Annotated in this window: 97 protein-coding genes, 1 tRNA gene, 1 other RNA gene and 1 pseudogene (1 of these 100 running past the window's edge); 47 read left to right on the top strand and 53 right to left on the bottom strand. The window is 31.3% G+C overall.

Going from position 1 to position 115,343, the window contains the following annotated elements; all coding sequences use genetic code 11:
* The 4 genes from ACH5TX_RS03970 to ACH5TX_RS03985 form a co-directional block, all read right to left on the bottom strand.
* On the bottom strand, positions 1-1,132 hold a 1,132-nt coding region (locus tag ACH5TX_RS03970; RefSeq protein WP_500691796.1), incomplete at its 3' end, for a DUF8740 domain-containing protein.
* A 5-nt stretch (positions 1,133-1,137) separates the two neighbouring features.
* Complete coding sequence (locus tag ACH5TX_RS03975; protein WP_439338243.1) at positions 1,138-1,626, bottom strand: T9SS type A sorting domain-containing protein; 489 nt, start codon at positions 1,624-1,626, stop codon at positions 1,138-1,140.
* A gap of 498 nt (positions 1,627-2,124) precedes the next feature.
* A complete protein-coding gene (locus ACH5TX_RS03980; protein ID WP_439338244.1) occupies positions 2,125-2,919 on the bottom strand; it encodes a transglutaminase-like domain-containing protein in 795 nt (264 codons plus the stop codon).
* A 336-nt stretch (positions 2,920-3,255) separates the two neighbouring features.
* The gene (locus tag ACH5TX_RS03985) at positions 3,256-3,930 is read right to left on the bottom strand and encodes an SIR2 family NAD-dependent protein deacylase (protein ID WP_439338245.1); all 675 of its coding nucleotides are present in this window, start codon (positions 3,928-3,930) and stop codon (positions 3,256-3,258) included.
* A gap of 307 nt (positions 3,931-4,237) precedes the next feature.
* Here ACH5TX_RS03985 and ACH5TX_RS03990 point away from each other — a divergent pair, with 307 nt between their 5' ends.
* Positions 4,238-4,891, top strand: a complete 654-nt coding sequence (locus ACH5TX_RS03990; protein WP_439338246.1) for a TrmH family RNA methyltransferase — start codon at positions 4,238-4,240, stop codon at positions 4,889-4,891.
* 1 nt (position 4,892) lies between these two features.
* Here ACH5TX_RS03990 and ACH5TX_RS03995 read toward each other — a convergent pair whose 3' ends face one another.
* The 4 genes from ACH5TX_RS03995 to ACH5TX_RS04010 all read right to left on the bottom strand — a co-directional run bounded on the left by ACH5TX_RS03995 (position 4,893) and on the right by ACH5TX_RS04010 (position 10,328).
* The gene (locus tag ACH5TX_RS03995) at positions 4,893-5,651 is read right to left on the bottom strand and encodes a carboxypeptidase-like regulatory domain-containing protein (protein ID WP_439338247.1); all 759 of its coding nucleotides are present in this window, start codon (positions 5,649-5,651) and stop codon (positions 4,893-4,895) included.
* Positions 5,652-5,813: 162 nt separating this feature from the next.
* The gene (locus ACH5TX_RS04000; protein WP_439338248.1) at positions 5,814-6,587 is read right to left on the bottom strand and encodes a carboxypeptidase-like regulatory domain-containing protein; all 774 of its coding nucleotides are present in this window, start codon (positions 6,585-6,587) and stop codon (positions 5,814-5,816) included.
* A gap of 107 nt (positions 6,588-6,694) precedes the next feature.
* Entirely contained in the window at positions 6,695-8,554 is a 1,860-nt protein-coding gene (locus tag ACH5TX_RS04005; RefSeq protein ID WP_439338249.1) for a DEAD/DEAH box helicase, read from the bottom strand.
* Between the two features lie 895 nt (positions 8,555-9,449).
* A complete protein-coding gene (locus tag ACH5TX_RS04010; protein ID WP_439338250.1) occupies positions 9,450-10,328 on the bottom strand; it encodes a LysR family transcriptional regulator in 879 nt (292 codons plus the stop codon).
* 98 nt (positions 10,329-10,426) lie between these two features.
* Here ACH5TX_RS04010 and hutH point away from each other — a divergent pair, with 98 nt between their 5' ends.
* The 3 genes from hutH to hutI are packed head-to-tail and all read left to right on the top strand — an operon-like array spanning position 10,427 to position 15,161.
* Positions 10,427-11,917: a histidine ammonia-lyase gene (hutH, locus tag ACH5TX_RS04015; protein WP_439338251.1), complete on the top strand. Its 1,491-nt coding sequence runs from the start codon at positions 10,427-10,429 to the stop codon at positions 11,915-11,917.
* An 8-nt stretch (positions 11,918-11,925) separates the two neighbouring features.
* A complete protein-coding gene (hutU, locus tag ACH5TX_RS04020; RefSeq protein ID WP_439338252.1) occupies positions 11,926-13,923 on the top strand; it encodes a urocanate hydratase in 1,998 nt (665 codons plus the stop codon).
* Positions 13,923-15,161, top strand: a complete 1,239-nt coding sequence (gene hutI / locus ACH5TX_RS04025) for an imidazolonepropionase (protein ID WP_439338253.1) — start codon at positions 13,923-13,925, stop codon at positions 15,159-15,161. The genes hutU and hutI overlap by 1 nt, the downstream gene beginning before the upstream one ends.
* Positions 15,162-15,250: 89 nt before the next feature.
* On the opposite strand, the gene ACH5TX_RS04030 is transcribed toward hutI, so the two are convergent.
* From ACH5TX_RS04030 to ACH5TX_RS04040, 3 genes are all read right to left on the bottom strand, one after another.
* Complete coding sequence (locus tag ACH5TX_RS04030) at positions 15,251-16,693, bottom strand: serine hydrolase domain-containing protein (RefSeq protein ID WP_439338254.1); 1,443 nt, start codon at positions 16,691-16,693, stop codon at positions 15,251-15,253.
* A gap of 268 nt (positions 16,694-16,961) precedes the next feature.
* Complete coding sequence (locus ACH5TX_RS04035; protein WP_439338255.1) at positions 16,962-18,197, bottom strand: M48 family metallopeptidase; 1,236 nt, start codon at positions 18,195-18,197, stop codon at positions 16,962-16,964.
* Positions 18,198-18,246: 49 nt separating this feature from the next.
* On the bottom strand, positions 18,247-19,047 hold the full coding sequence (locus ACH5TX_RS04040; protein ID WP_439338256.1) for a TrmH family RNA methyltransferase: 801 nt from the start codon (positions 19,045-19,047) through the stop codon (positions 18,247-18,249).
* A 36-nt stretch (positions 19,048-19,083) separates the two neighbouring features.
* Here ACH5TX_RS04040 and ACH5TX_RS04045 point away from each other — a divergent pair, with 36 nt between their 5' ends.
* The gene (locus ACH5TX_RS04045) at positions 19,084-24,021 is read left to right on the top strand and encodes a T9SS type A sorting domain-containing protein (RefSeq protein ID WP_439338257.1); all 4,938 of its coding nucleotides are present in this window, start codon (positions 19,084-19,086) and stop codon (positions 24,019-24,021) included.
* A 113-nt stretch (positions 24,022-24,134) separates the two neighbouring features.
* Positions 24,135-24,920: a DUF6503 family protein gene (locus ACH5TX_RS04050; RefSeq protein ID WP_439338258.1), complete on the top strand. Its 786-nt coding sequence runs from the start codon at positions 24,135-24,137 to the stop codon at positions 24,918-24,920.
* Between the two features lie 7 nt (positions 24,921-24,927).
* Here ACH5TX_RS04050 and ACH5TX_RS04055 read toward each other — a convergent pair whose 3' ends face one another.
* Positions 24,928-25,998, bottom strand: a complete 1,071-nt coding sequence (locus ACH5TX_RS04055) for a DUF3810 domain-containing protein (protein WP_439338259.1) — start codon at positions 25,996-25,998, stop codon at positions 24,928-24,930.
* Positions 25,999-26,174: 176 nt separating this feature from the next.
* On the opposite strand from ACH5TX_RS04055, the gene ACH5TX_RS04060 reads away from it, so the two are divergent.
* A complete protein-coding gene (locus ACH5TX_RS04060) occupies positions 26,175-27,635 on the top strand; it encodes an aminoacyl-histidine dipeptidase (protein ID WP_439338260.1) in 1,461 nt (486 codons plus the stop codon).
* 40 nt (positions 27,636-27,675) lie between these two features.
* On the opposite strand, the gene ACH5TX_RS04065 is transcribed toward ACH5TX_RS04060, so the two are convergent.
* The 11 genes and pseudogenes from ACH5TX_RS04065 to ACH5TX_RS04115 form a co-directional block, all read right to left on the bottom strand.
* Positions 27,676-28,128: a tRNA (cytidine(34)-2'-O)-methyltransferase gene (locus ACH5TX_RS04065; protein WP_439338261.1), complete on the bottom strand. Its 453-nt coding sequence runs from the start codon at positions 28,126-28,128 to the stop codon at positions 27,676-27,678.
* Positions 28,118-28,345, bottom strand: a complete 228-nt coding sequence (locus ACH5TX_RS04070) for a hypothetical protein (protein ID WP_439338262.1) — start codon at positions 28,343-28,345, stop codon at positions 28,118-28,120. Before ACH5TX_RS04070 ends, ACH5TX_RS04065 begins: the two co-directional genes overlap by 11 nt.
* Positions 28,346-28,424: 79 nt before the next feature.
* Positions 28,425-28,802, bottom strand: a complete 378-nt coding sequence (locus ACH5TX_RS04075; RefSeq protein WP_439338263.1) for a DUF805 domain-containing protein — start codon at positions 28,800-28,802, stop codon at positions 28,425-28,427.
* A 43-nt stretch (positions 28,803-28,845) separates the two neighbouring features.
* Entirely contained in the window at positions 28,846-29,610 is a 765-nt protein-coding gene (trpA, locus tag ACH5TX_RS04080; RefSeq protein WP_439338264.1) for a tryptophan synthase subunit alpha, read from the bottom strand.
* A gap of 54 nt (positions 29,611-29,664) precedes the next feature.
* Entirely contained in the window at positions 29,665-29,949 is a 285-nt protein-coding gene (locus ACH5TX_RS04085) for a GIY-YIG nuclease family protein (RefSeq protein ID WP_439338265.1), read from the bottom strand.
* A 50-nt stretch (positions 29,950-29,999) separates the two neighbouring features.
* Complete coding sequence (gene trpB, locus ACH5TX_RS04090) at positions 30,000-31,181, bottom strand: tryptophan synthase subunit beta (protein ID WP_439338444.1); 1,182 nt, start codon at positions 31,179-31,181, stop codon at positions 30,000-30,002.
* 42 nt (positions 31,182-31,223) lie between these two features.
* Positions 31,224-31,817 (bottom strand): annotated as a pseudogene (locus ACH5TX_RS04095) (phosphoribosylanthranilate isomerase); the annotation flags it as partial.
* Positions 31,814-32,599, bottom strand: coding sequence for an indole-3-glycerol phosphate synthase TrpC (gene trpC / locus ACH5TX_RS04100; protein ID WP_439338266.1), 786 nt, complete (start codon positions 32,597-32,599; stop codon positions 31,814-31,816). The gene trpC and the pseudogene ACH5TX_RS04095, both read right to left, overlap by 4 nt.
* 236 nt (positions 32,600-32,835) lie before the next feature.
* Entirely contained in the window at positions 32,836-33,828 is a 993-nt protein-coding gene (gene trpD / locus ACH5TX_RS04105) for an anthranilate phosphoribosyltransferase (RefSeq protein ID WP_439338267.1), read from the bottom strand.
* Positions 33,829-34,087: 259 nt separating this feature from the next.
* A complete protein-coding gene (locus ACH5TX_RS04110) occupies positions 34,088-34,657 on the bottom strand; it encodes an anthranilate synthase component II (RefSeq protein WP_439338268.1) in 570 nt (189 codons plus the stop codon).
* A 213-nt stretch (positions 34,658-34,870) separates the two neighbouring features.
* The gene (locus ACH5TX_RS04115; protein ID WP_439338269.1) at positions 34,871-36,277 is read right to left on the bottom strand and encodes an anthranilate synthase component I family protein; all 1,407 of its coding nucleotides are present in this window, start codon (positions 36,275-36,277) and stop codon (positions 34,871-34,873) included.
* A 302-nt stretch (positions 36,278-36,579) separates the two neighbouring features.
* On the opposite strand from ACH5TX_RS04115, the gene ACH5TX_RS04120 reads away from it, so the two are divergent.
* From ACH5TX_RS04120 to xylA, 8 genes are all read left to right on the top strand, one after another.
* Positions 36,580-37,125, top strand: coding sequence for a TlpA disulfide reductase family protein (locus ACH5TX_RS04120; RefSeq protein ID WP_439338270.1), 546 nt, complete (start codon positions 36,580-36,582; stop codon positions 37,123-37,125).
* Between the two features lie 5 nt (positions 37,126-37,130).
* The gene (locus tag ACH5TX_RS04125) at positions 37,131-37,748 is read left to right on the top strand and encodes a thioredoxin family protein (protein ID WP_439338271.1); all 618 of its coding nucleotides are present in this window, start codon (positions 37,131-37,133) and stop codon (positions 37,746-37,748) included.
* A gap of 115 nt (positions 37,749-37,863) precedes the next feature.
* Positions 37,864-38,181: a rhodanese-like domain-containing protein gene (locus ACH5TX_RS04130; protein WP_439338272.1), complete on the top strand. Its 318-nt coding sequence runs from the start codon at positions 37,864-37,866 to the stop codon at positions 38,179-38,181.
* A gap of 11 nt (positions 38,182-38,192) precedes the next feature.
* On the top strand, positions 38,193-38,588 hold the full coding sequence (locus ACH5TX_RS04135) for a rhodanese-like domain-containing protein (RefSeq protein ID WP_439338273.1): 396 nt from the start codon (positions 38,193-38,195) through the stop codon (positions 38,586-38,588).
* Between the two features lie 167 nt (positions 38,589-38,755).
* Positions 38,756-39,025 carry a hypothetical protein gene (locus ACH5TX_RS04140; RefSeq protein ID WP_439338274.1) on the top strand — a complete coding sequence of 90 codons (270 nt, stop codon included), beginning with the start codon at positions 38,756-38,758 and terminating at the stop codon, positions 39,023-39,025.
* A 140-nt stretch (positions 39,026-39,165) separates the two neighbouring features.
* Positions 39,166-40,188, top strand: a complete 1,023-nt coding sequence (locus ACH5TX_RS04145; protein WP_439338275.1) for a GntR family transcriptional regulator — start codon at positions 39,166-39,168, stop codon at positions 40,186-40,188.
* 3 nt (positions 40,189-40,191) lie between these two features.
* Positions 40,192-41,676 (top strand): xylulokinase, encoded by a 1,485-nt coding sequence (locus ACH5TX_RS04150; RefSeq protein WP_439338276.1) that lies wholly within the window; start codon positions 40,192-40,194, stop codon positions 41,674-41,676.
* 173 nt (positions 41,677-41,849) lie between these two features.
* Positions 41,850-43,175, top strand: a complete 1,326-nt coding sequence (xylA, locus tag ACH5TX_RS04155) for a xylose isomerase (protein ID WP_439338277.1) — start codon at positions 41,850-41,852, stop codon at positions 43,173-43,175.
* Positions 43,176-43,712: 537 nt separating this feature from the next.
* Here xylA and ACH5TX_RS04160 read toward each other — a convergent pair.
* From ACH5TX_RS04160 to ACH5TX_RS04175, 4 genes are all read right to left on the bottom strand, one after another.
* A complete protein-coding gene (locus tag ACH5TX_RS04160; protein ID WP_439338278.1) occupies positions 43,713-44,750 on the bottom strand; it encodes an IPT/TIG domain-containing protein in 1,038 nt (345 codons plus the stop codon).
* Between the two features lie 13 nt (positions 44,751-44,763).
* On the bottom strand, positions 44,764-46,296 hold the full coding sequence (locus ACH5TX_RS04165) for a RagB/SusD family nutrient uptake outer membrane protein (protein WP_439338279.1): 1,533 nt from the start codon (positions 46,294-46,296) through the stop codon (positions 44,764-44,766).
* 12 nt (positions 46,297-46,308) lie between these two features.
* Entirely contained in the window at positions 46,309-49,464 is a 3,156-nt protein-coding gene (locus ACH5TX_RS04170; protein WP_439338280.1) for a SusC/RagA family TonB-linked outer membrane protein, read from the bottom strand.
* 291 nt (positions 49,465-49,755) lie between these two features.
* Entirely contained in the window at positions 49,756-50,634 is an 879-nt protein-coding gene (locus tag ACH5TX_RS04175; protein WP_439338281.1) for an AraC family transcriptional regulator, read from the bottom strand.
* A gap of 149 nt (positions 50,635-50,783) precedes the next feature.
* On the opposite strand from ACH5TX_RS04175, the gene ACH5TX_RS04180 reads away from it, so the two are divergent.
* From ACH5TX_RS04180 to ACH5TX_RS04220, 9 genes are read left to right on the top strand one after another with little or no spacing between them, the layout of a single operon-like run.
* On the top strand, positions 50,784-51,935 hold the full coding sequence (locus tag ACH5TX_RS04180; RefSeq protein WP_439338282.1) for a glycoside hydrolase family 26 protein: 1,152 nt from the start codon (positions 50,784-50,786) through the stop codon (positions 51,933-51,935).
* Between the two features lie 4 nt (positions 51,936-51,939).
* Positions 51,940-53,778 carry a sodium:solute symporter family protein gene (locus ACH5TX_RS04185; RefSeq protein WP_439338283.1) on the top strand — a complete coding sequence of 613 codons (1,839 nt, stop codon included), beginning with the start codon at positions 51,940-51,942 and terminating at the stop codon, positions 53,776-53,778.
* 25 nt (positions 53,779-53,803) lie between these two features.
* On the top strand, positions 53,804-54,967 hold the full coding sequence (locus ACH5TX_RS04190; RefSeq protein WP_439338284.1) for a glycoside hydrolase family 130 protein: 1,164 nt from the start codon (positions 53,804-53,806) through the stop codon (positions 54,965-54,967).
* Positions 54,967-56,148, top strand: coding sequence for an AGE family epimerase/isomerase (locus tag ACH5TX_RS04195; protein ID WP_439338285.1), 1,182 nt, complete (start codon positions 54,967-54,969; stop codon positions 56,146-56,148). Before ACH5TX_RS04190 ends, ACH5TX_RS04195 begins: the two co-directional genes overlap by 1 nt.
* Before the next feature lie 11 nt (positions 56,149-56,159).
* The gene (locus ACH5TX_RS04200; RefSeq protein WP_439338286.1) at positions 56,160-57,188 is read left to right on the top strand and encodes a carbohydrate binding domain-containing protein; all 1,029 of its coding nucleotides are present in this window, start codon (positions 56,160-56,162) and stop codon (positions 57,186-57,188) included.
* A gap of 8 nt (positions 57,189-57,196) precedes the next feature.
* Positions 57,197-58,432 (top strand): glycoside hydrolase family 26 protein, encoded by a 1,236-nt coding sequence (locus ACH5TX_RS04205; protein WP_439338287.1) that lies wholly within the window; start codon positions 57,197-57,199, stop codon positions 58,430-58,432.
* Positions 58,433-58,445: 13 nt separating this feature from the next.
* The gene (locus ACH5TX_RS04210) at positions 58,446-59,768 is read left to right on the top strand and encodes a glycoside hydrolase 5 family protein (RefSeq protein ID WP_439338288.1); all 1,323 of its coding nucleotides are present in this window, start codon (positions 58,446-58,448) and stop codon (positions 59,766-59,768) included.
* 4 nt (positions 59,769-59,772) lie between these two features.
* Positions 59,773-60,972: a glycoside hydrolase family 27 protein gene (locus ACH5TX_RS04215; RefSeq protein ID WP_439338289.1), complete on the top strand. Its 1,200-nt coding sequence runs from the start codon at positions 59,773-59,775 to the stop codon at positions 60,970-60,972.
* A gap of 16 nt (positions 60,973-60,988) precedes the next feature.
* The gene (locus ACH5TX_RS04220; protein ID WP_439338290.1) at positions 60,989-63,121 is read left to right on the top strand and encodes a glycoside hydrolase family 9 protein; all 2,133 of its coding nucleotides are present in this window, start codon (positions 60,989-60,991) and stop codon (positions 63,119-63,121) included.
* 72 nt (positions 63,122-63,193) lie between these two features.
* On the opposite strand, the gene bglX is transcribed toward ACH5TX_RS04220, so the two are convergent.
* The 5 genes from bglX to ACH5TX_RS04245 all read right to left on the bottom strand — a co-directional run bounded on the left by bglX (position 63,194) and on the right by ACH5TX_RS04245 (position 69,646).
* Positions 63,194-65,461: a beta-glucosidase BglX gene (gene bglX / locus ACH5TX_RS04225; protein WP_439338291.1), complete on the bottom strand. Its 2,268-nt coding sequence runs from the start codon at positions 65,459-65,461 to the stop codon at positions 63,194-63,196.
* 11 nt (positions 65,462-65,472) lie between these two features.
* Entirely contained in the window at positions 65,473-66,846 is a 1,374-nt protein-coding gene (locus tag ACH5TX_RS04230; RefSeq protein WP_439338292.1) for a sialate O-acetylesterase, read from the bottom strand.
* 2 nt (positions 66,847-66,848) lie between these two features.
* Positions 66,849-67,940 (bottom strand): SGNH/GDSL hydrolase family protein, encoded by a 1,092-nt coding sequence (locus ACH5TX_RS04235; RefSeq protein WP_439338293.1) that lies wholly within the window; start codon positions 67,938-67,940, stop codon positions 66,849-66,851.
* A gap of 69 nt (positions 67,941-68,009) precedes the next feature.
* Complete coding sequence (locus ACH5TX_RS04240) at positions 68,010-69,020, bottom strand: glycoside hydrolase family 5 protein (RefSeq protein ID WP_439338294.1); 1,011 nt, start codon at positions 69,018-69,020, stop codon at positions 68,010-68,012.
* A gap of 266 nt (positions 69,021-69,286) precedes the next feature.
* Complete coding sequence (locus ACH5TX_RS04245; RefSeq protein WP_439338295.1) at positions 69,287-69,646, bottom strand: hypothetical protein; 360 nt, start codon at positions 69,644-69,646, stop codon at positions 69,287-69,289.
* A 242-nt stretch (positions 69,647-69,888) separates the two neighbouring features.
* On the opposite strand from ACH5TX_RS04245, the gene ACH5TX_RS04250 reads away from it, so the two are divergent.
* The gene (locus ACH5TX_RS04250) at positions 69,889-71,502 is read left to right on the top strand and encodes a coiled-coil domain-containing protein (RefSeq protein WP_439338296.1); all 1,614 of its coding nucleotides are present in this window, start codon (positions 69,889-69,891) and stop codon (positions 71,500-71,502) included.
* A gap of 77 nt (positions 71,503-71,579) precedes the next feature.
* Positions 71,580-73,826, top strand: a complete 2,247-nt coding sequence (locus tag ACH5TX_RS04255) for a glycoside hydrolase family 3 N-terminal domain-containing protein (RefSeq protein WP_439338297.1) — start codon at positions 71,580-71,582, stop codon at positions 73,824-73,826.
* 79 nt (positions 73,827-73,905) lie between these two features.
* On the opposite strand, the gene ssrA is transcribed toward ACH5TX_RS04255, so the two are convergent.
* Positions 73,906-74,300, bottom strand: a transfer-messenger RNA (tmRNA) gene (gene ssrA / locus ACH5TX_RS04260).
* A 263-nt stretch (positions 74,301-74,563) separates the two neighbouring features.
* Here ssrA and ACH5TX_RS04265 point away from each other — a divergent pair.
* From ACH5TX_RS04265 to ACH5TX_RS04275, 3 genes are read left to right on the top strand one after another with little or no spacing between them, the layout of a single operon-like run.
* A complete protein-coding gene (locus ACH5TX_RS04265) occupies positions 74,564-74,995 on the top strand; it encodes a DUF1801 domain-containing protein (RefSeq protein WP_439338298.1) in 432 nt (143 codons plus the stop codon).
* Between the two features lie 10 nt (positions 74,996-75,005).
* Positions 75,006-76,208, top strand: a complete 1,203-nt coding sequence (locus ACH5TX_RS04270; RefSeq protein WP_439338299.1) for an NAD(P)-dependent oxidoreductase — start codon at positions 75,006-75,008, stop codon at positions 76,206-76,208.
* A 33-nt stretch (positions 76,209-76,241) separates the two neighbouring features.
* Positions 76,242-77,021 carry an SDR family NAD(P)-dependent oxidoreductase gene (locus tag ACH5TX_RS04275; RefSeq protein WP_439338445.1) on the top strand — a complete coding sequence of 260 codons (780 nt, stop codon included), beginning with the start codon at positions 76,242-76,244 and terminating at the stop codon, positions 77,019-77,021.
* An 8-nt stretch (positions 77,022-77,029) separates the two neighbouring features.
* Here ACH5TX_RS04275 and ACH5TX_RS04280 read toward each other — a convergent pair whose 3' ends face one another.
* The 7 genes from ACH5TX_RS04280 to ACH5TX_RS04310 form a co-directional block, all read right to left on the bottom strand.
* Positions 77,030-77,701: a DUF1361 domain-containing protein gene (locus ACH5TX_RS04280; protein ID WP_439338300.1), complete on the bottom strand. Its 672-nt coding sequence runs from the start codon at positions 77,699-77,701 to the stop codon at positions 77,030-77,032.
* On the bottom strand, positions 77,689-78,072 hold the full coding sequence (locus ACH5TX_RS04285) for a ribosomal maturation YjgA family protein (RefSeq protein ID WP_439338301.1): 384 nt from the start codon (positions 78,070-78,072) through the stop codon (positions 77,689-77,691). The genes ACH5TX_RS04280 and ACH5TX_RS04285 overlap by 13 nt, the downstream gene beginning before the upstream one ends.
* 30 nt (positions 78,073-78,102) lie before the next feature.
* Positions 78,103-78,792: a hypothetical protein gene (locus ACH5TX_RS04290; RefSeq protein ID WP_439338302.1), complete on the bottom strand. Its 690-nt coding sequence runs from the start codon at positions 78,790-78,792 to the stop codon at positions 78,103-78,105.
* Positions 78,789-79,418 carry a SanA/YdcF family protein gene (locus ACH5TX_RS04295; protein ID WP_439338303.1) on the bottom strand — a complete coding sequence of 210 codons (630 nt, stop codon included), beginning with the start codon at positions 79,416-79,418 and terminating at the stop codon, positions 78,789-78,791. Before ACH5TX_RS04295 ends, ACH5TX_RS04290 begins: the two co-directional genes overlap by 4 nt.
* A gap of 384 nt (positions 79,419-79,802) precedes the next feature.
* Positions 79,803-81,182 (bottom strand): DUF4153 domain-containing protein, encoded by a 1,380-nt coding sequence (locus ACH5TX_RS04300; RefSeq protein WP_439338304.1) that lies wholly within the window; start codon positions 81,180-81,182, stop codon positions 79,803-79,805.
* Positions 81,183-81,235: 53 nt separating this feature from the next.
* Positions 81,236-81,529, bottom strand: coding sequence for a winged helix-turn-helix domain-containing protein (locus ACH5TX_RS04305; RefSeq protein ID WP_439338305.1), 294 nt, complete (start codon positions 81,527-81,529; stop codon positions 81,236-81,238).
* A gap of 286 nt (positions 81,530-81,815) precedes the next feature.
* Entirely contained in the window at positions 81,816-82,421 is a 606-nt protein-coding gene (locus ACH5TX_RS04310) for a hypothetical protein (RefSeq protein WP_439338306.1), read from the bottom strand.
* 87 nt (positions 82,422-82,508) lie between these two features.
* Here ACH5TX_RS04310 and ACH5TX_RS04315 point away from each other — a divergent pair, with 87 nt between their 5' ends.
* The gene (locus tag ACH5TX_RS04315) at positions 82,509-82,898 is read left to right on the top strand and encodes a DUF1801 domain-containing protein (protein WP_439338307.1); all 390 of its coding nucleotides are present in this window, start codon (positions 82,509-82,511) and stop codon (positions 82,896-82,898) included.
* A gap of 233 nt (positions 82,899-83,131) precedes the next feature.
* Here the strand turns inward: ACH5TX_RS04315 and ACH5TX_RS04320 are convergent, their stop codons facing one another.
* Both ACH5TX_RS04320 and kdsA read right to left on the bottom strand, forming a co-directional pair.
* Complete coding sequence (locus tag ACH5TX_RS04320; protein WP_439338308.1) at positions 83,132-83,992, bottom strand: hypothetical protein; 861 nt, start codon at positions 83,990-83,992, stop codon at positions 83,132-83,134.
* An 89-nt stretch (positions 83,993-84,081) separates the two neighbouring features.
* On the bottom strand, positions 84,082-84,900 hold the full coding sequence (kdsA, locus tag ACH5TX_RS04325; protein ID WP_439338309.1) for a 3-deoxy-8-phosphooctulonate synthase: 819 nt from the start codon (positions 84,898-84,900) through the stop codon (positions 84,082-84,084).
* Between the two features lie 351 nt (positions 84,901-85,251).
* Here kdsA and typA point away from each other — a divergent pair, with 351 nt between their 5' ends.
* The 6 genes from typA (at position 85,252) to ACH5TX_RS04355 (ending at position 92,679) form a co-directional block, all read left to right on the top strand.
* A complete protein-coding gene (typA, locus tag ACH5TX_RS04330; protein ID WP_439338310.1) occupies positions 85,252-87,051 on the top strand; it encodes a translational GTPase TypA in 1,800 nt (599 codons plus the stop codon).
* Between the two features lies 1 nt (position 87,052).
* Entirely contained in the window at positions 87,053-87,280 is a 228-nt protein-coding gene (locus ACH5TX_RS04335; protein ID WP_439338311.1) for a uroporphyrinogen decarboxylase, read from the top strand.
* Between the two features lie 166 nt (positions 87,281-87,446).
* Complete coding sequence (locus ACH5TX_RS04340; protein WP_439338312.1) at positions 87,447-88,751, top strand: O-antigen translocase; 1,305 nt, start codon at positions 87,447-87,449, stop codon at positions 88,749-88,751.
* An 11-nt stretch (positions 88,752-88,762) separates the two neighbouring features.
* Positions 88,763-90,070, top strand: a complete 1,308-nt coding sequence (locus ACH5TX_RS04345; protein WP_439338313.1) for an oligosaccharide flippase family protein — start codon at positions 88,763-88,765, stop codon at positions 90,068-90,070.
* Complete coding sequence (locus ACH5TX_RS04350) at positions 90,051-91,607, top strand: phosphoethanolamine transferase (RefSeq protein WP_439338314.1); 1,557 nt, start codon at positions 90,051-90,053, stop codon at positions 91,605-91,607. The genes ACH5TX_RS04345 and ACH5TX_RS04350 overlap by 20 nt, the downstream gene beginning before the upstream one ends.
* Positions 91,600-92,679, top strand: coding sequence for a glycosyltransferase (locus tag ACH5TX_RS04355; RefSeq protein ID WP_439338315.1), 1,080 nt, complete (start codon positions 91,600-91,602; stop codon positions 92,677-92,679). The genes ACH5TX_RS04350 and ACH5TX_RS04355 overlap by 8 nt, the downstream gene beginning before the upstream one ends.
* Here the strand turns inward: ACH5TX_RS04355 and ACH5TX_RS04360 are convergent.
* A complete protein-coding gene (locus tag ACH5TX_RS04360; RefSeq protein ID WP_439338316.1) occupies positions 92,655-93,560 on the bottom strand; it encodes a glycosyltransferase family 2 protein in 906 nt (301 codons plus the stop codon). The two genes, ACH5TX_RS04355 and ACH5TX_RS04360, sit on opposite strands and share 25 nt — an antisense overlap.
* A gap of 87 nt (positions 93,561-93,647) precedes the next feature.
* Here ACH5TX_RS04360 and ACH5TX_RS04365 point away from each other — a divergent pair, with 87 nt between their 5' ends.
* The gene (locus ACH5TX_RS04365) at positions 93,648-94,403 is read left to right on the top strand and encodes a glycosyltransferase family 2 protein (RefSeq protein ID WP_439338317.1); all 756 of its coding nucleotides are present in this window, start codon (positions 93,648-93,650) and stop codon (positions 94,401-94,403) included.
* Positions 94,404-94,425: 22 nt separating this feature from the next.
* Here the strand turns inward: ACH5TX_RS04365 and ACH5TX_RS04370 are convergent, their stop codons facing one another.
* Together ACH5TX_RS04370 and ACH5TX_RS04375 are read right to left on the bottom strand one after the other, a co-directional pair.
* Positions 94,426-95,499, bottom strand: a complete 1,074-nt coding sequence (locus tag ACH5TX_RS04370; RefSeq protein WP_439338318.1) for an acyltransferase family protein — start codon at positions 95,497-95,499, stop codon at positions 94,426-94,428.
* Between the two features lie 44 nt (positions 95,500-95,543).
* Positions 95,544-96,227: a cell division ATP-binding protein FtsE gene (locus tag ACH5TX_RS04375; RefSeq protein ID WP_439338319.1), complete on the bottom strand. Its 684-nt coding sequence runs from the start codon at positions 96,225-96,227 to the stop codon at positions 95,544-95,546.
* Between the two features lie 235 nt (positions 96,228-96,462).
* On the opposite strand from ACH5TX_RS04375, the gene ACH5TX_RS04380 reads away from it, so the two are divergent.
* From ACH5TX_RS04380 to ACH5TX_RS04390, 3 genes are all read left to right on the top strand, one after another.
* Positions 96,463-99,504 carry a tetratricopeptide repeat protein gene (locus tag ACH5TX_RS04380; protein ID WP_439338320.1) on the top strand — a complete coding sequence of 1,014 codons (3,042 nt, stop codon included), beginning with the start codon at positions 96,463-96,465 and terminating at the stop codon, positions 99,502-99,504.
* Positions 99,505-99,636: 132 nt separating this feature from the next.
* Positions 99,637-101,364 carry a porin family protein gene (locus ACH5TX_RS04385; RefSeq protein WP_439338321.1) on the top strand — a complete coding sequence of 576 codons (1,728 nt, stop codon included), beginning with the start codon at positions 99,637-99,639 and terminating at the stop codon, positions 101,362-101,364.
* Between the two features lie 66 nt (positions 101,365-101,430).
* Complete coding sequence (locus ACH5TX_RS04390; RefSeq protein WP_439338322.1) at positions 101,431-102,012, top strand: DUF1287 domain-containing protein; 582 nt, start codon at positions 101,431-101,433, stop codon at positions 102,010-102,012.
* A gap of 86 nt (positions 102,013-102,098) precedes the next feature.
* Here the strand turns inward: ACH5TX_RS04390 and ACH5TX_RS04395 are convergent, their stop codons facing one another.
* Positions 102,099-102,794 carry a class I SAM-dependent methyltransferase gene (locus tag ACH5TX_RS04395; protein WP_439338323.1) on the bottom strand — a complete coding sequence of 232 codons (696 nt, stop codon included), beginning with the start codon at positions 102,792-102,794 and terminating at the stop codon, positions 102,099-102,101.
* A 66-nt stretch (positions 102,795-102,860) separates the two neighbouring features.
* Here ACH5TX_RS04395 and ACH5TX_RS04400 point away from each other — a divergent pair, with 66 nt between their 5' ends.
* Together ACH5TX_RS04400 and ACH5TX_RS04405 are read left to right on the top strand one after the other, a co-directional pair.
* Positions 102,861-103,352: a YkgJ family cysteine cluster protein gene (locus tag ACH5TX_RS04400; RefSeq protein ID WP_439338324.1), complete on the top strand. Its 492-nt coding sequence runs from the start codon at positions 102,861-102,863 to the stop codon at positions 103,350-103,352.
* A gap of 49 nt (positions 103,353-103,401) precedes the next feature.
* Positions 103,402-104,244 carry a thioredoxin family protein gene (locus ACH5TX_RS04405; RefSeq protein WP_439338325.1) on the top strand — a complete coding sequence of 281 codons (843 nt, stop codon included), beginning with the start codon at positions 103,402-103,404 and terminating at the stop codon, positions 104,242-104,244.
* A 46-nt stretch (positions 104,245-104,290) separates the two neighbouring features.
* Here ACH5TX_RS04405 and ACH5TX_RS04410 read toward each other — a convergent pair whose 3' ends face one another.
* A complete protein-coding gene (locus ACH5TX_RS04410) occupies positions 104,291-105,577 on the bottom strand; it encodes an exo-beta-N-acetylmuramidase NamZ family protein (protein ID WP_439338326.1) in 1,287 nt (428 codons plus the stop codon).
* Positions 105,578-105,585: 8 nt separating this feature from the next.
* Between ACH5TX_RS04410 and ACH5TX_RS04415 the strand changes: the two genes are divergently transcribed.
* Positions 105,586-106,821 (top strand): ABC transporter permease, encoded by a 1,236-nt coding sequence (locus ACH5TX_RS04415; protein ID WP_439338327.1) that lies wholly within the window; start codon positions 105,586-105,588, stop codon positions 106,819-106,821.
* 24 nt (positions 106,822-106,845) lie between these two features.
* Here ACH5TX_RS04415 and yidD read toward each other — a convergent pair whose 3' ends face one another.
* The 5 genes from yidD to ACH5TX_RS04440 all read right to left on the bottom strand — a co-directional run bounded on the left by yidD (position 106,846) and on the right by ACH5TX_RS04440 (position 112,314).
* Positions 106,846-107,070 (bottom strand): membrane protein insertion efficiency factor YidD, encoded by a 225-nt coding sequence (gene yidD, locus ACH5TX_RS04420; protein WP_439338328.1) that lies wholly within the window; start codon positions 107,068-107,070, stop codon positions 106,846-106,848.
* Between the two features lie 91 nt (positions 107,071-107,161).
* Complete coding sequence (cysS, locus tag ACH5TX_RS04425) at positions 107,162-108,643, bottom strand: cysteine--tRNA ligase (RefSeq protein ID WP_439338329.1); 1,482 nt, start codon at positions 108,641-108,643, stop codon at positions 107,162-107,164.
* A 50-nt stretch (positions 108,644-108,693) separates the two neighbouring features.
* Complete coding sequence (gene folE / locus ACH5TX_RS04430; protein ID WP_439338330.1) at positions 108,694-109,371, bottom strand: GTP cyclohydrolase I FolE; 678 nt, start codon at positions 109,369-109,371, stop codon at positions 108,694-108,696.
* A gap of 182 nt (positions 109,372-109,553) precedes the next feature.
* A complete protein-coding gene (locus ACH5TX_RS04435; RefSeq protein WP_439338331.1) occupies positions 109,554-111,065 on the bottom strand; it encodes an outer membrane protein transport protein in 1,512 nt (503 codons plus the stop codon).
* Between the two features lie 31 nt (positions 111,066-111,096).
* A complete protein-coding gene (locus ACH5TX_RS04440; RefSeq protein ID WP_439338332.1) occupies positions 111,097-112,314 on the bottom strand; it encodes a hypothetical protein in 1,218 nt (405 codons plus the stop codon).
* Positions 112,315-112,413: 99 nt separating this feature from the next.
* On the opposite strand from ACH5TX_RS04440, the gene proS reads away from it, so the two are divergent.
* The 4 genes from proS to ACH5TX_RS04460 all read left to right on the top strand — a co-directional run bounded on the left by proS (position 112,414) and on the right by ACH5TX_RS04460 (position 114,991).
* Entirely contained in the window at positions 112,414-113,892 is a 1,479-nt protein-coding gene (gene proS, locus ACH5TX_RS04445; RefSeq protein WP_439338333.1) for a proline--tRNA ligase, read from the top strand.
* Between the two features lie 174 nt (positions 113,893-114,066).
* Positions 114,067-114,138 (top strand) — tRNA-Glu (locus tag ACH5TX_RS04450).
* A 32-nt stretch (positions 114,139-114,170) separates the two neighbouring features.
* Positions 114,171-114,422 (top strand): 30S ribosomal protein S20, encoded by a 252-nt coding sequence (gene rpsT, locus ACH5TX_RS04455; protein ID WP_439338334.1) that lies wholly within the window; start codon positions 114,171-114,173, stop codon positions 114,420-114,422.
* Positions 114,423-114,631: 209 nt separating this feature from the next.
* Positions 114,632-114,991 (top strand): hypothetical protein, encoded by a 360-nt coding sequence (locus tag ACH5TX_RS04460; protein WP_439338335.1) that lies wholly within the window; start codon positions 114,632-114,634, stop codon positions 114,989-114,991.
* Between the two features lie 336 nt (positions 114,992-115,327).
* Here the strand turns inward: ACH5TX_RS04460 and rho are convergent, their stop codons facing one another.
* On the bottom strand, positions 115,328-115,343 hold the final stretch of the coding sequence (rho, locus tag ACH5TX_RS04465; protein WP_439338336.1) for a transcription termination factor Rho. Its footprint extends 1,691 nt past the window's final position; only the last 16 of its 1,707 coding nucleotides appear in the window; its start codon lies beyond the right edge, outside the window; its stop codon occupies positions 115,328-115,330.

A 115,343-nucleotide genomic window follows, 5' to 3' on the forward strand; every position in this document is an offset into this window, starting at 1 on the left:
CCGTAGTACTTGTAGAAGTAAGGTTATTTGTTATGGTTACTGTTGCATCTGAACCGTCAGCTCCATCATTCCCAGGAACACCTTGTGGCCCTTGCGCACCTGTTTCACCCACTAAACTTGCTAAAAAATCAGCTTTCGTTCCAGTATTCTCATTATCTAACCATATTTGGTATGCTGAGTCTCCATCGGCACCATCAACACCGTCAGCTCCATCATTACCAACAACACCTTGTGGCCCTTGCGCACCTGTTTCACCCACTAAACTTGCTAAAAATTCAGCTTCCGTTCCAGTATTCTCATTATCTAACCATATTTGGTATGCCGAGTCTCCATCGGCACCATCAACACCGTTTGTACCATTTACGCCATCAGCCCCATCAGCTCCGTCAGCTCCATCATTACCAGCAACACCTTGTGGCCCTTGCGCACCTGTTTCTCCCACTAAACTTGCTAAAAATTCGGCTTCCGTTCCAGTATTCTCATTATCTAACCATATTTGGTATGCTGAGTCTCCATCGGCACCATCAACACCGTTTGTACCATTTACGCCATCAGCTCCGTCAGCTCCATCATTCCCAGGAATACCTTGTGGCCCTTGCGCACCTGTTTCACCCACTAAACTTGCTAAAAATTCAGCTTCCGTTCCAGTATTCTCATTATCTAACCATATTTGGTATGCAGAATCTCCGTCTTTACCATTAGCACCTGCAGGTCCTGGTGTTGAACTTCCAGAGTTTGCAGCATATAATGCATAAGGAACACTCATTAATTGGCTTGTTCCTGTAATAGTATAGTTTGTACCACCATCTGTGTCTATTTCTGTTTTAATAAAATAAGTGTTATTTGACCAATCAATGGTAGAAAAATCACCATTAATAGCGGTTCCTGTGCCAATTTCAATATTTGCTAAACCATTTATATTTGTAGTCAGCGATTGGGTTTCAGTATATACAGCAACTCCTGTTGAGTTACCTTGTAAAATACTAATTTGTATACTAATATTTTGATTAGATAAAATAACATCGCTAGAATTTCTAACAATAGCTTGATAACTCATTTTTTGAGGTGTTTGTGCAAACATACCTAGTGTGCACAAAAAAATAAAGGATAATAATAGGTTGGATTTTTTCATGGGGATTAATTTTTAATGATTTTAAAAGTTTTTATATTGTTATTGCTGTTGCTTAATTTTAGTAAGTATGTTGCCATTGGTAAATCTTCTATGTTAATTTGAACAGTATTGTTTTTAATATCACCACTGGTTATTAAAGCACCTAATAGATTAAAAAGGCTATAGGATAATTTACCATCTTGTTTACCATCAATTGTTATATTTAGAATAGAAGATGTAGGGTTTGGGTAGGTAGAAATGTTTAAATTAGTTTCTATGTCTACAACAGCAAGAGATGTGGCATCAAAATAAAATTGAATACCTTGAATAGCAGATCCGTTAGTTCCTATATTTGTTTCTTGCACAATTTGTCCAACAGAATAACTTACAGATCCACCGCTGCCAGATATATTACTGCCAGATGCTATTAAAGCATCTTGAGCCTGCATGGTGTTAAATACAAAAACCAGTAATGAGGGTAAGAGTATTTGTTTAAAAAAAATATTTTTTTTCATATCAAAAGGGTTTAGAATTTATAGAAAAGGGTTTGTGTTTTGGGTAGAATGACGTTTTATAAAAGGAATTTATAAAGCGAGAGATAATGAGCGACGACTTTTTTCTAAATAAGGAGAATAGAGATTGTTCATCATTTCCGTAATTCAATGAAATGAATAGCGTAAGAAATATTGTTAAATTACGATTTTTGGAAAAATATTTAGAATAATAACCAACGTGGTAGTTTATTCTATAAAAAGCTAAAGAATAGCTTTTGTTTAAGATTTTTAAAGTCATAATAGCCGTTTAGGTTATATGACTGGTAATAATTTCGCTGGTCAAATATAGTTATTAATCTTACAATTCAAAAGTTTTTTATGTTAAAACATCGATTAAGTGTAATTATTTAGGTTTAAAAGTGTTTTTTTGTGATTTATAACCAATAGCTTTTTAGTAAGAAATCGCTTTGAGAATTTGAAATAGATTGATTTGAAGAAGTAGTACTAATAAATCAATTTTTATAATCCTTCCTCAATCAATTCTACAGTAACCCTTTGTATAGTTGGAAAAACTGAAGGTCCAAATTGATTAAAAACTGCGACATCAGTAGCATCATGTCCGTAGCCAATAGCAACATAACCGCCTTTTGGTCCTGTTTGGGTAGCATCAAAAGTGTACCAACGTCCGCCAACATAGGCTTCAAACCATGCATGCATATCCATAGGTCGTAAATTGTATAAATAACCAACTACCATACGAGCAGGTATGCAAAGACTTCTGCAAAGAGCAATACCTAAATGAGCCAAATCTCGGCATACACCAGATTGTTTGTAGTTAACCTCGATAGCCGAAATAGGGTAGTCGCTACTTCCAGGAATATAGCTAATAGTATTGATTAGCCAAGTTTCAATAGCAGCTACTTGATTGTAACCAGGTAATTGATTTGCTGTAATAAGAGAGGCTAAATCACTAAATCGGTCTGATTCACAATAACGACTTGGTAATAGATAGCTAAGTACGTTGTGTGGTAAGTTTTGTATTTCTACAAAATATGCATCAGGAGAAACATCAACAAATTCGGAGGTTTTTACATCGGCTTTTGTTTGTATAGAAAAGGTTCCAACAGGAGCGATGAGTTGCTGACAAAGGTTTCCGTAGTTATCTGTAAATTCTACTACAGGAACATTTGGTTTTATATTAAACTCATCTTTAGCTAACCATTGTTCTGCGCCACTCCGTGGACGTAACATGAGTATAAAAGGCGTTGGTACTTCTATGTCAAATAATAAGTCGCAACCAATTCGTAACCACATAAATTAATGCTTAAAGCGTTTATCAAAGCTAAATGATTAAAAAGTTATATACTTGGTATTTATATTATTTAAATGTGATATTAGTTATTAAAACAAATACTATAAATTAAAAGTCTGTTTATTGAGTTACTCATAATTTCATGACTCTTTTTATTTTAATAGTTGAGTTTCTAGCAATTAGTTATTAAGTGGATTTTAGTGTTTGACTTTATCAGAAAAAAAACAGCTAACTTATTTTAATATTAGATATAAAACATTCATGCTGAATTTATTTCAGTATTAAAACGATTTCATATCAATTCGATAGACCAACCATCAAAATAACTCTTTCTAACCTTAAAGCATCTGCATAACCTTTTTCATGCCTTTAGTAGCCGTTTCAGGAATAACAGTTAAATGTTGTTTGCTTTCTATATTTGGTTTGGGGTCAATAAAATAAGTTGTAGTATGCTCAGGTACATAATGCATTAAACTAGCAGCAGGATATACCTGCATAGAGGTTCCTATTATTATAAGAATATCGGCTGTTTCGCATATTGTAACGGCTTTTTCTATCATAGGAACATCTTCACCAAACCATACAATATGTGGGCGTAATTGATGTCCGTTAGAGTCGGTGTCGCCTAAAACTAAATCGGTTTCCCAATGTTGTACATCATTTATATTAACAGTGCTTCTTACTTTTAAGAGTTCACCATGTAAATGAGTAACGTTCGTACTGCCTGCACGTTCATGTAAGTCATCTACATTTTGGGTAATAATACTTACTTTATATTTGTTTTCAAGTACTGCTAAATCAAAATGTGCTGCGTTTGGTTTAACTTCAAATAATTGTTTTCTACGTTGGTTGTAAAACTCTAAAACCAATTTTGGGTTGGCAGCAAAACCTTGTGGCGTAGCTACTTCCATAACATCATGACCTTCCCATAAACCATCGGCATCTCTAAAGGTTTTTATACCGCTTTCGGCACTCATACCTGCTCCTGTAAGTACAACTATGTGTTTTTTCATGTGGTTAGAATTATTGTTTTTATTGGTTACATGTAACATTTATTTAACCATTTTCTTTAGGTGTCAAAAATTTAGATATGAATGTTTCATCAAATAAAGATAGGTTTTTTTAATTTTCAGAAAAGGAGAAATCTTATCATTTTTATTTGTAATTATATTTTCGACTTCTTGAGTCATTTCGACTATAGGAGAAATCACATAAAATAATTTAAAAGATTTGAACCCCTAATAAGGTCTTAATTGTTTTAAATTTTACATGTCTAAAAACCTTTGCAGTAATAACACAACTATTTATTATTTTTGAAAAATGATTGATTTGAAACTTTTAGAGCACTTAGAAAGCTATTTAACAGACTCTCGCAAAGAAAAATTTTTAAAAGTATTACAACAGCGTACAAAACATTTTACGGTGGCAACCGAAGATGTATATCAATTACATAATACCAGTGCGGTAATGCGTAGTTGCGATGTTTTTGGTATACAGGAATTGCATATTGTAGAAGAGCAAAACTCTAAGCAAATAGATAGAGAAATTGCTATGGGAGCTCAAAAATGGGTTGATTTAAATAGATATACTCATGTGAAAGATTGTATAGCAGGTTTAAAAGAAAAAGGCTATCAAATTGTTGCTACCACACCGCATACTGATGATTGTTTGTTACATGAGTTGGATGTAACTAAGAGGTCTTGTTTTTTCTTTGGAAGAGAAACCGAAGGACTTTCTAAAGAGGTGTTAGACGAAGCCGATGTGTTTATGAAAATACCAATGGTTGGTTTTACTGAGAGTTTAAACATATCTGTAAGTGCTGCTATTACTTTACAGCATGTAACGACCAAGTTAAAACAAACCGATATTAATTGGCAGCTTACTGAAGCTGAACAATTAGAAAAACGATTAGATTGGTGTAAAAAAACGATTAAAAGTTATGATGAGATTATTGAGCGTTTTTATAGTATCTAAGCTAATTTGTGATACTGTCTTTTTCTGATTTTTTTACAATTTCTAAGAACTCTTTGCTGTAATTAAATAAGCTGTCTAGAAGGATAACACGGTTTTCTTTTTTGAGTAATTTTTTATCAAGTTGTTTGGTGTCGCAATAATTAAAAAACAGTGGTTTGTATGCTTCTTTTATTTGTAACTGATTCGTTAATAATTCTTTGTTAAAGAAGGTATCGTTTTTAAAAAGAGAATCGAATGCTTTATATGTTGTTGTAATAATAGGCACGTCTTTCTTTTTTTTGTTTTTAAAAAGCTTTCCAATAAGACCAGCAATTTTAATAAAGTCTAAGTTGCCACTTGGTGGAGGTTGGTACTTATATGGATTGTTTTTCATGTCATTTTTTATTTGTAAACCTAGAATTTCTGCATATATTTCATCATTAAATATTACTACTTCACGATTTTCACTAAGTAAGACTTCATCAAGGTTATTAACTGTTTTTTTTAGTTCGAATACATTGGTTTCTTTAAAATGGTTTCCTATTAATTTTATTTTCTTCTCATTATGAAATAGGGAAGAGAATACTAGTGTATCATTAACAGAAGCTAGTATTTTAAAATCGCCTTTATCATCGGTATACGTACTTGTGTTTTTTGAAAGGTTAAAAATTTTTGCCCCTTTTACGGTTGATTCGTTATCATAAATTTTTCCAGTAATATTTTGAGAAAGAATAGTTGTTGGCAAGATTAAGAAGAGCAATAATTTAATTTTCGGCATCATAAAAAATCTGATAAGTGTTTGTTTATCAAATTAATGTGTTATTTGTTTTTTTAATTAAGTATTTAAGATAGTTTAACAGCTGTCTTAACTAAACTTTAATATTTAGACATAAAAAAAGAGACTTTAGTTAAAAAGCCTCTTTTTTTATATTGTGACAAGGAATTAAATCTTCCTACTTCTGCCTCTACTTAATACTTTGTATTCTTCATAGCATTCGCTAATGGCATCGAGTATTTGTAAATCGTTAGCGGTTTGTATAAAACCTTTTGAGTAATTACAATGACTTACTATTTCATCTAAATCTACACGGTCTACTTGTAGTAAAACGGTAAGCATTTCTCTGTCAAAACGCGATGCTAAAAGGTTTCTAATTTCATCATCTTGCTTCATCTTTTTAAGTTTTCGCAATTCATTTGGTTTTTTACCAAACATACGATGTAAAAAATCGGCAGGGTTAAAAATAGAACCTATAATTTTACTAACTGTTCCAGGAGAACTAGCTTCATAACCTGTACTTAAGCCAGAAATACTGTAGCGGTAATTTTTATTTATAATAGGAACTTGCTTAATATCAACTTCTAAATAGCCTGTAAGTTTTAATTGACTTACAACCACTTCTTCAAGAGCCAGAGCCAACTCTGTTAATTCAATTTTAGAACTTCCAAACTTTAACCAGTCATTAGTAACTCTTACTTTTATAGACTTAAATCCTAAATAAGAAAAGTGTAAAGTGTCATTCGCTTTGGCCGAAATTTCAAACTCCCCTTTGTTATTTGTTGTAGTACCAATAACCTGATTAAGGTTAACAATGTTTACACTTTCTAAAGGTTTATCTGTTGAAGAATTAATAATAACACCTATAACTTTATCTGCTTCTTGTGCCATAGTAAATGCAGAAGTAGCTAATAGTATAAATAGGAGTAGGGTATTCTTCATAGGTTTGTCTTTATCAACGCTAATTTTGTTATAAAAGTACTAAACTAAATAACAAAATAGCGCCAACAAGTTTTATTTTGACTAAAAATTAACATAAACGTTTAATTCTATCTACGTGAACGTCTTGGTCTGTCTGAACCAGAATAGTTCGATTTAGAATCAGAACCAGAGCGTCTTTCCGATCTATTAGGACCTGAATTACTAGATTTAAAATCGCCACCAGAACGTCTTGGTCTAGAAGAATCACTTCTAGAGCCCGAGCGTCTTTCTCCACCGCCACGTCTATCATCACGACGTCTACCTCCGCCACCGCCACTGCGTCTGTCGTTACGTCTTCTACCACCACCGCGGTTTTCAGATACTTCAACGTTTACAAAACGACCTTCGTGCTTATAGTCTGTAAAGAAAGCAAGTACTTTCTCTTTTTGTTCATTTTCGGTGTTAAAGAAAGAGAAACTCTCTTTAACTTCAACTTTAAAAACATCGTCTCTACCAAGTTCAAGAACTTCTTTTAAGAAGTCTTTTAACTTCATCCAATCGAAACCATCTTTACTACCAACGTTAATAAAATAACGTGTAGAGTCCGATTTTCCACCAAAGTCTCTACCGCCTTCACGTCCACCATCTCTATCTCTAGAGCCTTCAGCAACATTTAAGTTTTTAGATTTTTGGTAGTAATTGTAGAAACGTGTAAACTCTACCGAGAAGAATTTCTTAATCAATTCATCTTTATCAGTATCAGCAAACAATTCGTTAATACTCGTTAAATGCTTATCAATTTCGTGATTAATCTCCGTATTGTGAATTTTATTTGCAAGCGACATTAATTGTACTTGGCAAATTTCAGATCCATCAGGAATGTCTTTTTTCTCAAACTGGCGTTTAATAATACGCTCAATACTTTTTATTTTACGAACTTCACTTTTAGACACAATTACCATAGAAACACCTGTTTTACCAGCACGTCCTGTACGTCCAGAACGGTGTGTATAAGTTTCAATTTCATCAGGTAATTGGTAATTTATAACGTGTGTAATATCGTCTACATCAATACCACGAGCAGCAACATCGGTAGCTACAAGCATTTGTATTTGTTTGTTTCTAAACGATTTCATGACAATGTCACGTTGATTCTGACTTAAATCTCCGTGTAAAGCGCCAGCGCTATAACCATCTTCAATTAAGTTTTCGGCAACTTTTTGAGTATCACGTTTTGTTCTACAGAAAATAACAGAAAATATATCAGGATTAGCATCCGATAAACGTTTTAAAGCTTGGTAACGATCTCTAGAATTAACTAAATAGTATTCATGAGATACGTTGCTTGTACTTTCATTTTTATTACCAACAGTAATTTCCTGTGGGTTAGACATGAATTTTTTAGCAATAGTTGCTACTTCTCTTGGCATGGTTGCAGAAAACAACCAAGTATTTTTATCTTCAGGAGTATGCGAAAGAATATCGGTAATATCTTCTTTAAAACCCATGTTTAGCATTTCGTCAGCCTCATCTAAAACACTGTATTGTATTTTAGAAATATCAACCATACGTCTGCTAATCATATCTTTCATACGTCCAGGTGTAGCCACAATAATTTGTGCGCCTCTTTTAACCTCTCTTGCTTGGTCCGATATGCTCGATCCACCATAAATAGCAACTACGTTAAGTCCTTTACAGTACTTACCATAGGCTTTCATTTCGTTGGTTATTTGTAAACAAAGTTCACGTGTAGGTGATAAAATAAGGCCTTGTGTGGTTCTGCTATCTATATCAATTTTCTCTAACATAGGAAAACCAAAGGCAGCTGTTTTACCAGTTCCTGTTTGTGCTAATGCAACTAAATCGGTTTCCGATTCTAATAAAATTGGGATTGCTTTTTCTTGAACTTCACTTGGTTTAATAAAACCTAAATCTGTAATAGCTCGTAAAAGGTCGTCATTTAGACCTAATTCTTGGAATGTGCTCATTTTTGTATAAGTATTCGATTATGTTATGTGGTGTTACATAAAGAAGCGAATCGACATACTTAAACATTAAACCTCTCGTAACACATCCTCACTCTGAGGAATTTTAGTGAAACTCAAATTTGAAAAGCCTATAAGCGAATTCAAGTTTGTAAGTTGAACTAATCTCGTGTTTATCAAGAGATCTTCATCCTTATTAATTTCAAGGCGCAAAGATAAGCTTTTATTTCAATAAACAATTTTTGGGCGTTTTAACACGCTTTACTCATGCTCTAATATTTTAAATTTGGGAGTCGTGAATATAAATATTTCACTACTCAATCTTTTTGCAGAAAAAGCAAAAAGGATTTCAAACAAACCGTTCAATCGTTAACGCGTTTGTTTGCTAATTAATAGGTTTGAGTTGAGTTATTTTTCTTTTTGGAGAGGGGTTCGTTTAACGACGTTGATATGAAATCGTTTTAATACTGAAATAAATTCAGCATAAATGTTTTATATCATACATTAAACTAATGTTAGCTAATTTTTCTGATAAAGTTAAGTTTCAACCAAAAGAAAAAACAACTTTTCTTTGCGTCTTAGAGTCTTTGCGCGACAATATTATGTGATTTCTCCTAGCGTCGAAATGACACAGAAGTTCAAATTATCAATCCGTTCCAAAAGCATAAATATATGCACTTTATGAGGTGTTAAATTATTTAAACTTTTTTTAAGATAGTTACTTATTCTAATGAAGATTTCAAATTAAACTCCGAGAGCCTCTGCGAAAACTCAGCGGAACTCAGTGTTAAAATATTTTTTTAAGTCTTTAATTTTTTTAAAACTTTGCGCCTTAGCGCCTTTGCGCGACAATATTATGCAGATTTCTCTCTGCGTTCGAAATGACACAGAAATTGTTTTACAATAAGGTAATCACCTTATCCAAAATAGGATTCCTATTATCTGGATTCCAAATAGCCGATAACACAGTTTTTTGACGAATTTTAGTAAGTTCTATAAATTTTATTTTTGAATTATGTTCAGGCATTAATGATTTAGGAACAATAGAAATACCGAAATTGTTTTCAACCAATTTATAAATTGAACTTGCATGAATAGTATTGTGTGAGACTAAAGGAGTAAAACCGCTATCATCAAAAATGCCCATCACTTTTTCGTAATAAGAAGCACTATATTCGGGATCAAACAATATAAAATGCTCATTTTTTAGCTGCTTCATATTTTTAAAATTAGAAGCATCAATTGGATGGTCTTTTGGTAATACCAAACAAAACGATTCTTTTAAAACAGGATGGCTGTTTAATCCTCTAGGAATACGTTCTAAACGCACAAAGCCTATATCAATATCTTGAGACAATAGTCCTTCAATTTGTTTTTGGTTATCCATTTCTTTCAAACTAAACAATATATCGGGATGGTTTTTAGTGAATTGTAATAATAAATTAGGAATAATTTGCTGCATGGCAGAACCTACGTATCCAAAGTTAAGTTGCCCATCTTTTCCTGTTTCAAGTAATTTAGCATGATTTAAAATGGTGTCTAAGTGTTTTAAATTTTTAGAAAGTTCTTTTTTTAAATACGCTCCAGTATGCGTTAGTTTTACTTGTCGGTTATGGCGTTCAAATAATTTCATGCCTAATTCTTCTTCCATTTCTTTTATCTGTCTACTCAATCCAGGTTGCGAAATAAAAAGCGTTTCTGCTGCTTTTCTAAAGTGCAAAGTGTCTGCTACAGCTAAAAAATATTTAATATGTCGAAGTTCTATTTGATAACTCATAGTTATTAATAGTTTAAATTAATAGTCTTATTGTGTATCAAATTTATTGATAATTTTGTTTTAAACAGGATAATATTCAACTTATTATAAAATTAGAAATGTTTATATACGGAATTGATATACTAACAGTAGATAAAGTGATGGCAATTGCTAATGGTTCATTAAAGGCAACATTGTCTGATTATGCAAAATCAAAGATTAACGATTGTAGAACCAAAGTAGAAACCATGGCAAATGGTAACAAAGCTGTGTACGGAATTAATACGGGCTTTGGTCCTTTATGCGATGTGCAAATTACGCCAGATGAAACTAGCACGCTTCAAAGGAATTTGCTTATTACACATGCTGTTGGTGTTGGTAAGCCTATTGAAAAGGAATTATCTAAAATAATGATGATTTGTAAAGTCCATGCTTTAAGTCGTGGCTTTTCAGGTATTCGTTTAGAAGTTGTAGAGCGCATTATTTATTTTATAGAAAATGATTTGTTACCAGTTGTTCCAGAACAAGGATCGGTAGGGGCTTCAGGTGATTTGGCGCCATTATCGCATTTGTTTTTACCATTAATAGGTGAGGGAGAATTTTGGAAAGGAAACGATATTGTTTCAGCAAAAGAAGTTTTAATATCTCATGGATTAGAACCTATACAATTACAAGCAAAAGAAGGTTTAGCCTTAATAAATGGAACGCAGTTTATATTAGCGCATGCCATCATAGGTTTAAATAAAATGCAATATTTGTTAGATTTAGCCGATGTTGCTGGTGCCATGAGTTTAGAAGGCTATCAAGGCAGCGAATCACCTTTTAAAGAATTACTGCATAGTATTCGTCCGTTTAAAGGTAATTTAGAAGTTGCTAAGCGTATGCGTATGCTTTTTGAAAATTCTAATAATATTAAATCACATGAAAACTGTGCCCGTGTACAAGATCCGTATTCTATGCGTTGCATTCCGCAAGTCCATGGGGCTTCAAGAAATGCCTATTATCATTTATATGAATTAGCAGAAATTGAAATGAATTCGGTTACCGATAACCCGATTGTTTTAAGTGAAACCGAAGCTATTTCTGGAGGGAATTTTCACGGTCAACCTTTAGCTATGGCATTAGATTATTGTTCTATTGCAGCTTCAGAATTAGGAAATATTGCCGACAGACGTTGTTATTTACTATTAGAAGGTAAATATGGGTTACCAAGATTATTAACCGCAAGTGGTGGTTTAAATTCAGGATTTATGATTCCGCAATATACTACCGCCGCTTTAGTAACCGAAAATAAATCCTTATGTTTTCCGCCATCGGCAGATAGTGTGCCAACCTCATTAGGACAAGAAGATCATGTGTCTATGGGAAGTATTTCTGGGCGTAAATTTAATCAGATTTTAGGGAATATTGAAAAAATATTAGCTATCGAACTCATGTATGCAGCACAAGCCATGGAGTTTAGAAGGCCAAATACCTTTTCTGAAATTATAGAGAATAATTTTGAGATTATAAGATCTAAAGTCGATAAGTTAGAAGACGATCGTATTCTTAAAGATGATATTAATGCTTTAATTATGATGGTTAAAAATCAAACATTCATTGTGAAATAAAAATAGTTATGACGTTTAAAGAACAAGTTTTACAAGGTATTCCGTCTAAATTACCAGCTAAAAAAACATATCCGTTAGATGCTAATAGAGCACCAAAGCGAAAAGATATTTTATCTATAGAAGAAAAACAATTAGCTATTAGAAATGCGTTGCGCTATTTTCCTAAAGCATGGCATCAAGAATTAGCACAAGAGTTTGCAGAAGAGTTGAAAGCATTTGGTAGAATCTATATGTATAGATTTAAACCAGATTATGATATGTATGCGAGAGCTATTTCAGAATATCCTGCAAAATCTAAACAAGCAGCTGCCATTATGCTTATGATTCAGAATAATTTGAATCCAGCAGTAGCACAACACCCCGAAGAATTAATAACGTATGGTGGTAATGGCGCGGTTTTTCAAAATTGGGCGCAGTATCTTTTAGTGATGCAGTATTTGGGAACGATGACCGATGAGCAAACATTGCATTTATATTCAGGGCATCCTATGGGATTATTTCCATCATCTAAAAATGCACCACGTGTTATTGTTACTAACGGCATGATGATTCCTAATTATTCTAAACCAGATCATTGGGAGAAATTTAATGCTTTAGGGGTTACTCAATACGGACAAATGACAGCGGGGTCTTTTATGTACATTGGTCCTCAGGGGATTGTGCACGGTACTACGATAACAGTCATGAATGCATTTAGAAAAATATTACAAAAACATGAAACGCCTAACGGAAAAATATTTTTAACCGCTGGTTTGGGAGGTATGAGTGGTGCACAACCTAAAGCTGGTAATATTGCAGGTTGTATTACAATTGCTGCAGAGGTGAATGCTAAAGCAGCAACAAAAAGACACGAACAAGGTTGGGTAGATGTGTTGATTGATACTATAGATGATTTAATAGTTAGAGTAAAACAAGCACAGGAAACGAATGAAGTAGTTTCAATTGCTTACATAGGTAATGTTGTTGAAATTTGGGAGCGTTTTGATGAAGAAAATATTCATATTCATCTTGGTTCCGATCAAACTTCATTGCATATTCCTTGGACAGGTGGTTATTATCCTGTAGGTCTTTCTTATGAAGAATCAAATCGTTTAATACGTGAAGAACCAGACACTTTTAAAGAAAAGGTGCAAGAATCGTTAAGACGACATGCGGCAGCAATAAATAAACATACCGCAAAAGGAACCTATTTCTTCGATTATGGAAATGCCTTTTTATTAGAAGCCTCAAGAGCAGGAGCCGATGTTATGGCAGAAAATAATATCGATTTTAAATACCCATCGTATGTGCAAGATATTTTAGGCCCTATGTGCTTCGATTATGGTTTCGGACCATTCCGTTGGGTGTGTGCCTCAGGAAAATCGGAAGATTTAGATGCAACCGATGCTATTGCTGCAACAGTTTTACAAGGTATTATGGAAAATGCTCCTGAAGAAATTAAGTTACAAATGCAAGATAACATCACGTGGATTAAAGATGCTAAAAAGAACAAAATGGTAGTGGGCTCACAAGCTCGTATTTTGTATGCTGATGCCGAAGGACGCTCGAAAATAGCAGAAGCATTTAATAACGCGATTGCCGAAGGTAAAATTGGCCCTGTGGTATTAGGGCGCGATCATCATGATGTTAGTGGTACCGATTCGCCATACAGAGAAACTTCTAATATTTACGATGGTAGTAAATTTACAGCAGATATGGCTATTCATAATGTTATTGGCGATAGTTTTAGAGGTGCTACTTGGGTATCTATTCACAATGGCGGCGGCGTTGGCTGGGGAGAAGTTATGAATGGCGGTTTTGGTATGCTGTTAGATGGTACTAAAGAAGCCGAAGCCCGATTAAAAAGCATGCTGTTTTACGATGTAAATAACGGAATTGCTCGCCGAAGTTGGGCAAGAAACGATGAAGCCATTTTTGCAATTAAACGTGAAATGGCACGTACTCCAAATTTAAAAGTAACTTTACCTAACCTTGTTGAAGACGACATTTTAAATACCTTATTCTAATGGCAACACTATTTAAAAATATAAAAGAATTAATTCAAGTTCGTGATGCATCGATTGCTTTCGTGTCTGGAAAAGACATGAGCGTACTTCCTACTATTAAAAATGCTTTTTTAGTAGTTGAAAAAGGAATGATTACCGATTTCGGATCTATGGAAGATTGTCCAAAAAATGATTTTTCAAAAGTTATTGATGCCACAGGAAGAATGATATTGCCTGCTTGGTGTGATTCGCACACGCATATTGTGTATGCAGGTAATCGTGAAGGCGAATTTGTAGATCGTATTAAGGGACTTTCTTATGAAGAAATTGCTAATAATGGCGGCGGTATTTTAAATTCAGCTAAAAAACTTCAAGACACATCAGAAGATGATTTGTATGATGAAAGTAAGGTAAGACTTGAAGAGGTGATGCGTTTAGGTACAGGAGCAGTAGAAATTAAATCAGGCTACGGATTAACCTTAGAGTCTGAGTTAAAAATGTTGCGAATCATCAAGTGTTTACAAGAAAATTATCCAATAGAAGTGAAAGCCACTTTTTTAGGAGCTCATGCCGTACCTGCAGCGTATAAAAATGATAAATCAGGTTATTTGTCGTTACTAATAAATAAAGTCATGCCTAAAGTTGCCAAAGAAAATTTAGCAGAATACATCGATATTTTCTGCGAAACTGGCTATTTCACAGTTGCTGATACAGAACGTATTTTAAAAGCAGGAAAAAAATATGGGCTTATTCCTAAAATTCATGTCAATCAGTTTACTGCCATTGGTGGTGTGCAAGCGGGGATAAAACATGAAGCGCTATCGGTAGATCATTTAGAAGTTATGCGAGATGAAGATATCAATGCATTAAAAAACACTAAAACCATGCCTGTGGCTTTACCTAGTTGTTCGTATTTCTTAGGTATTCCGTATACGCCAGCAAGAAAAATGATTGATGCAGGATTACCTTTGGCATTAGCAACCGATTATAACCCTGGATCTACACCTTCAGGAAATATGAATTTTGTAGTATCTACGGCATGCATAAAAATGAAAATGACACCCGAAGAAGCTATAAATGCAGCTACCATTAATGGTGCTTACGCTATGGGATTAGAAACAAAATTAGGCTCTATTACTAAAGGAAAACAAGCCAATTTAATATTAACTAAATCTATTAGTTCATACGGATTCATTCCTTATGCATTTGGAAATAATCAAATAGAAAGTGTTTTTATAAAAGGAAAAGAAGTTATATAGTTTTTAGGTGTATTCAAGATATTTGAATTATTAAAATAAAATGCATGAGTAAATGTTAACGCATTTGTCCGCTAACTAATAGATTCGAATTAGATGCTTTTTCCTATTCGATTAATCATTTCTTTAGCGTTAGTGTTTTCAGGATCTAGCTCTAAAGATTTTAAGTAGTTGGTTTTTGATAATTCATATTGATTATTTAAGAAATAGCTTTCGGCTAAGCTATCAAATGCGTTAGCAGAATTTGGATGCTCTTGGATATTTAATTTAAAAATTTTTATAGCATAATCGATATTCTTTTTTTGTAAAAAAGCATAGGCTAAATTATTTAATGTAGCTTCATAATCCAATTTCGGATTTTCATCTCTCACTTTAAAATAGTTGCTTTTTGCTTTATCGAAATTCATTTTTAAAAATTCTGTAATTATTTTTTCATCAGATAAAGCAGGTTTATTTATTAATTTTGGTTCAACTATTCCAGCAATATGTTCGATTACTGTATTATGAATTGGATAATATTTATGACCGTTTGAGAGGTATATGATTGTAAGGTCTTGATTTAAGAATTTTCTAAAACCAGTTTGCATACCTCCAGTAAAACCATATGAATCTATATTGTTTGTACGATATGAGTCCCATCCGTATAAAAAAGTTCTTTTATCATTTATGAATTTATATGGTTGCCACATTTTTTCTTTTGTTTCTGGTTTTAGAAATACATTGGCATCTAGGTTTTTATTCCATAATATTAATTCGTCTAAAGAAATATTTAATCCATTACAAGCATGACCTCTCTTTCCTCCAATAATATCCCTTTTTTTAAGCTCTCCTAATTCATCATTAAAATCATACCTATATACTCTATTTGGGATTTTAGTCGTGAAATTAGATGAAAATAATACATTACTTTTTGATTGCGAAAACTGATTGTTTAATACAAAATCATTAAATGAGGTAACCTTTACTTTTTCAATAATTTTAGAGAGAAACCAATAGTTTGTTTGATTGTATTCCCATTGATTTCCTTTTTCAAAATGAATACTATCTTTTGATATTTTTGAAAACATTTCTTCATCAGATATATCTCCTTCAAAAAGGCTGAAATCAGGTAGTCCAGATGAGTGGGTTAATAAATTAGCAATGGAAACGTTTTGCCATTTTTCGGGTAAATTTTCAATGTATTTAGAAATAGTATCCTCTAACGAAATTTCACCTTGTTCTATTAACTGAAATACAGCTGTTGCCGATATTAGTTTTGATACTGAATAAACAGGAAACATTGTTAGATTGTTTACAGGAGTATTGGTTTCTAAATTTTCTATTCCAAAATAACCTTTATAAATAACTTCACTGTTTTTAATAACTGCTACAGCTAAACCAGGAATTTTATGAACTTTTTTTTGTTCTTTTAGGTAGGATTCGATTTCATTTTCTTGTTGTTTTGATGAGGACTCAGTATTGGTATTTACCTTATTTTGACAAGAAGTAATCAATATAATTGATAATACGAATACTATATTTTTTATTTTTTTCATTGTTAGTATTTCTCTATAAGACTATATAATTAATTAATTGTTACATTTTTTTATTAATGACAATATTTTATATCTAGCTATAATCAAAGATAACAGAAAGTTTCAATCAAAACAGGAGCCGCTACCCCTTGAGACTTAGCGCCTTTGTTTGAAATAAATAATGCGATTTCTCCTTGAGTCGAAATGACACAGAGATTTAAATAAAAACTCCGTGACTCTCTGTGAATACTCAGTGAATCTCAGTGTTAAAACTTTCTAGAAATTCAAATTATGATTTTCTCAAATTTCCAATCCGTTCCAAAAGCGTAGGATGTGAGTAATGCATAAACACATACGCTTTATGAGGCGTTAAATTACTTAAACTGTTTTTAGATAATTTTTTAAGTGAAGTAATTAAAGGTTCTGCTTTAAAAGTGTTTTTAGCATAATCATCGGCTTGATATTCAAACTTTCTAGAAAACAAATTCATAATTAACCCAGTAATTTCAGAAATAGGTGAGTAGAGTAGTCCAAAAGCAATCAAACCAATATGAAAACTAGGAATTTCAACACCTAAAGCATTTGATAATAACGGATTTGAAATAAATAACGATAAGATAAATAGTGTTAATCCCGTTAATAAAATCGAAGCAAATAGATTGAAAATAATGTGTTTCTTTTTATAATGTCCTACTTCGTGCGCTAAAACAGCAACAATTTCATCTTCATCTAAATCGTTAATTAATGTATCATAAAGTGTTACACGTTTTTCACTTCCAAAACCAGAAAAATAAGCATTGGCTTTGGTGCTACGTTTAGAACCATCAATTACAAATATCTTGTCTAATTTAAAGCCAACAGTATCAGCATATGCGGCAATTTTATCACGTAAACTTCCTGCTTCTAAAGGTGTTTGTTTATTAAAAAGCGGAACAATAAGTTTAGAATAAAACATATTCATAAATAATGAAAATACCGCAACTAAAACCCAAGCATATAGCCAGAAATTTGTTCCTGTAACTTGATAAAACCAAATGATGAGAGCTAAAATACCACCACCAACAATAGCCATCATTAACCAGCCTTTTACTTTATCTAAAAAGAAAGTTTTAACAGTTGTTTTATTAAATCCGAATTTTTCTTCAATTACAAAGGTGCTATAATAGGAAAAAGGAGTGGTTAAAATATCGCTGCCAATCATTATAATTCCGAAGAAAATTAATGCGACAAGAATGGGGTTTTCAGAATAGTCTCTAGCCATATTGTCTATAAATTCGAAACCATCAAATAATAGAAATCCTAAGGTTAATAGAATGGAGAATGTTGAGGTTATAATTCCAAATTTATACTTGGTGGCTTTATAGTTTTGTGATTTTTTATATTCGGTATCATCATAAACGTCTTGTAATTCTTCAGGAAGTACATCATTGTAATGTTTCGCGTTTAAAGCATCTAGGATTTTATCAACTATAAAATTAATAATTATTATAGCTATGATGATGTAAAAAAGAGTATTTGCTGTCATGTTATAGTTTAATTTGGTCTTTGACTGTGTTCAACTGATAATAGAACCATTATTCAAATCCCCGCTGTCTTTTCGCTTCAAAAATAAGAATTCCTGCAGCAACCGATACATTCATAGAATCTATTTCCCCCTGCATAGGAATAATAATGTTTTGAGTCGCGTTTATACGCCATTCTTCACTTAAACCTGTGGCTTCCGTACCAACAACAATAGCAGTCGGTTTGGTATAATCTTGTGTATGATACTCAACCGATTCCTGTAAAATAGCAGTATAAATATTAATCTGCTTAGATTTTAAAAAGTCAATGATTTCTGTAGTGGTTCCGGTTACAATTTGGTTAGTAAACACACAACCCACACTAGAACGAATAATATTAGGGTTGTATAAATCGGTTTTTGGGTTGGCAATAATAACGGCATCTACATTAGCTGCATCGGCAGTTCTTAAAAGCGCACCAATATTACCAGGCTTTTCTGGAGCTTCGGCAACTAAAATTAAAGGGTTTTTTGTTTTAAACGTGGATTTATTTATGTTGTGGTTTTTGCTTTTAGCCACAGCAATCACACCTTCAGTAGTGCTTCTATATGCTAATTTTTGATACACATCTTTAGAAACTTCTATGAAGTCAATATTCTGAGTTGTCAATTCATTTATTTGCTCTTTAAAAATAATATCAGGATTAAATAAAATAGTTTCTAACTCATAACCACCTTTTAACGCTAATTTAATTTCACGTTCGCCTTCAATTAAAAATAAACCACTTTTTTTACGTTCGCGCGATTTATCTTTTAATTGAACCAGTTGTCGAATAAAAGGATTTTGTATGCTGGATATTAATTTTGTAGTCAATTATTTACTAGTTTTGTTTTGCAAATTTACGGTATTATGAAACAACTATTACTTTTCGTTTTGTTCATTTTTTTATCTATTTCGGTTAGAGCCCAAATTCAAGGACCACCACCGCCTTGTGGTATTTTAGAAAATATCGATATATGTGCTGACAATCAAGAAGGAGAGGTTGTTTTAAACCTAAGAGAATTATTTCCTTTTAGTCAGTTTTGTCTTGCTACACTCGAAACTGTTGTTGAAGAGGATTATCATCCAATATCTTATTACTTGACAGAGGATGATATGACTAACGAAGTAAATGTTATTCAAAATCCAGAATCTTATATTAATACTCAGAGTAATCAAATATTTTATTTTAGGGCTAATAAAAAAGTTTTTCAGGGGTATACAACAGACATTCTTACCCGAGATAGAGGTATTGAAATTTTTTTACCACCATTTGTTAATCAACCTTCTTCCGTAGAAGTTTGTGATGATAATGAAGATGGATTTGCTACATTTGATTTATTATCTCAAACAAATGCCATACTAACTACTGATGATGGTGTGCAAAATTGGCAACTTAATTATTATGAATCATTAGAGGATGCAAACAATGTTATTAATGATATAATTGATTATAGAAACTATGTCTCAGATTCAAAAATTTTATTTGTTAGATTACTTAAAAGTGATGGATGTGTTTATATAACATCATTCAATTTAATAGTTCAAGATTGTTCAACAAAAGGTGTGATTGAAATAAATGCTTTTTATGATGCCAATAGTAATGAATTTTTTGATACAAGTGAAATAAGTTTTTTAAACGGAACACTTACTTATGAGAAAAATAATGATGGAGTACAACATAGTTTATATTCGTCAAATGGTGTTTTCAATATAATAAGTGATAATGACACTAATACTTATGATATTAGTTATGATGTAAATAATGAATATGATTCTTGTTATAATATCACAACTACATCTTATGATAATATAAGTGTGACAAATGAGAGTAAAGTAAATTATGATTTTCCAATAAATAAAGTACAAGATTGTGGTGATATTGCACTTTATTTAACGTCTAACGCATCGCCAAGACCTGGTTTTTATTATTATAACCGACTTGTAATTGTAAATAATGGTTTAGAAACTGTAACTTCTGGTTCTATTGAATTTACTCATGATCCTACAGTGACTTTTAAAAATGTTTCGGGACTTGATATAGGTAATTTAGTAACAAATACAGCAACAGGGTTTAGACTTGATTTTGTCAATTTACAACCAAACCAAAGAGAATATGTAGATGTGATTATGAATGTTCCTGTTCCAACAAGTTTAGGAACGGTATTAACTAATACAGTTACTTATTCTGTTGCCGATTTAAATGTTGAAAATAATGTATCTACGCTTTCAGAAACAGTAATAGGTTCATACGACCCAAACGATATTACAGAATCTCACGGGCCAGAGATTTATTATGATGATTTTACAACTAATGATTATCTGTATTACACCATCAGGTTTCAAAACGTAGGAACTGCAGATGCTATTAACGTGTCTATTGATAATACATTAGATGCTAAGTTAGATAAATCTACTATTCAAATGCTAAATGCTAGTCATGATTATGTGTTTACAAGAACCGATAATCAATTAAATTGGCAGTTTGATAATATTCATTTACCAAGTGAAGATATGGATGAACCAGCAAGCCATGGTTATGTGTATTATAAAATAAAGCCATTAGTTGGATATAAAGTTTGGGATATTATACCAAATACTGCCGAAATTTATTTCGATTTCAATTCAGCCGTTATAACAAATACTTTTGAAACAAAATTTATTGAAATATTATCAAATAAACCATCAGATATATCACTTTGTGATGATGATTCAGATGGGGTTATGTCTTTTGATTTAACGCTCCAAAATACTGAGATTTTAGGGAGTAAAAATCCAGATAATTTTTCGGTTTCTTATTATTTAACTTTAAATGATGCTGAAAATAATACAAATCAATTGCCGACAAACTACAATGCTTCTGGTGTTACAACTATTTATGTTAGAACTGAAGAAAATATAACTGGAAGTTATGATACCACTTCATTTGAGATAAACGTTTTGTCTGCTCCATCAATTAACCAACCTACTCCTCTAGAAGTTTGTGATAGTGATGTTACTCCAGATGGTTATACCGTTATGGATTTAACAGAAAAGGATGATGAAATAACAGGAGGTGATTCTAATTTAAATGTTACGTATCATTACAACTCAACAGACGCGGGCACTGGTAACAATCCAATACCTACTCCCTATATAAATGCAAATACTCCAACAGAAATAGTATATGTTAGAGTAATCAACTCCCAAACAGGTTGTGTAAGTACAACAACGCTTAAGGTAATTATTCATACGATGGGTATAATAGATATAGGTGATTTTGCTTTGTGTGATACTAATAATGATGTAAATGATACTTTAGGGTTTAATCTTAATACAATTGAAAACTACATAGCAAACGACTTATCATTTCCTATATCTGTTACTTTCTTTCAAACGGAAGTTGATAGAGATAGTAACACAAATGAAATATCTAAGACTAACTTATATGAGGCTACAAGTCCTGAAGTATTGTATATAAGTATAGAAAATACAAGCACTGGATGTTCTCAAGTTGACGATATTACACTTTTAATAAATCAAGTGTTATTTTTTAACTCAACTGACCCGATTGTTTATTGTGACACCGATAATGATGGTATAGTTAGTATAGATTTACATGCATTAGATAATTTAATAACAAGTAATAACAATAGTTTTGAAGTAACATACTTTAATACTATTTCTGATGCAGAGAACAATACAAACCAACTCGCTCCCTTTTATTCAAATACTAATCCAATAGAAACTTTAGTTGCTAGAATAACAAGTGTAGATACAGGTTGTCATACTGAAAACCTTTTTGATATTGAAGTTTTAGTTGCTCCAGCAGCAAATAAACCAACACCAATTATTATTTGCGATAATGATCAAGATGGTTTTTCTGTTATCAATCTAGAAGATAAAATACCAGAAGTTAATTCAGATACCACAGGATTAAATATAGACTTTTATACTTCTTATGATGATGCTAATGCAGATGTAAATCCAATTTTTAATACAAAAAATTTTATTTCAGATTCAAAAACGTTTTATATAAGAGTAGAAAACGCACTTAGTAATACTCAATGCTATAACATTGTTGAATTAGAAGTTATAGTTAACACATTGCCAATTATTCCTGTTGTTAGTGATATTAAAGTTTGTCAAGAAGGCGGAAGTAGTACTGCAGATTTTTTATTAGCAGATAAAGATGCTGAAATTTTAAATGGACAAACAGGTAAAGAAGTTTATTATTTTGAAGATGCTGCCTTAACAATTCCAATTGATAAAAATAATATTTATCAAAACACATCAAGTAATCAAACCATATATGTAAAAGTTGAAAACATTACGGATAAAACTTGTTTTGATACATCCTTATTTAATATTCTGGTTTCCTCAAACCCTATATTTTCAAAACCTTCGCCTTTTTTAGTTTGTGATGATATTAGCAATGATGAGTTTGAAAGTTTTGATTTAAATGAAAAAACTACTGAAATAAATCAAAGTGCCAATGAAACCTTGAACATTACTTATTACTCGAGTCGTACAGATGCAGAAAATAATACAGGTGCTTTACCTACAACATATACAAACACTAGTAACCCACAAACAATTTATATTAGAATTGAAAGCGCAGATTCTTTTTGTTTTGTTATTGAAGAATTAAGTTTAAACATTATAGCTGCACCAAATATTACACAAGTAACTACTCCTCTTATAGAATGTGATACAGATTATGATGGCATGACTACGTTTAATTTAGAAGATGCCGATTTTCAAATTTTAGATAGAATACAAACAAACCTAATAATTAACTATTTTGAAAATTTTGAAGACATAAATCAAGATGATGGATTAGATAATACCAATGAAATTTTAGATCCAAAAGTCTTTTTTTCAGAGTCTAAAACAGTTTATATAAAAGTAGCGAATACTTTAACAGGATGTTTTAGTATTATTCCATTAGAACTTGTTGTAAATAATATACCACCTTCAATTATTTTAGACAGTTTTTATGAGCTCTGTGAAGGTTCTACATTGGTTTTAGATGCAATAATAAGTGATTCTAATGTATACACATATTCTTGGTCTAATTCAGAGAACACTCCAACTTTAAGTGTAAATAAAGAAGGTGTATATACTGTTACAATAACTAATACAAATGGATGTACCTATTCTGCTACAGCTGTGGTTACATCTATTGAATGTGGAGACGATGACTCAGACGGTATTATAAATAGTGATGAAGATATTAACGGAAACGGAAATTTAGAAGATGATGATACAGATAAAGATGGTATACCAGATTATAAAGACGACGACGATGACGGTGATAATATTGATACAGCTGATGAGTTAATAGACCAAAGTAGTATTACAGGAAAGGTTTCTAAGAATTCTAAAACAGCAAGAACTTTTATTGATACAGATTCAGATACTATTGAAAATTATCTTGACGACGATGATGATGGCGATGGTGTTTTAACAAAAGATGAAGATTATAATAATAACGGCACACCATTAGATGATGATACAAACGCTAATAATGTACCTGATTATTTAGATAAAGCAGTAGCTTTAGGTGTTAATGTTTTTGATGTGTCAAGTTTTTCAATTACTCCAAACCCAGCAAATAATTTGGTGACGTTAAGTTTTGGAAAAGTGAATGCAAACAACATAAGCGTTAATATCTACAATATTCAAGGAAAACAGATTTTAAAAGCTTCTAAAACGCTACAAAACAAATCTGTGACTTTAGATGTTTCTCATTTAAAAAGCGGACTTTATTTTCTTAAAGTTAGTATTGACGATTCAGAGGTTGTAAAAAAACTAATTAAAGAATAATTAAAAAATCAATTTAATCATTATAAAAGCTTTAGGTTTAATAAAATCTAAAGCTTTTTTGTAATGTGTGGTTTTATTTATCGACATAGCACTTCTTATTAACTATTTATATCATGAAAAATATAATTCTTTCAGTTTTGCTTATTGTTTTAGTTGCTTGTAAACAATCAAAAGCGACCAAAATAGAAGATGTGCAATCAACAAAAGTTGAAGTTAAAAACTATCCAGAAACCATTTCCAAAGTATTTAAAACTCATGGAGGTTTAAATGTTTGGAATACTATGAAAACACTTTCTTTTGCAATACCTAAGCCTGACGGAAAAGAAATAACGACTGTTAATTTAAAAAACAGAAAATCGCGTATTGATATGTCTAAACACATACTTGGTTTTGACGGAAAGGACGTTTGGTTGCATAAAAAAGATACAATAGGGTATAATGGAGACGCAAAGTTTTATTATAACCTCATGTTTTATTTTTATGCGATGCCTTTTGTTTTGGCAGATAATGGTATTCATTATGAAACAGCCAAAGCTTTAGAGTTTGATGGTAAGCAATATCCAGGAATTAAAATATCTTATGAGAGTGGAGTAGGTGAGTCTTCTGATGATGAATATATAATGTATTATAATCCAGAAACCTATCAAATGGCTTGGTTAGGTTATACGGTAACCTATTTTTCTAAAGAAAAAAGTAAAGATTTTCATTATATAAAATACAACGATTGGCAACGTATAAACGGGGTGTTATTACCAAAAACAATTCAATGGTATAATGTTGTAAATGGAAAAATAACAGATAAACAAAATGATGTTGATTTTGTAGATGTTATGCTTTCTAAAGAAAACCCAGATTCTACAATTTTTGCTAAACCAGAAAAAGCAGAGATTATAGAATGATTTAATTTTATTCAATAGATCTATATTCAAAATAATTCACCAATAAAGCCACTACATAACTATAACTCTCCATGCCTTTACTTTGTTGGTTAGCTTTTAAAAAGCTACCATAAAACAGTTTGAAAAAAGGTTCGGTTGGGTTTTGGTGAGCATCCCAAAAGTCGCGTGTTTCTTTATAGTTTTTTAGAATGCCCTTGTTTAAACCGGCAATCATATCTTCATATAAACTCGGATCGCGTCTGTAAATTTCATTCAAGCAAAAACGTAAAGCAAATGTATAACCTGTATATTTAAAATAGATATTATCATGGTTTATGGCTGCTAAACAACCAATAAAGTTGGCTTCATTTTCGGCAGCGTAGCCTAATTGATGTGCCATTTCATGTGTGGTAGTAGTTGGGAATTTAAAATCAGGAATTAAAGCGTTTACTTGAGCTTCGTTGGTTAACGGATTCAAATACCCACTAAAGCCCATATAGGTTAGCGGGTAACTAAATAGCGATTTTTTAATACTTCGTGGTTTGTGTTCTAAATTAGGAAATGTTTGTTTTAAATTTTCATAGCCTTCTGGAGCCAGCTTAAAAGTCATTTTTTTGCTAAAAGGGATCTCAACTTTAATTGTGTCATTTTTTGCAATTTCTAAATGAATTTTATTCGATGTCTCTAATAATTTTTCAGTAACAACAATTAATTCCTCAGTCGTATAATCACTTTTTAAATTCAAATTTTTATGCAGTGGCAGGCGGTAATAATTCAAACCCCAAAACAAATGAAAAGTAAAATAAACAAGGGATAAAACCGAAAACACATCAATAAACCAGTTTTTTGTGTCTTTACGCAGTTTTTTTCTGTTTATAAAAAACCATCTTATGCTATAAACAATCGCAAGTGTATAAATTAAATCGCCAAACGAAAAAGGCATCCAACCTAAAACATATCGAAAGGTTTTCGAAATATAGGGGTATAAACCATTGCTGTAATAAGTCTCAATAAAATCCGGGTAATTAGATAGTAATTTGACTATTAAATATTGCGGAATTAGTAGTAAAGCAATAATGGTTTTTCTCTTTTTCAACATACTTCAAAAGTAATAAAAATTTGTACCCAATGGTTTGTCAAAATCTATAAAGGTTTCTTCCTGCTTTCCGTTATATCTTTTTTTCGTACCTCAAAAAAGGATGTCACTTCAATCAGGAGTAATAGCAATTGTCAAACCATTTTTGCTACATTTGCACAACATTATAAAAAAGACTCATGAGCTCAGAAATAAGACAACTTCAACCGCAACAACTTTGGAATAAATTTGCCGATTTAAACGCTGTTCCACGACCTTCAAAAAAAGAAGAACGTGTTATTGCTTTTATGAAAGATTTTGGTAAAAGCTTAAACCTTGAAACTATTGAAGATGAAGTGGGGAACGTTATTATAAAAAAGCCAGCTACTGCTGGTATGGAGAATAGAACCACTGTGGTTTTGCAATCGCATTTAGACATGGTACATCAAAAAAATAACGATACAGTTTTCGATTTTGATACCCAAGGAATAGACATGTATGTAGATGGCGATTGGGTAAAAGCAAAAGGAACGACACTTGGTGCCGATAACGGTTTAGGTGTTGCAACCATTATGGCTATTTTAGAAAGCACCGATATTGAGCATCCAGCTATTGAAGCTTTATTTACTATTGATGAAGAAACGGGTATGACAGGTGCTATGGGTTTAAAAGGCGGTTTGCTTTCTGGTGGCATACTTTTGAATTTAGATACAGAAGAAGATAATGAAATTGGTGTAGGTTGTGCAGGTGGTATAGATGTTACAGCTACAAGAAGTTATGAAGAAGAAGAAACGCCTGAATTTAAAATAGGCTATAAAGTAACGGTTAAAGGCTTACAAGGCGGACATTCAGGGATGCAAATTCATGAAGGTTTAGGAAATGCTAATAAAATTATGAACCGTGTTTTGTTTGATGGTTTTGAAAATTTTGGTTTAAGAATTTCAGAAATTGATGGCGGTAGTTTACGTAATGCCATTCCACGAGAGAGTAATGCTATTGTTGCTATTGATGCTATTCATGAAGATGCTTTTTTATTAGAAATGGCATTAATGTCAACAACAATAAAAAAGGAGCTTAAAACCATGGAACCTGATTTAGAAATTGTAGTTTCTAAATGTGAAGCACCTGAAAAAATAATGGATTTAGGTGTTCAAGAAGGATTAACAAGAGCTATTTATGCGGCTTGTAATGGTGTTTATCGAATGAGTGCCGATATTCCAGATTTGGTAGAAACGTCTAATAATGTTGCTCGCGTAATTGTTAAAGATGGAGCAGTTAAAATAGGTTGTTTAACACGCTCATCTGTAGAAAGTGCTAAATGGGATTTGGTAAATACACTTCGTGCAACATTTGAACTTACTGGTTGTGAAGTTGTTGCTTCTGGAGATTATCCAGGATGGAAACCTAATATGGATTCTCCTATTTTAAAAATATTATCTAAGATTTATAAAGATATGAATGGGGAAGAAGCACACGTTGCAGCTTGTCATGCAGGTTTAGAATGTGGTATTCTTGGAACCAATTATCCAGAGATGGATATGATTAGTTTTGGACCTAATATAAAAGGAGCACACTCACCAGATGAACGTGCTCAAATTTCATCTGCTCAAAAATATTGGAAATTTGTATTGGAGATTTTGAAGCAGATTCCTGTGAAATAAATTTTATATCTTACTTATAAAATCTAAAAAAAAGGTTTATTTATCTAAGTTGTTTCAACCCCTCATAAACTATAATACTAACAGCATTAGCAAGATTCAAACTTCTAACATGTTCGCTATATAAAGGAATTTTAAATAGTGAATTACTATAAGTTTCGTTAATAGATTTTGGTAATCCTACCGATTCTTTTCCGAAAATTAAAAACATATCATCCTCAAAAGGAATATCCCAATGGTTTTTGTTTCCATGACTGGAAAGAAAGGCCATTTTTTTGTCTTTGTGTTTGCTGAAAAACTCATCAATGTTATCGTAATAAGTAACCTGTAAATGTTGCCAATAATCTAAACCGGCACGTTTTAAACGTGAGTCACTAATTTCAAAACCAAAAGGCTTTACTAAGTGTAAATGAGAACCAGATGCTAATGCTAATCTACCTATGTTTCCGGTGTTATTTGGTATTTCTGGTTCTATTAAAACAATGTTAAGTGCCATTTTTTTTGAAAATTTGTTGAAAGATAATGAGTATTAATAATATAAAAGGGAAACCATGGAATAGTGTGTCAAACCAATCTATTAGTTGCATGCCTTTTGCTCCGCCAATAATCCAACGGAATTTACCAACAATATGTGGTTCTGGAGAAAAAGGAGCTAAACCTAGTGATATACAAAGTAAAACAATAAGTTTCCAGTTTTTTGTTAGTGCCTTCATATTGCTTAAAAAATTAGTTGTAAAACAAAAACCTATTCTAGATGAGAATAGGTTTTTGCTTTATAATATTTTTGAAATTTTACTCCTCAATTTGAGGTTTCCCTATTTCGTCAATTTCTTCAGCAGCACTTCCTTTAGGATCAGGTCCCCATTTATTTGGGCCTACTTCTCCATTAGTGACAGCAAGAATGAAGCTATAAATAGGTATTAAAAGATACCAGCCACTTTTGCCTACATCATGCATTCTTCTTACTCCAACAGCTATAGAAGGAATTAATACTGCTAATGAGTATATTGTATTTAAAATAGATAACTCAGGCACATCTAAACCTAAAGCTAAGAAAACTATACCATAAGAAATTAGGATATTGAATAAGAAGAACATCCAGTACTCTTTTCTTCTAGCACGTCCTTTAAAATCAGCATATTGTTTTAATACTTTTAAATACCATTTCATAAATATAAATTTTTGGTTAGTGATTATTATAAATCAAATATATTTATTTTAAGATAATATTTACAAATTTATCAATACTATTTGCTCCTTCATTAGTTATATGCTTTACAAATGCGCTCCCAATAATAGCGCCTTTTGCATATTTTGTAGCTTGCGTAAAAGTTTCATTATTACTAATTCCAAACCCAATAACTTGAGGGTTTTTTAGGTTCATGTTTCCAATACGTTCAAAGTATTCAGTTTGCTCGTCTCCAAAACCAGATTGAGCCCCTGTTGTACTTGCAGTACTAACCATATATATAAATCCGTTTGAAATTGAATCTATATATCTAATACGTTCATCGCTCGTTTGTGGCGTTATTAAAAATACATTGATGATTCCGTATTTTTCAAAAATAGCTTGGTATTCTTCATGATATACATCCACTGGTAAATCAGGAATAATTAAACCATCAACACCAATTTCTTGACATTTTTTACAGAAAGCTTCAACACCATATTGAAACATAGGGTTAAAATATCCCATGATGATTAAAGGAATTGAAACCGTTTTACGAATGTCTTTTAATTGATTAAAAAGCACTTCGGTGGTCATGCCGTTTTTAAGAGCTTGTGTAGAACTTGCTTGAATAGTTGGGCCATCAGCTAGTGGATCACTAAACGGAAGTCCGATTTCAATCATATCGACACCGTTTTTTTCTAAATCTTGAATGATGCTAACAGTGTCATCAATATTTGGGTAACCTGCTGTAAAGTATATTGAAAGTAGTTTTTTGTCTTCTTGTAATTTCGTATTTATCCTGTTCATTATAAATGAATATTTTTTCATTCCCTCGAAGGAGGGAATCTTTTTATTGCTTTGTTAAATATATTCTGAAAGATCTTTCCAATCAGGGTTTAATCCGTTAATTAGATTAATCTTCCATTCTCGATTCCACTTTTTTATTTGTCGTTCTCTTTTTATAGAATTGTTAACGTATTTGGTTGTTTCAAAATAGACCAATTTATTAACATTGTATTTTCCTGTAAATGTTTTTAAACTATTGTTCTTATGTTGAACTAATCTTGTTTTTAATTGTTTTGTTCTTCCAACATATAACACTGTATGGTTTTTATTTGTTAATATGTAAACGTAATGAATATCCATTATTTTATTATGAGATTTCCACCTTCGCGGAAATGAAAAAAATAAAATTCTTAAATTTTAAAATACTCAATATAGTTTTGTAAATCCTTATCACCACGTCCAGATAAACTTACCACAACAACATCTTCAGGTTTAAAGGTTCTTTGTTCAAAAATGGCAAGCGCATGCGAGCTTTCAATAGCAGGAATAATACCTTCTAATTTACAAAGTTCTAATCCTGCATTCATAGCATCATCATCTGTTACTGCCATAAATTCGGCACGACCTGTTTTACATAAATGCGCATGCATTGGACCAACACCTGGATAATCTAAACCTGCCGAAATAGAATATGGCTCTGTTATTTGTCCGTCTTTGGTTTGCATTAACATGGTTTTACAACCGTGAATAATTCCTTCTTTTCCTAAAACCGAAGTGGCTGCGCTTTCTCCAGAATCTACGCCTAAACCAGCTGCTTCTACTGCAATAATGTTGACATCTTCTTCGTGTAAATAGTGATAATATGTACCCGCAGCGTTACTACCACCGCCAATACAAGCGACTACATAATCAGGGTTTTCTCTGCCTTCTTGTTCTTTTAATTGCCATTTTATTTCTTCGGAAATAACCGATTGAAAACGTGTTACCATATCAGGATATGGGTGTGGGCCAATAGCTGAACCGATTATATAATGTGTATTTACAGGGTTGCCAATCCAATCGCGAATGGCTTCGTTAGTGGCGTCTTTTAAAGTACGACTTCCAGATAATGCTGGTACAACAGTTGCTCCAAGCATTTTCATACGTGCTACGTTTGGTGCTTGACGAGCAATATCAATTTCTCCCATATAAACAATACATTCTAGCCCCATTAAAGCACAAACAGTTGCTGTAGCAACACCGTGTTGTCCTGCACCAGTTTCTGCAATAATTCTAGTTTTACCTAAGCGTTTAGCCATTAATATTTGACCAATGGTATTGTTTATTTTGTGAGCACCTGTATGATTTAAATCTTCGCGCTTTAAATAAATTTTGGTATTATATTTTTCCGATAGACGCTTCGCAAAATAGAGAGGGGAAGGGCGACCTACATAATCTTTTAAAAGCTGATCGAATTCTTTTTTAAAATCAGGTTCAGCCATTACTTTTAAATAGTTTTGGCGTAACTCTTCTACATTTGGATAAAGCATTTCAGGGATGAATGCACCACCAAATTCGCCGTAATATCCTTTTTCGTTTACGTTATAATTCATAATTTCTGTCATTCCTGCGAAGGCAGGAATCTGTTTAAATTCTTTTAAATCTTCAATATTTTTTAATCCAGGTTCTATTTCAAATTTACTATTTACATCTAATGCATAACAATACTTTGAAGCTTCACTTTGTTGAAATTTTTTAATATCTTCAATTTGATTCAATCCAATACCGCCGCTTAAAAAGAATGGCGTTGTAGAAGGATAGTTATTTAAAACACTCCAATCGAATGTGTATCCGTTGCCTCCTGGAAGTTTGCCTTTCGTGTCAAAAAGGAAATAATTAACAATACCTTCATAAGGTTTTAAAACACTAAAATCGAATTCGTCTTTTATTGAGAATACTTTGAAAATTTCAATGTTTTTAGATTGTAATTCTTTACAATAGTTTGGTGATTCTTCACCATGTAATTGAACAGCTTGTAAACTATGTTTGTTAATTTTATCGACAACAAAGTCTATATCTGCATCAACAAAAACACCTGTTTTCTTTATTGATTTTGGTAATTCAGGAATTACAGAATCAAAATTTCTTGCAGATTTTTCATAAAATATAAACCCAAGATAATCAGGTTGCAATGCTGCAACTTGTTTGATGTTATCTTGATATTTCATGCCACAAACCTTTAGTTTCATTGCTTTAAGGTTTTAATAAATTCTGTTGCACTAGATCCAGGATTATCTGTTTTCATAAAGTTTTCACCAATTAAAAATCCTTGGTATCCGTATGGCTGTAATTCTTTTATAGCTTCAATATTACTAATACCACTTTCTGATACTTTTACAAAGTCATTAGGGATTAATGAGCTTAATGTTTTACTCGTTTCTAAGCTAACGTCAAATGTCTTTAAGTTTCTGTTATTTACGCCTAACATATCTAAACTTGGCATGATAGATTTGTGTAATTCTTCTTCATTATGAACTTCTAAAAGTACATCTAAATGTAAACTTTTTGCAAATTCTGAGAATTGCTTTATTTCTGCTTTAGTTAGAATGGCTGCTATTAATAAAATAACATCGGCACCATAAGCTTTGGCTTCTAAAAGTTGGTATTCGTCTATGATGAATTCTTTTCTTAATAAAGGCAGATTACAACTTGCTCTGGCGGTTAGTAAATCGTCTAAAGAACCTCCAAAGTATTTTCCATCTGTTAAAACAGACATCCCACAAACACCTGCCTCTTCATAACCTTTAGCAACATCTTGAACGTTTAAAGTGTTGTTGATTACAGATTTTGAAGGAGAACGTCTTTTGTGTTCGGCTATAATGCCTGATTTGCTATTTCGTAAGTTGTTAGCAAGCGATACGGTTTGTCTTTCAAATAAAACAGATTGTTCTAATTGCGATGTTGGAATGAGTTGCTTTCTTAGTGCTACTTCATTTCTTTTATCTAATGTTATTTTGTCTAAAATATTCATTTTTATAATTTATTTCTGTTCATTTTGTCTTGATACAAAACGAACCAAAAAATCAAATCAATCTGGTGAAATTCCTGCGGAACATTCGCTTTCGGAATTACGTGCTTGAAGCTTCGCTTCGCATCTTCATTCCTCCGCTCATTATTTCTGCAGATTGATGTTTCCGATTCTATCGGAATTTGGGTCTAGACTTTTTGCTTTTTTTTATTCTAATTTTATATTGTTTTAACAATTAACTATTTACTCAATTCAATTAATTTATCTAAACTCGTTTTTGCTTTTCCAGAAAACAATGATTCTTTTGCCATTTCGAAACCTTCTTTATGGCTAATTTGTTTGGTGGTTGCAATGGCAAGTCCTGCATTTGCACAAACGACATTGTTTTGTGCTTTGGTACCTTTATTACTAATAATATCAACAAATATTTTTGCTGCATCGTCAATAGTATTACCTCCAAAAATAGCGTTTTGTTTTATTTGTGATACTCCTAAATCTTCTGGTGAAAATATGGTTTCCGATTTATTTGATACAATTTTAGCTTTTCCTGTTAATGAAATTTCATCATAGCCATCTAGTGCATAAACAATATTATAATTCTTATCTGTATTTTGATACATAAAGCTATAAAGACGTAGCAGTTCTAAATTAAAAACACCTAAAACCTGATTCTTTGGAAATGATGGGTTTACCATGGGGCCCAACATATTAAAAAATGTTTTAACACCTAGCTCACGACGAATAGGTGCCACATTTTTCATGGCTGGATGAAAAAGAGGTGCGTGTAATATGCATATTCCAGCGTTGTCTAAACAGCGTTTTAAAAAGCCTTCATCGTTAGAGAATTTAACACCTAAAGATTCCATGACATTTGATGAACCCGATGTTGATGATACACCATAGTTTCCGTGTTTAGAAACATGAACACCAGCACCAGCTGTAATAAAAGAGGACAGTGTAGAAATATTGAATGTATTTTTACCATCGCCTCCTGTTCCTACAATATCAATGGCATTATAATCACTCAGGTTTATAGGAATACATAGTTCTAAAAGCGCATCTCTAAAGCCTTGTAATTCTTCTAAAGTAATGCTTCGCATCATGAAAACAGATAGAAAACAAGTAATTTGACTTGGGTTATACATATCGTTTGATATGTTAACTATAACTTGTTTAGCTTCTTCGCTAGAAATGGTTTCGTGATTTATTAATCTGTTGAGTATGTTTTTCATTAATTGCTCTTTTTTCTATTACCTTTTGTTCATTTTGTCTTGATACAAAACGAACCAAAAAATCAAATCAATCTGATGAAATTCCTGCGGAACATTCGCTCATGGAATTTCGTGCTTAAAGCTTCGCTTTGCATCTTCATTCCATCTCTCATTATTTCTGCAGATTGATGTTTCCGATTCCATCGGAATTTGGGTCTAGACTTTTTGCTGTTTTCTTTTATTTTAATTTTATATGTTTTTATTACCAATAAACTACTAACTAGCTATTAATCCAGTTTTCTAAAATTTTCTTTCCGTCTGGTGTTAATACCGATTCTGGATGGTATTGCACGCCTCTTACATCGTATTCTCTATGTCGTAACGACATGATTTGTCCGTTTGCATCAAAAGAGGTTGCTTCTAAACTATCTGGTAAATCTGCATTTACAACCCAAGAATGATAGCGTCCTACTTCGATGTTTTTTTCTAAGCCTTTAAATATAGCTTCATCATTAACACATATGGTTACATTGGTTGCTACACCGTGATAAACATCGTCTAAATTTACTAGCGATCCGCCAAAGACTTCGCCTATGGCTTGTTGCCCTAAACATACGCCTAAAATACTTTTTGTTGGGGCGTATCTTTCAATTATTGGTTTTAATAAACCGGCTTCATCTGGGATGCCTGGACCTGGCGATAATACAATTTTATCAAAAGGTTCTACATCTTCTAGGGCTAATTTATCGTTTCTTACAACAGTAACATCACAATTTAAATCTTCTAAATAGTGGACGAGATTGTATGTAAAACTGTCGTAATTGTCTATTACTAGTACTTTTGTATTCATATTTTTATATTTCCGCGTAGGCGGTAATCTTTTAATGTTATTTTCTTAACTCTTAACTCTTAACTCTTAACTGTCTGGTCTGCACTGACTTTTAACTAATGACTGCCATCTGCGGACTTAGTGCGTTAGGGATTGAACAATTGTTGGAGCTCTCCCGATTTTTCATAGGGAAGCGACTTGTGAAAGCCCGACCCTTGTGGTAACGCCATAAATTTAAACATCTTCTGCCAATTTAATTGCTTTTGTTAAAGCTCCTAATTTATTGTAAACTTCTTGTAATTCGTTTTCTTGATTAGATTTTGAAACCAAACCAGCGCCTGCTTGCCAATTGAGTTTGTAATTTTTACTTAAAAAGGTTCGAATCATGATGGCGTGATTAAAATTACCATCGAAATCCATAAACCCAATGGCTCCACCGTAAAAACCACGACTTGTTTTTTCGTATTGCTCGATAAGTTGCATGGCTCTGTGTTTTGGAGCACCACTTAAAGTACCTGCAGGAAACGTGTCGGCAACGACTTGCATAGTAGAGGTCTCTTTATGTTTTTGACCTGTAACTTTACTTACCAAATGGATGACGTGCGAGAAAAATTGAACTTCGCGATAGGTAACTACTTTTACTTCGCTACCGTGGCGACTTAAATCGTTTCTAGCTAAATCGACTAGCATGACATGTTCGGCATTTTCCTTGTCGTCTTTTTTAAGTTTTTCGGCTAAAATTTCATCTTTTTGCTCGTCTCCAGTTCTTTTAAAGGTTCCTGCAATGGGGTGTATTTCGGCTAAACCATCATCAACTATAAGTTGTGCTTCTGGCGAACTTCCGAAAATTTTGAAATCGCCATAATCGAAATAAAATAGGTAAGGTGATGGGTTGATGCTTCTTAAAGCGCGATATACATTAAAATCGTCTCCCGTAAATTCTTGAGAAAATCGTCTTGATAATACTAATTGAAAAACATCTCCGCGTTGGCAGTGTTTTCTAGCTAGTTCGACATGTTCTCTAAACTCATCATCGGTTAGGTTGGAGTTGATATCTCCTTTTGAATAGAAGTTATAGGATGCGAAATTCTGAACGTTTATAAGTTTATCAATATCATGAATATTATTTTCGGTGTCTTTATAACAATGCGCAAAAATATAGGCTTCGTTTTTAAAGTGATTTATCGCAATTATGTTTTTGTAAACGGCATAATAAACATCTGGAATAACAACAGAATCGTCTTTTTTGCTAATTTCTACATCTTCAAAGTATCGAACAGCATCATAAGCTGTGTATCCAAAAATTCCGTTGTTAATGAATTTGAAGTCTTCATCGGTAGTGACATCAAATCGTTTTGTGAATTTATGGATTTCGTTAGCCACATTAACATCTTCTGTGATGTTTAAAGTTGTTGTACTTTCGTCAGGAAATGTTTGAGTAATAACTTCGTTTTCAATCTTTATTGTTGCAATAGGATTGAAGCAGATATAAGAGAAGTTTTTATGACTTCGGTGGTAATCACCACTTTCTAAAAGAATACTATTTGGGTATTTGTCACGTATTTTATAATACACAGTAACAGGTGTAATGGTATCTGTTAAGATTCTTTTATGATGCGTATAAAGACTAAATTTTTCCATTTAATGTTTTTAATTTTTCTGCTTTTGCGGAAATGAAATTATTGTAATAAAAAAAAGGCTTGTCGTGAATGACAAGCCTTTTGGATATTTTGAGTTTTAAATATACTAGGATTTTACTTCACGAACGTTAGTTTCGAAAGCACCACCACCAAGTATTATTTAAAATTGTATTCATTTTTGTTTTTTTAACTGGTTCAAATATAGAAATGAAAATATAATTAAACAATACTTTGAGATATTTTTTAAATAAAAGTTTGTTAAAGTGTGTATTATGCAATGAATTATTAATTAATTTTACAATTATGAAGTTAAAATTATTATTTGTTGCCATTCTTTTAATGGCTAGTTGTAAAGACAAAAAAACAAATCTAGATATTGCTGATAAAACAATTGTAGAATCAGTTATAGATGATGCTATTGTAAATGACATTGAGTTGGAAGTTTATGATTTTAATGGTTTTAAAAAGTTTTTAAATAAGAAGAATGATACTATTTATGTTATTAATTTCTGGGCTACTTGGTGTGCGCCATGCGTAAAAGAATTGCCTTCATTTGAAAAATTAAATGAGACATATGCGAATAAAAATGTCAAGGTAATTTTGGTAAGTTTAGATTTTCCGCATTTATATGAAAAGAAATTGAAACCTTTTATTAAAGAAAAGAAGTTAAAATCTAAAGTAATTGCTTTAGATGATGCCGATATGAATACTTGGATTCCTCAAATAAATAAATCTTGGTCTGGATCTATTCCAGCGACTATTATTTATAAAAACGATACGAGTAAATTCTTTGAACAGTCATTTTCATTCGAAGAATTAGAAACCGAATTAAAACCATTTTTAAATTAATAATTATGAAAACAATTAAACTATTATCAGCTCTTGCTATTGTATTATGTATTAGTGCTTTTACAATTAACAAATCAACGAGTAATGAAGGTTATAAAATAGGAGATGTCGCTGAAGATTTTTCGCTTAAAAATATTGATGGCAATATGGTGTCGTTATCAGATTATAACGATGCTAAAGGATTTATTGTGGTTTTTACTTGTAATACCTGTCCGTTTGCTGTTGCATATGAAGATAGAGTTCAGGCTTTAAACGAAAAGTATGCTAGTAAAGGGTATCCTGTAATTGCTATTATGCCAAATAATACAGATGTAAAGCCTGGAGATAATTTAGAAGCGATGAAGCAAAGAGCACAAGAAAAAGGATTTACTTTTCCATATTTAATTGACGAGGGACAAAAAGTGTATCCAAAATTTGGAGCAACAAAAACACCGCACGTATTTATTTTGGAAAAAGGCGATGGTGTGAATACAGTTGAATATATAGGAGCTATTGATGATAATTATAAAGATGCTTCAGCTGTAAAAACTAAATATGTTGAAGAAGCGGTTGATGCTTTGTTGGAAGGTAAATCGATAGAACAAAAAGAAACAAAAGCTATTGGTTGTTCTATTAAAGTTTAAAAGAGGCAAGGAATTTGATATATGAAATCCGGAGTTGTAATACTTCGGATTTTTTTTCGTCTATAGTTTTAGATGTATTAATTTTGTAATATATATATTATTTAATAAAGATAACATGGAAGATTTAACACAAGAAGAATGGACAGAACAATTAGCAAACGATGATAATGCTGTTGTTTTAGATGTAAGAACTGATGCTGAAGTTGCAGATGGTATTATAGCAAATGCCATTCATATAGATATTTATAAAGGTCAAGAATTTATTAATGAACTTGAAGATCTTGATAAAAGTAAAAATTATTATGTGTATTGTCGTTCAGGAAATAGAAGTGGGCAAGCATGTAATATTATGGAGCAATTAGGTTTTGAAAACGCTTATAACCTTGAAGGAGGTATGATGGAATGGACAGGTGATGTTGTTGATTTAGATTAAAATATTTGCTCATGAAACATTTCGTTTTATTTTTTTGTATTGTAATAAGTACTTTTGGTTTTAGCTGTAAAAAGACTTTAAACCAAGAGCAAGTAAAAGTTATTTCTCCTAAAGAATTGAAAGCTTTTTTAGACGCTGATTCCGTTCAGCTTATAGATGTTAGAACACCAAAAGAATTTAGTGAAGGTTTTATTGTTACAGCTAAAAATATAGATTTTTATTCTTCTACCTTTAAAGATGAAATAAACAAATTAGACAAATCAAAACCAGTATTAGTTTATTGTAGATCAGGAAGGCGTAGCGCAAATAGTGTAAGTGTGTTTTTGGATGCGGGTTTTACAAAAATTTACGATTTGGAAGGTGGAATTTTAAACTGGAAATCAGAAGGGTATAAAATTAAAAAATAAAGAGATTTTGTCAAAAAAATATGTTTTTTAAACTTTAATCTTTTTTTTTAGTACTTCACCTTTTTTATTCTAATTGGAAGATTCTTTTTATTAATTTTATATAAGTTTTATTAGCCAATTTTTTAATGTGCCTAATAGAATTAGAATTATTTAATTAAGAAGAAGTTATGGAAAACGGTTATGTAATATTAGGAATAATTGCATTGTTATTTTTAAGTATGTACGGTTATGCATATTTTTCAGTTGCAATTGTAAAAATTAAGCAAAAAAGAGAAGCTAAAAGATTACTTGCAAAGGAAGAATTAAGACGACAAGAAAGTATAGAAAAGCAAAAACTTGTTGATGCTAAAGTTCAGAAATTTAATGAACGAAAAGAAGAAATTCACCGTGAATTAGTGCTTCTAGAAAAAATGAAAAAGAAACAGAGAGTTAGTTAATACTTTCATTCTACTATAAAATTAAACCATTTAAACATTTATGTTTAAATGGTTTTTTTATGTCTAAAACCGAGATTTAGAGATCAAATAGCAAAAAATAATTTATAAGATTCGTTTTGTTTCATTTAAAATTTATATTTTTGACAACCAGAACAGAACAGAACGGTTTAATGAAGGTTAATTTAGATATAAATATTAATAGTGATATTCCAAAGTATCAACAATTGGTAAACGCTATAAATAATGCGCTTGCTAATAATACATTGTCAAGCGGTGATGCTTTGCCGTCTGTAAATAAAATTTGTTCTACTTATAACCTATCTAGAGATACCGTTTTTAAATCGTATTCTATTTTAAAAGAACAGAATGTAATAGAATCTGTTCCTAATAAGGGGTATTACGTAGCTAATGATACAAGAAAAGTACTCTTAGTTTTAGATACTTTTAAAGCTTATAAAGAAGTGCTGTATCATTCATTTGTAAATGATTTACCAAAGAATGTTATAGTAGATGTACAGTTTCATCATTATAATATTGATAATTTTAAAACTATACTAAATAATAGTAAAGGAAAGTATTATAAGTACGTTGTTATGAGTTTTGATAACAAGGAGGTTTCAAGTGTATTATCAGAGATAGATGATAGCAAGCTACTTTTAATAGATTGGAACATTCATTCAAAGCCTAATAATAATTTTGTGTTTCAAGATTTTGGAGTGTCATTTTATAAATGTTTAGAAGAAGCTAAAGAGGCTTTCAAGAAATATGAAAAGATTGTTTTTGTATATCCAGACTTTACCTATCACCCAATAGAAGCAATAACTTATTTTAAAAAGTTTTGTGAACTTCAACATTTGAATTTTGAAATTATTACAGAAGCAAAAAACTTTAATATTAAAAGGGGTGAAGCGTATATAAGTGTAAGCGATAGAATTTTAGGTATGTTTTTAGAACAAAGTCGCGAGTTGAATATAGAACCAGGAACTGATGTAGGTTTTTTATCTTATAATGAAACGCCTATGAAAAAATTTATATATAAAGGAATATCTGTTATCTCAACAGATTTTAAAGAAATAGGAAATAAAGCAGCAGAGTTTGTTAGTAATGATAACACAATGCAATGCTATATTCCAACTAAACTAATATTAAGAGAATCATTATAAACTATGTACTATTTAGGATTAGATATAGGAAGCTCGTCTATTAAAGCCGCTTTAGTAGAAATAGCCACAGGTAAAAGTATAGGTGTTGTACAAGAACCAAAAGAAGAAATGGGCATGTTTGCTAAAAAAAATGGTTGGGCAGAACAAAAACCAAACGATTGGTGGCAGCATATTTGTGCAGCCATAACCAGTTTAAAGAAACAATATAATGTAAGCAGAACACAAATTAAAGGCATTGGTATTTCGTATCAAATGCACGGTTTGGTATTGGTTGATAAAGAAGGGAACCCACTTCGTAAAAGTATAATCTGGTGCGATAGTCGTGCTGTAGAAATTGGTAATGAAGCTTTTCAAACTATAGGCGAAAATGCCTGTTCAGAAAGCTTATTAAACTCACCAGCAAATTTTACAGCTTCAAAATTAAAATGGGTAAAAGATAATGAACCAGATGTTTATAAAAACATCTATAAATTCATGTTACCTGGCGATTACATTGCATATAAATTTTCAAATACTATAAATACAACCATTTCAGGATTATCTGAAGGCATTTTTTGGGATTTTAAAAAGGACACAGTTGCCGATTTTCTTTTAGAACATTATGGGATAGATAAAGCGTTGGTGCCAGATATAGTAGAAACCTTTGGAGAACAATCGTTGGTCGATGAAAAAGGAGAAGAAGCATCAGGAATAGCAGTAGGAACTCCTATTTATTACAGAGCAGGTGATCAGCCAAATAACGCCTTGTCTTTAAATGTATTCAATCCAGGAGAAGTAGCAGCAACAGGAGGAACGTCGGGAGTTGTTTATGCAGTTACCGATAGTTTGTCTGTAAAAGAAAGTGCTCGCGTTAATAATTTTGCACACGTAAATTATAAAAAAGGAGCTGCCGCACGAATAGGGAAATTACTTTGTATTAACGGTGCGGGAATTCAGTACCGTTGGTTATTAAATAATTTAGCTGTAAGCTCTTATGAAGAAATGAATAATTTGGCAACCGATATTCCTGTAGGATCAGATGGTGTATGCTTAATACCTTTCGGAAACGGAGCCGAACGTATGTTAAATAATAAAGAAATAGGCACACGCCTTGTAAATATCAACTTAAATAATCATCATAAAGGTCATATGTGTCGTGCAGCTTTAGAAGGTATTGCCTTTTCGTTTGTGTATGGTATGGAGATTTTAAAATCAGATGGCATTAAAACTAAAGTTATTAGAGCAGGTAACGATAATTTATTCCGCTCCGAAATCTTTGCAAACACAATGGCGACTTTAATCGAGCAAGAAATCGAAATTTATAATACAACAGGTGCCATAGGTGCCGCAAGAGCAGCGCATTTGCATAAAGGCGATTTTGAAACCTTTGGAAAGTCAATTATTGATAACGATCACGTTATGACGTTCATGCCTTTTAAAGACAAAGAACCATACTTAAAAGCATATAATAACTGGAAAAACGAATTAGAACTCATTTTAAATAAATAACATTAGGGCGTTACCTTTATCCTGAATTTAGTTCAGGAACAGGTCGGGCTTTTCGCAGTCGCTTCCCGATGAAAAATCGGGAGAGCTTCAACAAATGCTTCAATCCCTAACGCACATAGTAACTATTAAACAACTTAGTAAATAAACAGATAAACAATTAATACCTGAAAAAAATGGCAATTATAGGAAACAAAGAGTATTACAAAGGCATAGGAGACATTAAGTTTGAAGGCAAAGAATCAGACAATCCGTTAGCATTCAAATATTACAATCCAGATCAAGTAGTCGCAGGAAAAACCATGCGCGAACATTTTAAATTTTCAGTAGCATACTGGCATACATTCTGCGGACAAGGATCAGATCCATTTGGTCCAGGAACGCAAAGTTTTGAGTGGGACAAACCTGCTGATGCTATTCAAGCAGCAAAAGACAAAGCAGATGCAGCTTTTGAATTTATAACAAAAATGGGATTCGGTTATTACTGTTTTCACGATTTCGATTTAATTAGAGAAGGCGCAACATTTGGTGAGTCTGAAAGTAGATTAGCAACTATTACTGATTACCTAAAGGAAAAACAAGCAGCTTCAGATGTAAAATTACTTTGGGGTACAGCAAACTGTTTTTCTAATCCGCGTTATATGAATGGAGCTTCTACAAACCCAGAGTTCGATGTGGTTGCTAGAGCAGGGGGGCAAGTAAAATTAGCTTTAGATGCTACCATAGCATTAAATGGCGAAAACTATGTGTTCTGGGGTGGTCGTGAAGGTTATATGTCTTTATTAAATACAGACATGGGACGTGAGTTAGATCACATGGCACAATTTTTAACCATGGCTAGAGATTACGCGAGAGCTAATGGGTTTAAAGGAAATTTCTTTATAGAACCAAAACCAATGGAGCCTTCTAAACATCAGTACGATTTCGATTCGGCTACAGCTATTGGTTTCTTAAAAGAATATGGTTTAGATAAAGACTTTAAAATAAATATAGAAGTAAATCACGCTACTTTAGCACAACATACATTCCAACACGAAATTGAAGTAGCTGCTAAAGCAGGTATGTTAGGAAGCTTAGATGCTAACCGTGGCGATTACCAAAACGGATGGGATACCGACCAGTTTCCAAACAATATTCAAGAAACAACAGAAGCTATGTTGGTGTTCTTAAAAGCAGGTGGCTTACAAGGTGGAGGTGTTAATTTTGATGCAAAAATCAGAAGAAACTCAACCGATTTAGAAGATGTATTCCATGCACATATTGGAGGTGCTGATACTTTTGCACGTGCTTTACTTATTGCAGATAAAATTATAACATCGTCTCCTTACGAAAAGTTAAGAACAGAGCGTTATGCTTCTTTCGATTCTGGAAAAGGAAAAGCTTTTGAAGAAGGGCAATTAGGGTTACAAGATTTATACAAAATAGCTCAAGAAAACGGTGAGTTATCATTAAAAAGTGGTAAACAAGAATTGTTTGAAAATATTATAAATCAGTATATTTAAGCATTAGTTATTTATAAAATGAAACCTCAATTATTTAATAGTTGAGGTTTTTTTGTGCTTGATTTTTAGTCTAACAGCTGCTCTTTATTGTTAATTCGAAAGCAACATTCCTCTCCAAGGTAAAGTGGGTTTCCATGTTTTTCAGACCAAAAGCCTTCTAGTATATCTTTAGAAATACATTTGTATACAACAACGCCTTTAAAAGTGTTGTTTTCTAAAACATCTTGATTACTCCCTATTATATTGTTTAACTAAATCTAGAATGGTCATAGTTGTAATGAATAAAACCAAAACACTTAAAAAATAAATGATAATTTGTAATTTAATGATAATCAGCGAAATAGTTTGTGTGATTAATGGTGTGTATGTTTGAAATGATTACTTGTGCAATAGGTGATAATAATAAAATATGTTATTCAAATAATAATATCTAGTAGTAGAATAAGTGTGTTTTGTAATTTTTTTGTCATAAAAAAAAGAGAAAAGAATAAATTAATTCTTTTCCCTTTTTATGATGTTTAAATACTTCTAAACCTATTAAATAAACCCAAAATCATCTATATAATGTACTGTATTATTTCCACTAGCTTCTTGTATAACTATAGCTTCTATTTTTTCTTTTCCTTTGCTAACATCAGATAAAGGAGCGCTAATAGTCTGCCATTCACCTCCTATTACATTAATTGGATATGGATTACCCCAATCTCCATTTAATACAATATTAATAGTTCCAGCTGCTTCACTGTAGAATTCAAATTGAATTAATATATAGTCGGCAACATTAACAGTTGTCCAAGTTCCTACTTGAAGTGCAGACCAAGCTCCTGCTTCTTTTCTTATAGAGTAAGTTCCTCTAAAAGGGTTTTCGGTACTTTGAAGATCTGTGGCGCCTCCCCAACTACCTTCCCACCATGCAGAAGTGTTAAGGCCTTCATCATAAATAGTATATATGATTCCTCCATAGAAATCGGCAGACTCACTAGAACCTCCTTCTGTGTTTACTGTTAAAGTTGAAACACTAACCCCAGCAGGGACTTCAATGACAATTTCTTCTTCATTTGAAGATATAATATTTGTTACTTCAGTTTCTCCAAAAAACACACTATCAAGGTTATCGAATATATCTCCTGTTATTGTAACAATAGTTCCTGCAGGACCTAATTTTGGTGAGAAATCTTTTATTACTGGAGCAGGTTGAATTATTTTAAAGTCAACTTCTGCAACACCTCCTAATGTTTCTATTTTTAATTTACTAGAAACGTCTTTCCAAGGCACATTAGGACTTACAGTAAAAAACAAAACGCCATCTGTAACCTGCGTCGAGTTAAAATCGTTTTTATAGTCGTTAATATATAATGCATTTAAAGAAGCTAAATTCTGCCCTCTTAAAATATAACTATTATAAAGATTACCAACATTAGTTATAGAATCTTTAGCAAGTGTACTTATAGAATTAATAACAGGAGTATTATAACTTCCAGAAAGACCAGAATTGTCTAATTCTGTACATGAAGTGACAAAAATAGTTGATAACAACACCAAACTATAAATTATCTTTTTGAATATATTTTTCATTTTTTTATTTTTTTTAGTTAAAATCATAAGGCACAGGAGGCTCTAATAATAAAGGGTTCCTTTGTGTGTCTACTTGTGGGTAAGGAAAGATAAAATCACCTTCAGTAGGTGTAAACTTTTCAGACCAAACTACAGGAACAGCATCAGTGCTATAGGTACCTCTTTCTTGATTACTTAGCATATTAATTGCTTCAGTTCTATCTAATCGTTGTATATCGAAAAAGTATTCGCCTTCAAAAGCAAATTCAACACGTCTTTCATGAAGTAATCGGTCTGCAAAAATTTCGGTAATATCTCCAAGACCAGCTCTGTTTCTTACTTTGTTAACCGATCTTAATGCGGCCGAGTTAGTAGTGCTATTTGCTCCAGCTAATATAGCTTCAGCATGAATTAACAAAACATCAGCATAGCGCAATAAATAGGTGTTATTAGGTGATGCCATTGCTCCGCCTCCACCATTAGTTTCAGGGTTACCAACTACATATTTTTTAATACCTGCATCTGTACCTTGAACATCAAAGTCATCAGGAACGGTATATCCTCCATTTAAGTTAGGGTAAAAATTCCCTCTCTCCATGATTGTTCCATATTTTCTTTCATCCCCTGGCTCATAAGAATCTTGTAAATCAATTGAAGGTCCTATTGATGACCATCCACTACCAAATCCTGTTATACCAGAAACAGCAAAAAATGCTTGTGCTGCATTGCCATGTCCATACTCTCCAATTGTAGACCACTGTAATGCTGCCATTGATTCTATATTGTTGTCATTTTCAGTTAAAAATAACTCATTATAGCTTCCTTCAAACAAATCATAATTTCCAGAATTTATAACTTTTTCAGACATGATTTTTGCATTCGAATAATCTTTCTCATACAAATAAACTTTAGCTAACAGTGCTTGTGCAGTTTCTTTGGTTACTTTACCTGTATCAGCATTAGGTTTTGAAAAGCAATTATCTATAGCATATTTTAAATCATTTTTAATAAATGTATACACATCACTTACAGGGTTTTTATTGATTTGTGGATCAAAAACATAATCTAAGTTGTTTTCAATTATAGGAAGATCTCCCCAAATTCTTACCATGTAGAAATAGGTAATTGCTCTCATAAAACGAGCTTCTCCTAGAGCATTATTTAAAACTGCAGGACTTATACTTGCTGGAACGTTGTCCATTCCATTAATTATAGCATTGCATTGTGAAACTTCTCCCCATAAAGATCTCCAAGCAGTTTCTACTTGAGGGTTGTTGTTTAATACAGAGAAATTTTGAAAATCGGATGTTGCTCCGTCCCAAGTTCTTCCGTTTCCAGAAGATAACTCTCCAATGGCATAAAAAGGGTTAGTAAAATATTCATACCAAGATCTTGTGTATAAGTGATTTGTACTTGCTCTAACTTGATCATCGTTAGCGTAGAATCCATCAATACTATATCCGTCTTCTGGTGGTCTATCAAAAAACTCATCAGAACATGATACAGATACAAATATGCATAGAGTTAAAATGAAGACTTTGTCTATTTTATTTATTATTGTTTTCATTATCTTTTTTTTTTAAAATTCAATATTTAAACCTAATGTAAATGTTCTTGGAGTAGGATAACGACCATTATCTATTCCTGATAAAAGTGCATTTTGGTTAAAATTACCAACCTCAGGATCATAACCTTTATAGTTACTAAATGTATATAGGTTTTGTATAACTCCATAGATTTTTAGTTTTGAAAAAGGTAATCGGTCTAATAAATCTTGTTTAAAATTATATCCTAATCTTACATTTTGAATTCTTAAATAAGAACCATCTTCTATGAATCTTTCAGATGTTCTGTTGTTGTTAGTGTTACCAGAAACTGGTCTAGGTATATTAGTATTCGTGTTTTCTGGTGTCCAATAGTTTGTAGCCTCTTGTGTTTGGTTGTTATATCTTCTATCTAGAGAGGTAGTTTTTAACCAAGCAATATTCATAACATCATTACCATAAGTGCCTTGTAACATGATAGATAAATCAAAGTTTTTGTAGCTAAAATTATTATTAAAACCAAAGGTGATGTCTGGGTGAGGATTTCCTATTTCTGTTAAATCATAATCATCAATAACACCATCTGGATTACCATCTGGTCCACTAATGTCTTCATATTGAACATCTCCTAACCAAGTGTTTCCGTTATCTGGTGAAAATGCTTGATCGTATTGTATAGGTTGACTTGTAATAGAAGCTTCATCATTAAATAGTCCCTTTACTTTTAATCCGTAATACATTGCTATAGGCTGTCCTTCTCTAGTATTTGTAACTTGTAAAGAAGCGTTACCCCAATTTCTAACTTCTTTTAATAAATCTGCACCATTTAATAATGAAACAACTTCATTTTTGTAATGAGAAAGCGTTAAATTAGAATCCCAAGAAAAGTCACCGCTACCTTTTGTTTGGTAATTCAAAGTTAAATCTACTCCTTTATTACTCATTTCACCAATATTAACCCAAGGAGCTCCAATACCACCTTCATATTGACCGCCACCTATTAAATAGATAGGTAATGGTGCTTGGTATAAAAAGTTAGCTGAGGTTTTGTCATATACTTCTACTATTGTTTTTAAACGTTTGTCAAACAATGTAAATTCTAACCCTAAGTTTGTTTGCTCTGAAGTTTCCCATTGTAACTCCGGGTTTTGTATGTATTGTACAGGGAATCCAGTGCCTGCCTCAGTAGATAGTGTTCCTAAGCGACCTCCAAATAAATATCCTGGAATATTTTGATTTCCAGTTTGCCCGTATCCGCCATAAATTTTGATATCTTGTATGCCGTTTGTATTTTGCATAAACTCCTCATTAGATAATTTCCAAGAAGCGGATACTGAAGGGAAATACCCCCATTGATTGCCTTGCGCAAAATTAGAAGATCTATCTGCTCTAATAGAAGCTGTAATGTTATATCGATCATCAAAACCATAAATAGCACGACTTAAATAAGACATTAAAGAACTACTAGCTTTGTTTGCGCTATTAGTCGCTAATTCAGCATCTCCCAAATTTAAAGTTTGAACTTCATTTGATATTAAATCTTTAGCTGAAGCTACAGTGCCCTGATAAGCGTTTTCTTGTGCTTCATGCGCAACTAAAACATTTAAATAATGTTTACCAAAGTTTTTATCATATGTTAGCATGTTTTTTAAATTCCAAAAAGTACTATTGTTTTCTCTTATAGTAAGTTCGTTTATTTCATTAGAATATCTACCCCATTGATAAGTTGGTCTAAAATGATGACTTCTTGATGACCCTAAATAAGTTCCTACTTCTGTTCTGAAGTTTAAATCTTCAGTCAAGTCTAATTGAGTATAGAAGCTAACTCCAACATTATCTCTTCTTAATTTATTTGTAACACTTAAAGCTAATGCTACTGGATTGTTTTGTCCTAAAGAACTATCATCTACAGGACCAGCAAAAGTACCATCGGCATTATAAACAGCAAGATTTGGAGATTGTAAAAGTGCTGAACTAATTACTCCATCAAAGCCATTGTTGTTATACGTAAATTTATCTTTTGTTCTACTTCCAGATAAATTAATACCAGCTTTAATCCAGTCTTTTATCTGACCATTTATATTGGCTCTAACTGAAAGACGATTAAAGCCTGAACCTATTGCAATACCATCTTGATCTAGTGAACTAGCAGAGAAATAATAATTTGATCTATCGTTACCTCCTGAGAAAGCAACTTGATGATTTGTCATAAATGCTTTTTTAAATATCTCTTTCTGCCAATCTGTACCAGGTCCAAGTAATTCAGGTCGGTCGTAAATGAGATTAGGAGTAATACCTATCATTCTATTGAATACGTTTTGTAGTTTGGCGTACTCAGGTAATTTCATCATTTCTATTAACTTTGTAGGCTCTTGTAAACCTACATAAGTACTGTATTCCAATTTACCTTCTCCAGATTTTCCTTTTTTAGTTGTTATAATAACAACTCCATTAGCTCCTCTAGATCCATAAATAGCTGTAGCAGAAGCATCTTTCAAGATATCTATAGACGCAATATCACTTGGGTTTAAAATGGCTAATGGACTAACAGAAACATCATTATTATCTTGACTTCCTCCAGCAAGTCCAGCTTGTGATTCTCCAGATATTGGCACACCATCAATAATATATAGAGGTTCATTAGAACCTGTAATAGAAGTTAACCCCCTTATTCTTACAGACATAGAGCTTCCGGGTTGTCCTGAATTCGCTGTTACAGTTACACCGGCGGCTCTACCTTGAAGTAATTGATCTACACTTACTTGTGGAATTTCTTTGAGATCTTTGGTTTCAACAGATGAAACAGAGCCACTTATGTTTTCTCTAGTTTGAGTACCATAACCAATAACAACAACTTCATCTAAGTTTTCAAAACTTTCTTTTAAAGTTACATTTATAGTCGTTTTATTTGAGGTGGAAATTTCTTGTCCCTCAAAGCCTATGTAACTAAAAACTAGTATAGCATCTTCTTTAACTGTGATGGAATAAACACCATCAAAATCTGTGACGACTCCATTATTGGTTCCTTTTTCTAGAATACTAACCCCTGGAAGTGTTACTCCATTAGAGTCGTTTACAATTCCTTTAACCTGTGTTTGAGCTAAAGCAAATTGACTAATCATAAAAAATGATAATAGCAGGAAACAATATCTTGTACCGCCATTTTCATTTTTAAAAAATGTTTTTTGCATGTCTTTTAGTTTAGTAGTGTTAATTGTTAATTTTACTGACGCTTATATTGTTATATCAATAATTATCAGTACGGTTTTTTATTAAATTCAAAATTAAAGGAATTGTTAAGTTAGTATTAATATTATTTTGTCATTTACTAATAAAATTTCTCCTAATTATTAATGTAAAATAATATTATAGCCATGTTTTTTGATAAAAATAAGCACGTTTTTATATTAGGTGATTAATGTAATTAAATTGGTGACCGGAATTTAATTTGCTCTTTTTTATGTTAAAATGATTATTTAGTATTATAAAATTCTTTTAATTCCTGAAAATTCATTTTTATACTGACTAGGAGTGCAGTTTTTTAATTTTTTAAAAACTCTGTTGAAATTAGCTATGTTATTGAAGCCGCAACTAAAAGCTATTTCTGATACATTTGTGTCTTTTTCAATTAGTTTTATAGCAGCAAAACCAACCCTAACATCATTTACATAATCAACAAAAGTTTTTCCTGTTCTTTTTTTCATAAATCTATTAAATGTTACTTGGCTCATGTTTACAAGATCAGACACTTCAGCTAGTGTTATTTTTCTATCAAAGTTATCCTGAACATATTCGTATACTTTTTTAATTTTGTCACTATTTTCAAAACTTTCCCTATCAATAGTATAAGTAGACAAGAGTCTTTGGTTTCTCGAATTAGACAAGTCATGAAGTATAGATATTAATTCTAAAAAATAGTCAACACCATCTAATTTAGATACTTGAGACATTCTACCATAGACTTCTGTTGCTGTTTTTTTTGAGAATAAAACACCATGAATAGACCGATCAAACATGTCTTTAATGGGTTTCATTATTTTTCTTGAAAGAAGCTCCTTATTAAACAGGTTTTCGTGAAACTGAATAGTTATTTCATGAATTTCTTTGCTTTTACAATTATGCGTTACCCACCCATGATGCAAGTTTGGTCCAACAAGCACTAACTCAACATCATCAATCTCTTCCATACTATCTCCAACAACCCGTTTAACACCTTTAGCATTACGAATAAAATTAAGTTCATATTCAGGATGAAAATGAATAGGAAAATCGAAATCACTTTTGATTCTATCAAAAACTAAAAAACTATCTTCAGGAGATAAAGGCGTAATTTCTCTGTGCACATTTTTTAACATTCCCATATTTGCGTGTTATAATTCTTTGTTATAATGATAAAATAATATCACTAACGTATTATTCTTTATAGTTATTTTTGAATTATTCAAAATTAACAAAGTAAAATTATATATTTATTGTTTTTAATAACAAAAAATTATCAATAAACTAATAAATGATTAAAAAAACAAAAACATTTTATCTATGGAGGAATATAAAACTACTTTTTATAGTTTTTTCAATTATGTTTTTAGGGTCGTGTAAATCTATGTATAACTCAGATTACAAAAAGCCTATTCTTACTGATACTAAAGTGTCAAAAAACGTTAAAAGACTACATAAAAAGCTTTTTTACCTTTCTAAAAATGGATTTGCAATTGGACACCAAGACGCTACTGCTTATGGAATTGGATGGAACCAATCTGATAATCCTAACGTAGTAAAAAGTGATGTTAATGAGGTGATTGAAGATTTTCCTGCAGTTTACGGTTTTGATATTAGTAAGATAGAATTAGGAAGCAGTAAAAATATTGATGGTGTGCCTTTTGATACTATGAGGAACTTAATAATTGATGCTTACAGTAAAGGTGGTATCATTACAATAAGTTGGCATACTGACAATCCGGTTACTAATGGAGATTCTTGGGATACAACACCTGCAACCGCACAAATCATTGGTAATGGAAATCAAGTAGAAACATATAATTTATGGATAGAAAGAGTTGCTGGTTTTTTAAAAACTTTAAAGTATAAAGGAAAAAAAATCCCTGTAATTTTTAGACCTTTTCATGAAATGAATGGATCTTGGTTTTGGTGGGGAAAAGGTAATTGTTCTCCAATAGAATATATTCAACTTTGGCGTGAAACATTACTTTTATTAAGAGATAAGTATAAGTTGCATAATATTTTATATACTTATTCTCCAAATAACATAAGTGCTACTGATAACTATTTAGAATGGTATCCTGGCGATACTTTTGTAGATATATTAGGAATAGATATTTATGATTTTAACAATGCAAAGGATTATGCAACTTCTGTAAAAAATAATTTGGAAATTGTAAAAAACATTGCTGTTAAAAAAAATAAACTATACGCCTTTACAGAAACAGGATTAGAAGCCATTCCTACTAAAGATTGGTTTACAAAAGTATTATACCCTGCTATTGAAAACACTGGTATTTCTTGGGTTTTGTTCTGGAGAAATTACACTAAAAAACACCATTATCTACCTTATAAAGGACATGGTAATGAAGTCGATTTTAAGACTTTTAAAGAGTTTCCAAAAACATTGTTTTTAAAAGATATTAATAAATTAAAATATTAAATTAATGAAATTACTCCATACAGTAGATGTATTAATTATTGCAGCTTATCTAATTACTATTGTTGTAATAGGCTTAGTTCTTAGAAAAAGAGCTCAATTAAGTAAGGATGATTATTTGTTAGGAGGCAAATCTATTCCTTGGTACATGTTAGGTTTATCTAACGCTTCTGGTATGTTTGATATTTCAGGAACCATTTGGCTGGTTACTATTATGTTTGTTTATGGTATTAAAAGCGCTTGGATTCCTTGGTTGTGGCCTGTATTTAATCAAGTATTTTTAATGATTTATCTCTCAAAATGGTTGAGACGTTCTAACGCTACTACAGGAGCAGAATGGATTGGCACTCGTTTTGGTTTTAAAAAAGGAGCAAAAATGTCACATGTTATTGTAGTGGTTTTTGCTTTAATTATGTGTTTGGGCTATTTAGCATATGGCTTTATTGGTTTAGGGAAATTTATTGAAATTTTTATCCCTTGGGAAATAGTAAGTCAGTATGTCCCTTTTGCTGTTTCTTCTGAATTTGTGCCTCATTTTTACGGTATTGTTTTTACCATGTTTGCTGTGTTTTATTCACTTTTAGGAGGTATGTCTGGTATTGTTTGGGCAGATGTAGTTCAATTTGCAATCATGACAATTGCTGCCTTGGTTATTGGTTATTTAGGATTTACTGCTATAGGAGAACATTCTTTAAATGTACCTAAAGGTTGGTTGAGTCCGTTCTTTGGTTGGGAATTGAACATGGATTGGAGTACTATCATTCCAGAAGTTAACCAGAAAATAAAGGAAGACGGTTTTAGTTTATTTACTGTTTTCTTTATGATGATGGTTTTTAAAGGCGTTCTAGTAAGTGTTGCTGGACCAGCACCTAATTACGATATGCAAAAAATATTGTCTACAAAATCACCAGCAGAAGCTTCTAAAATGAGTGGATTTGTATCGGTTATTTTAATGCCAATACGGTATTTAATGATTGCAGGGTTTGCTGCATTAGCTTTGGTGTATTATGAGAAGTTAAATTTGTTAACGGTATCCGGTAATATCGATTTTGAATTGATACTTCCAACGGCTATAAAAGAATTTGTACCTGTTGGGTTGTTAGGTTTATTATTAGCCGGCTTAATAGCGGCTTTTATGTCAACTTTTGCAGGAACCTTAAATGCAGCTCAAGCGTATTTGGTAAATGATATTTATTTAAAATACAAAAATCCAGATGCTACTGCAAAGCAAATAAAAGCAATGAACTACAGTACTGGTCTTGTAGTCGTTGTTATTAGTATTGTACTAGGCTTGTTTGCTAAAGATGTTAACTCTGTATTACAATGGATAGTATCTGTTTTGTATGGTAGTTATGTAGGAGCTAACATTTTAAAATGGCATTGGTGGCGTTTTAATGGAGAAGGTTTCTTTTGGGGAATGGCAGCGGGTTTATTGGCCGCAGCAATTGTGCCAGAACTATTTCCTGATGTATTAGGTCTGTATTTGTTTCCAATCTTACTAGTAATTTCTTTAATAGGTAGTATTATAGGAACTTACTCAGCACCTCCAACAGAAGAAGATGTTTTAAAATCTTTTTATAAAAACGTAAGACCATGGGGTTTCTGGAAACCTATCCATGATAAACTAACTATCGAAAATCCTGACTTTAAAAAGAATAAAGATTTTGGATTAGACATGTTCAATGTTGCTATTGGCATCATTGCACAAACAGCATTAGTTATCATTCCTATGTATTTAATATTTAGGCAAAGTACACCTGTCTATATATCGCTAGCAGTTTTAGCTGTATGCTTATTCCTTTTGAAAAAATACTGGTGGAATACTTTAGAAGACAAATTAGATTAATTAAGAATAAATAAAATTATATATAATGAGCCAGATAGATTTGGTAAAAGAAAGTTATAACGAATTAGTTAGAAAAGAAAATACTCCTATTTCTAAAACTAATGGAATCTATAATAGATATAAAAATCCCGTTGTAACAGCAGGCCACATTCCAATTAATTGGAGATACGATTTAAACCCAAAAACTAATCCTAATGCATTAGAGCGTATAGGTTTTAATGCAACTTTAAATGCAGGTGCCATGAAATGGAAAGGTGCTTATGTATTATGTGTTAGAGTAGAAGGGAATGACAGAAAATCGTTTTTAGCAATGGCTGAAAGCCCTAACGGAATAGATAATTTTAAGTTTTGGGATAAACCATGCGTAATACCTCAAATAGACGGTAATCCAGATACAAATGTTTACGATATGCGATTGGTAAATCATGAAGACGGCTGGGTTTACGGTATTTTTTGCACAGAACGTAAAGACCCAAATGTTCCAGCTGAAGATACGAGTTCGGCAGTAGCCAATGCTGGTATCGTAAGGACTAAAGACTTAATTAATTGGGAACGCTTACCAGATTTAATTTCTAATTCTGGACAACAACGTAATGTAGTAATTCATCCAGAATTTGTTAACGGAAAATATGCTATTTACACAAGACCACAAGATGGTTTTATTAGTGTTGGTAATGGTGGTGGTATTGGTTTAGGGTATGTAGATGATATGATGAATCCTATCGTTAAGGATGAAAAAATTATAAATAATAAAGTGTATCACACCATTTACGAACTTAAAAACGGCTTAGGACCAGCGCCTATTAAAACCGAAAAAGGATGGCTTCACCTTGCGCATGGTGTAAGAAACACAGCAGCAGGATTGCGCTATACACTATATATGTTTATGACAGATTTAAATGACATTTCTAAAGTCATTCATCAACCTGCTGGCTATTTTATGGCACCTGTTGGAGAAGAGCGAATTGGAGACGTTTCAAATGTACTTTTTTCAAATGGTTGGATTGCAGATGACGATGGAACTGTTTATATTTATTATGCTTCGTCTGACACTAGAATGCATGTAGCGACAGCAAGTATTGATAAATTAATTGATTATTGTATGAATTCTCCAGAAGATACTTTTACATCGGCAGGCTCTGTACAAACAATCATTAACCTCATAGAAAGCAACAAAGAATTTCATTAATGAACAATGCCTATAATAAGCTAAAACAAGAACTCAAATTAGAATTAAAAAACATATTGAGTTATTGGATTAATAATACGTTAGACTTAGAGCATGGTGGTTTTGTTGGGAAAATAGATCATTATAATACTATCATTCCTGAAGCTTCTAAGGGTATTATTTTAAACACGCGAATTCTTTGGTCGTTTTCAGCAGCTTCTAATCATTTAAAAACAGATAAATATAAAGCTATTTGCGATAGAGCATTCAACTATTTAAAAATGTTTTTTAATGACAATTCGCATAAAGGTGTTTTTTGGGAACTTGATTATAAAGGAAATCCTTTAAACAAAAGAAAGCAAGTATACGCACAAGCATTTACTATATATGCCTTGTCTGAATATTATATGTTTAACAAAAATGAAGAAGCTAAAAAATGGGCTATTGAAATTTTTGAGCTCATAGAAACTCATGCTAAAGATGATTTAAATGAAGGATATTTTGAAGCCTTCAATCAAGATTGGAGTCCTATTGAAGATATGCGATTAAGCAATAAAGATATGAATGCTTCAAAAACTATGAATACACATCTTCATGTTTTAGAAGCTTATACATCTTTACTAAAAATATATAATCACGAGTCGTTAAAAAAATCATTAAAAAAGCTAGTTGAGGTGTTTTTTCAAAAGTTTTTGAATGCACAAAATCATTATGAATTGTTTTTTGATGACACATGGAATTTATTAAGCAACACCGTATCCTACGGTCATGATATTGAAGCTGCTTGGTTAATTATTGACGCAGCAAATGTGTTAGACGACAAAGACTTGTTGCAACAAGCTAATGACATAGCTGTAAGAGTAGCAAATACATTTTTAAAAGAAGCTATAGATGAAGACGGAGCTGTTTTAAATGAAAAAAACTTAACAACAAATCATATTGACACCGATAGACATTGGTGGCCTCAGGTAGAGGCTTTAATAGGCTTACATTATGCGTTTGAATTAAACCCTAACCAAGAGTATAAAAAAGTAGCTTTAAAAATATGGGATTACACTAAAAAACACCTTATAGATCATGAAAATGGCGAATGGTTTTTTAGAGTTAACAAAGAAGGAAAAGTCTATACAGAAGAAGATAAAGTAAGTATGTGGAAAGCGCCTTATCATAGCTCAAGAGCATGTATTATTTTAAACAATTAAAAAACTAAATAATGAGAAAGTTAGCACTAATATTAATGTATTTAACTGCAATAACTGTTTCTGCACAACAAAATTTAATAAAGAATGGTGATTTTGAAAAAGAATTTACCTATTGGAACGGCACCGCAGCAACTATTAGTCCTTATGAAAAAAAGACAGGGAATGCTAGTTGTATTATTAATCAATTTGTAGGATCAGAATGGAAGGGTATAGAGCAAATAATAAGTATACCCAAAAACACTTATGCTTTAGAAGTTAGTGCATGGGTTAAGGGTAGTGCTATCGATAAAGGGAAGGAAGATTACAATGCAGGAGTGGTTACTTTAGAGTTTCTTACAACAGGAGAAACTAATATTAGCTATGTAAATGTAGCTCAGTTAACAGGCACAACACCATGGACTTTATATAAAGAACTTGTTGTTATTCCAGAAAAAGCAGGAAAAGTGAAAATGATTTTAGCATTAGCCCAAACCAGTGGTTCTATTCTTTTCGATGCTGTAAAAGTAATTCCAATTTCAAAAGAAGCTTATCAAGAAACTAATAAAAAGAGCCAAATCAAGTTAGAAACAATTTCAGAAACTTCTGAACAAATAGCTTTTTTAAATGGAAATTTTGAAAAAGGATTAAAGCATTGGATTGGCTACGGAAAAGCAACTCCTTATAAAGCAAAAGAAGGTAGATATAATGCGATACTTCATTTAAAAGAAAGTAAATGGGCAGATATTTCTCAAAAGGCAGATATTCCTGTGGGTACCAAGCAAATAAAATTTTCAGGATGGTTAAAAGCAGATAATATTGTTCAAGGTGAAAATGTGTGGAATAATGGATTGTATATTGTTGAATTCACAAAAGAAGGATCAGTAAAAACAATAGACGATCAAATAATAGGAAATGTTACCGGAACAAAAGATTGGACCTTTTTTGAAAAAACACTTACCATACCAGAAGGAACAAAAAAGTATCGCATATTAATTGCTTTAAATAATTGTATTGGAACTTTGTTTGCAGATGATATTCAAGTTGAAATGCTTTCAGAATAATTTAAAGTATGAATAATATAAAAAAAATAGTTTCTATAGTCTGCATATCTATTTTTGCACTAAACTGCTCAAAAGATGATATAACTGAAATAGAAGAACCAGAAATTATTATTCCAATAAATGAAGATTTTGTATTAAAACCTGAAGAAACAGCTTCTTATATGGTTAATTCTAATGCAACTTCAGAAACAGTCGCTTTGTTTTATAATTTAAAAGCACTTTCTGCTTCAAAATTTATTGTTGGTCAGCATAACGCATTTCATGATTTTTATAATGATAATGTTGGTGAGTCTGATATCAAGAAAACCACAGGGAGTGATCCAGGATTGTTAGGAACAGATTTTTTATTTATTACAGATGATAAAAATGATGGCACATCAACAAATTGGTTTTACCAACAAGAACAACGAATTAAAACAGATGTTGTTAATACTTACAATAAAGGCATGGTAAATACTTTTAGCTGGCATTTAAGAGAACCATATGAAGGTGAGCATTTTTACACTTCTGAAATGACAGAATTTCAAAAAAAAAATGCATTTAAAAGTATTTTACCCGGAGGTGAAAATCATGAGTATTACAAACAAAAGCTTGAAAAAGTTGCTGAAGTTGCTAATAGCATCACTGGGCTAGACAACACATTAGCGCCTATTATATTTAGACCATTTCATGAATTTGATGGCGATTGGTTCTGGTGGGGAGCATCTTATTGTACAGCACAAGATTATATTTCGCTTTGGCAATTTACAGTTAAATATTTAAGAGATGTTTTATTTGTAAATAACATGCTCTTTGCTTTTTCACCAGATAACAGTTTTAATTCTGCATCAGAATATTTAGAACGTTATCCAGGAGATGACTATGTTGATATTCTAGGAATGGATAACTATGGTGATTTTAAGAACCAAGGACAAACAGGCGTTAATAATGCCAATGATAAGCTTCAAATTATTTCAAACTTAGCTATTGAAAAAGTTAAAATAGCCGCATTAACAGAAACAGGCTATTTTGTAACCCCTGGGTCTAATAGTCCAATTCCCAATTTTTATTCAAACAATCTTTATAATGCCATAACAAACAATGATGCACAAATAGGTTATATGATGTTTTGGAGTAATTCAAACGAAACCTACTGTACACCAGCTCCAGATTTACCAGATACAGATAATTTTGTTGCCTTTGCAAACAAACCAAAATTTGTAATTTTAAGCGGATTACCTAATATGTATACCATGCCAAACTAACATAAAACTAAATATGAAAATAACTAAATCACTAATAGCAATAGCATTCGTCATATTCTTTACAGGATGTAAAAGTGCTAAATACAAAAGATCGGTAAGAAAGGTAGATATAAAACAAGTCACTATTAAAGATGCTACTTTTTATAAAGACGGAACGCCTTATTACTTTGTAGGAACCAATTATTGGTATGGCCCTTTAGTAGCAGCTAAAAATACTGGAGACAGAGAACGTCTTATTAAAGAATTAGATCTCATGAAATCTGTAGGTATCGATAATTTGCGCATATTGGTAGGCGCAGAAGGTGATGGAGGCGATTCTAAAGTATATCCAGCGTTACAACCAGAACAAGGGGTTTATAATGAAGATTTATTAGATGGCTTAGATTTTTTAATGGCAGAAATGCGCAAACGAAATATGTATGCTATTCTATATTTAAATAATAACTGGATTTGGTCTGGTGGAATGTCTGAATATTTAAAATGGAATGGCTATGGCGAAGTGCCTAATCCTTTTTTAGAACAATATTCTTGGGATGAATATATGAATTACACCAAACAATTTCATAGCTGTAAACCTTGCAAGGAAGCTTATTATAATCACATTAAATTTATAATTGGAAGAACGAATAAATATTCTGGTTTAAAATATAACGAAGATCACACAGTCATGTCTTGGCAGGTAGCGAATGAGCCTAGAGTATTAATGAGTCCAGATCATGAAGAAGCCTTTGCTAGCTGGTTAAACGAAACGGTAGATTTAATAAGAAGCTTAGATTCTAATCATTTAATATCAACAGGAACAGAAGGAAAACATGGTTTTTTAGAAGACATTGAAATGTATAAAAGATTGCATGATAATAAAAACATAGATTACTTAAATATGCACATGTGGCCAAAAAATTGGGGCTGGTATGATATTAATAATGAAGTAGAAACGACTCAAGAATCTATAATAAAAGCTTTCGAGTATATGGATGAACATATTGTTATAGCTAAAAGTTTAAATAAACCTATTGTAATGTCTGAGTTTGGTTTTCCTCGTGAAAAAGAAAGCTTATCAACAGGAGCTTCGGTAGAAAATAGAAATGTATTTTATAATGCTGTTTTTAAACGAATTACTGAAAGTTATAAAAAACAAGGGATTCTTGCGGGGTTAAATTTTTGGGGATTTGCAGGTTTTGCGAAAACGAATCCTGAAAATGGAAAATGGCAGCATGGAGATGATTTTACTGCAGATCCACCACAAGAACCACAGGGATTAAACTCTGTGTTTTCGTCGGATGTTTCAACATTAAAGATTATCAAAGAAGCTAATACTATTTTAACTAAAAAATAAACAGATGAAAAAAATATTGTTTCCTTTACTGTTTTTGATTTCAATAGCAATCCACGCTCAAAAGTTTGATGGTTTAGCTGAAACACCTCCTTTAGGATGGAATAGTTGGAATACATTTAGAACTGATATCAATGAACAATTGGTAAAAGATATCGCCGATAAGTTTGTAGAACTTGGTTTAAAAGATGCAGGGTATGAATATATCGTTTTAGATGATGGTTGGATGTCAAAAGAACGAGATGCAAACGGTAATTTAATTGCAGATCCTGTAAAATTCCCTAGCGGAATAAAAGCTTTAGCCGATTATATTCATGCTAAAGGCTTAAAATTTGGATTGTATAATTGTGCTGGATCAAAAACATGTGCTGGCTACCCAGGAAGTAGAGGTTATGAATATCAAGATGCCCGTTTATATGCGTCTTGGGATGTAGATTATTTAAAATATGATTGGTGTAATACAGAAAAATTAAATGCAGAAGGCGCCTACATTACCATGCGAGATGCTTTAAAATCGGCAGGAAGACCTGTGGTTTATAGTATTTGCGAATGGGGAGATAACGAACCTTGGAAATGGGCTAAAGATGTTGGGCATTTAGCGCGAGTAACCGGCGATATTATAAATTGTTGGGACTGTGAAGTTGGTCATGGTACATGGTCTTCTTCAGGTGTTTGGAAAATTATAAACATGAGGAAAGAGATTCGTAAGGTTGCAGGTCCAGGGCATTGGAATGATTTTGATATGATGGAAGTTGGAAATGGTATGACCGATGCAGAAGATAGAAGTCATTTTGCGATGTGGAGTATGTTAGCATCTCCATTAATTATGGGGAATGATTTAAGAAGCGCTACCAAAGAAACCATTAAAACACTTACTAATAAAGAAGTAATAGCTGTAAATCAAGATAAATTAGGCATTCAAGGACTTCGATTTACGAATGAGAATAATATAGAAACATGGGTAAAACCACTTGATAATGGTAAATGGGCTATGGTTTTTATAAATATGAAAGATGTTTCAGTAACTATTGATTTCGATTGGAAGAAACACGAAATAGGGGATAATTTAAATAATAGAAATTTAGATACTAAAAACAAGATATTTACAATAAGAGATTTGTATAACCATAAAAATATTGGAGATACTTCTACTAACTTAAAAGCAGAAATAGGATCTCATGATGTTTTGATGATTACTCTAGAATAGATTTAAAAGCAAGTATATGAAAACTTATTTATCGGTAATATTTATCCTCTTTACTTTTTTTATATACTCGCAAACTCATTCAAAACATATTGTTGTTGATCAATTTGGGTATAGATCAACTTCAGAAAAAATAGCAGTATTAAGAAATCCTGTAACAGGATTTGATGCTTCAGAGTCTTTTACACCAGGAACAAATTACGCTTTAGTTAATGCTGCTAATGGTGTTCAAGTTTTTACTGGTAATTCTGTGCCTTGGAATTCAGGAGCAGAAGATGATAGCTCAGGAGATAAAGTTTGGTGGTTCAATTTTTCATCTTATCAGGTACCTGGTACTTACTATGTTTTAGATATTTCTCAGAATTTAAAATCTTATGAATTTATCATTTCAGATAATGTATATGAAGCTGTTTTAAAACAAGCTGTAAGAACGTTTTTTTATCAGCGAGTAGGATATGCAAAAGAGGCTCAATATGCAGGGGCAAATTGGGCAGATGGAGCAAGTCATTTAGGAACTTTACAAGATACACAAGCAAGAAAATATAATGCGGCAACAGATACTTCTACTGAAAAAGATTTGAGTGGTGGTTGGTATGATGCTGGAGATTATAACAAATATACCCGTTGGACAGCCAATTATATTGTCGATTTACTAAAGGCATATAGTGAAGCTCCCAATGCTTTTGGAGATGATTATAATTTACCTTATTCAGGTAATACGATACCAGATGTTATTGATGAAGTGAAATGGGGATTAGATCATTTACTTCGTTTACAAGAAGCAGATGGATCTATGATAAGTATTGTCGATTTATCTCATGCTTCACCTCCTTCATCTGCAACAGGGCAAAGTTTATATGGTGATGTTAATACATCTTCAACATTAGCTTCAGCAGTAGCATTTGCTTATGGTGCTAAAGTTTTTCAAGAATTAGGAATGACTGTCTATAGCAATACATTGCTGCAAAGTGCTATAAATGCTTGGGATTGGGCAGATGCCAATCCAAATGTAATTTGGGAAAATAATAGTGCAGCATATAATTCTGTAGGTATTGGAGCGGGGCAACAGGAGACAGATGATTATGGGCGGTTTGCTTGTAAAATGAAAGCAGCAATACATTTGTTTGATGTAACTGATTCTGTGGGATATAAAGCATTTATTGATGCTAATTATCAAGACATGCATTTAATGCTGTGGTCTTTCGCATACCCTTTTGAACAAGAAAATCAGGAAACATTATTGTATTATGCTACACTACCAAATGCAACTATAAGTGTAGCAAATAGTATTGTTAATACTTATAAGTCGGCTATGAATGGTACTGATAATTTTGGAGGTTTAACGAATGAGTCAGATCCTTATTTGGCGCATCTTACTGCTTATGTATGGGGAAGTAATGGTACTAAATCAAGAAAAGGATTAATGTTTACCGACTATATAAAACATAATATAGAGTTTTCTAATAATGATGATGCTTTAAGAGCAGCTGAACGCTATATCCATTATATTCATGGTGTAAATCCTTTAAACTTTTGTTACCTCTCTAATATGTATGATTTTGGAGCAGACAATGGTGTAAATGAATTTTATCATACATGGTTTGGAGATGGAACAGAATGGGATAATGTACAAAATGATTTATATGGTCCAGCTCCAGGGTATTTAGTTGGAGGAGCTAATCCTAGTTATAATTGGGATGGTTGTTGTCCATCGGGGTGTTCAGGGAGAGCTTGTGATGCAATTCAGGTTTCTAGAATTAACGGACAACCAAAACAAAAGGCGTATGATGATTTTAATACTAGTTGGCCAATGAATTCTTGGGAGGTGACAGAAAATAGTAATGGATATCAAGTGGCTTATATTAGATTGTTGTCAAAATTTGTTACTGCCAGTGGTTCATTATCTATTGATGATTTAAGTAACGAAACAAATTCAGTAAATTTATACCCTAATCCATTTTCGTATGATTTAAAGTTGAAGTCAAAAGAATCTTTTGATTATGAAGTTTACGATTTAGCAGGTAGATTAGTAAGAGAGGGGTTTTGTAATTTGGAATGTTTAATTTCTGGAACTCAGATAGAAAAAGGGTTTTACCTTGTTAAGGTAAAAGGTATCAATACAAACAAAACGTTTAAAATTGTAAAGCGTTAACTTTTATGAACTTAATTATTAAGTAAAAAAAACTCTATAAAAAAATTATAGAGTTTTTTTTGTAAAAATACTTTACTCTAATTTAAAATCTTGTTTTAGTACGGTTGTAGAACTTCCTCCAACAAATATTTTAAAGTCTCCAGGTTCTATTATATAATCTCCATTGTTATTGAAGAATCCTAAGGTTTCTTTGTTTAAGGTGAAATGAACTGTTTTAGATTCACCTGCTTTTAACTCAACCAGTTCAAAACCTTTTAATTCTTTAACAGGACGTGTTATACTTGCGTATAAATCTCTTATGTATAATTGTACAACTTCTTTTCCCGTAATGTTTCCAGTGTTTTTTAGTGTTACAGAAACGTTTACATCTTCACCTAATTCAAAAGTGTTTCCATCCAATTTTAAATCCGAATATTCAAAGGTAGTATAGCTTAAACCGTGTCCAAAGGGGTAGAGAGGTGTGTTTTCGACATCTGTATAATGCGACCAAAATACATTATTGTCTTTATCTGTAGGTCTTCCAGTGTTTTTGTAATTGTAATAAATAGGTACTTGTCCAACGTTTCTTGGGAATGTCATAGGTAGTTTTCCACTTGGGTTATAATCGCCATATAAAACTTGAGCAACGGCATTACCTGTTTGTGTGCCTAAATGCCATGCTTCTACAATAGCAGGAATATGTTTATCTGCCCAATTAATAGAAAGTGGTCTTCCATTGTTAAGTACTAATACAATATTGGGGTTTGCGTTGTAAACGGCTTCTAGTAGTTCTTGTTGTAATGTTGGTAAATCTAAATCCGTTTTACTTCTTGCTTCTCCAGATTGAAAACCATGTTCGCCTAAAACGATGACCACAACATCCGATTGTTTTGCAGCTTCTACAGCTTCATTAAAACCTGTTTTATCATTTGTGTTTAAAACAACTTTATTTAAAAAGTTAGAATCTCCAATAAAAAAATCAGGACCTTTTTCAAAAGTTAGGGTATTCCCTTTATATTGTTGCATGCCTTCTAAAACGGATACAGCTGTGTTATTATCGGCAGCAATCCTCCAACTTCCTAATGGGCTATTTTTGTCATTAGCTAAAGCACCTATTAATGCTATTTTTTGACCTTCTTTTTTTAGGGGTAATAAATTATTTCCATTCTTTAATAAAACGATAGACTTTTTTGCCATATCCAGCACAGCTTCTTGATGTTTTATGTTACCAATAGATTCTTTTTCACGAGATTCATTACAATATTTATAAGGATCATCAAATAAACCTAATTCAAATTTTACTCTTAAAATTCTACGAACAGCATCATCTAAAATAGATTCGTTTACAATACCATCTTTAACTAATTGCGCTAATGCTTCAATATAAACTAAGCCTTCCATATCCATATCAGAACCAGCAATAGCAGCTAATTTAGCTGCTTGAGGTTTATCTTTGGCATAGCCCCAAATAATCATTTCGTTTAATGAAGCCCAATCTGAAATTACAAACCCGTTAAACCCCCATTTTCCTTTTAATATGTCTCTTTGTAAATACGAATTTCCAGTAGCGGGAATGCCGTTTAATTCGTTAAAAGAGTTCATTAAAGTTCTTACGCCAGCATCAACAGCTGCTTTAAATGGCGGTAACACTATGTTATGTAATGTTGAGGTGCCAATATCTACCGTATTGTATTCTTTTCCCGATTCGGAAAAACCATAAGCAGCAAAGTGTTTAGCACAAGCAGCAATGGTATTTGTAGCAGATAAATCGTCACCTTGGAAACCTTTTACTCTGGCTTCAGCTATTTTACTTCCTAAATACGGATCTTCCCCAGAGCCTTCCATAACACGTCCCCAACGGGCATCACGAGAAATATCAACCATAGGGCCAAATGTCCAGTTTATTCCAGAAGCAGATGCTTCATTTGCCGCAGTTTCAGCCGATTTTTTTATAGCTTCCAAATCCCAACTAGCAGCTTCAGCTAAAGGAATAGGGCTCATGGTTTTGTAACCATGAATCACATCAAAGCCAATAATTAAAGGAATACCAAGGCGTGTTTCTTCAACCGCTATCTTTTGAACAGCTTTAACATTCTCTACACCTCGTACACTAAGCATAGAGGCTACCCAACCTTTTCTTAAATGCTCGTATTTTTTCTCTGCATTTCCTCCTTCTGGAGCAGGCCCTGTTACATCCCAAAAACCATTGTATTGATTCATTTGACCAACTTTTTCTTCAATGGTCATTTTCTTTAAAAGAACATCAATTTTTTGCTCTATTGAAGCAGGATTCTTTTTTTGTGCATGTGTGTTTATAAAAGCTATAAAAATTACAGGTAAAAGTAGTTTTTGTAAATTCATAATATATAATCTTATTGTTCTGTTGAAAAACTAGATGTTGGTAAGTTTGCTTTGTTGAAAAGATTAGATTGCGTTGTGTTTCCCCAAGCGAATCTAACATATTTGGGTGTTTTTACTTTTTTAGATGAAATAATAATCGTTTCGCCTTTCAATTTACATGTTGCAGCATAGAATAATTTATCTTCTCCAGCTACTTCAAATAATGATTGTTTATCTTTTAGATAAAGTCCTTCAGCGTATTCAAATGTTAAGAACCCCTTGTTTTTTTTGAAAGTTGTATTTGATAGAGTAGGGCTTTCAACTAATTCGTCTAAAGTATTGTAGTGTTTTTTTAAAGCGATATTGGCAAGTCTATTACCTACCGATTTTTTGTCTTTTGGATGTATGTCATCAACAGTAGAAATATCACTAATAACAACTATTTCAGTATTTGTAAGTTGGTTAGCAACATTACGTTGTGCATTGCGAATTTCAACACCACCAAAATGATTTTCACCATATTTATAAGGTGCTATTTGAACCAAATAAAAAGGAAAATCTTTATGCCATAATTGTCTCCATGATGTAATTAAGGCGGTAAGTGTTTTGCTGTAAACCTTTGAGCCTACATTGGCTTCGCCTTGGTACCAAAGTGTGCCTGCAATGTTGTATCCAAGAATAGGGTTAATCATAGCATTAAAGGCTCTTGCAGGTTCAGTAGGGCCATATTCTACAGGTGTTAATTTGTTAGCTGCTTCTAAAAGGGTAGTGTCTTTATTAATAACATTTTCGGGTGTCCAAATTTCTGCGGGTGTGCCTCCCCATGCAGATATAATTAATCCAACAGGAATATCTTTTAAATGTTCTTGTATTCTTTTTGCAAAGAAGTAAGCTATGGCACTTGAATGTTTCATGCTTTCTGGGGTGCAAACCTCCCAATTTGCCGATACATTATTTTGTGGTGTTTTTGCTGAAGTTTTTGGAATATTAAAAAAACGAATATTTGGGTAATTAGCTTGTGAAACTTCGAAGTCTCCATTTTTAATTCCCCAATTGGCCGACATTTCCATATTGGATTGCCCTGAGCATAGCCAGACTTCGCCTATTAAAATATCTTTTAAAACAATTTCGTTATAGCCTGAAATTGTAATAGTATAAGGCCCTCCATACTTTGGTGTTTTTATTTTTAATTCCCAATGGGCTTGGTTTGTTGTTTTTGCTTTATAAGTTTCGTTACTCCAAGAGGGAGATATAGTAATAGCTTCATTTGGATCTGCCCAACCCCAAATTTTGACTTCGTCTTGTTGTTGTAAAACCATATGATGAGTAAAAATAGAGGGCAACGTAATATTTGCAAAGGCAATTTTTGTAGCTAGGATAAAAAAAATATATGTGAGTTGTTTCATTATTAACTATTTAATATATTTTTTAAAAAAGAGGTTAGTTTTTTAGCCATTTCTTTGTGTTCTTCAACACTAGGATGCCATGAACAGCCATTGGTGTATTGTTTATTAAATTGAAACAACAAAATAGATTTATTAAAATTTTTCAGGAAATAAGATTGAACTTCTTCTAAGCATGACACTAATAATGTGTTGTTTTCTCCAATAACCATAGGACTTGTTAATAATACAATTCGAGAATTAGAGTAATAATTCTGGATTGTTTTTATAAATTGGATGTAATTACTAATATAGATTTCTTTATTAAAAGGTAAGCGGGGTTTTGTACCGTCTCCAGTTGATAAATCATTTGTTCCTAAGGCAATAGTGATAATTTCTGGAGCGTGTGTGAAATTATTCTTCTTAGATGTATTGGTGTCTAAGTATAGGTTTTCGTAAACCTGAGGCATAATAGGTTCTTCAATATTTTCGTCATTCCAATTTCTATACATGCCTATACCAGAAACAGAGCTTAATGTAAAATCAGCATTTAAGGCTCTAGCTGTGCATGCGCCATACGAGTAATATGCGTTTTCATGATCGAAGTAACCACCTTCATTACAAGGGAAAACACTGCTGTCTGCTGCAGCTCCACAGGTTATAGAATCTCCAATAAACTCAATGGTGTACTTCTGTTTTTTAGATTTTTCTAATACGTTTTCAACTTTAATACTTTGAAATAATATGGCGCCACAACTGGCTTCCGATTCTTTAATTATTTTTAAGGAATGTGTTTTTTCTTTAGAAGTGACGTTCACTGTATACTCTTTTGTGATTTCACTTGAAATTTTTAATCTTCCAATGTATGAGCCATCTAATTCTAAAGACACATAATTATAAGGTTCTTTTTCTGCCTTTAAATATATTTTACATGTTTGTCCAGAAAAGTTTATAGCTACAGATGCTCCTGGAGAAATTAAGGCAGCTTCACCTTTTAGTTGTTCGTGTCTTCCTGAATATTGAAAATTTTCATTATTCGATTCGAATTTTTTAGGAGTTACTGTTTTGCAATTAAGAAATACTGTAACGATAAATAGAGTTATAATCTTGAAATTCATTTTTTATATTCTAAAATATGATTATTAAAAAAGATGTTTTTATACGGTAATTTTAATCCAGAAATGACATTAGTTGTATTTGTAACTTTGAAGTTTTTTCTTAAAATATTTTCCATGTCTAGACGGGGTGTATTTCCAATCTTTAAATAATCTTGGAGCCCATTCAGGATCAAAAACCCATACAATATAAGAGATCTCTTTTTCGTCGGAATAGTTGGTAATAGCATCACCATAAGATTCATCACTTATTACAGGATTGTGAGCTCCTGGGTCTTCAGGACCACAAAAACCAATTTCTGTAAGTATTAAAGGATGTTTTTCTTTTACAAAACCCCAGTCTGTTGTCCATTGTTGCTCCCATGGTTTTTCTCTTTTTTCAGGATAAGGATGACTTACATAGGCAATATCTTTAGCCTTGATAGGGTTGTTAATAACAGGTGTTAAGTCGTAAGCCCAATTAAACCCAGCAATTAAAGGAATACCTTCTCCACCATTATTTCTAATAATAGCGATCATTTTTTCATTCATTTCTTTCCATGTTTCCCAACTAGCAGTTCCTAAAGTATTATTATAGGTTGTAGGCTCGTTGAATAACTCGTAAAAAGCGACTGTGGTGTTTTTTCCATATTTTTTGGAAATGATGTCCCAAAAGTCATAGGTTTCTTTTAAAGTGGTATTGTATCGCTCGTGCTGATACATTTCTGTTTGTAAATTACCTATACTATGCCAATCTATAATAACATATAGGTTTAGTTGAGTTGCCCATTTTATACCTTTGTCTAGAAGTTTTAAATAGTTGTCTTCACCGCGTTTAGTCCAAGCGGTAGGATGTACAGGAAATCGAACAATGTTAGCTCCCCATTTTTTAATCTGTTTAAAGTACGATTTATTCCAATGGCCTTCGATTTCTAATTTATCGGGATCACTAGTGTTTAAACCTCTAAATATTATGGTTTCTCCATTTTCTATTATAAAATTGTTTGAGTTAACCGATATTCGGTCAAGTTTGTTTTGTGAAAAACTAAGAGTCACAAATAAGAAACAGACTCCTAAAATAAAACGTCTTTTAATATTTTTCATAATTCAATATATAGGCATGTTTTACTAAGCAATTTATTAGATTAATAATACATTAGGAAATAAATATTAAAAAATGGATAAATACTAACTAAAAATGACAATATTGTATATCATTTTAAACGAAATATTTGGTCCTTTAGTAAAGTGAAAGCTTTTGTCTTAGGCAGATTATCACTAAAAATAGGTAAGTAATAATTGTTGAAAAATGCTGTAAATCAATAATATGTTAATCAGATTGACTTCAATTATTTAATAATGGACTTTTTTCAATCAAGCATCAGCTCTTTATTGTTAACCCGAAAACAATTTTCTTCTCCAAGAAAAAGTGGGTTCCCGTGTTTTTCAGACCAAAAGCCTTCTAAAATATCTTTAGAAATACATTTATAAACCACAACACCTTTGTAGGTGTTGTTTTCTACGTCTTTGTAATTAAAATTTATAACAAGAATGTTATTCTTAAAAAAGCCAGTTCCTAATTGCACATGCTCATTATTTATAAGCCATTTTGCTTTTATTCTATTATTTTCATCAAGAACTAGATCAAGAGTACCTTTGTATGTGTTTTCTAAAGCATCTTGATTGCTTCCAATAATATTATATGTTCCGACTAAATCTTGAATGGTCATAGTTTGTAATGAATAAAATCAAAAATACTTAAAAAATAAATGAGAATTTTATAACCAGAATATTAATCTTTATAATAGTTTGTTTATAGAGTTAATACTATATCATTACGATAAAATGATTATCTATGCATTATGTAGTATAATAAAAGGTGCTATTCAAATATGATAACCAAATAGAAATTTTTAAATTTGATATTTCATAATAGAATTGATTGCCCCAATTTCCTTATAATAGTATAATCATGGTAAAGTATTTTTGTTTCCTTTTATTTTCTTTAAGCTTGTTTTCACAAGAAATAAGTATACCTACACAGTTTTCTCAAGACGGAAGTTTATATAAAAATTTAAATAAAAAAGTAAATCAGTTAACAGATCCTTTAGCTGAATTTAAAGAGAATCAAAAGTGTATAGTTGTTGACTATTTAGGTAGGGATAATTATAAAATAAAGTTTAAAGATTGGGAAGGGCTTGTTACCATTGACGATTTATTAGTTAATGAGGAAATGATAGATTTGTACTATGATTTTCAAGAAAAAGAACGAGCTAAACTTATTGCTTCTGAAACAGAGAGAAAGAAAAAAATATATGAAATAGTAAATAAAGAATCTCTAGAAGCAATAGAAAAGAAAAGACAAGATTCCATAGCACAAGTAAAAGCATTAGAACAGAAACAATTAGAAGCCCAAGAACTAGCAAGAAAACAAGCCGCAGCATTAAGAGAGCAGAAGCGACAAGATTCCATAGCTCATGTAAAAGCATTAGAACAGAAACAACTTGATGCCCAAGAGCAAGCAAGAAAACAAGCCGCAGCATTAAGAGAGCAGAAGCGACAAGATTCCATAGCTCATGTAAAAGTATTAGAACAGAAACAACTTGATGCTCAAGAACAAGCAAGAAAACAAGCAGCAGTATTAAGAGAGCAGAAGCGACAAGATTCCATAGCTCAAGTAAAAGCATTAAAGCAAAAGCAATTAGAGGCACAGGAACAAGCAAGAAAACAAGTAGCAGTATTAAGAGAGCAGAAGCGACAAGATTCCATAGCTCATGTAAAAGCATTAGAGCAGAAACAATTAGAAGCCCAAGAACAAGCAAGAAAACAAGCAGCAGCATTAAGAGAACAGAAACGACAAGATTCCATAGCACAAGTAAAAGCATTAAAGCAGAGGCAATTAGAGGCACAGGAGCAAGCAAGAAAACGAGCAGCAGCATTAAGAGAGCAGAAGCGACAAGATTCTATAGCTCATGTAAAAGTCATAAATAAAAGACAATTGGCAATAGAAGTTCGTGGAAAAAAAATGTTGAATGAGATTAGAGACAAAAGAATACAAGATTCAATAGTTAGAGCAAGTGAAGCTGAAAAAAAACAGTTAGAACTAGCGAAAGTTGATTTAATTGAAAAAGAAAAAGAAGAAAAGTTAAGATTAGAAAGAGCTGAATTTCGTTCTACATGTCATTATGTAATTGACGAATATGATGATTTCTATAAAAAAGTATATATAAGAACTGAGTTATATCAACTTAATAAAAACCTAACTGTTGAGTTGTATAAATATGGGCAAAAAGAATGTGTGTTTTTTAATTTAAATGAAGATTTAGGATGTGCTAGTTATTTGCCTAGAAATAGATCTAGTGTGAAAGTAATTCTTGAAAATAATTTATCGATTAATTTTTACCATTCTTGGGATATGGATTGTGGAAATTTTAGTTTTAAGGCTAACTTATCAGCGTCACAAATAGCTAAACTAAAAGAGTCTCCAATTAAATCAATTCGTTTAAAAGGTACAGAGGATTCTACAACCATTATTGATATAGAATATAAAGAATTCTTTATGGATAAGTTGAAGTGTATTGATTAATTCTGTTAAGTGCTTATTGAAAAATAAAAGGTTTAAAATATATTTAATCTTTTTTAAACAATTAATTAAAATAAATTATGAAATATTCTTTGTTAGTTTTATTGGTTTTTATTGTTTTAAGTTGTTCAGAAAATAAAGGATTAGAAGATAAAATTAACCAAGAAGAATATTACATCAATAATGTATTGTCAAAAATGACCTTAGATGAAAAAATTGGTCAAACCAATTTACGAGGTACATCAAGTAGAGCTAAAACCTTGTCAGCAGAACTTAAGCAAGAAGTTAGAGAGGGCAAAGTAGGAGCCTTACTAAATGTTATGAATACAGATTTTGTTGATGAATTACAAAAAATAGCTATAGAAGAAAGCCCCAATAAAATTCCTTTAATTTTTGGTAGAGATGTCATTCATGGTTTTAAAACTATATTTCCTATCCCTTTAGCTTTAGCATCTTCTTGGGATGAACAAGTTGTTGAATCCTTATCAAGAATAGCAGCAATTGAAGCAAGTTCGGTTGGTATTCGTTGGACGTTTGCACCCATGTTAGATATTGCTAGAGATAGCCGTTGGGGGAGAATAGCGGAGTCTCCAGGAGAAGATCCTTACCTAGCATCTATTTTAGGGAAAGCTTATGTTAAAGGATTTCAAGGCGATTCTCTAAGTAATCCAACAAGTATCGCAGCCTGTGCAAAACATTATTTAGGATATGGAGCAGCTATTGGAGGGAGAGATTATAATACAACAGTTATTTCAGAACCTTTATTGCGTAATGTATACTTGCCTCCGTTTAAATCGACTTTAGACGCTGGTGTAGCAACAGTAATGACTTCTTTTAACGAAATTAATGGTATACCGGCTACAGGAAATGAGTTTCTATTAAAACAGGTTTTGAGAGATGAGTTTAAGTTTGATGGCTTTGTGGTTAGTGATTGGGATTCGGTTATAGAAATGATAAATCATGGATTTGCATCAGATGAAAAACATGCAGGAGAACTGGCTGCAAATGCCGGATTAGATATGGAAATGACGAGTAAGGCTTATGAAAACCATTTAAAAGATTTGATATTAGAAGGCAAATTTACAGAAGCTCAATTAGATGAATTTGTAAAAAACATTTTAAGAGTTAAATTAAGGTTAGGATTGTTTGATGCTCCTTATAGAGATAAAAACAATACAGATGTTTTTTATAAAAAAGAACATCTAGATGAAGCTAAAAATGCAGCTATTAAAAGTACGGTTTTATTAAAGAATGAAAATATTTTACCATTATCAAAAACTACTAAAATTGCTGTAATTGGCCCATTATCCGATGCGCCTTTAGAGCAAATGGGTACTTGGACTTTCGATGGCGATAAGACGCATACAGTAACTCCAGTTAATGCATTTAATAAAAACAATATCAATTTTAATTATACTCCAGGATTAACTTTTAGTAGAGATCTATCTAAAAAAGGGTTTTTAAAAGCCATAGAAAATGCTAAAAAATCTGATGTTATTTTGTTTTTCGCAGGAGAAGAAGCTATACTATCTGGTGAAGCACATAGTAGAGCAAACATCGATTTGCCAGGAGCCCAAGAAGATTTAATAAAAGAATTAGCTAAAACAGGCAAGCCAATTGTGTTGGTAATTATGGCGGGAAGACCTATAACTATTTCAAATATTATTAACGATGTAGATGCTGTATTAATGGCGTGGCATCCAGGTACTATGGGAGGAGACGCTTTGCATGATGTTATTTTTGGTGTATCAGAACCTCAAGGCCGTTTACCTGTTTCATGGCCAAGAACAGCTGGTCAATTACCTTATTTTTATAATCATAAAAACACAGGGAGACCCGCAAATGCCGATGATTATGTAAGTATGTACGATATTCCAGTAGGTGTATGGCAAAGTTCTTTAGGAAACGATTCTCATTATTTAGATATTGGGTTTACACCTCAATTTCCTTTTGGATTCGGTTTAAGTTATACTCATTATAAATATGAAAACATTCAAGTTTCAAAAGATACAATACATTTTAATGAAGATTTAAAAGTGAATATGACTATTACCAATACGGGAAACCGTGATGGGAAAGAAGTAGTACAACTTTATATAAATGATGTTGTTGGAAGTATTACAAGACCTGTAAAAGAATTGAAAAAATTTCAGCATGTATCTTTAAAAGTTGGAGAATCCAAAGATGTTATATTTACAATATCTTCAGAAGATTTAAAATTTACTAATAGTAAAATGATACATGCAGCAGAAGAAGGTGATTTTAAGATTTGGATAGGGCCACATTCGGCTTCAGGCTTAGAAAGTACATTTTATTTAAAAAAGTAAATAATTAAAGATGTTTTTTTATCTTGTTTTTAGATTTGTAAAACATAAAAAAGCCACATAAATTTTTTATGTGGCTTTTTTGTGGAGTCGGAGAGAATCGAACTCTCGTCCAAACAAGTAACCAAAGAGCTTTCTACACGTTTATTCTTTTCTTGGGTTTTCGATTAAAAGCTGGTTAAAGACAACCCACTAATAACTTATCTTCTTTAGTTTCAAAAGGGCAACAAAGCACTACCCAATCTATGTTAACATTTACGATGCCTCAAAATAGAACGCCGTTAACCAAGGCTTTCTGGAGACATAAAGCTTGTACACCTTGTGTACCTAGGCTAATCTTACTATAATTCAGATTATGCAGCTAAAGCGTAGTTATTCTCGCCGTTTAAAATTTGGTCTAGCCTTTAACGTGTTTCAATGCCATTACACGACGTGCTTACCGTTCAATTAATCTCGCTGTCAAAACCAGTCGACCCCAATTTAATGAAATAGTAAATTTCTAATTTACGTAATTGAATTAATCCCGAACTTGTTTAGGGAACTCATCAATTAAGCTTGTTAGGGCGTTACCCTATCGGGTCAGGCTCTCGGCAGTCGCTTCCCGATAAAAAAATCGGGAGAGCTTCAACAATGCCTCCATACTTAACGCGGGCAGCAAAGTTATCAAAAAACTTTGTATACCACTTCAAAACTAGTACATTTAGTTCAAAATTTATACCAATGTAAAGTAGTGTGACAAAATGAGTGATAATTTAGAGTTAATAAGTAACCCAAAAGTTGCAACCGTTTTTAATAAGTATCCAAAGCAGGTAAAAAAGCAAATGCTTTATCTTCGTAATTTGGTTTTAGAAACAGCATCAAAAATTGAAGGACTTGACAAACTAGAAGAAACACTAAAATGGGGAGAACCTAGTTATATAGCAAAACACGGAAGTACTATAAGAATGGATTGGAAAGAAAAAAATCCAGAACAATATGCTCTATATTTTCAGTGCACATCAAGATTAGTATCAACCTATAAAACCATCTATAAAAATGACTTTAAATTTGAAGGCAATAGAGCTATCATTTTTAGGTTAGACGATAAAATTCCAGAAAAAGAATTAAAACATTGTCTGTTACTCGCATTAACATATTATAAAAGAAAACATTTGCCTTTAATGGGCGCATAAATAACGAAGTATGAAATTCGCAATTATAAAAGAACGTAAAAATCCACCAGATCGTCGTGTGGTATTCTCACCATCAAAATTAGCAGAAGCAAAAAAACAATTTCCAGATGCTACATTTAAAGTAGAATCATCAGATATTAGAGTGTTTTCAGATAAAACTTATCAAGACGCAGGATTTGAAGTTACAGAAAATGTTTCCGATTGCGATGTTATGATAGGCGTTAAGGAAGTGCTAATTGACGCTCTTATTCCGAATAAAAAATATTTTTTCTTTTCTCATACTATAAAAAAGCAACCTTATAATAGAAAGTTGTTGCAAGCTATTTTAGATAAAAATATAGAACTTTACGACCATGAAACTATCGTTAACGAAAAAGGATTCCGATTAATAGGTTTCGGACGTTATGCGGGTATCGTTGGTGCTTATAACGGGTTTCGAGCTTGGGGATTAAAATATAATACTTGGAATTTACCAAAAGCAGGTCCGTTACCAAATCAACAAGCGTTAATAAACGAGCTAAATAAGTTAGAACTTTCAAACATAAAAATATTGCTAACAGGAAGCGGAAAAGTATCAAACGGATCTCAAGAAATGTTGGATGCCATGAACATTAAAAGCGTTTCGGTTAACGAGTATTTAAATACCACATTTAACCAACCTGTATATTGTAAAATTGATGTGTTAGATTATAATAAACGCAAAGACGGAAAAGTGATTGATAATTTCGATTTTTTCAATAACCCTCAAGATTACGAATCAAATTTCATGCGCTTTGCTAAAGTAACCGATTATTATATTGCAGGCCATTTTTATGGCGATGGTGCTCCATATTTATTCACTAGACAGGATGTAAAGTCATCCGATTTCAATATTAAAGTAGTAGCCGATATTAGTTGTGATGTCGATGGACCTGTAGCTACAACACTTCGTGCATCAACCATTGCAGATCCTATTTATGGGTATAATCCACAAACCGAAACCGAAATAGATTTTAAAGACGAAAAGGCTATAACGGTTATGGCTGTCGATAATTTACCATGTGAGCTTCCGCAAGATGCCAGTGAAGGTTTTGGAGAGATGTTTTTGCAGCATGTTATTCCTGCATTTTTTAATAATGATGCCGATGGTGTTTTACAACGTGCAAAAATGACCGAAAACGGAAAATTGACCGAACGGTTTTCGTATTTACAGGGTTATGTGGATGGAAATTAATATTTTTGTAATAATTAAAAAATCAGATTTATTATTAAAACAGCCTTAGTAACAGGAGCAGCATCAGGATTAGGTTATGAGTTAGCACTTTTATTAGCAAAAGATGACTATAAATTAATATTGGTAGATGTCGATGAAGAAAATTTAGAAAGTTCTAAAACACAAATAGCAAAAGAATTTAACGTTGAGGTTATTACCTTAACTAAAGACTTGAGTTTACCCAATGTCGCTCAAGACATTATAGACGATGTAGATAATACGCCCATAGATGTATTAATAAATAACGCCGGCTTTGGCTTGTTTGGTTCGTTTGCTGATACCGATTGGAAAAGAGAATCGGCCATGTTACATGTACATATTTTAACAACTACCCATTTAACAAAACTGGTATTAGAAGGCATGATTAAAAGAGGTTCTGGACGAATTTTAAATATGTCGTCTTTAGCAGCCTTTCAACCAGGGCCTTTAATGTCTATTTATTACGCATCAAAAGGTTATATGTTGTCTTTTTCTGAAGCTATCGCAAATGAACTTAGAGGTACAGGCGTTACCGTAACCGCTTTATGCCCAGGGCCAACAAAAACATCGTTTCAAGAAACTGTTTCTGAAAACACTTGTAAGAATAAAATAACTTTCAATATGGCTTGCGCAAAAGAAGTTGCTTTTTATGGCTATAAAGCCATGAAAAATGGTAAAGCATATGCTATACCTGGTGGTTTTAATAAATTTTTAGCGACTTTACCTCGGTTTATGACTAGAAATGCGGCGACCAGTATTGTTAGAAAAATTCAAGCAAAAAATAGAGCGGATTAGTAACCATTCTAGTCTGTTTTTAAATTAGTAAGTGTTTTAAAACCCCAAAAACCAACACTCAAAAAAGTACCGAATAGCATAGTAAACAACCAAACGTCTTTGTTTTCTATAGGTTTTATAGCAATATTTATAATATCAACAAATAGATATTTGGGATTACTTAATAATTCCCATGAGTTGTAACGAAGAAAACGCCCTAAATACACACCAAATGCAGATAAAAAGAGAATGCCTGTTATGGTGTAATTGATAAAAGATGCATTTAAATTTAAATAACTTTTTAATTGGTTTTTCATATCAACTAAAGAGAGGTAGAAAAGTAGTAAGCCGTTAAAAGCAAAAGCACTGACAACCAAAATGTCTAACCACAAAAAGGAATCTCTGTTTAATCTTAAATGCATTAAATCTGTAATAATGTAAGGTGCATTTGGTAAAAAAAGCAGCCACACACCAAACGATAATACAAAACCTATTTTATTGAGCTTTGGGGAACTTGCTAAATAGCTTGTTATGGCAAAGGGAATGACTGCTAAAAACAAATTCCAGACTAAAAACAAGTAGAAAAAGGAATGTGTTAATTTCATTCGTATCATAAGTAAAACAATACTTAAAAGCATGGAAATGCTGATTAAAGCGAATATTTTAAATCGATTTAAGATGAGTTGTTTTATGTAATCCATAGTTTGTAAATTTTATATTCAATAGCTAAAATTGTTATTGAGCCTAAGGTATAAGCCACTAAATCGGAAATTTGAAATGTACTTCCAAACACTAATTTTATTAAATGATTGTTTTGGAGATTGAGCATTTCTAGAATGTTGATTAATTGTAAAAACTCAATTAAAAAAGCAAAAGCTAAAACACACATAGCAATCTTAAAATGATTGTTTGGAATAAAACTTTTAAAGAAGCAATAAATAAATATTACCACTAAAAAATCGCCGAATGTATGCCGAATGAAACCGCGTTTTAAATACATAGCTATTAATACTTCCGTAATAAAAAGTAGTATGGTAATTATTAGATATGTTTTGTTGATTTTTAGGTTCATGTATTTATTCTCTTAGTTAAATTTTTAATTCTATCTCATCCAGCCTTCAACAATATAATTTCTTTCAGTTACTTTGAATTCTTTATCATTATTTGGTTGAAACCATAATTCAATTCTACATGCATATTTATATCCCCAAGAGCCTTCGTAAATTGTAAAATGACCAGAACGTATTTTATAATCTATATTGTCAACTTTTATTTTAGAACTTTCTTTAATTCTTTTTTCAGATAACCTATCGTTTGAGGTTATTTCAAAAGCTTTTATATAGAATTCACCTTTTTTTGTAGGTTTGAAATCAGTACAATAGCCATAACTTCCTCCCCAACCAGATAGGATTAAGTCATAATTATCAAAATCACTTTCTATAGGTGTTTTATTAACGGGTTCATAAATTTCTATATTGTTAGGGATTTCTTTATGAACACCATAATAATCTGGTGGAGAGAACATAAAAATAATTGAGACATGAGAAAACAATAAAATAGTAATCCCTATTTGAAAGATTATATAGTACCATTTCTTAATTGTGATTTGGACAATACTAGAAATTATTGTTCCGAAAATATTGATAAAAAAAAGATATAAGAATAAATCAATAACCCAATCTCTTTGTAAAACACAGCCAAGAATAAAAATTCCATATATAAAAAAGTAAGTAACCAAAGGAGTCCACCAAATTGTGAAGTACTTATGGATGTTGTTGATTTTTAGGTTCATATAATATCTATTTTTTTACCTAGAAACTTTGGTTCTACATTAAAAAGAATATCTAATGAAGCTTTTGTTCTAGCTATATATTCACGGAGTTTTGTTTTAAAGCCGTATCTGCCACTTATGTCTTTTGCGTTAAAAGCAATGGCATCTATATAAAAATGGTTGGCTAGGTATATAGCACGTTCGTTATGAAATTTCTGAGAGATGATTGTTATAGAATCTAATCCAAAAATTTCTTTAGCTCGTACTACAGAATCTAAGGTTCTAAATCCAGCATAGTCTAAATAGATTTTATTTTCAGGAATGCCTTTAGTTATTAAATCGTTTTTGAAATCGGTAGGTTCATCGTAATCTTTTCTGCTATTATCTCCGCTAATGAGTATGTATTCAATTTTACAAGATTTGTATAATGATACAGCGGCTTCTAACCTGTATTTATAATACAAATTTATACGTCCGTTAGAAGTAAATTTACCAGCACCTAAAATTAAACCAACTCTGTTTATTGGGATTGTTGATACCGAATCATAAATAGAGTTTTTAGCCTTAAATGTTATATACGAATTTACAATTAGCACATAAGCGATTATGAAAACAATTGGTAGTCTCAATTTTTTTAAATATTTCATTTTGTTATTGTTTTAGGTTTTATAAGCCAATTCCAGGATTTTAAAGAGGTGAAAAAGGCCGATGCAAAAAATGCTAATGCATAAATATTAAAGTTTGATTCAATAATACCATAAAGGCATAAGCTAAATAAGCCAATGGTGTAAAAAGGAAAATATCTTTTGTAAATAGTTTTAAAAGTTGTAGACTTTTTTTTCGACCAAAAAAATGGAGCAATTGTAAGACAGATAGTTAAGGCGCAGCATATACTTATAGGTATTATAGATAGAAGAATAAATAGAGAAACATCAACACTTGTTGGCTTTGAGAGGATAATTGTCCAAAATAATAACATGGATAACCCTGATGCTTTCATAATCGTAGATGATATATTCATCGATTTTATTTTATTTTATTTTAAAATTATCAAAGTGTACTTCTTGCCAATTATTGTTTTTTAATTCAGAGATATACTTTATATGCTTTTTATCTATTTGATGTTTTTTGTCTCCTTTTAATTGAAGAGCGTCTGAATAATTTTTAAGTATAAAAGTGTTGTTGTTTGAAAGGTCTATTAAGTATTTAAAATCCATAGACTGCGCATAATAAAGGTTGTAAGTTGTAATGTAGCTATCCCAATTAATAGCACAAGACACTATTAAAATTGTAAAAACCGTTAGTGTATTTATTCTAAGTAAATACCAGAAATTTTTAATTTGATTAACTTTAATAGCAGTAGTGGTTAATCCAATTATTGTAAGCAGTAAATAAACTAAAACACCAATACGTTTGTATGTAAGACCAAAGTAATAAATGTATTGGCAGTCTTTAATTACTATGTTTATAACAAGAATGGCGTTTAGTATAATCCAGATATAAGCTACCATTTTAAGGTTTTTATTGTCTTTGTAAAAATTTAAGTTACCTCTAAAAAAGTAAAGTATAATGACGATGGCAATTATAATAGAAGCAATAAGCGCATTAATACCGTTATGAACTTGTGACGAAAAAGAAGAGGCTCTAAAATCATTTGTTGAAATTAAATAGGTGATGTCTGTAATAAGAAAGAATAGGATAAGAATATTTAAAAGAACGATTAATATGAGTGCTAATTGATTTTCTTTTTTTACAACTTCAATTAAAAAATCACTTTTTTTAGTTAAAATGTTACCTGTTTTTAAGTCAATTTCTGTTGCAGGATCTATTTGAATAGGGGTTGATATGTTGTATAATAAATAATAACCTAATGATGCTAGTAGTAACCATTGAAAATTAATGAAACTAAAATCAATTTTAGAAATGATGTCATTGAACATGGGGTTCCCATTTTTGTAAAGTGAAATAAAAATGATGATTACAGTTACAGGAATTCCAATAATTTTTATCCAATGCACATAATCTACCCTTTTTTTTGGTTCAGCTTTTTCTTCTTCTATAACAGTATTAAAATTACGATGGAAATAACCTGCAATAAAAGTATACAAGCCATTTATCCAATTTATGTATATGGAAGAATGATGTTCTGACACATGACCTATTAAAGTGAAAAAGGCAACACAATTAGCAATAATAGAAAGGTTCGATTTGTATAGAAAAATTGCAAAAGCAGTAATTAGGTATAGAATACAAAAAGCAATAGTCCTTTTTTGTTTAAATGCTTTTGTATTATAAATAGCTAAGACAATAATTGTGATTAAACTAAATAAGGACATGTTTAAGCCAATGTCTTGTTTGTAAAAGAGAGTGCTAAATAAAAGCGCTCCGATAATTAGTGATATTTTCTTCATGGTTAAATATTTAAAAGTACTTTGAATTTCAAAGTAAGTGAGTAAAAAAATAGTTATTGTTTGTTTATTAATTTTTCGAGTGCGTTAATATGCTTTTTAAATTCTGCTTTACCAAGTGTTGTGGTAGAGTAGCGGGTATTTGGCTTTCTGCCAATAAATTGTTTCTCAACTTTTATGTATTCCGATTTTTCAAGAGCTTTAGTATGGCTTGCTAAATTACCATCGGTAACACCTAATAATTCTTTCAGCATATTAAAATCGGCATACTCATTTACCATCAAAATAGACATAATGCCTAATCTAATACGGTGATCGAATACTTTATTTATGTTGGTTATGATGCTCATTTTGTCATTCCTGCGAAGGCTGGAATCTTTTTTTTAATAAACTTTTTCTAATTATAAAAACTAAATATATCAATATTGTTAATTGAATTCCCCAATATATAAGACTTGTTGCATTAATAATATATCCAAATACTAAAGCAGGTAATAGTGCTAATAAATATAGTTTTTCATTATTAGTTAATTTTTCTAAAAGTTTAAATGAAAAGTATGATAGTGATGTTGGAATACTAAATATAGCAATATAAAATCCTAAACTCATTAAATACCAATACAGATTATCCATAAGTTATCTATCATATTTTAAATGCATCCAAGTACCATAAATTATATGCATGATTCCAAAACCTAAAACCCAAAGCCAAAATCCGTAACCAGGTAATAACGTAGCTACAAGACCTAATATAATTTCAATATAACCTAAATAACGAATATCGCCGATGCTGTATTTTGATGCATTTACTAAAGCTAGCCCATAAAAGATAAGCATTAAACCTCCTGTTTGTCCATACTTTCCGTTGCTTAAAATAATTAAGATATACAAACCTCCTGCAACTAAAGGAATTAAAAAGTTTAGCACTAATCTTTTTGAAGTGGCATCCCACATTTTAGCATTGTTTTTTTTAGCTTTTCTTGTGGTTAATATAATGCCTGTTACGATACTAAAAAAAGCAACAAGACCTAAGTCTAGCATAACTAGTCGAAATATTTTACCATCAAGTTTTAAAGTGCCGTAACTGTAATTCATTACTAACCAATAAGCAAAACCTGCTCCAATAAGCGCATAAACACCAGCAAGTATTCCAGATAAGCCACTAAGTGAAATAAAACGAGATGATTTATTCATTAAATCTTTAATCTCGTTGAGGTCTTTTAAATAATCTTTTGATTCCATGTAAAAGTACTTTGAATTACAAAGTAAATAATTATTTTCCAATTACGCATCATAAATTTTTGTTAAGTTTGAAATAAAAATAGATTAGTGAAACCTGTAGAAGATTATTTTTTAAATCAAAAAGAGCCATTTCAATCTATCATGCTTTATGTTAGAAGTGTTATTTTAAGTACGCTTCCAGAAGTTGAGGAACGGTACAGTTATAAAATTCCGTTTTATAATATTGGTAAAAAGCCTATGATTTATTTAAACATTTTAAAAGGTAAGCATTATGTTGATGTTGCTTTTGTACAAGGTATTTTACTTGAAAATGATTTTCCTATTTTAAAAAATGATAATAAACGCAAACAAGTGCGATCGATTCAATTAAGAATGTTAGAAGATTTAGATCAAGAAAACTTTGTTGCATTATTACACGCAGCTTCAGCTTTGCTTAATAAAAGTAAGAGAGCTTGGTTTATTGATGATGTTAAATAATAACGAGGTTTTTACAGCTCTTAAGCTAACAAATAAGCTATATTTTGGTTTAAAATTAATGTTGGCAGATTTGTGTGGGAGCGATTGATACGGCATCCTTTTTTTGCTGCCATATATGGCAAAAAAAGATATAGTGGAAAGCGCGGTTTTTAAATTGTTCTAAACTATCTAACAGCCATTGACTGTTTTCTTTTTAATTTCAAATTTAAAAACCCACCATGAAAAAACTTTTTTTAAATTCTGAATATGCCTCCAAAAGCTATGACACGTTGTAAATACATGAAATGTTGCGAAGCACTTTCGGCTGTATTACTTGTGGTTCTAATATCTGGCATATTAATGTAACCGCCTTTCATGTCTAGTTGCATGAAAAAGTGTTTAAAGAAAGTGAAGTTTAAACCTGCGTGTAGAGATACGCCGTAACCTGCTAAATGAAATTCGTCATAGCGATCTTTTTGTAAAAGTGTTGTATTGGTTTTTGGGTATAAAATACCGCCAGCAACACCTTCGGTAATATTTATTTGAAATTTATCGGTGTTAGGTAAATTAAACAATTTAGAAATATCATCGTATCTTGAAAATTCTGCATACACATAATTTAAACCGTTGGTGTGTTCAAATTTTAAAAAATCCTCAGAAACTAAGAATTCTTGATTGTTGTAGGTGCCATTATAAATAGCGCCAGCTTCGGTAGCCGGTAAATTAATGTAGCCATCAACAGTTTGGGTTCTATTTCTATTCATAACATATTTCATGTGGTCTACACCAAGTGAAACAGTATATTTATCTGAAATAAAATAACCAATTTTTACATTGGTTTGCGGAATTGTTATTCTTGTTGGGTTAATATAATCTATATGCCAACCTTTAGGTTTGTCGTGCGCCGAAGCATCTTTAATAGTGAAATTATAATCTTCTCCTTTAAAATGTATATCTGATCTTGAAAAAGATTCTCTATTACCACCCCAGCTTACAAAGAATTTTCCTTTGTTTGAAGCGGTATATTTTATGTCTTCAGTTTCTTGAGCAAAAGTGTTTATGCTTGAGATTAATAGTAGTAATAATGTAATAGGTTTTAATAGGGGTGATTTCATTGTTTTAATTTTGATTGTGAAATGCTATTTGACGATGTAAATAATCATTCCTTAAAGAAAAGGGGTAAATAATCTAGTTTTTAATTTTTTTAAAGTGAGTTTATAGTTTTTTTGATGGTTACTAAATTAGAAAGTAATTGTTCTAAATTGTCTAGGTGTAGCATATTGGCACCATCACTTTTTGCGTTTGCAGGATCGAAATGAGTTTCTATAAATAAACCATCTACATTATTTACAATACCAGCTCTAGCAATAGTTTCAATCATATCTGGTCTACCACCTGTAACACCAGCTGTTTGATTGGGTTGTTGCAGTGAATGTGTAACATCTAAAACGGTTGGTGCATATTGACGCATGGTTGGAATGCCACGAAAATCTACAATCATATCTTGGTATCCAAACATAGAACCTCTATCGGTTATCCAAGCTTTATCGCTACCAGCATCTTTTACTTTTTGTACGGCATGCTTCATAGCTTCCGGACTCATAAATTGCCCTTTTTTTAAATTAACCACTTTACCTGTTTTGGCTGCGGCAACTACCAAATCGGTTTGACGCACTAAAAAAGCTGGGATTTGTAACACATCTACATATTGAGCAGCTTTTGCAGCATCAGTAACATCGTGAATATCGGTTACTGTAGGAATATCAAAAGTTTCAGAAACTTTAGCTAAAATTTCTAATGCTTTTTCGTCTCCAATGCCTGTAAAACTATCAATTCTACTACGGTTTGCTTTTTTAAAACTGCCTTTAAAAATATAAGGAATTTCTAATTTATTAGTAATAGTAACTACTTTTTCGGCAATTCGTAATGCCATGTCTTCGCCTTCAATAGCGCATGGGCCACATAATAAAAAGAAGTTGTTTGAATTGATGTGTTTTATTTTAGGGATGTCTTGAAGATTCATAAGGTTTTGTTTCTACAAATTTAGGCAGCAAAGGTACAACTTATGCCGAATTATTTTTAGTTTCAAAAGTTAATTGAATTTGTTAAAAATATTGACACTATAGTAATTATTAGTAGAGTGGTTTGTTTAACCTCTTTGAAGAGCGTGTTTGTATAAATGGTTGCATTTATGAATATTTAGTTAATAAGAGATGAGTAGGTAAAGGGTTACTCTTTGTTTTTGAGTAATTTAGGTTTAATATTTGTATGAATTGTAATAGCTATAAATGGTAATGTTTAAATAAAATTAAATATATTATTAATCCAATAATTTATAGTTACCTTTGCACGCTTAAAATAAGGCACTATAATTATGGCTACTATTAAAAATATTGCAATTATTGCACACGTAGATCACGGTAAGACTACTTTGGTTGATAAGATTATGTATCACTGTCAATTATTTAGGGAGAACCAAAATACAGGTGATTTAATTCTAGATAACAACGATTTAGAGCGTGAAAGAGGAATAACTATTACATCTAAAAATGTATCTGTTGTTTATAAAGACACGAAAATAAATATTATTGACACACCAGGTCACGCCGATTTTGGAGGTGAGGTTGAGCGTGTTTTAAATATGGCTGATGGTGTTTTATTATTAGTAGATGCTTTTGAAGGACCAATGCCACAAACGCGTTTTGTATTACAAAAAGCGATTGATTTAGGTTTAAAACCATGTGTGGTTGTTAATAAGGTGGATAAGGAAAACTGTACACCTGATGAAGTACATGAAAAAGTATTCGATTTAATGTTCGAACTAGGTGCTGAAGAATGGCAATTAGATTTTCCAACGGTTTATGGTTCTGCAAAGAACAACTGGATGAGTGATGATTGGAAAAATGAAACGGAAAACATTGAGCCATTATTAGATATGGTTATCGAACATGTGCCAGAACCTAAATTACCAGAAGGGAATACACAAATGCTAATTACATCTTTAGACTTTTCTAGTTTTACAGGTCGTATAGCAATTGGACGTTTAACAAGAGGAGAGTTAAAAGCTGGACAAAATATTTCATTAGTTAAGCGTGATGGTTCTATTGTTAAGAATAAAATTAAAGAACTTCATATTTTTGAAGGACTTGGACGTATAAAAGTAGATGAAGTTCAAACAGGAGATATTTGTGCTATTGTTGGTCTTGAGGGATTTGAAATTGGAGATACAGTAGCCGATTTTGAGAATCCAGAAGGTTTAAAAACTATTGCCATTGATGAGCCAACAATGAGTATGTTATTTACTATTAACGATTCGCCTTTCTTTGGTAAAGACGGAAAGTTTGTAACATCTCGTCATATTAAAGATCGTTTAACGAAAGAGCTAGAAAAGAATTTAGCGCTAAGAGTTGAAGAAACCGATAGTGCTGATAAGTTTATGGTTTTTGGTCGTGGTGTATTACACTTATCTGTTTTAATTGAAACGATGCGTCGTGAAGGTTACGAGCTTCAAATTGGGCAACCTCAAGTTATTATTAAAGAAGTAGATGGTGTTAAATGTGAACCTGTTGAAGAAATGACTATCGATTTGCCAGAAACTGTTTCTGGTAAAGCTATAGAAATGGTGACTTTACGAAAAGGTGAAATGCTAAGTATGGAAGCTAAAGGCGATCGTATGGTTTGTGAATTTATTGTACCATCTCGTGGTATTATAGGTTTGCGTAACCAATTGTTAACAGCTACTGCTGGTGAGGCTATTATGGCTCACCGTTTTAAAGAATACCAACCATTAAAAGGAGGTATTCCAGAAAGACAAAATGGTTCTTTAGTGTCGATGGAAAAAGGACAAGCTATTCCTTATTCTATTGATAAATTACAAGATAGAGGTAAGTTTTTTGTAGATCCAGGAGAAGATATTTATGAAGGCCAAGTTATTGGCGAGAATTCTCGTGGTGATGATATGACGGTTAATGTAACCAAAACAAAAAAATTAAGTAACGTACGTTCTTCTGGTGCAGATGATAAAGCTAAAATTGTTCCAGCAATTAAGTTTTCTTTAGAAGAAGCTTTAGAATACATACAAAAAGATGAATATGTTGAGGTAACACCAAACTTTTTACGTTTACGTAAAATTTGGTTAACAGAAGTAGATAGAAAACGTAACAAAACAATATAAAATGGAATTCTTAGGAATTTCCTGGGTAGAATGGGTTGGATATATTGCTACGGCAATTGTTTTAATATCATTCTTAATGAAATCAGTTAATAAATTGCGAATAGTAAACTCCTTTGGATGTTTACTATTTGTGTTTTATGGACTTTTATTAACGCCTATTTCAAAGCCTATCATCATTACAAATTTTGCTATATTTAGTATTAACTTATATTATTTGTTGAAAAAATAGTATGGTTTCAGGGGTTAAATTCCTACTTAAAACAGAATTTGTAAATATCCGTAAAATGATTTTGTATATTTGAACCTCTTTAAAAGAATAAAATATTTTATACTTCGTTAATATTAAATATTTACTCTTTCAAGTCTCTTATAACAACAAGTAAAATAAATATTAATTGAAAAAATTAATAGATTATATAAATAAAAACGTTTTAATTAAAGTTACATCGTTGCAAACAGCTTCTGTGTTAACTAGATTAATTGCAGGATTGTTAACTTCAAAAGCCATCGCTGTTTTTATTGGTCCTGTTGGACTTGCTTTAATAGGGAATTTACAAAATTTTGTAAGCTCTTTTCAAACAATTTCTACACTTGGTTTTTATAATGGCCTTGTAAAATATGTTTCAGATTTTAAGGATAATACTTTAGGTCTTAGTAAAGTAATATCTACAGTGTTTTATGTTGGTTTTATATCAACTATTATAGTGTCTTTTTTCTGCTATTTTAATGCCGATTTAATTAATGATTTAATATTTCCTTCCTATAATAATTATGCATATGTTATTAAAGTATTTGCGATTGTTTTGCCTTTCTATGCTTTAAATATGTTTTCATTTTCAATAATGAATGGCTTTTCAAAGTATAAGATACTTATCATTATAAATATAATAGGGCAAATATTAAGTGTATCGGTTGCTCTACTCTTAATTTATCAAAAAGCAATTGAAGGCGCATTGATATCTGTTGTAATTGCAGAATCATTAATATTTTTAATAACCTTAGTAGGGATTATTAATAGACGTTCTTTGGTGCCTTTGATAAAAGTTAATATTAGTATAAGCTTTTTGAAAAGAATGAGCTCGTATTCGCTTATGGCTCTTTTTACTGCTGTTTTACTGCCTATTATAGCCATTGCTATAAGAATGCATATTATTGAAAGTGTTAGCTATAAAGATGCTGGATTTTGGGAAGCTATAACAAGAGTGTCAAAATATTATTTAATGTTAGTTAGCTCTTTAATGGCATTATATATTTTACCAAGGTTTTCAGAAATAGATACAGTTAAAGAGTTTCGGAAAGAGGTGTTTAGTTTTTATAAAACGATAATTCCAGTATTAATTATTGGGTTATTGCTAATATATTTGTTAAGATCATTAATTGTCAGTTTGATTTTTACGGATGAGTTTAAACCTGTTGAAGATTTATTTTTATGGCAGTTGTTAGGAGATTTTGTTAAAGTTTTATCTACCGTTATAGCCTATCAGTTTTTAGCAAAAAAAATGTTTTGGCATTATATTTTAACAGAGGCTTTTCTAATCATAATTTTATATACTACAAGTATTTACTTTATCGATTTATTTGATAGTGCAAAAGGCGCTGTAATCGGTCATTTTGTTAGTTATGTAATGTATTATGCTATTATCTTACTTATATTTGGAAGTTCCCTTTTTGGAGTTGATAGTGAGAATAGTGTAAAATAGAAAATAGTGGTTTGAAAGAATTTTTAAAAAAAATACTAAGTAATACGTTTTTTAAAGTTTTTTCTTTTAATGGAATAATTGTTTTAGGAAAGTTAATTAGTTCATTTATCGTATCGAAAGTTAGTGCGATATATTTAGGGCCTTCTGGGTATGCTATTGTTGGAAATTTAAAGAATATTCTTCAAGGTGTTTTAGGGGTATCTGCAAGTGGTTTTGAAAGCGGGTTAATTAAATATATAGCAGAAAATAAGCAAAATAAAAAACAATTGCATGTAATAACAATTTCAGCTTTTACATTAAGTGTTTTCATTTCGATAGTTATTGGTATTAGTTTTTTTTTCTTTTCAAATTACTTTTCATTAACTATTTTAAAAGATGAATCATTAGGGGTTGTTTTTAAGTACTTAGGGGTTTTGTTGCCTTTAATATCCTTAAACTTTTTAATTGTTTATATAATTAACGGATTACAAAAGTTTAAGATTTATACATTACTTATTAGTATATCTAACTTCTTTAATGCTATTGTTACAATTTTACTTGTATATTATTTGGGGTTAAATGGAGCTTTAATGGCAAGTATAATCGTTCCTGTTTTAACTTTGGTTGCTAGTTTATTTATAAAAGAGGTAAAAACTATTTTTTTAGAATCTATTAAGAATTTTAATAGGATATCTATAAAATTCTTGAGGTCTATTTCAGTGTATTTAGCAATGGCAACATACTCTACTATTTTAATTAGTTTTACCTATTTGTTTATTAGAAATAGTATAATTGTAAATTTAGATACAGCTACTGCTGGTTTATGGGAAGCTATGAATAAGATTTCTAGCTTCTATATGGTATTTTTTTCTTCATTGCTTACATTATACTTACTGCCTTTATTGGCTTCTAATAAAACGGTTAAAGGGTATAATATAATTATGAAATCTTATTTTAAGTATTTAATACCATTTGTAATTGTTTTGTTTTTTGGGATATTTATTTTTAGGGTTTTATTAATAAAACTCTTTTTAACCTATGAATTTAAAACAATAGAGCAGTTTTTCTATTTACAATTAATAGGAGATTTTATTAAAATTATTGCCTTCTCTTTTGCCTATCAGTTTCATGCAAAAAAAATGGTAGTATCTTATTTTATTTCAGATGCTATATTATATATATCATTTTATTTGAGTAGTATTTATCTACTTCAAATATTTAGTTTAAAAGGTGTTTTTTATGCTTATATTGTAAGCACTTTATTGTACATAATAGCTGTATGTTTTTTTATATTTTATAACCGTAATAAATATTTAAACAATGAAGTTCAAACAATATAAAAATTTTATAATTTTTTTATTACCATTTATTTTTAAGTATATATTTATATATTCATTTTCAGAATTAAGTTATATTGAAGATGGAGAAATTAAAGAAGACTTGCTGTTTTGTTTATTAATGGGGGTTTTGTTTTGTAGTAATGTTTTTAAAAGACATTTTTTTAATACTTTAATCTGTTTTATATATATACTATATTTTGTCTTAGAAACGAGCTCCTATATGGCTGTTTCTTCTAATTTTTCATCTTCTTATATGTACCTTCTTATAGAGTCTAATAAAGGAGAGTTAAGTGAATTTGGAGCATCTTATATAAGTACTACTATTATCTTTTTCATTATTTTAATGATTGCTTTATTTTTTATTATTAGAAAAGTAAAGTTTAAAATTAACTTACCAAAAAAGATACTTGTAACCACTTTTGTATCTATTGGTGTACTTGTTATTTTGAAATTAACAGGTTTAATAGAAAATAATGCCTATCATAATATAGTAAGAGGCACTTACGGGTATTTTAAGCTACAAAATAGTGTGAAGTTTAACGCCAATCTTTTAAAGCAAGATATTAAAATAACTGCTAATAACGAGGTTTTAGTTGTGGTTTTAGGAGAGTCTACGACAAGTGAACATATGCAGATTTATGGTTATGAGAGAGAAACTACGCCTCTTTTAAGTTCAATAAAAGATAGTTTGTACATATATAATGATGTTATTTCTTCTGATGTCATAACTACAAAGTCTGTTCCTAAGATACTAACATCTATAGATAATACTAGTAAGCGAACAACTTCAACTAATATTATTGATTTGTTTAATAAAGCAGGGTATGAGACATATTGGTTGTCAAATCAAAGACCTATAGGGTTTTATGATAATCAAATTAGTACAATTGCATCAGTTTCAAGCCATTTAAAATTTTTTAATCACCAAGGAGAAGTTAAAACTACTAGTTATGATGGGGTAATATTTCCTGATTTTAAAACTGTTTTAAAAAGAGAAGGTAAAAAGGTTGTTTTTTTAAGATTAATTGGTACCCATTTTGATTATGATAATCGATATCCATCGAGATTTAAAATGTTTTTAAGTAGTGATAATTTAATAAAGAAAGATAAGATTCTTAATAATTATGATAATGCCGTTCTCTACAATGATTTTGTAGTCTATTCTTTTATTAAAGAACTACAAAAGTATACTAATAAAAGCGCGCTACTTTATTTGTCTGATCATGGAGAAAATGTTTATGATAATAATACTGATTTTTTTGGGCGATCAGAAACTGTACTAACAAAAAGCATGTTTGAAATTCCATTTTTTATTTGGACTTCATCAGACTTTGAGTTTCCAAAGGATTTTGATTATAAGCCAGATAGAGTTTTTATGGCTGATCATACTTACGAAAGTATTGGGCATCTTTTTGGTGTTATGTATAAAGACATGGATGCTAGTAGGAGTATATTCAGTGATTCTTTTATTGAGAGACGAAGAAAAGTTATAGATAACATAGATTATGAAACTCATTTTTTAGATAAAGATGAATAAAAAAATATGTTTGCTTACTGATAGTTTAAGTTCTGGTGGAGCTGAAAAAATGGTAGCTAACCTTTCGGCTTCTTTTGTAAAAAGAGGTTATGTTGTAACTGTAGTTTCAATGACAAATTTTATTGATTATCAGTTTAAGGGAGAATTATATAATTTTGGAATAGTTAAAGAAGAGAATAATAAGTTAAAAGCATTTTTGAAATTTAATTTTTTTTTTAAAAAAAATAAATTTGATTATATAATAGACCACAGAGTTAGAACAAATTTCTTTAAAGAATTATTACTATCAAAATTAGTTTTTCGAAAACACAATGTGATGTATTGCGTTCATAGTTATTATTTACCGTTTTATTTCTCTTTCATAAATACGCCTTGGCTTTCTAGGTTGCCACATGTCAAAAAAAAATCTTTTGTTTCTGTATCTAATGAAATTAGAAAACATTTAAAATCTAAATTAGATATTAATAGTAGTACTATTTATAATTTTATTAATGCAGATGATTTATTAATATCAAAAGAAAGTATAGAGGTTTCATATGAAAATTATATTATCGCAGTTGGTAGTTTAAAAAAATTAAAGCAGTTTGATAAACTATTAAATAGTTATCAAGCATCAGAATTATGGAAAAAAGGTGTTAAGCTTATTATTTTAGGTGATGGGCCTGAAAAAGAAAATCTTAAACTACAAATATCTAATTTGCAATTAGAAGATTTTGTTGAATTATTACCATTTACTAAAAAGCCACAAAAACTAATTAGTAATGCAAAGGCTTTAGTATTGACAAGTAAGGTTGAAGGGTTTCCAATGGTGTTATTAGAAGCGGTTTCTTTAGATACTCCAATAATTGCTTTTGATTGCAAAAGTGGTCCAAGTGAAATTATTGTAAATGATAAAAATGGTGTTTTAGTTGAAAATCAGAATGAAGAACAACTTTCTATCGCATTAAACAAATTGTTGCTTAATAAAACTTATTATAATAAGATAAAGAAAAATATGCATGAAGGTTTAGATAAGTTTTCTGAAGAAACAATAATTCAAAAATGGATTCATCTTATAGAAAACCAACAATAGATACGTTTAATTATATAGAATAAATCTGTTGGTAAATAATATTTTAGTTTTTTAGCTAAAGACAGATTAGAGGTGTTTATTTTTTTCTTGTATAAGTCTACTAGCTTATAGTTCTTTTCCATTTTAAAAAGAACAACGAGTTCAAAATGAATAAAATCAAGAAAATTTTTTAAATCAGCAATGTTATTGTTATTTAAATATTTTTCATAATCAGGTATTTTTCGTGCAAAATTTTTATTACTAGCTGTTAGTTGGTCTGGTAATCCAGTGCGGTAATAAATTTTATCGTCATTGTAGTAAATCACATTATAAATGCTAAAACATCTAATATAAAAATCATATTCTTCTCCATAATTGACAGTGTCATCAAAGTATCCAACCTTTTTAAAAACACTCTTTTTTATAACTAAAGAACTGAAATTAAATCCTTTTTTATCAAGTTTAAAAAAATTACTTATTACTTTTTTGTGATTTATATTAAAGGTAGTACTGGTTAAATAGGGGGTTTGGTTTGGGGTTAATAATTTTACTTTTGTAGCAAATACACTGTAATTATTGTTTTTGATAATTAAATTGTAAATCGTTTCTAAAAAATCTTCCATCCATAAATCATCAGCATCAAGAAAAGCAATATAGTTCGCTTTTGCTTTTTTTATTCCGTAATTCCTAGAATAGGATAAACCTTTGTTTTTGTTTGAGTATATACGTATTTTAGGGTCTGCAATATTATTTACTATGTTATAACTCCCATCGGTTGAACCATCGTTAATTATAATAATTTCATAATCTAAAAAGGTTTGGTTTAAAACACTTTCTATTGTCGTTTTAATGTATTTTTTTTTGTTATACAATGGAATAACAACGGAAATGAATGGGGTCATTAAATGATTTTGTAAATTTGTATGTTTAACTTAGACTAAGTTTTAGAATCAAATATATGAATAAATGTTTTTAAACTAATTTACTGTTTGATATTATCTATAATTATACCATGTTTTAATCAAGTATCTCAGCTTTTTGAATGCTTGCAATCAATACGAAAGCAAACTTTTAAATCCTATGAGATTATTCTTGTAGATGGAGGCTGTTCGGAAGACATTATTAAATATATTTTAATCTTAAAAGCTGAAAATATTCATCTTATTTCAGAACCAGATTTAGGCATTTATGATGCTATGAATAAAGGAATTGATTTAGCCAAAGGGAACTGGCTTTATTTTATAGGTGTCGATGATGCTTTTTATGATAATAATGTTTTGGAATCATTAATTTTTTCATTTAAAAAAGATGATATTAAATTAATAGCTGGAGAAATTAAATATGAGTTTAACAATCAAGACTCAATATTTGTTAAAAAAAATAAAGGATTGATTAAACCAATTTGGTCAAAAAAAATATGGCTAAGAAATACACTTCATCATCAGGCTCTGTTTTATCATAAGTCAGTATTTAAACAAGCTCGTTTTGATATTAAATATAAAATTTTAGCCGATTATGCCTTTAATATCCAACTTTGGAAGCAACAAAAGCCAGTTTTAATTTTAGATAGAGTTATAGCAAAGTGTGGTACTCAAGGAGTTTCAAAACAATATGATTTTAATTTATATTGGGAAGAATTAATTTTGAAAACACGATCATCTTCAGTTATTTTATTTCCCTTATTTGTAATATTATCTATGGTTAAATACAGTTTTAAAAAAATAGAATATTTTATTTCGGAATAAATTATAGAATGTGAAAACCTTATTAGTCTTTGTTATTTAACTTATAATTATTTTTCAGTTTTAAAAAATAAGATTCAAAATATTTATAAGAAAAATGAGATGTTAGGATAGTTAAACAAATGGTAGAAATATTAATTAGTATTATTATTGATAAATCAGATAGGGTATTTGTTTTTTGAATTTTTAAAAAAATAAAAACCACAAAATTTAATACTATTGCATGATACATATATATACCATATGATATTTTTCCTAAATAGTTAAGTGTTTTATTTTTAATATCAATAGGGCCTGTACTTATAGAAAATATAAATAAACTGAAAAGTGCACAAATAAATAAATTATATAAAAAGCTACTTTTAAATAAAAACAGATTAGTTGTAAAGAAAAGAAATGTTATTAATGAAATTACTATCGTTGTTATTTTAGTTTTCTTTAAAAAATCTAACTTTTTTTTCTCATTCAGAATAGAGATTATTCCTCCACTTAGCATGAAAAAATAAACGAAATTATATTTTTTTAAGTATGCGAAATTATCATTATGATAAACAATGAAGTATATCAAAAATATCAATATTAATGCATTTAGAAGCTTTTTTTTATTTAATAAAAATATAAAAGGAGCTATAATTAAATAAAATTGTTCTTCAATACCAATAGACCAGAGTATTTCTATTATACCTCCAGGTTCATATGTTGCAAATACATTTGGTATAAATAGAAACGTCATTAGTATGCCCGTTTTTAAGTCGTAATTTATCTCAAAGGGGATTTTTAAAAAAGGTAATATAACATTGTAAAAAATAAAACCAAAAATGACTATTAAATAGTATAGAGGAAGAATCCGTAAAGCCCTTCGCATGTAAAAATTTCGAATCGAGAAGTTTTTTGAAACTTTAGCATTGTAGATTAAACGAATTATTAAAAAACCACTTAGAACGAAAAACATATAAACAGCTTCTGTACCTTTGTTAAAGATTGGTGAATTGTTAAAATAAGGAAGACCTTGATTTCTAGAAAGCTGAGGTAGGTGAAATATTAATACTATTAAAGCAAGAAAAAATCGTAAAGGGGTTAGGTTTGGTAAGTTTTTCATTAATATTATTTCATAACGTTAAAAAAAACATCAATTATACATATTTAACCTTTCCTCTGCACCACCTCATAAACAGCATTCTCATCACACTTCAAAGTTTTGCTTGGGTATTTTAAAAGCAATGCATAATCGTGTGTAGCCATTAATATGGTGTTGCCGTTTTTATTAATTTCTTGTAAAACCTCCATAACTTCAACGCTTGTTTGCGGGTCTAGGTTTCCAGTAGGTTCATCGGCAAGTATTAGTTCTGGGTTATTGAGTAATGCTCTTGCTATGGCAATACGTTGTTGTTCTCCACCAGAAAGCTCATGCGGATATTTAAAACCCTTAGTTTTCATGTCAACCTTTGTTAAAACTTCCTCGACGCGTGTTTTCATTTCTGTTTTATCTTTCCAGCCTGTAGCTTTTAAAACGAATAATAAATTATCGTTGATGGTTCTATCTGTTAGTAATTTAAAATCTTGAAACACAACGCCTAATTTTCGTCTTAAAAACGGAATTTCTTTTTCTTTAAGTGTTTTTAAATTAAAATCGACTATATGTCCTTCGCCTTCAGTTAAAGGTAAATCGCCATAAAGTGTTTTCATAAAACTACTTTTACCAGTTCCTGTTTTTCCAATTAAGTATACAAAGTCACCTTTATTAATTTCTACATTAACATTAGAAAGCACTAAACTTTCACCTTGAAAAATGGAAGCGTCTTTTAATTGTAAAATAGGGTCTGGCATAAATTGAAATGATTTTTAAAGTGTTGTAAATGTATTATTAATTAGTTAAAAGTTGAAAGTTAAACGCTAAAAATTTAAAATAGTTGTTGCAAAAACATCTAGCTTCTGTCTTCCAACTCCTGTCTTCTGTCTATTTCAAACATTTAATAACTCGGTTTATAATTATAGCACGATTGTTGCGTTATAGCTTTTAGATTGAATTATCTTTGAATATCAAATTAAAAACAAATCATTAATGACTAAAAAAAATATTGTCTTATTATTATTGGCTATAAGTTTTAGTTTCCAGATTATAGCACAGCAATCTGCTACATATACAAGTAGTTTAGTTGATTATCAGAAGGCGTTGTCGCTTTATAATAATCAACAATACCTTGCTTCTCAATCGTTATTTGGTAGTGTACAAAAAACAGCGAAAGAAGACGTTTTGAAATCAGAATGTGCATATTATATAGCAAATTGTGCGGTGCGTTTAAACCAACAAAATGCAGATAGTTTAGTTGAAGATTTTGTAAAAGACTATCCAACAAGTACTAAAAGAAATACGGCTTTTGTAGATGTTGCCGATTATTATTTCACGAATGGAAAATATGCTTATGCTAGAAAATGGTATAATAAAGTAGACGAAAATGCATTAGGTAAAAAAGAAAAGCAAAAGTTCTATTTTAATAATGGTTACACTGCATTTTCAACAAAGCAATTTAAAGATGCTAAAAAGTATTTGAGTAAAGTTGAAAACACTCCAGAATATGGTTCGCAAGCAAAATACTATATAGGTTTTATGGCTTATGAAGGCGATGATTATGATAGAGCAAACGAATATTTCGATCAAGTAAGCGATCAAGAGCGATACAAAGAAAAGCTATCGTATTATCAAGCCGATTTAAATTTTAAACTCGGAAATTTTGAAAAAGCTATTGCCCTTGCTAAAGAAAGAATAGAAACCAGTGATGCGGCTGAAGTATCTGAACTTTCTAAAATAATAGGCGAAAGCTATTTTAATTTAAAAAAGTATGCTGAAGCTATTCCTTTTCTAACAGCATATAAAGGGAAAAAAGGAAAACGTGATAGAACGGCAAAATGGAATAATACAGATTATTACCAATTAGGGTACGCGCATTATAAACAAGGCGATTTTGAAAATGCTATTTCAGAGTTTAATAAAATAATTGGTGGTAATAATGCTATTGCTCAAAATGCTTATTATCATTTAGGTGAGAGTTATATTAATGTTGATAAAAAACAAGAAGCTTTAAATGCCTTTAGAAATGCGTCTCAAATGGATTTCGATTTAAAAATTCAAGAAGATGCTTGGTTAAATTATGCTAAAATTAGTTATGAAATCGGGAATCCATATCAATCGGTACCTCAAGTCTTAGCTGGTTATTTAGAAAAATATCCGAATACGAGTTATAAAGATGAAGTTGAAACGCTTTTGATTGATTCTTACATCACATCAAAAAACTATAAAGAAGCTTTGAAACTATTAAAAGGAAAAAATAGTTTCGAAAATAAAGTGGCTTATCAAAAAGTAGCCTTTTATAGAGGCATTGAGTTAAATAATGAAAATCAGTATTTAGAAGCAGAATCGCTTTTTGATGCATCTTTAAAAGAACCTAGAGATCCAAAATACACAGCACGAGCAACGTTTTGGAAAGCTGAATCCGATTATAACTTAACTAATTACGATGATGCTTTAGTTGGTTTTAAACAGTTTCAACAGCAACCCGAATCGACATCAACACCAGAAATAGAAAATATAGATTATAATTTGGCTTACACGTATTTTAAATTGAAAAATTACCCACAAGCAACGCAATATTTCAATCAATTTATTTCTAAAAGAAAAGATGATAAAGTAAGATTAAATGATGCCTATTTAAGATTAGGAGATGCTTATTTTGTGTCTAGTGAATATACCAACGCTATTAATGCTTACGAAAAAGCTATTAAGCTAAGCGAGATAGAATCAGATTATGCCTTTTTTCAAAAAGCAATAAGTATTGGATATGCGGGGCAATCTTCAAAAAAAATAAAAGAGTTAGATGCCTTTATTTCTAAATATCCAAAATCTAAATTACGAGATGATGCCTTATACGAATTGGGGAATTCTTATGTAAAAGCGAATGAAACAGATAAAGCGATGCAGGTTTATAATCGTTTAAGTAGTGAGTATAAAATGAGCTCTTTTGTACCAAAAGCGTTGTTGCGTCAAGGATTGGTTTATTATAACGGAAGTGAAAATGATCGAGCATTAACCAAATTCAAGAAAGTTGCTGGCAGTTATCCAGGAACTCCAGAGGCAGTTCAGGCTGTTTCTACAGCGCGTTTAATTTATATCGATTTAGGGCGTGTTGATGATTATGCGGCTTGGGTACGGACTTTAGATTATGTTGAGGTTACAGATGCCGATTTAGATAATGCCACTTACGAAGCTGCCGAAAAACAATATTTAGATAATAATACCGATAAGGCCATCAAACAATTTAACGGTTATTTAAATGAGTTTCCAAACGGTATACACACTTTACAAGCTCATTTTTATGTAGCACAATTGTATTATAAAAAAGACTTACTTGCAAATGCAGCACCACATTATAAATATGTTGTAGATGCCTCAAGAAGTGAATATTCAGAGGAAGCCTTATCGCGTTTATCTCAGTTTTATTTAGAATCTAAAAATTGGAATACTGCCATTCCTTTATTGAAAACCTTAGAGGAAGAAGCTAATTTTCCGCAGAATGTAGTATTTGCGCAGTCTAATTTAATGAAAGCTAATTATCAATTAGAAAACTATGATGATGCGGTTTCTTATGCCGAAAAAGTATTGGAAAAATCAAAAATTGATAATAAAATTAAAAGTGATGCGCACATTATTATTGCACGTTCTGCTGTAAAAACAGGAAATGAAGACCGAGCAAAAGTAGCGTATGCAGAAGTTGAAAAAACAGCAACAGGTGAAGCAGCAGCTGAAGCTTTATATTACAATGCTTATTTTAAAAATAAAGAAGGTAAATACGAAGCTTCTAATAAATCAGTACAAAAATTAGCTAAAGATTTTTCAGGTTACAAATATTATAGTGCTAAAGGTTTAGTGTTAATGGCAAAGAATTTTTATGCTTTAAATGATGCGTTTCAAGCCACTTATATTTTAGAAAGTGTTATTGAAAATTTTAAAGAATTTGACGATGTTGTTGATGAAGCCAAAGCGGAATTAAGTAAAATAAAAATGGAAGAAGCTAAAACAAATTCATCTATACAATCTGAAGAGAATTAATTGTTAGTTCGAGTTAAATTGTCATTCCTGCGAAGGCAGGAATCTTATAAAATAAAACCTGAATTATTATAATGTGGATTCCCGATTTCGTGGGAATTATTAGGAGTCAATCAAATAAAAAACAAATAAAATATGCGAAAGCACATAAAACAAATATTAACAACGGTTTTTACATTAACCCTATTTTTAGGTTTTTCTCAAAGCAGAAAGAACGACACCATTAATACAGGTGTGATAGATGTTGTAAAACCATATACGCCATCTATTTCTGATGCTTTTAAGGTAAAAGAAATTCCGTCTTTAGAAGATGAAACTACAGAAACAAAAAAGGATATTAAGTATAATATATTTTCATTTCCAGTAGCATCAACATTTACACCTGCAAAAGGAAAAGCAGCGGTTGTAGAAAAGGCAAAACCTATAAAGTTATATGATAATTATGCGACTTTAGGAGTAGGAACCTATACTACTATTTTAGGCGAAGTTTATTTAAATCATGCTATTAGTAGAAACGAAAGTGTTGGAGGCTATTTAAGTCATCATTCTTCTGCCGGTGGTATTGAAGGTTTATCTTTTGATGATAATTTTTCAAACTCAAAAATTAATGTGAATTATGCCTCTCGTTTACGAGATTTAGCGTGGAATGTAGAAGCAGGATTTCAGCATCAAATGTATAATTGGTATGGTGTGCCGCAATCTATAATTCCGCAAGCGCAAACAGATGGCATTGAAGTCGATCATTCGTTTTTTAATGCACATTTTGGTGGTGATATAAGTTTTGAAGATACTTATATTAATTCAGGAAGTTTCTTTTTTAGACGTTTTGGAGATAACCAAGGTTCTGGTGAAAATAGATTTATAGCAAAAGCAACGGTAGATATTCCAATAAATAGAGAAGAGGTGTCAACCGATATAAAAATAGATTATTTAGGCGGAACGTTTGATAGAAATTATTTTACAAATCAGGAATTGAATTATGGTAATTTCCAAGTTGGTATATCGCCAACGTATCAAATGAAAGAAGATGATTTAACAGTTAATCTTGGGTTTTCTGCTTATTATTTAAACGATAAAGAATCAAGTGGTAGCAAGTTTTATATTTATCCAAATGTAACGGCTACTTACAGATTGGTTAACGATGTATTAATTGCTTATGGAGGCATTCAAGGTGATTTAATTCAGAATTCGTATTACGGATTTGCAACAGAAAATCAGTTTGTTTCTCCAACGTTATTTATAACGCCAACAGACCAATTATATAACGCTTATGTAGGTTTAAAAGGAAAGTTGTCTAGTAACATGAGTTATAATATTAGCGGACGTTATATAGCAGATAGAAATAAAGCGCTTTACAGAAATAATGACATAACAACTACAGGAGAAAATTATACTTATGGGAATTCTTTCGGAATTGTTTATGATGATATAGATACGTTTGGATTTGCAGGAGAAATAAATGTAGATGTTAACCGAAATTTTAAATTAGGATTGAAAGTGGAATATTTTAGTTATTCTTCCGACAACGAAGCAGAAGCTTGGAACTTACCAGATGTAAAAGGTTCTCTGTTTTTAGATTACCAAATAGATGAAAATTGGTTTGCTGGTGCTAATTTATTCTACGTAGGAGAACGAAAAGATCAATTCTTTTTAAATGATCCACTTATTGCAGCAACTCCGTTTACTGTTACTTTAGATAGTTATTTTGATGCTAATGCACATGTTGGTTATCATATAAACGATCAAATTTCGGTATTTGCAAAAGCAAATAATATAGCTAATGAAGGTTACCAACGCTGGCAAAATTTTCCAGTACAAAGTATTCAGTTTTTAGCGGGTGCTACTTTTAAGTTTGATTTCTAAAAAGTTAAGTTTTTGTCATTCCCGCGCAGGTGAGAATCTCATAAAAGGAATGAATATACGTGTGTTATGAAAAAACTATTTTTCATTTTATTTATTTTTTGTTTCAGTTTTATTGAAGCTCAAAATATTATTGAGCAATTAACACTTTCTGATGCAGCTTTAGAATTAACAAAGCAAAAGGTTACTTACGATCCAAGTTATTTTTCAATTGAGTACCCTAACGGAGATGTACCGTCTAATAAAGGTGTTTGTACAGATGTTGTAATTAGAGCTTACAGGAAATTAGGTGTCGATTTACAAAAGGAAGTACATGAGGATATGAAAGCGCATTTTAATTTGTATCCAAAAATATGGGGTTTAAAAACTACAGATAAAAATATTGACCACAGACGTGTTCCTAATTTAATGACATACTTTAAAAGACAAGGCGCAGAGAAACTAATCTCTAAAAACCCAAATGATTATAAACCTGGTGATGTTGTTTGCTGGAATTTAGGTGGTGCTATTACTCATATTGGTATTGTAGTTAATAAGAAATCTAATGAAGGCAAACGATACTTAATTGTCCACAATATTGGAAGTGGTCAAGTTCTAGAAGATTGCTTGTTTAGTTTTAAGATTATTGGGCATTATAGGTTTAGTATTTAAATTTGTCATTCCTGCGAAGGCAGGAATCTTATAAATTCAAACTAAATTAATGTAAAATAGATTCCTGCCTTCGCAGGAATGACAGTTTAGCTTAATCTAGCTAAATAATCAAAATGCTCCCCCTCTAAAACCAATTCACATTTTAATCCAACGGTTTCACAGGCGAGTTCTAAGGTTTTAAAATCTAAATACAACCATTTCATAGGTGCTTCTTTTTCGTCTTTGTAAGAAAGGAAATAATCAAGTTCACCATAATAACTAGAGTTGGTATCCATCCAATAACCGTCATCTTCATCTTCGTACATATATTTAATATCCGATGAATCTATTAAAATTTGTCCGTTAGGTTTTAACCGACTTTTTAAATGCGTTAAGTGTTTTGAAACTTGAGTTAATTCTTGAAAGATACCTGTACCATTCATTAGTAATAAAACAGTATCAAAAGTTTCGGTTTCATCTAAAATATTTTTCACTTCAGCATTTAAAATACCACGTTGTTTACAAACTTTAATAGCACCTTTTGATATATCAATCGCTTTAACTTTTAAACCTTTTTCTTGTAAACACAAACTATGACTTCCTGCACCACAGCCAACATCCAAAATACTACCTTTTGCTAATTTTACCGCTTGTTGTTCTAGTTTAGGCATCTCATTAAAATCACGAAATAAATAGGGTAGAGGTAATGTATCCTCATCAGAAATACTGGTAGAAGTAATTATGTCTTCGGTATAATTTTCGTTTTGATAATCTAATAAGGCGTTGCCGAAAAGGTCTTTCATTAATAATGCTATTTTTTCATTTCCGCAAAGGCGGAAATCTCATAATAAATATATTATTTTTGCACCATGCAAGACATTATAAATAATCTTCCAAAGCTCGCCAAAGATAAGCATAACGAAAACAAAAAATTCTTCGCGAAGCTAAAAAAGAAGCCGCCTAAAAACTTAGATTATGTGATGGAAGATTTGCATGAAGAAGAATTTGAACGCACCGATTGTTTAAAATGTGCCAACTGTTGTAAAACTACCGGGCCCTTGTTTACCGATAAGGATGTAGATAGAATTGCTAAACATTTTAGAATGAAAACACAGCAATTTATAAGTCAGTATTTGCGAATTGATGAAGAAAATGATTATGTGTTACAAAGTGTGCCTTGTACTTTTTTAGGAGCCGATAATTATTGCTCTATTTACGATGTTCGACCAAAAGCCTGCAGAGAGTTTCCGCACACCGATAGAAAAAAGTTTCAGCAAATTTCAAACTTAACATTAAAGAATGTAGCTATATGTCCTGCTGCTTTTAATATTGTTGAAGAAATGAAAAAACGAATTAAATAGGTTTGTTTTTAACTTTTTTTGTACTACCTTTCTTTCTTAAATATTTAGTATGAAAAAAATATTATTGATATTAATAATTTTATTAGTTAATATTCAAAAGGTAAGTGCTGATAATTGGATGACATCATTTGAAGAAGCTAAAAAAATAGCATTAGCTACAGATAAATTTTTATTAGTTGATTTTTGGGCATCATGGTGTGGACCATGTAAAAAAATGGATTATGATTCTTGGAGTAAAGAAGATGTTAGATTATTAATGGCGAATTTTGTGCCTGTAAAAATCGATATTGATTTAAATAGGGATTTGGCTTTGAAGTATGAAGTAAAAGGGATTCCTTTTGTGTTTATTATGGATGGTAATGGTAAAGTTCTACATAAAGAAATGAACTATAAATCTAAAAATCAAGTTTTAAATTTACTTGGTAAATATTCTATTAGTACAAATTATTTAAAACAATATTTAATTAATTATTATAAAAACCCCAGTTTTGCAACTGCATTCCAGTTGGCTTCTAAATATAGCGATTTTACTATTTATTTAAATGAAAACATTAGGAGAGATGTCTTAAATTTATCAAACGAGTATTTTAAAGTTTCTCAAAAAGCATTAAAAAGTAGTGAGTTAGTAAATAAAGATGTTTTTAAGCAAAAAATAAAGATGTATGAGATTCAAGAAGCTTTAATTTTAAATAAGTTTATTAAAGCAAATAAGTTGTTGGATAAAATAAAAGAAAATTCTTTAAGTCCTAAGAATAAAGTTTATTATTATTTTTTAAAGTATATCACTTTTAAAGAAATGAAAGATGAAACACAAGCAATAATTTACAAAGAAAAGTTAAGTAATAATTATAAATTAAAAGCAGAATTTTTTTTAAAAGCTATTAGTAGTTGATTTCTTGATAATCAATGGTGAAGTTCTTTAAAAAAACATTTAGGCATTAATCATGATTCTTATAAATTAAATATTTAGCTCTTGTTTTTCTGAATTTTTTTAAGCCTTCTTGCCATGTTGCTTTTATTTCAGCTTCACCTAAGCCAGTTTCAATTTGTTGTTGTAGTTTTTTTGTGCCAGCTAATTTTGTAAAGAATGCGTTGAAAAAAACATCTTTATTTTTAGTGTTATTATAAGCTTCAATAAGCCAACGTAAATTCAAAGTATTAAGATTTTCTGTTAAGATTAAATTTTTACCAAAGCATAATTTATCTTGATGTTTTGGATATTTCGAACCAAAATTTGGTTGCGGTGTAAATTCAAAATCATATAATTCTGCATTTAAAAATGGACTTCCAAAAATTTGAAAGGGAAACTTAGTACCTCTTCCTGCACTTACATTGGTGCCTTCAAAAAAACACAAGCTAGGATACAGGTTAATAGATTTGTCTTTTGGTAAATTAGGCGACGGATATATTGGTAAGCTATAACTTAGATTATGGTTGTAGTTTTTTAAAGAGATTACGTTTAATTCACATTGTATACCATTAGCTAACCATTTCTCGCCGTTAATCATTTGCGCGTATTCGCCAATAGTCATACCATGTACTACAGGAATTGGATGCATACCAACAAAACTTGAATGCTCAGTTTCTAAAATAGGACCATCAATATAATGCCCGTTAGGGTTTGGTCTGTCTAAAATAATTACAGGAATGTTCGCTTCAGCACAAGCTTCCATAACATAGTGTAGTGATGAGATATACGTGTAAAATCGAGCGCCTACATCTTGAATATCAAAAATGATGACGTCTATGTTTTTAAGTTGTTCGGGCGATGGCTTTTTGTTTTTTCCGTAAAGAGAAACAATTGGTAATTGGGTTTTGGTATCTATTCCATCTTTTACATGTTCGCCAGCATCTGCAGTTCCTCTAAAACCATGTTCGGGAGCAAATACTGTTTTTATATTTATGTTTAGAGTTGTTAGAGAATCTACTAAATGCGTATATGTTTTGTTGTTAGGTTTAGCAGAATTTGATGTAGTTTGTTTAAAAATAACACTTGTTTGATTGGCTACAATTCCAACTTGTTTTCCTTTTAAGAGCCGTAAATAAGAGGTTGTTTGATTTGCACCAACTATAATGCTTGTATCTTTTTTTACTTCATTTATAACCTCCTTCTGTTTAGTAACTTCAGAGTTCTGGTTTCCAGCTTCAGATTTCGATAAGTTTGCACAAGAAATCATTACTAAAACAAATAATAAAACTGTATTTTTGAAAATATTAAACCTCATTGTATAAATTGAATTACGAGTTTTTTATAGCAAAACGCATTATTGGTAGTAAAGCGTATAAAAGTAGCATATCGGCACCAATAATAAAAATTGGTATTGCTGCAATTGCTATTGGTATTGTAGTTATGATGATTGCTATTGCAACAGGTATTGGTTTGCAACAAAAAATACGCGACAAAGTTGTGGCATTTAATGGCGATGTTATTATTTCTAATTACGATAGTAACAATTCACAAGAAAGTTTGTTTCCTATATCTAAAGAACAAGGTTTTTATCCAGAATTTAACTCGGTTGAAGGTATAACTCATATTCAGGCTGTAGCAACTAAATTTGGTGTTATTCGTACTGAAACTGATTTTGAAGGCGCTATTTTAAAAGGTGTAGGAACCGATTATGATTGGAAATATTTTAATGAGTTTTTAATTGAAGGTAGGTTGCCAACTTTCGATAAAAAATGGAGTGAAGAGGTTTTAATATCGCAATATTTAGCTAACCGATTAGATTTTAAAATTAATGATACCTTTCAAATGGTATTTTTAAAAGAAGACACAGAAAAACTGCCTAATATTATAACTTTTAATATTGTTGGTATTTATAATTCTGGTTTTCAAGATTTAGATAAACAATTTTTAATTGGAAATATTCGTCATATTCAAAGGATTAATAAATGGAAAGAAGATCAAATAGGTAACTTTGAAGTGTTTATTGACGATTTTGATGACTTACAAACAAAAGGTATTGAAATTTATAAAAACACACCATCTACTTTTAATACGCATACAGTAAGTGATAAATATGCCTCAATTTTCGAGTGGATAAAAATATTTGACAAAAATATTTACGGCATTATTGGTATTATGATTTTGGTTGCTGGCATAAATATGATAACAGCATTACTTGTTTTAATACTTGAGCGTACACAAATGATAGGCATATTAAAGGCCTTAGGAAGTAATAATTGGAGTATTAGAAAACTGTTTTTATATAATGCTTCGTATTTAATTTTCTTAGGATTATTATGGGGGAATATTTTAGGTTTAGGTATACTGTTTGCTCAAAAATATTTTAAGTTATTTCCGCTAGATCCTAGTGTGTATTATGTTACTGAAGCTCCTGTTTATATAAGTTTTGGTTATGTTTTAGCTTTAAACTTAGGAACGCTTATTTTGTGTTTAATTATGCTTTTAGTGCCTTCGTATATTATAACCAAAATATCTCCTGTGAAGGCTATTAGATTTGATTGATAGCTAGTGTTTTTAGTAAATTTTTTAAGGAACAGGATCATAACCAGAACCACCCCAGGGATGACAGCTAAAAATACGTTTTATAGCTAACCAGCCTCCTTTAAATAAACCATGCTTTTGTAAAGCTTCTTTGCTATAATGAGAACAAGTTGGTTGAAATCTACAAGTAGCAGGTGTTAATGGCGAGATCAATGTTTGATACACTTTAATTAAAAACAAAAACGGTGCTATGAGTAGTTTCTTTAACATATAGTATTGTCATTCCTGCGCAGGCAGGAATCTGTTTGGTTTTAGTTCAGATTTATAATGGTTTCCTGCCTTCGCAGGAATAACAAAGCAACTAATTAACAGAAAACGTTGTGCCTTCTTTACCATCTTTAAGTTGAATACCTGCTGCAGCTAATTCATCACGAATTTTATCAGACAAAGCAAAATCTTTATTTGCTCTAGCTTCTTGTCGTAATTTAATTAGAATATCAACAGCACCAGAAAGTTTGTCGCTTCCAGAATCTTTTTTAGTCACGTTCTCTAATCCTAAAATATCAAAAACAAAACTGTTTATAGTATCTTTTAGAAGTGCTAAATCTTCAGTAGTTAAGGTTTCACTACCGTCTTTAATTTGATTAATGTATTTAGCGGCTTCAAATAAATGCGCAATTAAAATTGGCGAATTAAAATCGTCGTTCATGGCATCATAACATGTCTGTTTCCATGCGCTAATATCAATTGAAGATGATTCAGAAGCTTTTAAGCTATCTAGTAAATTAACACCATCCATAAGTCTGTAAAAACCTTTTTCGCTTGCTAGTAAGCCGTCATCAGTTAAATCTAGGACACTTCGGTAAGACGATTGCGCTATAAAAAAACGAATCACACTTGGTGCATATGCTTTACTGAAAAAATTATTGTTTCCAGAAAGTAATTCATCTGGATTTACTGTGTTTCCTGTCGATTTAGACATGCGTTGCCCATTTAATTCTAGCATATTAGCATGCATCCAGTAATTTACAGGGCTTTTTCCTTTGGCAGCTTCGTTTTGAGCTATTTCACATTCGTGATGCGGGAATTTTAAATCCATACCACCACCATGAATATCAAACTGTTCTCCAAGATACTTCGTACTCATGGCTGTACATTCTAAATGCCAACCTGGAAATCCGTCACTCCAAGGCGATGGCCAACGCATAATGTGTTGTGGTTCGGCTTTTTTCCAAAGAGCAAAATCTTGCGGATTCTTTTTATCGCTTTGTCCGTCTAATTCACGGGTGTTATGTATTAAATCTTCAAGCTTACGTTTACTAAGTATACCGTAATCTTTGGTTTCGTTAAATTTGTGTACATCAAAATAAACAGAACCGTTTACTTCGTAACCAAACCCATTTTTTATAATGGTTTCTATAAGTTCAATTTGTTCTATAATATGACCTGTTGCAGTAGGTTCTATACTTGGCGGAAGAAAATTAAACGTGTTTAAAATGTTATGAAAATCGACAGTATAGCGTTGTACGACTTCCATAGGTTCTATTTGTTCTAAACGTGCTTTTTTTGTTATTTTATCTTCACCTGCATCAGCATCATTTTCTAAATGACCTGCATCTGTTATATTTCTAACATAGCGTACTTTATAACCCAAATGTTTTAAATAGCGAAAAATCATATCAAAAGACATGAAGGTTCTAACATTTCCCAAATGGACATTACTATAAACTGTAGGTCCACAAACATACATGCCTATATAACCTTCGGTAATAGGTTTAAACGTTTCTTTTGTTCCTGTAAGTGAATTGTATAATTTTATTGGATTATGTTGATATAACTGCATGTGTAATTTCTTGAGCCGTTTATTGTTATGCTATTATAAAAAAGATTAGATTAAAACTTAGTGTCTAATTTAATGTAATCTAAAAATTCTCTGCGTGTTGTTTCTTCTTTAAATTTTCCGCCAAATTCTGAAGTAACGGTACTACTTTCAATATCTCTAATACCTCTAGAGTTTACGCATAAATGTTTAGCATCAATAACACAAGCAACATCTTGTGTATTTAAAACCTCTTGTAATTCTTTTACAATTTGTATGGTTAGACGTTCTTGAACTTGCGGACGTTTTGCAAAATAATCAACCACACGATTCATTTTTGATAAACCAACTACAGTACCATTTGAAATGTATGCTACATGTGCTCTTCCTACAATAGGAAGTAAATGGTGTTCGCAAGTTGAGTAAACAGTAATGTTTTTTTCAACTAGCATTTCGCCATATTTATATTTATTATCAAACGTTGAAGCCTTTGGTTTTTTCTTAGGATCTAAGCCTGCAAAAATCTCGTTAACAAACATTTTTGCAACACGATTTGGCGTGCCATTTAAACTATCGTCAGTTAAATCAAGCCCTAATGTTTCCATTATATGGCGAACATCGTCTTTAATGATATCTATTTTTTCTTCGCTAGAAAGCTTAAAAGCATCCGTTCGAAGCGGTGTATTTGATGAAGTTCCAATATGGTCTTCTCCTAAAGAGTCATATTCTTCTATGTTATTGTCAATTTTCATCTATTAAAAAAATCTTGTTTTTTAGTCTGCAAAGATAAGTAATTCCGTTTTCTTATGATTTATCTTAACAAACAATTAATTGTAACAGGTTTGTCTGAGTTTTACTCTATAAATTACATTTAAATAAAAAAAGCTTGAACTATTTAAGTTCAAGCTTTTTAAAATATTTGCTAATATTATTTTTAAATATTGAAACTTAATGATAGTGTTATGTTTGAGTTTACACTATCTATGTTTGCTGTATCGGTAAGTCCAACATTATATAAAGGAGTTTCGAAAGAACGTTCAGATTGATCGAAAGTAATATCTAGTTTGGTATTGCCAAAATTGTAGCCAAGACCTAAAGAAAAACCTGTTAAGTCGCCAACTGTAACACCATCTGCATAAGGGCTTTCTTCAAAACGATAACCGCCTCTAAAACTAATTTGTTTCACTTTATATTCGCCTCCTAATCTATAAGTAGAGGCCGATGTTAATACATTAGGAATATCTCTGTTTAAATCTGCATAATCGTTTTCAGGTTTAAATTTTGTAGCTCCATAATCCTTTTTAGAATAATCGAAACTAATTAACCCTTGTTTTGCAAAAATATAAGCTAAACTTCCTGTTATTTTACCAGGTGTTTGTAGTTTGTATTGAGGGTAAACGTTAACAATGTCTGCAATAAAACCAATATCTGAATTTGCTTCATTAGAATTTATATATTGTGTAGTTTCTTCTTCAATGGTATACCAAGTAGGAGAATCATAAGTTATACCAACTCTAAACTCTGGACTCAGTTTTAAAATACCACCTAATTGAAAAGAAAATCCGTTTCCTATAGTTGATAAATTATTGTCAAAATCAATTAGGTTTAAAGACGAACTATTATTAAGTTCTCTTTCATTTGTTTCTCTTAATGAATTTGAGCGTTGGTAGTCTATGAAATGGGAATTTAAGTTTATTCCTAAGTATAAATTGTCTTCATATTGGGCAGCCATGTTAAATGATACCTTTCCGTTATATCCAGTTGAGCTATAGAAATAGTCATGAGTAAAATCTCCATCAGTTAAACTTGAAAAATAGCTAGTATTGTTATCGTCATCTACATCTGGGTTAAGTATGTATGCTTGATACCCTAGAAATGCTTGTTGATGTTGAAAACCAAAAGAGTTTCCAATATCTTGATAAGCTTCTTCAATGTATTCATCACCAATTAAAGAAATATCTCCTAGTCTTACACCGTCAGCATAATTTAAAAAGTATAAATCGATGGATTGATTATTTGTATTTGTACCATATGACCTCCAATTATTATCATGGTTATTCGTTTGTTCATAAGCAACAGCTAAAGTAAATTTTCGCCAAGGTGAATTGCTATTACTTTTAAATACAAAAGCAGCGCCTCCTTGATTTAAATTAAAATTAGAATCGTTTGTTGCTTCTAGATTACCAAAATAATTGGTGTCGTTATTTGAATCGGCTATATCAATTGAAAAAGAGGCGTGACTTTGACTAAATACCGCAGAACCAGCAGGGTTTAAACTAACGGCACTCATGTCTCCTCCTAAGGCTCCAAAAGCACCACTTAAGGCTCTAAAACGAGCAGATCCTTGAATTTCATCTTGTGAATATCGTAGTGCATCACTAATATCTTGTGCGTATATTGTGGACATAGAAAGCAAGCCTATGAACAGTAAATTTAACTTTTTCATGTGTATGTTTTTTTGTTTTTTTTAATAAGTCTTAGCGACGTCTTCCACTACTAGATGAGCTAGAACTTCTTGAGCTTCCGCTAGAACTTCTGCTGCTACTGCTTGAAGATCTTGATGCTGAACTAGAACTTGAAGAACTGCTTCTGCTTGGTGTGTAACTAGAACTTCTTGAAGAACTGCTACTTCTACTTGGTGTATAGCGAGAATTACTTCTAGATGGTGTGTACCTTGTATTAGAACTTCTTCTTGCAGTAGAAGATGTTGATCTTGAAGTAGAATTAGAAGAAGGTGTTCTTACAGAAGTACTTCTTCGCATCGTTGAATTACCAGATTGAGTTCTTGGACTGTAATTTCTTGTAACTGCACCAGTACTTCTTCTAATTGTATTACCGTTTATTGTAGAACGTGTATTGTTTCTGTTAGCAATACTAGATGAACTACTTCTTCTTGATGTATTATATTTTGAAGTTGCTGTTCTAGTTCTAGTATTAGCAACACCACTTCTTCTTGAAGTAGAGTATGCGTTATTTCTTGAGTTACTAGCATAGTAGCTACCTCTTCTGCTGGCACTATATGAGGTGTTTCTTGATCTGTAAGATCGGTTATTGCCATAGTATCTGTAATTATTGTATCCGTAATACCCATAATTTCTGTATGGATTACCATAACCATATCTATAAGGGTTGTATGCCCAACCATTATAAAAACCACCATATCCATAATAAGGAAGACATGAGTTTATGCCGTAATATCCTCCCCAGTTATTCCATCGGTTCCAGCCCCAATTGTTCCAGCCGTAGCCATATCCACCGTTCCAACCCCAGTTATTCCATCCATTATACCCCCAATTGTTCCAACCGTTGTCTATATAGTTTATAGTAACACTATTGCTGTTTTGTCCCCAACCTGCATACCCTTGGTAATCATTTGTGTTAACTAAAGAGTCGTTGTCAATATAATTGTTGCCTTCATAGCTATCAATATCTGTAAATATTTCACTGTTAGAAATCATATAATCAGCTTCCTGAGATTTATTTCTAAAATAATCTTTATAGTAACTATTATTGTTTTCATTAGGCACTTCAACTACTGCAGTTTCTTGTTGTATTACTTTAACAGTATTGTCTCCATAAATACCATCGTTATCTACACCAACGTATTGGTATGAACCACATGATGATAAACCAAGTAGCAAAGTAATTGCTGCTAAGAATGGCATTTTTCGTTTTAAGTAGTCTTTAAGTTGCATATCTATAGAATTTAATTGTTGGACATAACAAAAATAGTTAGTTTTGCTGAACTATTTTTATATTTAACATAATCACAATATTTGTGCCAAAACATTTATATGAGCAAAAAACTTACCAGTAGAGCAGAAGATTATTCAAAATGGTATAACGAATTGGTTGTCAAGGCAGACCTAGCAGAGAATTCGGCCGTTAGAGGGTGTATGGTAATTAAGCCATATGGATATGCAATTTGGGAAAAAATGCAGGCAGAATTAGATAGAATGTTTAAAGAAACAGGACATCAAAATGCATATTTTCCATTATTTGTACCTAAAAGTTTATTTGAAGCTGAAGAAAAAAATGCTGAAGGTTTTGCAAAAGAATGTGCTATTGTAACACATTATAGGTTGCAAAACGATCCTGATAAGCCAGGAAAATTACGAGTAGATCCAGAAGCAAAACTAGAGGAGGAGTTAATAGTTCGTCCAACCAGTGAAGCTATTATATGGAATACGTTTAGAGGTTGGGTGCAATCTTATAGAGATTTACCATTATTAATTAACCAATGGGCTAATGTAGTACGTTGGGAAATGCGTACACGTTTGTTTTTACGTACGGCAGAGTTTTTATGGCAAGAAGGTCATACAGCACATGCAACAAAAGCAGAAGCTTTAACAGAGGCTAAATTAATGAATAATGTATATGCAACCTTTGTTGAAAACTTCATGGCAATACCAGTTGTTCAAGGTGTGAAAACAGAAAGTGAACGTTTTGCAGGCGCCGATGAAACATTTTGTATTGAAGCATTAATGCAAGACGGAAAAGCATTGCAAGCAGGAACATCTCATTTTTTAGGACAAAATTTCGCAAAAGCTTTTGATGTTAAGTTTGCTAATAAAGAAGGGAAACAAGATTATGTTTGGGCAACTTCTTGGGGGGTATCCACTAGATTAATGGGTGCTTTAATTATGACGCATAGTGATGATCAAGGATTGGTATTACCTCCTAATTTAGCACCAAATCAAGTAGTCATTATTCCTATATATAAGAATGAAGAACAACTTAATGCTATTACAGAAGTAGTAAATGGCATTATGAAAGATTTAAGAGCTAAAAATATATCGGTTAAGTTTGATAATAGAGATACGTTTAGACCAGGAGCTAAGTTTGCACAACATGAGTTGCAAGGTGTGCCTTTAAGAATTGCTATAGGCGCAAGAGATTTAGAAAATGGTACGGTTGAGTTAGCGAGAAGAGATACTTTAACTAAAGAAGTAGTAGCATTAGATGCTTTAATAGATAAAGTTGAAGGCTTAATGACAGAAATACAAGATTCATTATTTAAAAAAGCTTTAGATTTTAGAAATACACATATTACAGAAGTGGATACTTTTGAAGAATTTAAGACTGTTTTAGAAACAAAAACAGGATTTATTTCTGCGCATTGGGATGGTACAAATGAAACAGAAGAAGAAATAAAAGGACAAACTAAGGCAACTATAAGATGTATTCCTCTAGAAATGAAGGAGGAAGAAGGTGTTTGTGTGTACTCGGGAAAACCTTCTAAAGGTAGAGTATTGTTTGCAAAAGCGTACTAATTTAAATTTTTTTTAAAAAAATTTAAATTAGTGTTGCGACATTTAAAAATAGTTGTATTTTTGCATCCGCAATGGAGACATTGTTAGTTATTTGAAAAGAAAGTGTTGAAAAAAAATAAATTTTAAGTTGCAGTTTTGTAAATTAAATTTATCTTTGCGCTCTCAAAAACAAATGGCCCGTTCGTCTATCGGCTAGGACGCCAGGTTTTCATCCTGGTAAGAGGGGTTCGATTCCCCTACGGGCTACAATTTTTTAATAAAGAAAGAACAAAAATAAAATGGCAAATCACAAGTCAGCATTAAAAAGAATTAGAAGTAACGAAGCGAAACGTTTAGTTAATAAATACCAACATAAAACAACTCGTAATGCTATTAAAAAATTACGTGAATTAACTGATAAGAAAGAAGCTGAAGCATTATTTACTTCTGTAGTTTCTATGTTAGATAAATTAGCTAAGAAAAATGTTATTCACGCTAACAAAGCTGCAAATCTTAAATCTGGTTTAGCTAAGCATGTAGCTGCTTTATAAGAAACATTAAAGTTTTAAAATATATTTAAAAGCTTCTCAGAAATGAGAAGCTTTTTTTGTATGCCTTCATTTTTGTAATGTTATTTTAAAGAATTATTTAAATGATTAAATTTTAACAAACAAAATTATAGAAAAACACCCGTTTTTGATTTCTAAAAAATTAAATTTGCAATTATTAGAAAGTTAATTAATTATATAATCTTACCCTTTTGGAAAATAACAAAGCAATTAAATTAATCGACAAAATTCTGGCTAACCTGGATGAAACAGGTATTAATACAGAAGCATTAATTGAAGATATAAAAGCATTAAGAGAATTTGCTTTAGAAGCACAAATACCTTTAGTAGTTAAAGTACTTAGATTGACTTACGAGCATATAGAAGCTAATGAGTCGTTTCTTATTCCTATTCTTGATGATGAGCCTATTGAAGAAGAAGGAGTTGTATTAGAGGCCGATTCTAATCCTGTAGAGAGTCTTAAGTATTTAATTTCTCTTATAAAGAATCTTGATAATAAAATGAATATAGCCGATTTAAAAGAATATAGAGACCTTTTAAATAACTATTAATTTATAAGTAATAATATTAGTATTTGAAAACGATCACTTTTAAAGTGATCGTTTTTTGTTTTTATAAAAGTTGATGTTTTTATTACTTACTATTTTAAATTAAAGAAACCATGAATGCGTTAGCGATTGTAGTGGTTAGCTTTTGGCGAGCGGAAGCATCGAGCCAAAACTATGAACGTAAAGCGCGACCCTTGGGGTAACGCCCAAAATGAAAAAACCTCAACAATAAATTGCTGAGGCTTAATGGTAGTTAGTTTAATGTTTAGTTCAGATTCCTGTCTTACGGGAATACAATTATATTAGAAACTTAGAGTTGGTGTCTAGGTTTCATTTTTGTTATCCGTTCATGGAT

Origin of the sequence: Thalassobellus citreus (genome assembly GCF_044385915.1) — a bacterium.
GTDB lineage: Bacteria > Bacteroidota > Bacteroidia > Flavobacteriales > Flavobacteriaceae > Thalassobellus > Thalassobellus citreus.

Bases quoted from the DNA above. Each gene is read 5' to 3' on its own strand.
- ACH5TX_RS03975 (WP_439338243.1), bottom strand. From the start codon at position 1,626: ATGAAAAAAAATATTTTTTTTAAACAAATACTCTTACCCTCATTACTG.
- ACH5TX_RS03980 (WP_439338244.1), bottom strand. From the start codon at position 2,919: ATGTGGTTACGAATTGGTTGCGACTTATTATTTGACATAGAAGTACCA.
- ACH5TX_RS03985 (WP_439338245.1), bottom strand. From the start codon at position 3,930: ATGAAAAAACACATAGTTGTACTTACAGGAGCAGGTATGAGTGCCGAA.
- ACH5TX_RS03990 (WP_439338246.1), top strand. From the start codon at position 4,238: ATGATTGATTTGAAACTTTTAGAGCACTTAGAAAGCTATTTAACAGAC.
- ACH5TX_RS03995 (WP_439338247.1), bottom strand. From the start codon at position 5,651: ATGATGCCGAAAATTAAATTATTGCTCTTCTTAATCTTGCCAACAACT.
- ACH5TX_RS04000 (WP_439338248.1), bottom strand. From the start codon at position 6,587: ATGAAGAATACCCTACTCCTATTTATACTATTAGCTACTTCTGCATTT.
- ACH5TX_RS04005 (WP_439338249.1), bottom strand. From the start codon at position 8,554: ATGAGCACATTCCAAGAATTAGGTCTAAATGACGACCTTTTACGAGCT.
- ACH5TX_RS04010 (WP_439338250.1), bottom strand. From the start codon at position 10,328: ATGAGTTATCAAATAGAACTTCGACATATTAAATATTTTTTAGCTGTA.
- hutH (WP_439338251.1), top strand. From the start codon at position 10,427: ATGTTTATATACGGAATTGATATACTAACAGTAGATAAAGTGATGGCA.
- hutU (WP_439338252.1), top strand. From the start codon at position 11,926: ATGACGTTTAAAGAACAAGTTTTACAAGGTATTCCGTCTAAATTACCA.
- hutI (WP_439338253.1), top strand. From the start codon at position 13,923: ATGGCAACACTATTTAAAAATATAAAAGAATTAATTCAAGTTCGTGAT.
- ACH5TX_RS04030 (WP_439338254.1), bottom strand. From the start codon at position 16,693: ATGAAAAAAATAAAAAATATAGTATTCGTATTATCAATTATATTGATT.
- ACH5TX_RS04035 (WP_439338255.1), bottom strand. From the start codon at position 18,197: ATGACAGCAAATACTCTTTTTTACATCATCATAGCTATAATAATTATT.
- ACH5TX_RS04045 (WP_439338257.1), top strand. From the start codon at position 19,084: ATGAAACAACTATTACTTTTCGTTTTGTTCATTTTTTTATCTATTTCG.
- ACH5TX_RS04050 (WP_439338258.1), top strand. From the start codon at position 24,135: ATGAAAAATATAATTCTTTCAGTTTTGCTTATTGTTTTAGTTGCTTGT.
- ACH5TX_RS04055 (WP_439338259.1), bottom strand. From the start codon at position 25,998: ATGTTGAAAAAGAGAAAAACCATTATTGCTTTACTACTAATTCCGCAA.
- ACH5TX_RS04060 (WP_439338260.1), top strand. From the start codon at position 26,175: ATGAGCTCAGAAATAAGACAACTTCAACCGCAACAACTTTGGAATAAA.
- ACH5TX_RS04065 (WP_439338261.1), bottom strand. From the start codon at position 28,128: ATGGCACTTAACATTGTTTTAATAGAACCAGAAATACCAAATAACACC.
- ACH5TX_RS04070 (WP_439338262.1), bottom strand. From the start codon at position 28,345: ATGAAGGCACTAACAAAAAACTGGAAACTTATTGTTTTACTTTGTATA.
- ACH5TX_RS04075 (WP_439338263.1), bottom strand. From the start codon at position 28,802: ATGAAATGGTATTTAAAAGTATTAAAACAATATGCTGATTTTAAAGGA.
- trpA (WP_439338264.1), bottom strand. From the start codon at position 29,610: ATGAACAGGATAAATACGAAATTACAAGAAGACAAAAAACTACTTTCA.
- ACH5TX_RS04085 (WP_439338265.1), bottom strand. From the start codon at position 29,949: ATGGATATTCATTACGTTTACATATTAACAAATAAAAACCATACAGTG.
- trpB (WP_439338444.1), bottom strand. From the start codon at position 31,181: ATGAATTATAACGTAAACGAAAAAGGATATTACGGCGAATTTGGTGGT.
- trpC (WP_439338266.1), bottom strand. From the start codon at position 32,599: ATGAATATTTTAGACAAAATAACATTAGATAAAAGAAATGAAGTAGCA.
- trpD (WP_439338267.1), bottom strand. From the start codon at position 33,828: ATGAAAAACATACTCAACAGATTAATAAATCACGAAACCATTTCTAGC.
- ACH5TX_RS04110 (WP_439338268.1), bottom strand. From the start codon at position 34,657: ATGAATACAAAAGTACTAGTAATAGACAATTACGACAGTTTTACATAC.
- ACH5TX_RS04115 (WP_439338269.1), bottom strand. From the start codon at position 36,277: ATGGAAAAATTTAGTCTTTATACGCATCATAAAAGAATCTTAACAGAT.
- ACH5TX_RS04120 (WP_439338270.1), top strand. From the start codon at position 36,580: ATGAAGTTAAAATTATTATTTGTTGCCATTCTTTTAATGGCTAGTTGT.
- ACH5TX_RS04125 (WP_439338271.1), top strand. From the start codon at position 37,131: ATGAAAACAATTAAACTATTATCAGCTCTTGCTATTGTATTATGTATT.
- ACH5TX_RS04130 (WP_439338272.1), top strand. From the start codon at position 37,864: ATGGAAGATTTAACACAAGAAGAATGGACAGAACAATTAGCAAACGAT.
- ACH5TX_RS04135 (WP_439338273.1), top strand. From the start codon at position 38,193: ATGAAACATTTCGTTTTATTTTTTTGTATTGTAATAAGTACTTTTGGT.
- ACH5TX_RS04140 (WP_439338274.1), top strand. From the start codon at position 38,756: ATGGAAAACGGTTATGTAATATTAGGAATAATTGCATTGTTATTTTTA.
- ACH5TX_RS04150 (WP_439338276.1), top strand. From the start codon at position 40,192: ATGTACTATTTAGGATTAGATATAGGAAGCTCGTCTATTAAAGCCGCT.
- xylA (WP_439338277.1), top strand. From the start codon at position 41,850: ATGGCAATTATAGGAAACAAAGAGTATTACAAAGGCATAGGAGACATT.
- ACH5TX_RS04160 (WP_439338278.1), bottom strand. From the start codon at position 44,750: ATGAAAAATATATTCAAAAAGATAATTTATAGTTTGGTGTTGTTATCA.
- ACH5TX_RS04165 (WP_439338279.1), bottom strand. From the start codon at position 46,296: ATGAAAACAATAATAAATAAAATAGACAAAGTCTTCATTTTAACTCTA.
- ACH5TX_RS04170 (WP_439338280.1), bottom strand. From the start codon at position 49,464: ATGCAAAAAACATTTTTTAAAAATGAAAATGGCGGTACAAGATATTGT.
- ACH5TX_RS04175 (WP_439338281.1), bottom strand. From the start codon at position 50,634: ATGGGAATGTTAAAAAATGTGCACAGAGAAATTACGCCTTTATCTCCT.
- ACH5TX_RS04180 (WP_439338282.1), top strand. From the start codon at position 50,784: ATGATTAAAAAAACAAAAACATTTTATCTATGGAGGAATATAAAACTA.
- ACH5TX_RS04185 (WP_439338283.1), top strand. From the start codon at position 51,940: ATGAAATTACTCCATACAGTAGATGTATTAATTATTGCAGCTTATCTA.
- ACH5TX_RS04190 (WP_439338284.1), top strand. From the start codon at position 53,804: ATGAGCCAGATAGATTTGGTAAAAGAAAGTTATAACGAATTAGTTAGA.
- ACH5TX_RS04195 (WP_439338285.1), top strand. From the start codon at position 54,967: ATGAACAATGCCTATAATAAGCTAAAACAAGAACTCAAATTAGAATTA.
- ACH5TX_RS04200 (WP_439338286.1), top strand. From the start codon at position 56,160: ATGAGAAAGTTAGCACTAATATTAATGTATTTAACTGCAATAACTGTT.
- ACH5TX_RS04205 (WP_439338287.1), top strand. From the start codon at position 57,197: ATGAATAATATAAAAAAAATAGTTTCTATAGTCTGCATATCTATTTTT.
- ACH5TX_RS04210 (WP_439338288.1), top strand. From the start codon at position 58,446: ATGAAAATAACTAAATCACTAATAGCAATAGCATTCGTCATATTCTTT.
- ACH5TX_RS04215 (WP_439338289.1), top strand. From the start codon at position 59,773: ATGAAAAAAATATTGTTTCCTTTACTGTTTTTGATTTCAATAGCAATC.
- ACH5TX_RS04220 (WP_439338290.1), top strand. From the start codon at position 60,989: ATGAAAACTTATTTATCGGTAATATTTATCCTCTTTACTTTTTTTATA.
- bglX (WP_439338291.1), bottom strand. From the start codon at position 65,461: ATGAATTTACAAAAACTACTTTTACCTGTAATTTTTATAGCTTTTATA.
- ACH5TX_RS04230 (WP_439338292.1), bottom strand. From the start codon at position 66,846: ATGAAACAACTCACATATATTTTTTTTATCCTAGCTACAAAAATTGCC.
- ACH5TX_RS04235 (WP_439338293.1), bottom strand. From the start codon at position 67,940: ATGAATTTCAAGATTATAACTCTATTTATCGTTACAGTATTTCTTAAT.
- ACH5TX_RS04240 (WP_439338294.1), bottom strand. From the start codon at position 69,020: ATGAAAAATATTAAAAGACGTTTTATTTTAGGAGTCTGTTTCTTATTT.
- ACH5TX_RS04245 (WP_439338295.1), bottom strand. From the start codon at position 69,646: ATGACCATTCAAGATTTAGTCGGAACATATAATATTATTGGAAGCAAT.
- ACH5TX_RS04250 (WP_439338296.1), top strand. From the start codon at position 69,889: ATGGTAAAGTATTTTTGTTTCCTTTTATTTTCTTTAAGCTTGTTTTCA.
- ACH5TX_RS04255 (WP_439338297.1), top strand. From the start codon at position 71,580: ATGAAATATTCTTTGTTAGTTTTATTGGTTTTTATTGTTTTAAGTTGT.
- ACH5TX_RS04265 (WP_439338298.1), top strand. From the start codon at position 74,564: ATGAGTGATAATTTAGAGTTAATAAGTAACCCAAAAGTTGCAACCGTT.
- ACH5TX_RS04270 (WP_439338299.1), top strand. From the start codon at position 75,006: ATGAAATTCGCAATTATAAAAGAACGTAAAAATCCACCAGATCGTCGT.
- ACH5TX_RS04280 (WP_439338300.1), bottom strand. From the start codon at position 77,701: ATGGATTACATAAAACAACTCATCTTAAATCGATTTAAAATATTCGCT.
- ACH5TX_RS04285 (WP_439338301.1), bottom strand. From the start codon at position 78,072: ATGAACCTAAAAATCAACAAAACATATCTAATAATTACCATACTACTT.
- ACH5TX_RS04290 (WP_439338302.1), bottom strand. From the start codon at position 78,792: ATGAACCTAAAAATCAACAACATCCATAAGTACTTCACAATTTGGTGG.
- ACH5TX_RS04295 (WP_439338303.1), bottom strand. From the start codon at position 79,418: ATGAAATATTTAAAAAAATTGAGACTACCAATTGTTTTCATAATCGCT.
- ACH5TX_RS04300 (WP_439338304.1), bottom strand. From the start codon at position 81,182: ATGAAGAAAATATCACTAATTATCGGAGCGCTTTTATTTAGCACTCTC.
- ACH5TX_RS04305 (WP_439338305.1), bottom strand. From the start codon at position 81,529: ATGAGCATCATAACCAACATAAATAAAGTATTCGATCACCGTATTAGA.
- ACH5TX_RS04310 (WP_439338306.1), bottom strand. From the start codon at position 82,421: ATGGAATCAAAAGATTATTTAAAAGACCTCAACGAGATTAAAGATTTA.
- ACH5TX_RS04320 (WP_439338308.1), bottom strand. From the start codon at position 83,992: ATGAAATCACCCCTATTAAAACCTATTACATTATTACTACTATTAATC.
- kdsA (WP_439338309.1), bottom strand. From the start codon at position 84,900: ATGAATCTTCAAGACATCCCTAAAATAAAACACATCAATTCAAACAAC.
- typA (WP_439338310.1), top strand. From the start codon at position 85,252: ATGGCTACTATTAAAAATATTGCAATTATTGCACACGTAGATCACGGT.
- ACH5TX_RS04335 (WP_439338311.1), top strand. From the start codon at position 87,053: ATGGAATTCTTAGGAATTTCCTGGGTAGAATGGGTTGGATATATTGCT.
- ACH5TX_RS04350 (WP_439338314.1), top strand. From the start codon at position 90,051: ATGAAGTTCAAACAATATAAAAATTTTATAATTTTTTTATTACCATTT.
- ACH5TX_RS04355 (WP_439338315.1), top strand. From the start codon at position 91,600: ATGAATAAAAAAATATGTTTGCTTACTGATAGTTTAAGTTCTGGTGGA.
- ACH5TX_RS04360 (WP_439338316.1), bottom strand. From the start codon at position 93,560: ATGACCCCATTCATTTCCGTTGTTATTCCATTGTATAACAAAAAAAAA.
- ACH5TX_RS04370 (WP_439338318.1), bottom strand. From the start codon at position 95,499: ATGAAAAACTTACCAAACCTAACCCCTTTACGATTTTTTCTTGCTTTA.
- ACH5TX_RS04375 (WP_439338319.1), bottom strand. From the start codon at position 96,227: ATGCCAGACCCTATTTTACAATTAAAAGACGCTTCCATTTTTCAAGGT.
- ACH5TX_RS04380 (WP_439338320.1), top strand. From the start codon at position 96,463: ATGACTAAAAAAAATATTGTCTTATTATTATTGGCTATAAGTTTTAGT.
- ACH5TX_RS04385 (WP_439338321.1), top strand. From the start codon at position 99,637: ATGCGAAAGCACATAAAACAAATATTAACAACGGTTTTTACATTAACC.
- ACH5TX_RS04390 (WP_439338322.1), top strand. From the start codon at position 101,431: ATGAAAAAACTATTTTTCATTTTATTTATTTTTTGTTTCAGTTTTATT.
- ACH5TX_RS04395 (WP_439338323.1), bottom strand. From the start codon at position 102,794: ATGAAAGACCTTTTCGGCAACGCCTTATTAGATTATCAAAACGAAAAT.
- ACH5TX_RS04400 (WP_439338324.1), top strand. From the start codon at position 102,861: ATGCAAGACATTATAAATAATCTTCCAAAGCTCGCCAAAGATAAGCAT.
- ACH5TX_RS04405 (WP_439338325.1), top strand. From the start codon at position 103,402: ATGAAAAAAATATTATTGATATTAATAATTTTATTAGTTAATATTCAA.
- ACH5TX_RS04410 (WP_439338326.1), bottom strand. From the start codon at position 105,577: ATGAGGTTTAATATTTTCAAAAATACAGTTTTATTATTTGTTTTAGTA.
- yidD (WP_439338328.1), bottom strand. From the start codon at position 107,070: ATGTTAAAGAAACTACTCATAGCACCGTTTTTGTTTTTAATTAAAGTG.
- cysS (WP_439338329.1), bottom strand. From the start codon at position 108,643: ATGCAGTTATATCAACATAATCCAATAAAATTATACAATTCACTTACA.
- folE (WP_439338330.1), bottom strand. From the start codon at position 109,371: ATGAAAATTGACAATAACATAGAAGAATATGACTCTTTAGGAGAAGAC.
- ACH5TX_RS04435 (WP_439338331.1), bottom strand. From the start codon at position 111,065: ATGAAAAAGTTAAATTTACTGTTCATAGGCTTGCTTTCTATGTCCACA.
- ACH5TX_RS04440 (WP_439338332.1), bottom strand. From the start codon at position 112,314: ATGCAACTTAAAGACTACTTAAAACGAAAAATGCCATTCTTAGCAGCA.
- proS (WP_439338333.1), top strand. From the start codon at position 112,414: ATGAGCAAAAAACTTACCAGTAGAGCAGAAGATTATTCAAAATGGTAT.
- rpsT (WP_439338334.1), top strand. From the start codon at position 114,171: ATGGCAAATCACAAGTCAGCATTAAAAAGAATTAGAAGTAACGAAGCG.